General features: G+C 38.7%; 109 protein-coding genes and 1 other annotated feature (2 of these 110 only partly in view). Of the genes, 2 read left to right on the top strand and 107 right to left on the bottom strand.

Annotation, left to right across the window (positions count from 1 at the left end; all coding sequences use genetic code 11):
- The 66 genes from AC2TFD_RS09555 to AC2TFD_RS09230 form a co-directional block, all read right to left on the bottom strand.
- On the bottom strand, nucleotides 1-404 hold the start of the coding sequence (locus AC2TFD_RS09555; protein ID WP_420489007.1) for a BMP family lipoprotein. 670 nt of this gene lie to the left of the window's left edge; the window shows 404 of its 1,074 coding nt (coding positions 1-404); its start codon is at nucleotides 402-404; its stop codon lies beyond the left edge, outside the window.
- Nucleotides 405-512: 108 nt separating this feature from the next.
- Entirely contained in the window at nucleotides 513-1,238 is a 726-nt protein-coding gene (locus AC2TFD_RS09550; protein WP_335509393.1) for a GntR family transcriptional regulator, read from the bottom strand.
- A gap of 248 nt (nucleotides 1,239-1,486) precedes the next feature.
- On the bottom strand, nucleotides 1,487-3,841 hold the full coding sequence (locus tag AC2TFD_RS09545; protein ID WP_335509391.1) for an FtsK/SpoIIIE family DNA translocase: 2,355 nt from the start codon (nucleotides 3,839-3,841) through the stop codon (nucleotides 1,487-1,489).
- A gap of 153 nt (nucleotides 3,842-3,994) precedes the next feature.
- Complete coding sequence (locus tag AC2TFD_RS09540) at nucleotides 3,995-4,234, bottom strand: YlzJ-like family protein (protein ID WP_335509389.1); 240 nt, start codon at nucleotides 4,232-4,234, stop codon at nucleotides 3,995-3,997.
- Entirely contained in the window at nucleotides 4,231-4,986 is a 756-nt protein-coding gene (locus AC2TFD_RS09535; RefSeq protein WP_335509387.1) for a ClpP family protease, read from the bottom strand. The genes AC2TFD_RS09540 and AC2TFD_RS09535 overlap by 4 nt, the downstream gene beginning before the upstream one ends.
- Before the next feature lie 128 nt (nucleotides 4,987-5,114).
- Nucleotides 5,115-6,782, bottom strand: coding sequence for a ribonuclease J (locus AC2TFD_RS09530; RefSeq protein WP_484675494.1), 1,668 nt, complete (start codon nucleotides 6,780-6,782; stop codon nucleotides 5,115-5,117).
- A gap of 223 nt (nucleotides 6,783-7,005) precedes the next feature.
- The gene (dapA, locus tag AC2TFD_RS09525) at nucleotides 7,006-7,872 is read right to left on the bottom strand and encodes a 4-hydroxy-tetrahydrodipicolinate synthase (protein WP_484675493.1); all 867 of its coding nucleotides are present in this window, start codon (nucleotides 7,870-7,872) and stop codon (nucleotides 7,006-7,008) included.
- A 77-nt stretch (nucleotides 7,873-7,949) separates the two neighbouring features.
- On the bottom strand, nucleotides 7,950-9,194 hold the full coding sequence (dapG, locus tag AC2TFD_RS09520; protein ID WP_335567451.1) for an aspartate kinase: 1,245 nt from the start codon (nucleotides 9,192-9,194) through the stop codon (nucleotides 7,950-7,952).
- Nucleotides 9,195-9,227: 33 nt separating this feature from the next.
- The gene (asd, locus tag AC2TFD_RS09515; protein WP_484675492.1) at nucleotides 9,228-10,286 is read right to left on the bottom strand and encodes an aspartate-semialdehyde dehydrogenase; all 1,059 of its coding nucleotides are present in this window, start codon (nucleotides 10,284-10,286) and stop codon (nucleotides 9,228-9,230) included.
- Between the two features lie 184 nt (nucleotides 10,287-10,470).
- Entirely contained in the window at nucleotides 10,471-11,070 is a 600-nt protein-coding gene (dpaB, locus tag AC2TFD_RS09510) for a dipicolinate synthase subunit B (RefSeq protein WP_335509378.1), read from the bottom strand.
- Nucleotides 11,067-11,969: a dipicolinic acid synthetase subunit A gene (dpaA, locus tag AC2TFD_RS09505; protein ID WP_484675491.1), complete on the bottom strand. Its 903-nt coding sequence runs from the start codon at nucleotides 11,967-11,969 to the stop codon at nucleotides 11,067-11,069. Before dpaA ends, dpaB begins: the two co-directional genes overlap by 4 nt.
- Nucleotides 11,970-12,141: 172 nt before the next feature.
- Nucleotides 12,142-12,387: a YlmC/YmxH family sporulation protein gene (locus AC2TFD_RS09500; RefSeq protein ID WP_335509374.1), complete on the bottom strand. Its 246-nt coding sequence runs from the start codon at nucleotides 12,385-12,387 to the stop codon at nucleotides 12,142-12,144.
- 145 nt (nucleotides 12,388-12,532) lie between these two features.
- Complete coding sequence (locus tag AC2TFD_RS09495; protein ID WP_335509372.1) at nucleotides 12,533-13,771, bottom strand: M16 family metallopeptidase; 1,239 nt, start codon at nucleotides 13,769-13,771, stop codon at nucleotides 12,533-12,535.
- A gap of 75 nt (nucleotides 13,772-13,846) precedes the next feature.
- Nucleotides 13,847-14,794, bottom strand: a complete 948-nt coding sequence (locus AC2TFD_RS09490) for a polysaccharide deacetylase family protein (protein ID WP_335509370.1) — start codon at nucleotides 14,792-14,794, stop codon at nucleotides 13,847-13,849.
- A gap of 191 nt (nucleotides 14,795-14,985) precedes the next feature.
- On the bottom strand, nucleotides 14,986-17,112 hold the full coding sequence (gene pnp, locus AC2TFD_RS09485) for a polyribonucleotide nucleotidyltransferase (RefSeq protein ID WP_335567453.1): 2,127 nt from the start codon (nucleotides 17,110-17,112) through the stop codon (nucleotides 14,986-14,988).
- 398 nt (nucleotides 17,113-17,510) lie between these two features.
- Complete coding sequence (gene rpsO, locus AC2TFD_RS09480) at nucleotides 17,511-17,780, bottom strand: 30S ribosomal protein S15 (RefSeq protein ID WP_335509366.1); 270 nt, start codon at nucleotides 17,778-17,780, stop codon at nucleotides 17,511-17,513.
- Between the two features lie 140 nt (nucleotides 17,781-17,920).
- On the bottom strand, nucleotides 17,921-18,892 hold the full coding sequence (gene ribF, locus AC2TFD_RS09475; RefSeq protein WP_335509364.1) for a bifunctional riboflavin kinase/FAD synthetase: 972 nt from the start codon (nucleotides 18,890-18,892) through the stop codon (nucleotides 17,921-17,923).
- Between the two features lie 32 nt (nucleotides 18,893-18,924).
- On the bottom strand, nucleotides 18,925-19,845 hold the full coding sequence (gene truB / locus AC2TFD_RS09470) for a tRNA pseudouridine(55) synthase TruB (RefSeq protein ID WP_335509362.1): 921 nt from the start codon (nucleotides 19,843-19,845) through the stop codon (nucleotides 18,925-18,927).
- Nucleotides 19,846-19,904: 59 nt separating this feature from the next.
- A complete protein-coding gene (gene rbfA, locus AC2TFD_RS09465; RefSeq protein WP_335509360.1) occupies nucleotides 19,905-20,276 on the bottom strand; it encodes a 30S ribosome-binding factor RbfA in 372 nt (123 codons plus the stop codon).
- Between the two features lie 16 nt (nucleotides 20,277-20,292).
- Nucleotides 20,293-20,574, bottom strand: a complete 282-nt coding sequence (locus AC2TFD_RS09460; protein WP_335509357.1) for a DUF503 domain-containing protein — start codon at nucleotides 20,572-20,574, stop codon at nucleotides 20,293-20,295.
- Nucleotides 20,571-22,841, bottom strand: a complete 2,271-nt coding sequence (gene infB, locus AC2TFD_RS09455) for a translation initiation factor IF-2 (RefSeq protein ID WP_335567455.1) — start codon at nucleotides 22,839-22,841, stop codon at nucleotides 20,571-20,573. Before infB ends, AC2TFD_RS09460 begins: the two co-directional genes overlap by 4 nt.
- A 20-nt stretch (nucleotides 22,842-22,861) precedes the next feature.
- Nucleotides 22,862-23,164, bottom strand: a complete 303-nt coding sequence (locus AC2TFD_RS09450; protein ID WP_335509353.1) for a YlxQ family RNA-binding protein — start codon at nucleotides 23,162-23,164, stop codon at nucleotides 22,862-22,864.
- On the bottom strand, nucleotides 23,161-23,445 hold the full coding sequence (gene rnpM / locus AC2TFD_RS09445) for an RNase P modulator RnpM (RefSeq protein WP_335509350.1): 285 nt from the start codon (nucleotides 23,443-23,445) through the stop codon (nucleotides 23,161-23,163). The genes AC2TFD_RS09450 and rnpM overlap by 4 nt, the downstream gene beginning before the upstream one ends.
- Nucleotides 23,446-23,463: 18 nt before the next feature.
- Entirely contained in the window at nucleotides 23,464-24,585 is a 1,122-nt protein-coding gene (nusA, locus tag AC2TFD_RS09440; RefSeq protein WP_335567456.1) for a transcription termination factor NusA, read from the bottom strand.
- Nucleotides 24,586-24,624: 39 nt separating this feature from the next.
- Nucleotides 24,625-25,095 (bottom strand): ribosome maturation factor RimP, encoded by a 471-nt coding sequence (gene rimP / locus AC2TFD_RS09435; protein WP_335567457.1) that lies wholly within the window; start codon nucleotides 25,093-25,095, stop codon nucleotides 24,625-24,627.
- 247 nt (nucleotides 25,096-25,342) lie between these two features.
- Nucleotides 25,343-29,662 carry a PolC-type DNA polymerase III gene (locus AC2TFD_RS09430; protein WP_484675490.1) on the bottom strand — a complete coding sequence of 1,440 codons (4,320 nt, stop codon included), beginning with the start codon at nucleotides 29,660-29,662 and terminating at the stop codon, nucleotides 25,343-25,345.
- Between the two features lie 136 nt (nucleotides 29,663-29,798).
- Nucleotides 29,799-31,058: an RIP metalloprotease RseP gene (gene rseP, locus AC2TFD_RS09425; protein ID WP_335567459.1), complete on the bottom strand. Its 1,260-nt coding sequence runs from the start codon at nucleotides 31,056-31,058 to the stop codon at nucleotides 29,799-29,801.
- 17 nt (nucleotides 31,059-31,075) lie between these two features.
- Nucleotides 31,076-32,218: a 1-deoxy-D-xylulose-5-phosphate reductoisomerase gene (dxr, locus tag AC2TFD_RS09420; RefSeq protein ID WP_484675489.1), complete on the bottom strand. Its 1,143-nt coding sequence runs from the start codon at nucleotides 32,216-32,218 to the stop codon at nucleotides 31,076-31,078.
- 29 nt (nucleotides 32,219-32,247) lie between these two features.
- Entirely contained in the window at nucleotides 32,248-33,036 is a 789-nt protein-coding gene (locus tag AC2TFD_RS09415) for a phosphatidate cytidylyltransferase (protein ID WP_484675488.1), read from the bottom strand.
- A gap of 43 nt (nucleotides 33,037-33,079) precedes the next feature.
- On the bottom strand, nucleotides 33,080-33,859 hold the full coding sequence (gene uppS, locus AC2TFD_RS09410) for an undecaprenyl pyrophosphate synthase (protein WP_484675487.1): 780 nt from the start codon (nucleotides 33,857-33,859) through the stop codon (nucleotides 33,080-33,082).
- Nucleotides 33,860-34,300: 441 nt separating this feature from the next.
- A complete protein-coding gene (gene frr, locus AC2TFD_RS09405) occupies nucleotides 34,301-34,858 on the bottom strand; it encodes a ribosome recycling factor (protein ID WP_335518165.1) in 558 nt (185 codons plus the stop codon).
- Nucleotides 34,859-35,584, bottom strand: a complete 726-nt coding sequence (gene pyrH, locus AC2TFD_RS09400) for a UMP kinase (RefSeq protein ID WP_335518170.1) — start codon at nucleotides 35,582-35,584, stop codon at nucleotides 34,859-34,861.
- 106 nt (nucleotides 35,585-35,690) lie between these two features.
- Nucleotides 35,691-36,572, bottom strand: coding sequence for a translation elongation factor Ts (tsf, locus tag AC2TFD_RS09395; RefSeq protein WP_484675486.1), 882 nt, complete (start codon nucleotides 36,570-36,572; stop codon nucleotides 35,691-35,693).
- Between the two features lie 123 nt (nucleotides 36,573-36,695).
- On the bottom strand, nucleotides 36,696-37,400 hold the full coding sequence (gene rpsB / locus AC2TFD_RS09390) for a 30S ribosomal protein S2 (protein ID WP_335518176.1): 705 nt from the start codon (nucleotides 37,398-37,400) through the stop codon (nucleotides 36,696-36,698).
- Nucleotides 37,401-37,715: 315 nt separating this feature from the next.
- Nucleotides 37,716-38,495 carry a GTP-sensing pleiotropic transcriptional regulator CodY gene (gene codY, locus AC2TFD_RS09385; RefSeq protein ID WP_335567462.1) on the bottom strand — a complete coding sequence of 260 codons (780 nt, stop codon included), beginning with the start codon at nucleotides 38,493-38,495 and terminating at the stop codon, nucleotides 37,716-37,718.
- Nucleotides 38,496-38,549: 54 nt separating this feature from the next.
- Complete coding sequence (gene hslU / locus AC2TFD_RS09380) at nucleotides 38,550-39,953, bottom strand: ATP-dependent protease ATPase subunit HslU (protein WP_335518181.1); 1,404 nt, start codon at nucleotides 39,951-39,953, stop codon at nucleotides 38,550-38,552.
- A 16-nt stretch (nucleotides 39,954-39,969) separates the two neighbouring features.
- The gene (hslV, locus tag AC2TFD_RS09375) at nucleotides 39,970-40,512 is read right to left on the bottom strand and encodes an ATP-dependent protease subunit HslV (RefSeq protein WP_335518184.1); all 543 of its coding nucleotides are present in this window, start codon (nucleotides 40,510-40,512) and stop codon (nucleotides 39,970-39,972) included.
- Nucleotides 40,513-40,857: 345 nt separating this feature from the next.
- Complete coding sequence (gene trmFO / locus AC2TFD_RS09370; protein WP_335517096.1) at nucleotides 40,858-42,165, bottom strand: FADH(2)-oxidizing methylenetetrahydrofolate--tRNA-(uracil(54)-C(5))-methyltransferase TrmFO; 1,308 nt, start codon at nucleotides 42,163-42,165, stop codon at nucleotides 40,858-40,860.
- 337 nt (nucleotides 42,166-42,502) lie between these two features.
- Nucleotides 42,503-44,584 carry a type I DNA topoisomerase gene (topA, locus tag AC2TFD_RS09365; RefSeq protein WP_484675485.1) on the bottom strand — a complete coding sequence of 694 codons (2,082 nt, stop codon included), beginning with the start codon at nucleotides 44,582-44,584 and terminating at the stop codon, nucleotides 42,503-42,505.
- 433 nt (nucleotides 44,585-45,017) lie between these two features.
- Nucleotides 45,018-45,884, bottom strand: a complete 867-nt coding sequence (dprA, locus tag AC2TFD_RS09360) for a DNA-processing protein DprA (protein WP_484675484.1) — start codon at nucleotides 45,882-45,884, stop codon at nucleotides 45,018-45,020.
- A gap of 71 nt (nucleotides 45,885-45,955) precedes the next feature.
- On the bottom strand, nucleotides 45,956-46,858 hold the full coding sequence (gene sucD, locus AC2TFD_RS09355) for a succinate--CoA ligase subunit alpha (protein WP_335520610.1): 903 nt from the start codon (nucleotides 46,856-46,858) through the stop codon (nucleotides 45,956-45,958).
- A 23-nt stretch (nucleotides 46,859-46,881) separates the two neighbouring features.
- Entirely contained in the window at nucleotides 46,882-48,042 is a 1,161-nt protein-coding gene (sucC, locus tag AC2TFD_RS09350; protein ID WP_335520607.1) for an ADP-forming succinate--CoA ligase subunit beta, read from the bottom strand.
- A 214-nt stretch (nucleotides 48,043-48,256) separates the two neighbouring features.
- Nucleotides 48,257-49,033: a ribonuclease HII gene (locus AC2TFD_RS09345; protein ID WP_484675483.1), complete on the bottom strand. Its 777-nt coding sequence runs from the start codon at nucleotides 49,031-49,033 to the stop codon at nucleotides 48,257-48,259.
- A gap of 469 nt (nucleotides 49,034-49,502) precedes the next feature.
- A complete protein-coding gene (gene ylqF, locus AC2TFD_RS09340) occupies nucleotides 49,503-50,378 on the bottom strand; it encodes a ribosome biogenesis GTPase YlqF (protein ID WP_484675482.1) in 876 nt (291 codons plus the stop codon).
- An 18-nt stretch (nucleotides 50,379-50,396) separates the two neighbouring features.
- A complete protein-coding gene (gene lepB / locus AC2TFD_RS09335; protein ID WP_335513484.1) occupies nucleotides 50,397-50,948 on the bottom strand; it encodes a signal peptidase I in 552 nt (183 codons plus the stop codon).
- Nucleotides 50,949-51,096: 148 nt separating this feature from the next.
- Nucleotides 51,097-51,441 carry a 50S ribosomal protein L19 gene (rplS, locus tag AC2TFD_RS09330; protein ID WP_335513558.1) on the bottom strand — a complete coding sequence of 115 codons (345 nt, stop codon included), beginning with the start codon at nucleotides 51,439-51,441 and terminating at the stop codon, nucleotides 51,097-51,099.
- A 146-nt stretch (nucleotides 51,442-51,587) separates the two neighbouring features.
- Entirely contained in the window at nucleotides 51,588-52,331 is a 744-nt protein-coding gene (trmD, locus tag AC2TFD_RS09325) for a tRNA (guanosine(37)-N1)-methyltransferase TrmD (RefSeq protein WP_335513485.1), read from the bottom strand.
- Complete coding sequence (rimM, locus tag AC2TFD_RS09320) at nucleotides 52,328-52,846, bottom strand: ribosome maturation factor RimM (RefSeq protein WP_484675481.1); 519 nt, start codon at nucleotides 52,844-52,846, stop codon at nucleotides 52,328-52,330. Before rimM ends, trmD begins: the two co-directional genes overlap by 4 nt.
- A 14-nt stretch (nucleotides 52,847-52,860) precedes the next feature.
- Nucleotides 52,861-53,247 carry a YlqD family protein gene (locus AC2TFD_RS09315; protein ID WP_335513489.1) on the bottom strand — a complete coding sequence of 129 codons (387 nt, stop codon included), beginning with the start codon at nucleotides 53,245-53,247 and terminating at the stop codon, nucleotides 52,861-52,863.
- An 83-nt stretch (nucleotides 53,248-53,330) separates the two neighbouring features.
- Complete coding sequence (locus AC2TFD_RS09310) at nucleotides 53,331-53,561, bottom strand: KH domain-containing protein (protein ID WP_335513491.1); 231 nt, start codon at nucleotides 53,559-53,561, stop codon at nucleotides 53,331-53,333.
- A 5-nt stretch (nucleotides 53,562-53,566) separates the two neighbouring features.
- On the bottom strand, nucleotides 53,567-53,839 hold the full coding sequence (rpsP, locus tag AC2TFD_RS09305) for a 30S ribosomal protein S16 (protein WP_335513493.1): 273 nt from the start codon (nucleotides 53,837-53,839) through the stop codon (nucleotides 53,567-53,569).
- Between the two features lie 119 nt (nucleotides 53,840-53,958).
- Complete coding sequence (ffh, locus tag AC2TFD_RS09300) at nucleotides 53,959-55,311, bottom strand: signal recognition particle protein (protein WP_335513496.1); 1,353 nt, start codon at nucleotides 55,309-55,311, stop codon at nucleotides 53,959-53,961.
- Nucleotides 55,312-55,323: 12 nt separating this feature from the next.
- A complete protein-coding gene (locus tag AC2TFD_RS09295; protein ID WP_335513498.1) occupies nucleotides 55,324-55,656 on the bottom strand; it encodes a putative DNA-binding protein in 333 nt (110 codons plus the stop codon).
- Nucleotides 55,657-55,742: 86 nt separating this feature from the next.
- Complete coding sequence (gene ftsY, locus AC2TFD_RS09290) at nucleotides 55,743-56,732, bottom strand: signal recognition particle-docking protein FtsY (protein ID WP_335567467.1); 990 nt, start codon at nucleotides 56,730-56,732, stop codon at nucleotides 55,743-55,745.
- A 17-nt stretch (nucleotides 56,733-56,749) separates the two neighbouring features.
- On the bottom strand, nucleotides 56,750-60,316 hold the full coding sequence (gene smc / locus AC2TFD_RS09285; RefSeq protein ID WP_484675480.1) for a chromosome segregation protein SMC: 3,567 nt from the start codon (nucleotides 60,314-60,316) through the stop codon (nucleotides 56,750-56,752).
- 54 nt (nucleotides 60,317-60,370) lie between these two features.
- Nucleotides 60,371-61,114 (bottom strand): ribonuclease III, encoded by a 744-nt coding sequence (gene rnc, locus AC2TFD_RS09280; protein ID WP_335567469.1) that lies wholly within the window; start codon nucleotides 61,112-61,114, stop codon nucleotides 60,371-60,373.
- A 161-nt stretch (nucleotides 61,115-61,275) separates the two neighbouring features.
- Nucleotides 61,276-61,509 (bottom strand): acyl carrier protein, encoded by a 234-nt coding sequence (acpP, locus tag AC2TFD_RS09275; RefSeq protein WP_335513506.1) that lies wholly within the window; start codon nucleotides 61,507-61,509, stop codon nucleotides 61,276-61,278.
- A 69-nt stretch (nucleotides 61,510-61,578) separates the two neighbouring features.
- Nucleotides 61,579-62,322, bottom strand: coding sequence for a 3-oxoacyl-[acyl-carrier-protein] reductase (gene fabG, locus AC2TFD_RS09270; RefSeq protein ID WP_335567470.1), 744 nt, complete (start codon nucleotides 62,320-62,322; stop codon nucleotides 61,579-61,581).
- A complete protein-coding gene (gene fabD / locus AC2TFD_RS09265; RefSeq protein WP_335567471.1) occupies nucleotides 62,319-63,266 on the bottom strand; it encodes an ACP S-malonyltransferase in 948 nt (315 codons plus the stop codon). Before fabD ends, fabG begins: the two co-directional genes overlap by 4 nt.
- Nucleotides 63,267-63,280: 14 nt before the next feature.
- Nucleotides 63,281-64,285 (bottom strand): phosphate acyltransferase PlsX, encoded by a 1,005-nt coding sequence (gene plsX, locus AC2TFD_RS09260; RefSeq protein WP_484675479.1) that lies wholly within the window; start codon nucleotides 64,283-64,285, stop codon nucleotides 63,281-63,283.
- The gene (fapR, locus tag AC2TFD_RS09255; RefSeq protein ID WP_335513515.1) at nucleotides 64,282-64,866 is read right to left on the bottom strand and encodes a transcription factor FapR; all 585 of its coding nucleotides are present in this window, start codon (nucleotides 64,864-64,866) and stop codon (nucleotides 64,282-64,284) included. Before fapR ends, plsX begins: the two co-directional genes overlap by 4 nt.
- Before the next feature lie 115 nt (nucleotides 64,867-64,981).
- Nucleotides 64,982-67,030, bottom strand: a complete 2,049-nt coding sequence (gene recG, locus AC2TFD_RS09250) for an ATP-dependent DNA helicase RecG (RefSeq protein ID WP_335513517.1) — start codon at nucleotides 67,028-67,030, stop codon at nucleotides 64,982-64,984.
- On the bottom strand, nucleotides 67,031-67,909 hold the full coding sequence (gene sdaAA / locus AC2TFD_RS09245; protein WP_335513519.1) for an L-serine ammonia-lyase, iron-sulfur-dependent, subunit alpha: 879 nt from the start codon (nucleotides 67,907-67,909) through the stop codon (nucleotides 67,031-67,033).
- A gap of 148 nt (nucleotides 67,910-68,057) precedes the next feature.
- Complete coding sequence (sdaAB, locus tag AC2TFD_RS09240; RefSeq protein ID WP_335513521.1) at nucleotides 68,058-68,720, bottom strand: L-serine ammonia-lyase, iron-sulfur-dependent subunit beta; 663 nt, start codon at nucleotides 68,718-68,720, stop codon at nucleotides 68,058-68,060.
- 98 nt (nucleotides 68,721-68,818) lie between these two features.
- Nucleotides 68,819-70,501 (bottom strand): DAK2 domain-containing protein, encoded by a 1,683-nt coding sequence (locus AC2TFD_RS09235; protein WP_335513523.1) that lies wholly within the window; start codon nucleotides 70,499-70,501, stop codon nucleotides 68,819-68,821.
- A 56-nt stretch (nucleotides 70,502-70,557) separates the two neighbouring features.
- Nucleotides 70,558-70,920: an Asp23/Gls24 family envelope stress response protein gene (locus AC2TFD_RS09230; protein WP_179160882.1), complete on the bottom strand. Its 363-nt coding sequence runs from the start codon at nucleotides 70,918-70,920 to the stop codon at nucleotides 70,558-70,560.
- Between the two features lie 360 nt (nucleotides 70,921-71,280).
- Between AC2TFD_RS09230 and rpmB the strand changes: the two genes are divergently transcribed.
- Entirely contained in the window at nucleotides 71,281-71,469 is a 189-nt protein-coding gene (rpmB, locus tag AC2TFD_RS09225; RefSeq protein WP_149869555.1) for a 50S ribosomal protein L28, read from the top strand.
- 103 nt (nucleotides 71,470-71,572) lie between these two features.
- Here rpmB and spoVM read toward each other — a convergent pair whose 3' ends face one another.
- The 17 genes from spoVM to AC2TFD_RS09140 form a co-directional block, all read right to left on the bottom strand.
- The gene (gene spoVM, locus AC2TFD_RS09220; RefSeq protein WP_035445740.1) at nucleotides 71,573-71,656 is read right to left on the bottom strand and encodes a stage V sporulation protein SpoVM; all 84 of its coding nucleotides are present in this window, start codon (nucleotides 71,654-71,656) and stop codon (nucleotides 71,573-71,575) included.
- Between the two features lie 96 nt (nucleotides 71,657-71,752).
- Nucleotides 71,753-72,403 (bottom strand): thiamine diphosphokinase, encoded by a 651-nt coding sequence (locus tag AC2TFD_RS09215; protein WP_484676286.1) that lies wholly within the window; start codon nucleotides 72,401-72,403, stop codon nucleotides 71,753-71,755.
- Between the two features lie 65 nt (nucleotides 72,404-72,468).
- Nucleotides 72,469-73,113 carry a ribulose-phosphate 3-epimerase gene (gene rpe / locus AC2TFD_RS09210; protein ID WP_335513530.1) on the bottom strand — a complete coding sequence of 215 codons (645 nt, stop codon included), beginning with the start codon at nucleotides 73,111-73,113 and terminating at the stop codon, nucleotides 72,469-72,471.
- A 2-nt stretch (nucleotides 73,114-73,115) separates the two neighbouring features.
- Entirely contained in the window at nucleotides 73,116-73,997 is an 882-nt protein-coding gene (gene rsgA / locus AC2TFD_RS09205) for a ribosome small subunit-dependent GTPase A (RefSeq protein ID WP_484675478.1), read from the bottom strand.
- Nucleotides 73,998-74,024: 27 nt separating this feature from the next.
- Nucleotides 74,025-75,980, bottom strand: a complete 1,956-nt coding sequence (pknB, locus tag AC2TFD_RS09200; RefSeq protein WP_484675477.1) for a Stk1 family PASTA domain-containing Ser/Thr kinase — start codon at nucleotides 75,978-75,980, stop codon at nucleotides 74,025-74,027.
- Nucleotides 75,980-76,732 (bottom strand): Stp1/IreP family PP2C-type Ser/Thr phosphatase, encoded by a 753-nt coding sequence (locus tag AC2TFD_RS09195; protein WP_335567476.1) that lies wholly within the window; start codon nucleotides 76,730-76,732, stop codon nucleotides 75,980-75,982. The genes pknB and AC2TFD_RS09195 overlap by 1 nt, the downstream gene beginning before the upstream one ends.
- A gap of 5 nt (nucleotides 76,733-76,737) precedes the next feature.
- Nucleotides 76,738-77,829, bottom strand: coding sequence for a dual-specificity RNA methyltransferase RlmN (gene rlmN, locus AC2TFD_RS09190; protein WP_335513538.1), 1,092 nt, complete (start codon nucleotides 77,827-77,829; stop codon nucleotides 76,738-76,740).
- A gap of 3 nt (nucleotides 77,830-77,832) precedes the next feature.
- Nucleotides 77,833-79,182, bottom strand: a complete 1,350-nt coding sequence (gene rsmB, locus AC2TFD_RS09185) for a 16S rRNA (cytosine(967)-C(5))-methyltransferase RsmB (RefSeq protein WP_335513540.1) — start codon at nucleotides 79,180-79,182, stop codon at nucleotides 77,833-77,835.
- Complete coding sequence (gene fmt, locus AC2TFD_RS09180) at nucleotides 79,172-80,128, bottom strand: methionyl-tRNA formyltransferase (RefSeq protein WP_335567477.1); 957 nt, start codon at nucleotides 80,126-80,128, stop codon at nucleotides 79,172-79,174. Before fmt ends, rsmB begins: the two co-directional genes overlap by 11 nt.
- Entirely contained in the window at nucleotides 80,125-80,610 is a 486-nt protein-coding gene (gene def, locus AC2TFD_RS09175) for a peptide deformylase (protein WP_335513544.1), read from the bottom strand. The genes fmt and def overlap by 4 nt, the downstream gene beginning before the upstream one ends.
- Before the next feature lie 117 nt (nucleotides 80,611-80,727).
- Entirely contained in the window at nucleotides 80,728-83,139 is a 2,412-nt protein-coding gene (priA, locus tag AC2TFD_RS09170) for a primosomal protein N' (protein WP_484675476.1), read from the bottom strand.
- Entirely contained in the window at nucleotides 83,136-84,350 is a 1,215-nt protein-coding gene (gene coaBC / locus AC2TFD_RS09165; protein WP_335513560.1) for a bifunctional phosphopantothenoylcysteine decarboxylase/phosphopantothenate--cysteine ligase CoaBC, read from the bottom strand. The genes priA and coaBC overlap by 4 nt, the downstream gene beginning before the upstream one ends.
- Before the next feature lie 247 nt (nucleotides 84,351-84,597).
- The gene (rpoZ, locus tag AC2TFD_RS09160) at nucleotides 84,598-84,843 is read right to left on the bottom strand and encodes a DNA-directed RNA polymerase subunit omega (RefSeq protein WP_335513548.1); all 246 of its coding nucleotides are present in this window, start codon (nucleotides 84,841-84,843) and stop codon (nucleotides 84,598-84,600) included.
- Complete coding sequence (gene gmk / locus AC2TFD_RS09155; RefSeq protein WP_335513550.1) at nucleotides 84,844-85,458, bottom strand: guanylate kinase; 615 nt, start codon at nucleotides 85,456-85,458, stop codon at nucleotides 84,844-84,846.
- 11 nt (nucleotides 85,459-85,469) lie between these two features.
- Entirely contained in the window at nucleotides 85,470-85,733 is a 264-nt protein-coding gene (gene remA, locus AC2TFD_RS09150; RefSeq protein ID WP_090758253.1) for an extracellular matrix/biofilm regulator RemA, read from the bottom strand.
- A gap of 59 nt (nucleotides 85,734-85,792) precedes the next feature.
- Nucleotides 85,793-86,668, bottom strand: coding sequence for a YicC/YloC family endoribonuclease (locus AC2TFD_RS09145; RefSeq protein WP_335513552.1), 876 nt, complete (start codon nucleotides 86,666-86,668; stop codon nucleotides 85,793-85,795).
- Between the two features lie 120 nt (nucleotides 86,669-86,788).
- Nucleotides 86,789-89,467 (bottom strand): calcium-translocating P-type ATPase, SERCA-type, encoded by a 2,679-nt coding sequence (locus tag AC2TFD_RS09140; RefSeq protein WP_335567478.1) that lies wholly within the window; start codon nucleotides 89,465-89,467, stop codon nucleotides 86,789-86,791.
- Between the two features lie 151 nt (nucleotides 89,468-89,618).
- On the opposite strand from AC2TFD_RS09140, the gene AC2TFD_RS09135 reads away from it, so the two are divergent.
- The gene (locus AC2TFD_RS09135) at nucleotides 89,619-91,331 is read left to right on the top strand and encodes an Rqc2 family fibronectin-binding protein (RefSeq protein ID WP_335567479.1); all 1,713 of its coding nucleotides are present in this window, start codon (nucleotides 89,619-89,621) and stop codon (nucleotides 91,329-91,331) included.
- Between the two features lie 359 nt (nucleotides 91,332-91,690).
- Here AC2TFD_RS09135 and pyrE read toward each other — a convergent pair whose 3' ends face one another.
- The 24 genes from pyrE to spoIIGA form a co-directional block, all read right to left on the bottom strand.
- Nucleotides 91,691-92,323 carry an orotate phosphoribosyltransferase gene (pyrE, locus tag AC2TFD_RS09130; protein ID WP_484675475.1) on the bottom strand — a complete coding sequence of 211 codons (633 nt, stop codon included), beginning with the start codon at nucleotides 92,321-92,323 and terminating at the stop codon, nucleotides 91,691-91,693.
- A gap of 5 nt (nucleotides 92,324-92,328) precedes the next feature.
- On the bottom strand, nucleotides 92,329-93,036 hold the full coding sequence (gene pyrF / locus AC2TFD_RS09125) for an orotidine-5'-phosphate decarboxylase (protein ID WP_335567481.1): 708 nt from the start codon (nucleotides 93,034-93,036) through the stop codon (nucleotides 92,329-92,331).
- Nucleotides 93,008-93,949 carry a dihydroorotate dehydrogenase gene (locus tag AC2TFD_RS09120; protein ID WP_335567482.1) on the bottom strand — a complete coding sequence of 314 codons (942 nt, stop codon included), beginning with the start codon at nucleotides 93,947-93,949 and terminating at the stop codon, nucleotides 93,008-93,010. The genes pyrF and AC2TFD_RS09120 overlap by 29 nt, the downstream gene beginning before the upstream one ends.
- Nucleotides 93,946-94,719 (bottom strand): dihydroorotate dehydrogenase electron transfer subunit, encoded by a 774-nt coding sequence (locus AC2TFD_RS09115; RefSeq protein WP_335567483.1) that lies wholly within the window; start codon nucleotides 94,717-94,719, stop codon nucleotides 93,946-93,948. The genes AC2TFD_RS09120 and AC2TFD_RS09115 overlap by 4 nt, the downstream gene beginning before the upstream one ends.
- On the bottom strand, nucleotides 94,716-97,922 hold the full coding sequence (gene carB, locus AC2TFD_RS09110; RefSeq protein ID WP_335567484.1) for a carbamoyl-phosphate synthase large subunit: 3,207 nt from the start codon (nucleotides 97,920-97,922) through the stop codon (nucleotides 94,716-94,718). The genes AC2TFD_RS09115 and carB overlap by 4 nt, the downstream gene beginning before the upstream one ends.
- Nucleotides 97,915-99,006 carry a carbamoyl phosphate synthase small subunit gene (locus tag AC2TFD_RS09105; RefSeq protein WP_484675474.1) on the bottom strand — a complete coding sequence of 364 codons (1,092 nt, stop codon included), beginning with the start codon at nucleotides 99,004-99,006 and terminating at the stop codon, nucleotides 97,915-97,917. Before AC2TFD_RS09105 ends, carB begins: the two co-directional genes overlap by 8 nt.
- Nucleotides 99,003-100,289, bottom strand: coding sequence for a dihydroorotase (locus AC2TFD_RS09100; protein ID WP_335512876.1), 1,287 nt, complete (start codon nucleotides 100,287-100,289; stop codon nucleotides 99,003-99,005). The genes AC2TFD_RS09105 and AC2TFD_RS09100 overlap by 4 nt, the downstream gene beginning before the upstream one ends.
- Entirely contained in the window at nucleotides 100,249-101,193 is a 945-nt protein-coding gene (locus tag AC2TFD_RS09095) for an aspartate carbamoyltransferase catalytic subunit (RefSeq protein ID WP_335512878.1), read from the bottom strand. Before AC2TFD_RS09095 ends, AC2TFD_RS09100 begins: the two co-directional genes overlap by 41 nt.
- Before the next feature lie 167 nt (nucleotides 101,194-101,360).
- The gene (locus AC2TFD_RS09090) at nucleotides 101,361-102,668 is read right to left on the bottom strand and encodes a solute carrier family 23 protein (RefSeq protein WP_335567486.1); all 1,308 of its coding nucleotides are present in this window, start codon (nucleotides 102,666-102,668) and stop codon (nucleotides 101,361-101,363) included.
- Nucleotides 102,669-102,830: 162 nt separating this feature from the next.
- Nucleotides 102,831-103,373, bottom strand: a complete 543-nt coding sequence (gene pyrR, locus AC2TFD_RS09085) for a bifunctional pyr operon transcriptional regulator/uracil phosphoribosyltransferase PyrR (protein WP_335512882.1) — start codon at nucleotides 103,371-103,373, stop codon at nucleotides 102,831-102,833.
- A 176-nt stretch (nucleotides 103,374-103,549) separates the two neighbouring features.
- Nucleotides 103,550-104,461 (bottom strand): RluA family pseudouridine synthase, encoded by a 912-nt coding sequence (locus AC2TFD_RS09080; protein WP_335567487.1) that lies wholly within the window; start codon nucleotides 104,459-104,461, stop codon nucleotides 103,550-103,552.
- Nucleotides 104,433-104,924 carry a signal peptidase II gene (lspA, locus tag AC2TFD_RS09075; protein WP_335512886.1) on the bottom strand — a complete coding sequence of 164 codons (492 nt, stop codon included), beginning with the start codon at nucleotides 104,922-104,924 and terminating at the stop codon, nucleotides 104,433-104,435. Before lspA ends, AC2TFD_RS09080 begins: the two co-directional genes overlap by 29 nt.
- Before the next feature lie 73 nt (nucleotides 104,925-104,997).
- The gene (locus tag AC2TFD_RS09070) at nucleotides 104,998-105,294 is read right to left on the bottom strand and encodes a hypothetical protein (RefSeq protein ID WP_335567488.1); all 297 of its coding nucleotides are present in this window, start codon (nucleotides 105,292-105,294) and stop codon (nucleotides 104,998-105,000) included.
- A 146-nt stretch (nucleotides 105,295-105,440) separates the two neighbouring features.
- Nucleotides 105,441-108,212, bottom strand: a complete 2,772-nt coding sequence (ileS, locus tag AC2TFD_RS09065; protein WP_484675473.1) for an isoleucine--tRNA ligase — start codon at nucleotides 108,210-108,212, stop codon at nucleotides 105,441-105,443.
- A gap of 71 nt (nucleotides 108,213-108,283) precedes the next feature.
- Nucleotides 108,284-108,524, bottom strand: a binding site (T-box leader).
- A 50-nt stretch (nucleotides 108,525-108,574) separates the two neighbouring features.
- The gene (locus AC2TFD_RS09060) at nucleotides 108,575-109,090 is read right to left on the bottom strand and encodes a DivIVA domain-containing protein (protein WP_484675472.1); all 516 of its coding nucleotides are present in this window, start codon (nucleotides 109,088-109,090) and stop codon (nucleotides 108,575-108,577) included.
- A gap of 300 nt (nucleotides 109,091-109,390) precedes the next feature.
- Nucleotides 109,391-110,164: a YlmH family RNA-binding protein gene (locus AC2TFD_RS09055; protein WP_484675471.1), complete on the bottom strand. Its 774-nt coding sequence runs from the start codon at nucleotides 110,162-110,164 to the stop codon at nucleotides 109,391-109,393.
- A gap of 25 nt (nucleotides 110,165-110,189) precedes the next feature.
- Complete coding sequence (locus tag AC2TFD_RS09050) at nucleotides 110,190-110,453, bottom strand: YggT family protein (RefSeq protein WP_335510235.1); 264 nt, start codon at nucleotides 110,451-110,453, stop codon at nucleotides 110,190-110,192.
- A gap of 6 nt (nucleotides 110,454-110,459) precedes the next feature.
- On the bottom strand, nucleotides 110,460-110,894 hold the full coding sequence (locus tag AC2TFD_RS09045; RefSeq protein WP_335510233.1) for a cell division protein SepF: 435 nt from the start codon (nucleotides 110,892-110,894) through the stop codon (nucleotides 110,460-110,462).
- Complete coding sequence (locus tag AC2TFD_RS09040; RefSeq protein WP_484675470.1) at nucleotides 110,891-111,583, bottom strand: YggS family pyridoxal phosphate-dependent enzyme; 693 nt, start codon at nucleotides 111,581-111,583, stop codon at nucleotides 110,891-110,893. The genes AC2TFD_RS09045 and AC2TFD_RS09040 overlap by 4 nt, the downstream gene beginning before the upstream one ends.
- Nucleotides 111,580-112,404 (bottom strand): peptidoglycan editing factor PgeF, encoded by an 825-nt coding sequence (pgeF, locus tag AC2TFD_RS09035; RefSeq protein ID WP_484675469.1) that lies wholly within the window; start codon nucleotides 112,402-112,404, stop codon nucleotides 111,580-111,582. The genes AC2TFD_RS09040 and pgeF overlap by 4 nt, the downstream gene beginning before the upstream one ends.
- 71 nt (nucleotides 112,405-112,475) lie before the next feature.
- Entirely contained in the window at nucleotides 112,476-112,745 is a 270-nt protein-coding gene (locus AC2TFD_RS09030) for a YlmC/YmxH family sporulation protein (RefSeq protein ID WP_335510228.1), read from the bottom strand.
- Between the two features lie 194 nt (nucleotides 112,746-112,939).
- Nucleotides 112,940-113,719 (bottom strand): RNA polymerase sporulation sigma factor SigG, encoded by a 780-nt coding sequence (gene sigG / locus AC2TFD_RS09025; RefSeq protein ID WP_335510226.1) that lies wholly within the window; start codon nucleotides 113,717-113,719, stop codon nucleotides 112,940-112,942.
- Nucleotides 113,720-114,075: 356 nt separating this feature from the next.
- Entirely contained in the window at nucleotides 114,076-114,795 is a 720-nt protein-coding gene (gene sigE, locus AC2TFD_RS09020; protein WP_335510224.1) for an RNA polymerase sporulation sigma factor SigE, read from the bottom strand.
- 44 nt (nucleotides 114,796-114,839) lie between these two features.
- Nucleotides 114,840-115,343, bottom strand: the 3' portion of a protein-coding gene (spoIIGA, locus tag AC2TFD_RS09015; RefSeq protein WP_484675468.1) for a sigma-E processing peptidase SpoIIGA. It continues 435 nt past the right edge of the window; 504 of the gene's 939 nt are visible here — the last part of the coding sequence; its start codon lies beyond the right edge, outside the window — the gene reads right to left on this strand; it ends in the stop codon at nucleotides 114,840-114,842.

The raw sequence follows: 115,343 nt of genomic DNA, 5'->3' as shown, positions 1-115,343 counted from the left end.
TCCTTAACAACTGGTTTAAAATCACCAGAATGTGGATTACCATCAAGAATGACAAATTTTGCATCTTTATATTTATCTTGTGCGTGGAATATGGCAGTTTCGAATTTGAAACCAGGTGCTACGATAAATTTATAACCAGCATCATATAAGTTGCCCATTTCTTTTAGGTATTCAGCCTCTGTAGTACCAGCTGGCTTAAGATATTTTTCTTGGATTCCAAGTTCTTCTTTTGCTTGAAGAATCCCTTCCCAAGTACCTTGGTTAAAAGATTTATCATCAATTGTACCAGCATCTGTAACCATACCAATTTTAACTGCTTCTTTACCGTTATCCTTACCACCGGTATCTTTGTCACCGCCGCCACAAGCTCCTAGAATTGTGCCTGCAGCTAAAATAAATGACATAGCCAAGCCAAATTTACGTTTTTTCAAGACCTTTGACCCCCTATATATTGTTTGATTTAGTAGGAACTTTCAAAAAGCAGTGATTACGTTTTCATACCTGCAAAATAATTAAAATCTTTTTCGCAATACCCGAAAACTAAATTTATCTGCTTTAAAGTAGTTTACCGAGAAAAGGACAGGTTCATCCATTTCATCGAAATGCATTTGTTTCAAAACAAGCAAAGCTGTTTCTGGCTCGCATTCTAAAATTGGGGAAATTTTCTCATGATAACCAATTGGTTCAATCTGAGCAACCGCGTATGTAATTTTTCGGTTCGCCTCATCTTCCAAAATGGAAAAAATTGATTCCTCTCCATGGGAAAATGTTTCTGGCAAGATTCTTTGAGGTACCTTATCGATACAGTACACAACAGGCTCCCCGTTTGCAGTTCTAACCCGCTCCATGATTACAATTTCTTCATTTGTAGAACATGAGAAACGCCGAATATCCTCTTCTGTGGCCCCAACTGTTGATGAACTTAAAAAGATGGTGCCTGGTTTCATCCCTGCTTGAAGTATCATGTCTGTGACACTATTAAGTTGTTCAATCCCTGAGGTAAACAGTGGTTTTGCATTAACAAACGTGCCAACTCCATGGCGGCGAATGATGACATTTTCTTCCTCAAGTATTCGCAATGCTTCTCGAAGTGTGGCTCTGCTTACGCCAAGATGTTTGGCAAGATCGAATTCAGAAGGTAACTTTTCCTTTTCTTTATATACCCCTTGATCGATATCTTGCTTTAACCGATCGATTACTTGTAAATATAAATGTCGGTTATCTAGCTTTATAGACATGCAGGTACCTCCAGCTCTTTCATAAGACATCAGACATCTGATGTATAATCATTCCTACTAATCGAAGTTAATATACCACTTTTTCAGGCTAATGGAAATAGTATTTCAATATTTTGTCGAAAAAAGAAATTTTGTCGAAAAACTTTTGCAGTAATAAGTCTTTTTCCCTTTAAAATCAGCTAAATTTTATTATTCCCTATAATAGTTAGGTGTATTTATCAAAAAAAAAGAGCCAAATGGCTCAAAATTTAGTTAACTTCTTCATTTGTTTTGGATTGTAATACTGTTCTAGGTTTGCTGCCTTCATAAGCTCCTACAATTCCACGCGCTTCCATTTCATCAATTAAACGTGCTGCTCTAGTATAACCAATTCTAAATCGTCTTTGCAGCATAGATACAGAAGCTGTTTGCATTTCTATCACTAAATCAACCGCGTCTGAGTATAGTTCATCATCTACTTCACCAACTGCTTCAGGGGTATCATCCGGAATCATCTCATCTTGATATTGGGCCTTTTGTTGTCCAATTACAAAATTTACGGTTTCTTCTACTTCATTGTCAGATAAAAATGCTCCCTGGACCCGAACAGGCTTAGATGACCCAACAGGTAGAAATAGCATATCTCCTCTGCCCAACAGTTTTTCCGCACCACCCATATCCAAAATCGTCCTTGAGTCTGTAGCACTTGAAACTGCAAAGGCTATTCTGGAAGGAATATTGGCCTTTATAACTCCGGTGATAACATCCACAGATGGACGTTGAGTAGCTATAATTAAGTGAATTCCTGCAGCTCGAGCCATTTGTGCAAGTCTAGTAATCGAATCCTCCACATCAGAAGAAGCTACCATCATTAAATCTGCAAGTTCATCTACTATAACGACAATATAGGGTAAAAGTGGCTGCTTGTCATTTTCTTCCAAGTTATGTCTTTTAATTTGTTCGTTATACCCTTCAATATTACGGGTCCCGGTATGAGAGAATAAGTCATAACGTCTCTCCATTTCACTAACAACCTTTTTTAGCGCCTGAGATGCTTTTTTTGGTTCGGTAACTACCGGTGCTAATAAGTGAGGGACACCATTATAGACATTTAACTCGACCATTTTCGGGTCAATCATCATTAATTTTACTTCATGAGGTTTTGCCCTCATTAAGATACTCGTAATAATACCATTAATACAAACACTTTTTCCGCTTCCTGTTGATCCAGCTACAAGCAGGTGGGGCATTTTATTTAATTCTGCTACCACGGCCTCACCGGTAATATCTCTGCCAAGACCAATTAAAAGCTTTGCTTCAGGTTTATTATTCTGGGTTGCTTCTAGTACCTCTCGTAAGGAAACAACCGCTACTTCAGAATTAGGCACTTCAATTCCAATGGCAGACTTTCCAGGAATAGGGGCCTCAATCCGTATATCTTTAGCAGCAAGTGCCAATGCCAAGTCATCACTTAGACTGACAATTTTACTTACCTTAACCCCTACATCTGGATGAACCTCGTATTTGGTAACAGCTGGTCCAAGATGCACTTGGGTTACACGAGCCTTTACACCAAAACTCTGGAAGGTCCTTTCTAGTTTAGCCGCATTAGCATGTATGAGTTCATACTCACCACTCTGGTCGGTTTTCTTTGGCATCCTAAGGAGTCTTAACGGTGGTAGTTCATAAGCATCATTTTCTACTTCCGTAAACGTAATTGGCGGAGTGGAGTCCTCTTCCTCTATTGATTGATCATTTGCTTTATTTTTAGAATCCTCTTTTCTTCGTTTCGCTTTTGGTGGTTCTTCTTCGGGATATACACGATCGGCAAAACTTGAAATAAGAGGTTCTGGAGTTATTAATTCATCTTGAGTACCTGGTATGGGTGTAATGATTTCTGGTTGAACGGATGCTGACGCAGCACGGTTTTCTCGTTCGCGTTGTCGCTGCACACGTTTTTCTTCCTTTTTTTCCTGTTTCTTCTGTTTCCATTCTTCCATATCTAATTGAAAGGCACTCCATTGTCCCTTTGAAAATTCAATTATCGTAATTCCTACTTTTGCAACAAATTCTCCGAACGATTTTCCTGTAAGTAAAATAAATCCAATGAGGATAAAGATAAAAGCAATAATCTTCGTTCCCGTTTCTGCAAATAGATAATGAAACATTGCAAACAGAACAGCACCTATCATTCCACCGCCAAGATCAATAGTACTTGTTTCCCCTTTGACTTCCATTATGAAAATTTCCCATGTATTGCTTATCACACTAGGATTATTAAAGTTCCCATCATTCGTTAGTAAATGAAATAGGGTTACGTGGCTTAAAAGAAGAATGGCAGAAACAATAAAATATGAACCCGTTAATTTAATATGAAAGAAAAAGGGTATAGTTCGTTTCCACATTAAATATACACTCAATATAACTAGGCCTATTAAGCTTAGCATATACCATTCGCCCATCCAGAAGCGGAAAAATAATACTAACGCTTCACCCACTGCTCCCAATTTCGCTATAGCAATAATCGCAAGTGCTAATAGGATCAGTGCTGATAATTCGAATTTAAGTGTTTCTTTTAAATGATTATCCCTTTTCTTTGTTGACCTTCTCTTTCTTTTAGCCATTTAATCACCTGTCTATATAAATGTAGTACTAGCATTATCAACCTTATGCATTATCAAACTTAGATTTTAATTTCGTATAAAAATAATCCACAAAAGGAAGAAAGCAGCCTGAATGGCTGCTTATGCTTGGTATTCTGATTATACCATAATATCCTAAAAGTTTGCGGACAATCCTTGAATGCTTGCACAAGAAATTTTAGCACCAGGACATAATCGTTCGTCAAGATAATGCTGCGGATCACTGCTTAATACACGAACAACTTGTACATTTTGTGAGTCAATTTGTTCAACAATTAACGATACCCCTTGATAGGTTACTGTTTGCTGTTTCGTTAAGGATTCTGCCTCAGTAGGAAAGATTAATTCCTGCGGCATCATGGTATAGAGAATCATTGAATCAACCCCTCGTTTGACACTTTTGACTGATCAATCAATTCGTTGAGTTTCTTCATTGCTTGACCCAGCCCGCCAACCTCATCGATCAATCCATATTCCACTGCATCTGGACCTACGACATTTGTTCCAATGTCACGAGTAAGATTTCCTTTAGCAAACATTAAGTCTTTAAATTTTTCTTCAGGTATTTTCGAGTGCTTGGTTACAAAGTTAACTACTCGATCCTGCATCTTATCTAAATATTCAAAGGTTGCCGGCACACCAATTACTAGACCAGTTAAACGTATTGGATGGATGGTCATTGTGGCTGTTTCGGCAATAAAAGAATAGTCACATGAGACCGCTATTGGGACCCCAATTGAATGCCCGCCGCCTAAGACAATTGAAACAGTAGGTTTTGATAACGTCGCCAGCATCTCTGAAATCGCTAGTCCTGCCTCCACATCTCCGCCAACTGTGTTTAATATAATGAGGACTCCTTCAATTTTCGGGTTTTGCTCAATTGCGACTAATTGAGGTATCAAGTGTTCATATTTTGTCGTTTTATTTTGTGGAGGCAGAGCTAAATGACCCTCAATTTGTCCAATAATCGTCAAACAATGAATTTTCGAATCGGAGGATAGCTGCGGAACATTTGTTTGTCCGAGCTGCTGGATTTTTTCCATTAAAGAAGATGGCTTATCCTCTTTCTGAGGTTCTTGCCCTTCTTGATTTTCCGATTCGCCTTTTTGTAGCTCCTTATTCATCATAAGTCTCCCTTCACGCATGATAACGTTAGTATTGACCTATGAAACAATTTCATTCTTTGAAAGGTGGAATTATCAAAAGTTATAAGAAAAAGACATTGGGTCTCCCCAATGCCTGTGTGAAAGTTATCTTATACTTCCATAATTATTGGAAGTATCATCGGTCTTCTTTTTGTTTTTTCAAACAAATACCTGTTTAGTCCATCTCTAATATCCTGCTTTAAGCTTGCCCATTCAAAAGCTTCCTTAGAAATGTTCTTTTGCACGATTTCCAAAACCAATTTTGTAGAATCATCCATTAATTTTTCCGACTCACGAACATAGACAAAACCACGTGAGATAATTTCAGGCCCTGCTGCTATCCTTTTATCCTGGCGAGTTAAGGTAACCACTACGATTAAAATACCATCTTGAGATAAGAGTCTTCGATCTCGTAATACAATATTTCCGACGTCTCCAACACCAATGCCATCAATTAAAACGTTTCCGGAAGGAACTTTACCCGAGATATTTAACCTTCCATCCTTAAATTCTACTACATCTCCGCGGTCAGCAATGATAATATTTTCATCACTTATTCCACAATCAAGTGCTAGTTTACGATGTGCCTTCAACATACGATACTCCCCATGAACAGGAATAAAGTATTGAGGTTTCATTAAGTTAATCATAAATTTTAATTCTTCTTGGCTGCCGTGACTAGAAACATGTATGGTCCTTTTTCCTGAAATTACATTTGCTCCGGCTCTTAACAGCATATCAACTGTTCTTGATATTAATAATTCACTTCCCCTTAGTGGCGATGCGGCGATTAATACTGTATCACCTTGCTGAATATTAATATGCTTCGCTGTTTGCTTTGCCATTTTTTGTAGTGCCTCAATCGGCTCTCCTTGACTTCCTGTCATTAAAACTAGAATTTCCTTATTTTCATAGTTATTGATTTCACTAAGAGGGATTATAAGATCTTCTTCTACCTCTAGGTAGCCTAAGTCTAGGGCAATATGATAAATTCTTTCTAGACTTTTTCCAACTACAGCTACTTTACGTCCATGATCCCTTGCAGCATTAAAGATATGCTGAATCCTGTTAATATCAGAGGCGAAGCAGGCAGCAATCATTCTCCCTCTAGTATTGTATAATGCTGTAGATAATTCACGTTCAACAATTGCCTCGGATATAGTGTAACCAGGTTTTTCGGCTTCTGTACTGTCCGATAGTAAACACAATACACCTTTATCCCCAATTGCAGCCATTTTCCCAATATCAGGCTTATACAGCTTTGTTGCTGCCTGATCGAACTTGAAATCACCCGTATAAACAATGATACCTTCTGAAGTATGTATACAAACACCTACAGAATCTGGAATACTGTGATTTGTTCTGAAAAAGCTGACTTCAATAGAATCCATTTGAACAATTGTATCGGATGTCACTTCAATAAAATTTGTCTTCCCGCTATAATCCTGCTCCTTTAGCTTTGCGTTGGCAAGCGCTAAGGTTAGTCTTGTTCCGTAAACAGGAACATCCATTTGGCGGAGAAGATAAGAAAGAGCACCAATATGATCTTCATGACCATGTGTGAGGAAAACCGCCTTTACTCTCTCTTTGTTTTCAGTTAAATAACTAATGTCTGGAATAACGATATCAATACCGAGCATTTCATCCTCGGGGAACATTAACCCGGCATCAATAATAAAGATATCCTTGTCCACCTCGACTAGGTACATGTTTTTCCCGATTTCTCCAATACCACCAAGCGAGATGATCTTAATGGAACTATTTTTTCTATTTATCAATTTCCGTTTCCTCCTATGTTGATTGTCTATCTCAAGCGGCCTTCACTAGAGGTCTTCGACATTTCAATATTGCCCGATCGAAATCAGTTATGACTATTATACTTGATATCTGAAAACCTTTACAACCATTTTCCAAAAGGAGGATCATACATCAAAGAGAAGTATGGTACCGGAATGCAAAATAAAAATGCCAATCAATTTAATTTGATTGGCATTTTTATTATTAATTCAATAACTTAATTAAAGTAGACCGCTCCAGTTCAGTTAATGGAACAAGAGGTAGTCTTACTGACCCTACATCGAGCCCTTTAATCTGTAGTGCTGTTTTAACGGGTCCAGGGCTTGGAGCTGCAAATAATCCCAGCATAAGCGGAAGAAGCTTTTGGTGCAGCTTAGCTGTTTTTTCGTTATCTCCATTTAAATAAGCTCTGACCATTTCTTGCATTTCTTTTCCAACCACATGTGAAGCTACAGAGACAACGCCTGCTCCTCCGATGGATAGTACAGGAACAGTTAAAGCGTCATCACCGCTATAGAGATCGAAGTCACTATCCGTATTGGCAATAATACGAGTCATAGCATTCAAGTCCCCGCTTGCTTCTTTAACAGCTACAATATTTGAAACTTTTGATAACCGAATAATTGTATCAGGGTGAATATTTACTGCCGACCTGCCTGGAATATTATAAACCATCACTGGCAAAGAAGTGGCTTCAGCAACAGTCTTAAAGTGTTGATAAAGGCCTTCTTGATTTGGTTTATTATAATAAGGACCTACTAGCATAATCGCATCTACACCAAGCTGCTCTGCTTTTTTAGTCAGCTCTACCGTTGCATAGGTATTATTACCGCCTGTGCCGGCAATTACAGGAATTCTTTTTCCCACTACCTTCACGACATGATTAAATAATGCCAATTTTTCTTCCTTTGTCAGTGTTGGCGATTCACCAGTTGTCCCCGCAACTACAAGGGATTCCGTTCCATTATCGATGAGATAATTTACTAATTGAGTAGTCTTAGAAAAATCTATATGTCCTTTTTTATCAAAAGGGGTAACCATGGCAGTTGAAACCCGTCCAAAATGAACCATTTTACTACTCCTTTCAATTACGAATATCAATAAGACAATGGCAATTTGAGTTCAAACGCCATTATCAAATAACATTATTAGATATCAGTAATCTTTGTTTCAAGTGTTTCTTCTTCAAGATGAAAGGTGTCATGCAATGCATTCACTGATTTAACCAAGTCGTCTTGCTTCACAAGTACCCAAATCGTTGTATGGCTGTCAGCAGATTGTAAGATACGAACCCCATTCTCGGAAAGAGCAGTAACGATTCTAGAAGTAACACCAGGAACCCCAGCAATACCGGCTCCAACTACTGATACCTTTGCACAGTGACGCTCTACTACAGGTTCATGCCCTAATTCTTGCAGAACCTCAATGGCTCTTTTAGTCATTTCTTCTGTCACCGTATAAACAACGCTATTAGGTGATATGTTGATGAAATCCACACTGATTTTTTCATTCGCCATTGCTTTAAATACTTCAGATTGAAGATAGTACTGGTCTTTCTTTGCAAATACTTTGATTTGAGTCACATTCGAAACATGGGCGATTCCAGTAACCATTCTATCTTTGATATCACTGCCTCGTGATCCTTTCGAGATGGATGTAACCAATGTACCCAAATTATCAGAATAGGTTGATCGAATGCGAATCGGAACCTTAGCCTGCATAGCGATCTCTACTGCCCTTGGATGAATAACCTTGGCACCTTGATAGGCCATGTTACATAGCTCTGTATAAGTTACAACAGAAAGCCGTCTAGCATTTTCTGCAATTCTTGGATCTGCTGTCATGATTCCTTCCACGTCGGTAAATATATCTATCCATTCTGCATTTATAGCCGCACCTAAAGCAGCAGCAGAAGTATCACTGCCACCTCGTCCAATTGTGGTGATGTCACCGTTCTTGGCCGCGCCTTGAAATCCAGCAACTACCACAACATCATTCTGTTCGAGTTCTCGCAGCAAACGATCACATTTCATATCGATAATTTTTGCTTGTGAATGATCGTTATTGGTTCTAAATCCTGCCTGAGCCCCTGTCAAAGCAATCGCGTTGATGTTATTTTCCTTCAACATATTTGCAAAAACAACACTAGAGATGATTTCACCACAAGATAAAAGCAAGTCATGTTCACGTTTACTAACCTTGCTTTGATTCCCCCCAATTAATGAGAGTAGTGTATCTGTTGCATAAGGCTCACCACTTCGTCCCATTGCAGATACAACCACTACAACCTTATATCCATCTGCTAATGCATTTTCAATATGTTTCCTAGCATGTTTCCTACTAGCTTCATCCCTGACAGAAGTCCCGCCAAATTTTTGAACTATCATTTTCATATGACTTATAAACCTGCCTTTTTTATCAGACCTTTAATTTTTTTCTTTGATTAATCCTAGCTTTATTAAACTTTCTGCTATTTGAACTGAATTCCAGGCAGCACCCTTCAGTAAATTATCAGAAACAACCCACATATGGAAACCACGACTTTCATTTAAATCGTTGCGAATTCGACCTACAAAAACATCATTACTTCCGACGCAATTCGCAGGCATTGGATATAATTGATTTTCTGGATCATCCTGCAAAACTATACCCGGTGCTGTTTTTAAAAGTTCCTTCATTTCATTTGCACTAATTCCATCTGCTTCGATTTCAAAATAAACAGATTCAGAGTGACCAACTGCTACAGGCAATCTTACACAAGTTGCCGCAACTGAAAGCTCAGGCATATGCATAATCTTCTTCGTTTCATTTATCATTTTCATTTCTTCATATGTGTAGCCGTTTTCCGTAAATTTATCAATTTGTGGTATAGCATTAAAAGCAATTTGATAGTGGTTCTTGTCACCTTTTACAGGTAATATTTTTGGCTCTGCCGGCTCACCATTAAGAATCGCTTTTGTTTGATTCTGTAATTCCTCAATCGCAACAGCACCAGCACCAGAAACTGCTTGATAGGTTGAAACGATAACCTTCTTAAGTCCATATTTTTGTCTAACTGGCTCTAACGCAACCACCATTTGGATGGTAGAACAGTTAGGGTTAGCAATAATGCCATTATGCTTAAGCAGGTCACCTTCATTTACCTCAGGTACAACGAGCGGAATATCCTGATCCATTCTAAATGCACTTGTGTTGTCGACTACGATAGCACCGTGCTTTACTGCTTCTGGAGCAAGTTCTTTTGATATATTGCCGCCAGCCGAGAATAAAGCAATATCCACGCCAGCAAAGCTTTCAGGCTTAGCTTCTTGAATCGTATGCTCTACCCCATCAATTGTAACTTTCTTACCAGCTGAACGTGCAGAAGATAATAAGGTCAATTGCCTAATCGGGAATTTTTGTTCAACTAACGTTTGGATCATTTGTTGACCCACCGCTCCTGTAGCACCTACAACAGCAACATGATAACCACTAATTTGATTCATTTTCTAGTACTCCCTTCAATCTTGCATCTATTTATTGGTCTTTTCTGTTTCAATAGTATAAGAATCAGAAATAGTTAAAATAAATTCTCATCAGCGAGATCATAGGTCCCACTGATGATTGAATTATAAATATATTAACATATTCCTTGAAAGAAAAAACCATATTTAATGAAAGGAGTTTGAATTAGTCTATATCCTTGTATCTTTCTACTAGAACTGGTTGAATTTGCCTGCCAGAAAGAGCAGCCTCAACGGTTTCCATTAACATCGGCATTCTTGCCACCATCGAATTAGGCTTTTTGATAGGGTCATCCTGGCCATACGGTATAAAATAAATATTTTTTGTTGCCATTAATCTCATTAAGTTAACTCCATTTAATCCCAAAGCATCATTTGTAGAAATTCCGAGTACCACCGGTTTTAAATTTCTCAATGTGGCTTTTGCAGCCATTAATACAGGACTATCATTCATGGCGTTTGCAAATTTACTCATTGAAACACCTGTCATTGGGGCAATAACCATACAATCTAAAGGAATTGTAGGACCTAATGGCTCAGCCTTAACAATTGAGTCTATGACTCTGTTTCCTGTTAAATCCTCTATCCTTTGAATCCAATCCTCACCTTTTCCAAAACGTGTTTCTGTATTTTTTACCGTAAATGTAACGACCGGTAAAACCTCGGCACCTGCTAGAACTAACTTCTCGATCTCCGGAAATACAGCATCATACGTACAATGTGAACCTGTTAACCCAAAGCCTATCTTTTTCCCTTTTAAACTCATTTGATTTTCCCCTTTCGCTTGACTGAATCATCTTGAAGCAATTGGGCCAGAACATTAGCTAGTATTTGACCAGCTGTTTTTGGCGCGACTATTCCAGGTAATCCTGGTGCAAGCAGAGCTTTTATGCCCCTTTTTTCTGCATATCTAAAATCAGTTCCACCTGGTTTGGATGCCAGGTCAATGATCAGCGTATGAGCGGGCATTTTGGAAATAACGGAAGCACTCACAATTAAGAGAGGGATCGTGTTAATTAAAATATCTGTATCTTTAACCTCTTTATCTAATTCGTTTAAATGAAAAGGGGTTAAACCCATTTCGGTGATTCTAGCAAGGTGTTCACTTTTTCTTGCACCCACTTTTACTTTTGCTCCAAGTGCATGGAAGGTTCGTGCTACACTCATCCCCACTCTTCCTAGTCCTAATACAGCAATATTTGAACCATGAATTGTAAAATCTGTATGCTGGATAGCCATCATAATAGTTCCTTCCACCGTTGGAATGGAGTTGTAAATGGCCACATCATCTCTTTCAAAAAGCTGAACCAGTTGACGATTTGCTTCCTTCGTAATATCGTTTAAAAAAGCATTACTAATTCCTGAGTAAATGGTACAATGATCAGGTGTTTTCAAAAGCATTTCGGCTGTTAAAGTAACCTTTTCATTGGAAAAGATTGTTTCAACATGCCCCTCTAAATTTGTACCGGGTACCGGTAAGATAATGGCATCCATATTTGTAAAATCGACTTCATCCAACTTTTCCTTCACAGCGCCAGTGAACGCGTGGTCAAGCTGCTCGAAGCCTATTAATGATAACCTTGCATCTAACTCGGTTAACTTCCGGATAATTTCCAGCTGTCTTGCATCTCCACCGATCACGGCTATCTGCATCCCTGTCAGCATGAAATCATTCACCTTCTTTTCAAAAAATCCACACAGAAGTCTTTTTCTTCTTTTACTTCAACATATTATGTAAGAGAGGTTCAATCTGTGAGTTTTCCATCAACAGATAAATAAAAAAGCCCAAACAAATTTAATTTGCTTGGGCTTTTAAGTTTTGTTAACCATATGAAATTTACTCTTCTTCTTGTACATCAATAATAATCATATCAGATCCTATTTTCTTAATATGCTGCCAGGGCACTCTAATTTCTCCACCCTGCTTTCTAAATCCAAACCATTTTAAAGAAGATGGGATCAATAATGCCTGAATTTGTCCTGTGCTTTCATTGATTTCAAGGTCTGTTTGTCCAAGAACTCCTAACCGCTCTGCCTTTTTTACATCTACAATTTCTTTACCACTTAGTTCACTTAACCTCATTGTATAGAACTCCTCTCATAACATTCTTTACTATATGTTTATCGATGGAAGTCCTAATTTAGACTAAGAAAAGCGAAAGCGCCTTGAACAGGGGCTCGCTAGACAATATAAGAAAAAACAGTTCACATTGAACTGTTTTCATCTGTTACCCTAAATTTTTTGGCAATTCTCCGTCAGGACTAATCAAGGATACTGAGTACTTGTCTGTAAACACAGAATTTGCCATACCATCCACACTTTGTTTTGTTACTTGATCAATTTGTTCAATAATCTCATCAAGAGAACGATGACGTTTTAAGAGTAGTTCATTTTTTCCATTCCGGCTCATCCGGCTATTGGTGCTCTCCAAACTTAACATTAAACTTCCTTTTAATTGTTCTTTACTATTGACTAATTCCTTTTCTGTAATACCATCTTGTTTTAATTTTCCAAGCGTTTCCTGAATTGTTTCAAATAATACATTCAGCTGCTTAGCTCCTGTCCCGCCATAAACGGTCACAACACCGTTATCCTGATATGCCGAATGATAAGAAAAAACAGAATAAGCTAAACCGCGCTGCTCACGGACTTCTTGAAAAAGCCTGCTGCTCATACTGCCGCCTAAAATATTATTTAAAATAATTAAGCTGTAGACATCTTCATGACCAATCTTTAAACCTTCGAAACCAATACACAGATGTGCTTGTTCCGTTTCTTTTTTACGGGATAATCGATTGGAATGGAAGGTAGGAATATTTTCGGTAATGGCACTGTTTCCACCTTCATACGATCCAAAATATTTCTCAACTTCCCTAATAAAATTATCAGAAACGTTACCAGCTATCGAAATCACAACATTTTCAGGTGTGTAATGATTGTGAATATATTCTTTTAAAGTATTGCTTGTAAACGTATTCAGTGTTTCTTCAGTTCCTAATATAGGGTACCCGAGAGGATGATTTTCATAAATAGCACGGCTGAGTAAATCATGAACAATATCATCTGGAGTATCATCATACATTTTAATTTCTTCAAGAACGACATTTCTTTCTTTATTTAATTCTTCTTCAACAAAGGTTGAGTTGAAGAACATATCAGCTAATACATCTAAAGCGAATTGTGCATGTGTATCCAGTACTTTGGCATAATAGCATGTGTACTCTTTTGAGGTAAAAGCATTCACTTGGCCGCCAATACTATCAAAGGATTCAGCTATTTCTTTCGCTGATCGTGTCTTCGTTCCTTTGAAGAACATATGCTCTAAAAAGTGTGAAATACCATTTGTTTGGGGATTTTCATTTCTTGAACCTGTACCAATCCATACTCCAATGGCTACAGATCTTACTGTTGGAATATTTTCTAATACAATTCTTACTCCATTTTTGCAAGAATATCTGTTAATCATCAAAATCCTCCTGTCTATAGAAAAGCGGAATTTAGCATAGCTATTTTCCTTTATTATCTGAAAACACCGTCCACTTTATTTCATGATTCTTTCTTCTTTCATTAATTCACTTACAGTACCAATGATTAAACCTTTTTCTTCAATCATTGTAATCAGCCGGTCAAGCGATTGGGCTGTAGATTCTGTTGGGTGCATGAGTACCATAGAACCCTTATCAATTTTTGAGATTACCCGATTTATTAATTGATCCGGTGTAGGTTTCCGCCAATCAATCGTATCTACTGTCCACATGACTGTCTTCATATTTAATTCAGCCGCTATTTTTACCGTCTCATCACGATAACTCCCACTCGGGGGAGCAAACCATTCACTTTTTTTCTCAGTTGCAGCTTTAATTACTTCGTTTGTCCTTATTAGTTGTTCCCTTGTTTGGGAGGCAGCTAACCTTTTCATATCAGGATGTGAATACGAGTGGTTTCCAACCTCATGGCCAGCGCTAACAATCATTTTTGCTAAATCGGGATTATTCTTCACCCAATTTCCTTCTAGGAAAAAACTTGCTGAAACCTGATGTTTTTTAAGGGCAGCTAGGATATCGGGCAAATATTCATTTCCCCATGCTACATTAATGATAAAGCTGACCATTGGCTTATCTGGATGTCCACGGTAAATTGGAGATGGAGGCAAATCATTTAGATGAACAGAGGGTTCAATTTGTTTATATACCAACTTTTTTTCATCAAAAGATCCAGTTTTCTTCATATTATTATAGGAAGCGTCAATATCAACAGTTACCCCATTATAACCTGGGATTGCTTTCCACACTCTATCGATTTTTGCATCGGAAGGTGGTATTTCATATGTAGAAGCATTTTTTACAATACTTTGATACAAAGGATTTTCTTGCTTTCCTACAGCCAGCACGTTATCTTTCAGTGAAGCCACGTATGTACCAACAAGATGATTGTTAACCGAAAACCATGCTGCTAATAAAAAGAAAGCGATTAAACTTAACTTCTTCATTTACCTTCCCCCTTCATACAGAATATATGAATAAAGAGGACAAGGTAGAACTAAAAGCGGAATCACCTTCAGAATAGCACAGATTGTTCCTGCGATGACTATTCGAAGGAGCTTTCCTTAGTGCGGGATAGAATTAACATTGAAAAAGTCAGGGTTACCCCTGACCTTCCTATTGTGCTTGCGAGACAGACTTATTGTTTTTCCGCTGCCTTCTCGGCTTTTTCACGTTGTTCCTTTAATATGGCTTTACGTGACAGGTTAACACGTCCTTGCTTATCAATTTCAGTAACTTTCACTAAAATTTCGTCACCAATTTTAACGACATCCTCCACTTTTCCAACTCGCTCTTCAGCCAATTCAGAAATATGGACAAGTCCATCTTTACCGGCGAAAATTTCCACGAAAGCACCGAACTTCTCAATTCTTTTCACTTTACCAAGGTACATTTGCCCAACTTCAACCTCACGGACAATATCTTCGATAATTTTCTTTGCTTTTTGATTCATTTCTTGATCACTTGAAGCAATGAATACTGTTCCATCTTGTTCGATATCAATCTTAACGCCAGTTTCTTCAATAATTTTATTGATTTGTTTACCACTTGGTCCAATAACATCACGGATTTTGTCTGGGTTAATTTTCATCGTTAAGATTTTTGGAGCAAACTTAGAAAGTTCACTTCTTGGTTCTGAAATGGTTGCAAGCATAGAATCAAGGATATGCATTCTTCCCTTTTTAGCCTGTTGAAGTGCTTCTTCTAAGATCTCACGAGAAAGTCCTTTAATCTTGATATCCATTTGTAAAGCAGTTACTCCCTTAGCAGTTCCTGCCACTTTGAAATCCATATCTCCAAGGTGATCTTCCATTCCCTGAATGTCAGATAATACCGTATAGTGCTCGCCAGATTTAACAAGACCCATTGCAATTCCAGCTACAGGTGCTTTTATTGGAACACCAGCATCCATCATTGCAAGTGTGCTTGCACATATACTTGCTTGAGAAGTAGAACCATTGGATTCAAGTACTTCAGAAACAAGACGAATCGTATACGGGAAATCCTTTTCTGATGGAACAATTGGTTCTAAGGCACGTTCACCAAGAGCACCATGTCCAATCTCACGACGACCTGGTCCACGAATAGGTCCAGTTTCCCCTACACTAAATTGAGGGAAGTTATAATGATGCATGAAACGCTTCTCTTCTTCAATACCAAGACCATCTAATATTTGCACATCTCCCATTGCTCCTAATGTACAAATACTTAAGGCTTGAGTTTGTCCACGAGTAAACAATCCAGAGCCATGGGTACGCGGCAAGATACCTATTTGTGATGAAAGTGGGCGTATCTCATCGATTTTCCGACCATCCGGACGAATCTTCTCAACTGTAATTAATCGGCGAACTTCACCTTTAACAATTTTGTCTAATATTTGTTTTACTTGCTTCAAATCATCGTCTGTTGCCTCATTTTCTTCAAATTTAGCAATGACACGATTTTTCACTTCTTTAATGGCATCTTCACGAGCATGTTTTTCTTGAACTTGAATGGCAGTTACCATATCCGCTTCGCACATTTCTCTTACTTCGGCTTCAAGCTCTTTATCAATTTCGTAAAGAGTTATTTCTCGTTTTGCCTTGCCCGCCTCAGCCATAATCTTTTCTTGGAAGGCAATAAGTCGTTTAATTTCTTCATGTCCAAACATAATAGCTTCCAGCATGACTTCTTCCGAAACTTCATCTGCTCCAGCTTCAACCATATTGATCGCATCTTTGGTTCCTGCAACAGTGAGGTGAATGTCGCTTTGTTCAGCTTGTTCTACTGTTGGATTGATAACAAAATCCTCACCAATTTTACCAACGACTACTCCTGCTATCGGACCTTCGAATGGAATGTCAGATGTACAAAGTGCTAAAGAAGATCCAAACATTGCAGCCATCTCTGACGAGCAGTCTTGATCCACACTCATAACAATACTAATGACTTGGACATCATTACGGAATCCTTCAGCAAAAAGCGGGCGAATTGGGCGGTCAATTAGTCGGCTTGCCAAAATTGCTTTTTCGCTGGGACGACCTTCACGTTTAATAAAACCCCCAGGAATTTTCCCTACTGCATATAATCTTTCTTCATAGTTACATGTTAATGGAAAAAAGTCTAAGTTTTTTGGTTCTTTTGAAGCTGTTGCTGTACTTAAAACTGCTGTATCTCCATAACGGACCATTACCGCTCCATTTGCCTGTTTGGCTAATTGGCCAATTTCAACGGTTAATTTACGGCCAGCCCAATCCATGGAATACTCATGTTTCGTTTGTTCCATTATTTTACCCCTCTCTATCCAAATCACACTAGAGGATATTGCGAAAAGTATCGCTCTAATTCTCTAATATAAAAGCTTTTTTAGCTTATGATATCAATACAAATATACTTATAGTATGCACAAAATTCTGCGACTTAAAATATGTATAAGAGATTATTTCAATCTAGTCCTGTTTTGTCTAGCTCCAGCGCCTAGCCCCTCTACGGTCTACAGCCAATCACTTCGGAAGGCAAAAAGCACGCCTTCTGCCAGCGCTTGACTTATGCTTGTCGGGGCTGTGCACTAAGGAAAGCTCCTTTGAATAAACTTCGCAGGAACAGGCTGTGCTTGTTCCGAAGGCGCTTCCGCTTTCCTTTTTAAACCTAACAAAAAAGCGGGAAAAATCCCGCTTCTTTTGATTATCGACGAAGTCCTAGCTTATTGATTAATACACGGTAACGTTGAACATCTTTGTTACGTAGATACGTTAAAAGATTACGACGCTTACCAACCATTTTCAACAGACCGCGACGTGAGTGGTGGTCCTTCTTATGAGTACGTAAGTGCTCATTCAAATTGTTGATTGATTCAGTAAGGACAGCGATTTGAACCTCTGCAGATCCAGTGTCGTTTTCATGAGTTTTGTACTCATTGATTAGTTCGTTTTTACGTTCTTGAGTGATTGCCATCCTATTCACCTCCTAAATTTACTATCCCCTGTTACTGAGCAAGCGTCGGTGACTCGACTTGCCAAGCAAAGGTTATTTTTAATACGTTAATAAGAATACAACGTTTCGCGGCAAAAAGCAAGTTCTAACCTAATAAAAAGCTATTTTTCGCAATCATTTAGTAAGTGTTTGTCGATTTTATTAAAATACTGAATTGCATTCTGTTTATCTCTTTCGATTTGAGAAACGAGTTCTTCTATTCCGGAGAATTTTTGTTCCTTACGAAGGTATTTGTGCCATTCAACAATGACATGTTCACCATAGATACTTTGGTCAAAATGAAAAACATTTACTTCCACTGATACCCTAAAAGCATCCTTATTAAAGGTTGGTTTTGTACCTACATTACAAACACCTTCATACCAATTTTCACCTATCTTGATTCTTACTGCATAAACGCCAAGCGGCGGTAAAATATACTCATCAAATGTTTCAACATTTGCAGTTGGAAATCCAATCGTCCTGCCTCTTTTATCACCGTGGATGACCTCACCTGCCGTTATATAGAACCTGCCGAGCAGCCCTGGCAATTCAACAGTATTGCCTTCTCTAATAAATTGACGAATACGTGTTGAACTTACCTTTTCAGCGCCGCAGGTCAATTTTTCAACAACTGAAAAATTGAATTTTTCTCTCGAATGGAATGGCAAGGTTTCCATCGTGCCTTTTCCCATACGACCATAAGAGAAATCAAATCCAGCAACGACATGTTTTACATTAAGGTCAATAACATACTGGTCAATAAACTCTTGCGGCAGCAAGTTAGCAAACTCTGAGGTAAAATGGACAATAAAAAGATAATCGATGCCTATTGCCTCAATTAGGTTAATTTTATCAGCTATGGGTGTTATATATTGAACATGCTTTTCACTTTTCCCTAACACGACAGATGGGTGAGGATCAAACGTCATCACTGCTGACAGGAGCCCTTTTTGATCAGCTTGCTGTTTTGCTTCAAGAATAACCTTTTGATGGCCGCGATGGACTCCGTCAAAATAGCCCAGTGCCATAGATAACGGTGGTAATCCTATTTTATTTAAATTTAATGGATAATTTAACTTTATTACTTCCAAATGAAACTCACCTTTTCTTGACCGTAACCTTTTTAACCTTGATCATTACGCAGCACTTTAACTGGTTTTAAGAGCCCTGGCTTGTTCGGGTGTGCCGAATAAATGGCAAGAGCTTTGCCTTCTTCTGTCTCAGCGCTAATAGGTCCGTTAGTATTTTTTAAATGCTCTGGTATTGGTAAAAGTGCGCCATTTTTCACTTTCTCTGCTACTTTATCATTTATTATGTATTTCGGCAAATGAGAAAGTGCCATTTCTAAGGGTCTTAAACAAGTCGAAATCGTGCCAGTTTCCATTAACTTTTCAATCTCTTCAAATGTCAAACAATCATCAATGGTAAATGCAGCGGATTGGACCCTGACTAAGTTTGACATATGTGCAGGGTATCCTAGACTTTCTCCAATCATGACAGCTAGTGTCCTGATATATGTTCCCTTACTGCAGCTTACTCTAAACCGAAAGGTAATCAGCTCTCCTGAAAATTCATCACGATCATCCAGCAAATCAATTGAATAAATCGTCACCTTTCGAGTAGGACGTTCCACTTCTATTCCTTTACGTGCATATTCATATAGCCGAGTACCATTAACTTTTACTGCAGAATACATTGGTGGGGTTTGTTTGATTTCCCCTGTTAAAGAATGAAGGACTTGTAGTATTTCTGTCCTATTTATGGATCTTTCTACCTTCCTTTCTTCAACCTTTTCACCTGAGGCATCCTCTGTTGTAGTGGAGAAACCTATCGTTACTTCTCCTTCATAACTTTTTCCAGCATCTGTTATGTATTCAGCTACTTTTGTTGCTTTCCCTATACAAATAGGAAGAACTCCGGTTACATCAGGATCTAGAGTACCGGTATGTCCTACTTTTTTCGTCCTGAGAATCTTTCTAAGTCTAAATACACAATCATGTGACGTCAGCCCGGCAGGTTTGTACAAAGGTAATATTCCTTCCATCACAAACACCTCAATTTTATTTTATATCGAAAAAAATGGATAGACATGTGTCTATCCATTTATTCTTCTTCATTTTTTTCCATGCCTTTTTCTTCATGGTGCAATTGATGAATGAGGGAATTAATACGATTTCCATAATCCATTGATTCATCCCATTCAAAAAGGATCTCAGGTGTTTTACGTAAACGAATACGATGTCCAATTTCAGTTCGGATAAATCCCTTCGCTTTCGCAAGACCTTTCAATGTGTTTTCCTTTTGTTCTTCATCGCCCAAAACAGAAATATATACCTTAGCTTGTTGAAGATCTCCAGATACTTGAACATCTGTAACCGTAACAAAACCAATCCGTGGATCTTTGATTTTTCGGCCAATGATCTCACTTAGTTCTTTTTTCATTTGTTCTCCAACACGATTTGCTCTGTGACTCATCACTTCACCTCTTAACTTAAAGCCATTCTATATCGGTGATTGTTCTTTCTATTTCAGGAAAAGAATCAATTAATTTAAGTGCATTTTGAAGTTCTCTTTCAGTCATTACACGAGAGGACGTTACCGCTGCAATAGCAATTTTCGTTCTCTGCCACATGTCCTGATAGTCTACCTCTGAAACTGATACATTAAATTTTTGTTTTAACCTGGTTAGAATCCGCTGCAAAACGGCACGTTTCTCTTTTAAAGAATGAGCATCATAGATGATACATTCACAAACGGCTGTTCCTACAATCATTTACGTTCAATTTCTTCCATTATGAAAGCTTCAATAATATCTCCTTCTTTTACATCATTGAAGTTTTTAATGGTAATTCCACATTCATAACCTTGTGCAACCTCTTTAGCATCATCTTTAAAACGTTTCAGTGCATCGATTTGACCTTCGAAAACAACCACACCGTTACGAATTAAACGAATTCCGCTATCACGAGTAATTTTTCCGTCTGTTACATAAGAACCAGCTATCGTTCCAACCTTTGATACTTTAAAGGTTTGACGAATTTCTGCTTGACCAATTACTTTTTCTTTAAATTCAGGATCAAGCATACCTTTCATAGCAGATTCAATTTCCTCAATAACCTTGTAAATAATGCTGTGAAGCCTAACATCAACTTTTTCTTGCTCTGCTGCACGTTTGGCATTTACATCAGGGCGTACATTAAAGCCTATTACAATCGCATTAGAAGCGGAGGCAAGCGTAATATCTGACTCATTAATGGCACCTGCACCACTATGAATAATTCTGATATTAACACCCTCAACATCAATTTTTTGCAAAGAAGCTGCTACAGCTTCAGCTGAACCTTGAACATCAGCTTTTAGGATAATGTTTAAATCCTTCATTTCTCCCTGCTTTAACTGTTCAAATAAATTTTCTAAGCTGACAATTGATTTTTCACCGCGCTGTACTGCCAATGCCTGCTGTGCACGTGCCTCACCAACTTGACGAGCTGTTTTCTCATCATCAAATACGACGAAACGATCACCAGCCTGCGGAACATCACTTAGGCCAGTTATTTCAACTGGTGTTGATGGTCCAGCTTCTTTAACACGGCGTCCTAAATCATTCACCATTGCACGAACACGGCCATAAGTGTTACCCACAACAATTGGATCACCAATCTTTAGTGTTCCGTTCTGAACGAGCAGTGTAGCAACTGAACCGCGGCCTTTATCTAATTGGGCTTCAATAACGGTACCAACAGCTTTACGATTTGGATTTGCTTTAAATTCTTCCACTTCACTAACAAGTAGAACCATTTCAAGCAAACTGTCTATCCCATCACCATTTTTTGCAGAAATTGGAACGAAAATCGTATCTCCTCCCCAAGCTTCAGAAACTAATCCGTGCTCGGTAAGTTCCTGCATAACACGATCGGGGTTTGCAGCTTCTTTATCCATTTTATTAACCGCAACGATAATTGGAACCTCAGCAGCTTTAGCATGGTTAATGGCTTCAACTGTTTGCGGCATAACACCGTCATCAGCCGCTACTACTAGGATTGTGATATCTGTGATTTTTGCACCACGAGCACGCATTGTTGTGAAGGCTGCATGTCCCGGTGTATCAAGGAATGTTATCTTCTTTCCATTTTCAACAACTTGGTAGGCACCAATATGCTGGGTAATTCCACCAGCTTCACCTTCGGTTACCTTAGTGTGACGAATGGAATCAAGCAATGTTGTTTTCCCATGGTCAACGTGACCCATAATTGTTACAACTGATGGTCTTTCAATAAGGTCATTAGACTCATCTTCAGTAAAATAAACTTCAAGGTCGGTCGTATCAATTTTTACTTCTTCTTCAACCTCTACTCCGTATTCACCAGCGATTAATTCAATGGCGTCCTTGTCTAAGACTTGATTAATTGTCGCCATAACGCCTAGTAAAAAGAGCTTTTTAATAATTTCAGAAGGTTCACGGTAGATCTTTTTAGCAAGTTCACCTACAGTCAGAGATTCACTAAAAGTAATTTTAGCCGGCAGTTCTTTTACTTTCTTTACCTGAGGCTGTGCTTGCTGAACCGGTGTGTGGTTCTTTTTCCGGTTGTTATTATTATTGCGATTTTGATTATTATTATTAAAAGGTTTTTTATTCCCTTTACCAGCGCTGAACACTTTAGTTTCCTTAGATTGGAATTGTTGACTATTCTTTTTACTATCAACCGTTTTTGGTGGTGACACTACTTTCACCTTGCTAGGAGTTGCTGTCTTTGAGTCATCATCCTCAAAAGCTTTTGGGCTTGTTTTACTTTGCACTTGTGGTTTAACTCCCTGCTGTGGTTTCTGATTCTGGCGATTTTGCTGTTGCGGTCTAGCTTGATTTTGTTGTGGTTTGCTTTCATTCTTATTATAGGCTGCGTCTAGTTTTACAACCGCTGCATCCTCAATTGTTGCCATATGATTGGAAACCTCAATGTTCATTTCTTTTAATTTGGTAATTACATCTTTACTTGAAATATTGTGTTTCTTTGCATATTCGTAAACACGTATTTTACTCATATTTTTCACCCCCGCTAGAATTAATCGAGCAACGTCATCAGTTTTCTTGCAAATCCATCATCTAGTACAGCTACAACAACGCGGGCTTCTTTGCCAATCGCTTGGCCTAGAAGGTGGCGATCTTCCACTAGTTTATATGGAACTTCGTATGACTTACATTTATCTGTAATTTTTTTTGTCGTATTTGCAGATGCATCTGCCGATAATAAAACGAGCTTTGCTTTTCCGCTTCGTATCTCCTTAACAGAAAGCTCTTCACCCGATATGATTTTCCGTGCTCGATTGGCTAAGCCAAGTAACGACATCCATTGATTGGTATTCATATAGATTGCCTGTTTTCCTTCTCTATTAGTTCTAAAAGTTCTTCATATATTGTTTCACCTATAGAAACTTCTAGATGGTTCGATAGGATATTTTTCTTCTTGGCTAGTAGGACCGCTTCCTTGTCCTTAGAAAGGTATGCACCTCTACCCGACTTTTTCCCTGTTAAGTCGATCGATACTTCCCCTTCTTTTGAGCGAACGATGCGAACGAGTTCTTTTTTCGGCTTCATTTCACCGGTTGCGACACACTTACGCATAGGAACTTTTTTACGATTGTTCACGATCATTCACCTCACTTATTAATACTTTTCTTCTTCATCATTAAAGTCTACATCTGTTTGATCATCAAACAGTCGAATCATTTCTTCACGTGGATAGATTCCTATTTCACGTGCTTCTGTTTCAGATTTAATATCAATTTTCCAGCCAGTTAGTTTTGCTGCTAGACGGGCATTTTGTCCACGCTTCCCAATAGCAAGAGAGAGCTGATAATCTGGTACTACTACTGTTGTCGCTTTTTCTGATTCATTCACCATAACATCTAAAACTTTAGATGGACTTAAGGAATTAGCAACAAAGACAACAGGATTGTCTGACCATTTCACAATATCGATTTTTTCACCTTTTAGCTCATTCACAACGGCTTGAACCCTTGTACCCTTTGGACCTACGCAGGATCCCACAGGATCAACTTCATTGTTTTCGGAATGAACCGAAATTTTCGAACGGTCACCTGCTTCTCGAGCCACTGATTTTATCTCGACTGTACCATCATATATTTCTGGGACCTCAATTTCGAATAATCGTTTTAGCAGCCCAGGATGCGTACGAGATACGAAAATCTGTGGTCCTTTTGTTGTCTTTTCTACTTTCGTAATAAAAACCTTTATACGATCATGAGGCTTATAACGCTCATTTGGCATTTGTTCATTTACAGGCAGCAGAGCTTCTATTTTTCCAAGACTGACATAAATAAATTTTGAATCAAGTCTTTGAACAATACCGGTCATGATGTCTTCTTCACGATCGATGAACTCAGAATAAATAATGCCTCTTTCAGCTTCCCTAACCCGTTGTGTCACAACTTGTTTTGCTGTTTGTGCTGCAATTCTTCCGAAATCCTTCGGCGTTACTTCCATTTCAACCACATCTTCAACCACGTAGTTTGGGTTAATGTTTCTAGCATCTGCTAATGAAATTTCAAGTCGAGGGTCAAAAACTTCGTCTACTACTTCTTTTCTTGCAAAAACTCTCATTGAGCCAGCTTGTAAATTTAAATCAATTCGAACATTTTGGGCTTGATTGAAATTACGACGATAGGCTGAAATCAGTGCAGCTTCAATCGCATCAATTAATACATCTCTAGAAATGCCCTTTTCTCTTTCTAGTATTGTAAGAGCATCTAATAATTCGCTGCTCATTTGATCATTTCCCCCAATCTTTCATGTATTTATCTTTTATTATGAAAAAACGATTGCAAGTCTTGCACTAGCTACTTTTTCAAAAGGAATTTCGATGACTTTTTTACGGGTTTTGATTTTCATCTCAATCTTCACGATTTCACCGTTATAATCCAGCAACGTCCCTTCAAATCCTTTTTCGCCATCAATTGGTTCATATGTTTTGATAAATACATTCTTACCAATTGCCTTTTCGAAATCTTTTGCTTTTTTAAGCGGTCGTTCAGCACCAGGAGAGGAAACCTCTAGAAAGTAATTTTGGGTTATCGGGTCAAGCTCATCGAGTTTTTCACTAAGCCGTTCACTGACAATGCCACAGTCCTCAATATCAACACCGTTTTCTTTATCAATATATACGCGCAGAAACCAGTTTTTTCCTTCTTTTACAAACTCAACTTCCACCAATTCTAACGCTAATTCTTGAATAATTGGCTGCGCTAGCTCTTCTACTACTTTCGTTACTTTACTCATTTTCAACCTCCTTTACCGACATTTTCACCCATATTATACGTATTTCACGGAAAGTTTTATAAATAACTCTGTAAAATTATCCAATACAAAAACGAAAGAGCGGGTTTCCCCACTCTTGTACACGAGAGTATTTCTTAGTATTTCCAATAAAACTATACCATAACCAAATTTTATATGCAAACAACAATAGCCGAACCACCCTTAGGGGGAAGACATGAACTTCTTTTTTCCTAGGGCGATAAGCAAGCTAGAATAGTGAAAGCTGATTTTGTTCTGGTAAGGCTCCAAGACACCCTTGCTTATCTAAATATTCTAGAATAGTTTTCGATACTTTACCACGCTGCTGTAAATCTTCTTTAGATAGAAACTCTCCATCCTGCCTTGCTTTTACAATGTTATATGCAGCATTCGTACCAAGCCCTGGTATAGAATTAAAAGGTGGAATTAATGAATTTCCTTCGATGATGAACTCTTTCGCATCTGATTTATATAAATCATAATTTTGGAAAGAAAAGCCCCTTTCCGTCATTTCTAATGCCAATTCAAGGACAGTTAGGAGGTTTTTCTCTTTGTTTGAGGCCTCCAACCCTTTTGCGTTAATTTCTTCTATTTTTGCACGAATAGATTCAGACCCTCTTGACATCGCTTCGATATCAAAATCTTCTGCACGAACAGTAAAATATGCCGCGTAGTAGAGAAGCGGAAGATGAACCTTGAAATAAGCAATTCTTACGGCCATTAATACATACGCTGCTGCGTGTGCCTTAGGAAACATGTATTTGATCTTTTTACAAGAATCAATATACCATTCAGGTACTTCATTCTTGCGCATTTCGGCTTCCATTTCTTCAGAGAGACCTTTCCCTTTACGTACAGATTCCATAATTTTAAAAGCAAAGGATGGATCTAGCCCCTGATAAATTAGGTATACCATGATATCGTCACGACACCCTATAACTTCACTTAAGGTACAGGTTTGATTATGAATTAATTCTTGTGCATTTCCGAGCCATACGTCGGTTCCATGCGATAAACCGGAGATTTGGACCAATTCAGAGAAAGTCGTCGGTTTTGTATCTTCAAGCATTTGCCGGACAAATCGTGTACCGAATTCTGGTATCCCAAGCGTACCTGTTTTACACATGATTTGCTGTTCTGTTACACCTAGAGATTCGGTTCCACTAAATATCTTCATTACTTCAGGATCATCAGTAGGGATGGTTTTAGGATCGATACCGCTAAGGTCCTGAAGCATTCTTATTACTGTCGGATCATCATGACCAAGTATATCAAGTTTCAAGACATTATCATGAATTGAATGGAAGTCGAAATGAGTTGTCTTCCACTCCGAGTTTCGATCATCTGCAGGGAATTGAATCGGTGAAAAATCATAAACATCCATGTAATCAGGGATAACGATTATTCCACCCGGATGCTGACCCGTTGTTCTTTTTACACCCGTACAGCCAGAGGCAAGGCGTTCAATTTCCGCCCCACGTAATTGAAGGTTATTGTCCTGCTGATAGGCTTTTACATAGCCGAAAGCAGTCTTATCTGCAACGGTTCCAATAGTACCAGCTCTAAAGACATTGTCCTCACCGAAAAGAACTTTCGTGTAGTTATGAGCACGTGGCTGATACTCCCCGGAAAAGTTCAAATCTATGTCCGGAACCTTGTCACCTTTGAAGCCAAGGAATGTTTCGAACGGAATATCGTGTCCGTCTTTTTTATATTTACCGCCACATTGCGGACAATCCTTATCTGGTAAGTCAAAGCCTGAACCAACGGAACCATCATTGAAGAATTCCGAATGCTTACAGGTTGGACAAACATAATGTGGTGGCAAAGGATTTACCTCTGTAATTTCTGTCATAGTAGCAACTAAGGACGATCCGACTGAACCACGTGAACCGACAAGATAACCATCATCCAACGATTTTTTCACAAGCTTATGTGAAATCAAGTAAATAACGGCGAAACCATGTCCAATAATACTCTTTAATTCTTTTTCAAGACGTGCTTCTACAATTTCTGGAAGCGGTTCTCCGTAGATCTTCTTTGCCATTGAATAGCTCATTTCCCGCATTTCTTCATCGGCGCCTTCGATTCTAGGAGTATACAAATCGTCTTTAATAGGTTTTATGACGTCAATCATATCTGCAATTTTGTTTGTATTGGTAACGACAATTTCCTTCGCTTTCTCTTTGCCTAAGAAGGAAAAGGCATCAAGCATTTCATTCGTTGTCCTAAAATGAACATCGGGTAAATGATGTCGGTTTAGTGGATTGGCCCCGCCTTGAGAGTTCACCAATATTTTTCGATAGATTTTGTCGTTTTCATTTAAATAATGGACATTACCAGTTGCCACAACAGGAATGCCTAATTTATCGCCAAGCTTTACGATGTTCCCAATAATATCTTCTAACGCCTTTTCGTCACGAACTAATTCCATTTCTAATAATGGAGCATTTACTTCCTTAGGCATTACCTCAAGGTAATCATAGAACTGTGCAAAAGCTTCCACTTCATCAGGAGATTTTTGCATCATCCCCTCAAAAACTTCCCCTTTATTACAGCCAGATCCGACCAGAATTCCTTCTCGATATTTTTGAAGGACAGACCGGGGCAGTCTCGGAACTCGATAAAAATATTCAATATGGGAAATCGAAACAAGTTTAAATAAATTCTTTAAACCTGCTTCTGTTTGTGCAAGCAGTGTACAGTGGTAAGGACGTGCCCGCTGATAGGCATTTCCTTTCCCCATGTTATCGTTAAATTGATCATGGTATTCGATACCTTTATCAAGTGCATCTTTAAGCATTTTCAGCAACAAGTAACCTGTTGCTTCCGCATCATAAATTGCTCGGTGGTGCTGGGTTAATTCAATATCAAATTTCTTGGTTAATGTATTTAATCGATGATTTTTCATTTCTGGATATAGAAATCTACCCAGTTCGAGCGTATCAATGACTGGATTTTTTGCCTTTCCCAGCCCAATGTTTTTATATCCAACATTGAGGAATCCCATATCGAAGGAGGCATTGTGCGCAACTAGCACGTCGTCTCCTACCCAATCATGAAACCTTTGTATGACTTCTCCGACTTCAGGAGCATTTTGTACCATATCATCGGTTATTCCTGTTAAGTTAATCGTTGTAGCCGATAGTCGATGATGCGGATTAGCGAAGGACTCGAAACGGTCAACGATATCCCCATCTTTTATTTTTACAGCTGCAAGTTCAATAATCGTATCATAAACGGCAGACAGACCCGTCGTTTCAACGTCAAATACAACAAATGTATCTTCTGCAATTAAACGGTGGGCGTCATTATAGGTAATAGGAACACCATCATCAACAAGATTTACTTCAACTCCATAAAGGATTTTGATATCATTTTTCTTTCCAGCACCATACGCTTCCGGGAAGGATTGGGCAACAGCATGATCGGTTACCGCAATCGCTTTATGGCCCCACTTCTTCGCTTGAGTAATAAGCGCTCCTACTGGAGTGACAGCATCCATTGAGCTCATTGGTGTATGGAGATGAAGCTCCACACGCTTTTCATCCTCTGGAGCAGTATCCTTACGTCCCGGTGGTTTGATTTCGTTAATATCATTTCCAATCATGACTAAATCACGGACAAAGGTATCGTTTTGAATGCTTCCTCTAACTTTTACCCACATACCTTTTTTAACAAGCTGGTAAAGCGCTGCGTCTTCTTTATCCCGAGAAAACATTTTAACCATCAGTGAGCTTGTATAATCAGTAATCTTAAATGTTAACAGAGTTCGGCCACTTCTTAATTCTCTTGTCTCCGCATCAAAAATAAAACCTTCCACGGTGACTCGTCTCTCTTCGTCAACTATGTCAATCATGTTTCGAAGGTCGGAATCATCCTTAATTGTAAGCCCAATCGAAAGTGGTCCTTCTTGAATAACTCCTGAATCTTTCTCGGCCTCTTTCTTTTGCAAATCAGCCAATGCAGCGAGTCCGCGTTCCTGATCTTCCTTTTGTTTCGCGAGTAAAAATTGTTGATATTCGTCATTTTTTTCGACCGTACTTACATCCGTTTCAATGGTTAAGGTCGGAAATCCAAATGATTGATAGAGTCCTGTAATCAGGGATCCATATTTCCTTTTTAAAGCCATGCCCTCTGTTTCGTTACGGACAGAAATCGTTAGCTTATTCCCACTAATCATTGGTACCTGCTCATTTAATAGTTTTAACATCGGAGGTGAAATACCATCAATTTGCTGAATGCTATAATTCCAATAATCCAGAAGTAGTTCAGAGTTAAAGCTTGGCTCCGCTACTTGAATTTCATAGGAGATACTTGCAATATTTGAAAACTTTCTTTCTAGTTGGGTAGTGAAGCGAAGGTACAAACTAAAAGGAAGTATTTTTTCTAATAAAAATTGAAAATGCCATTTGCGTGCCTTTTTCTCGACAATAAATCTTTCAATTTGAGCATTTTGAAATTGTGCTACTACAGCGTCCTCTTTTAATTCTAGTTGCTGGAGCAAGAGTAAGAATCGCTCTTTTTTGCCTGAGGCATGTTCGCTCATCATTCCCTCTCCCATCTATATCTTTATCTATGTCAAAGAGTAATTATATCATATGATAGCTTTTCTTTCGGCTAAATTCGACAGAAAAATAAAACCAAAAAAGGGTTCCAGTGGAACCCTTAAATAATTGGATTTCTTATAGAAAAAACCTTTGGATGTCATTCCAAGTAACGACCAACATCAAAAGCATAAGCAGTGCAAATCCGATAAAGTGGACCATTCCTTCCTTATGACGATCTATTGGCTTTCCTCTAACTGCCTCTACTGCGAAGAACATTAATCTTCCACCATCAAGTGCCGGAATCGGTAAAAGGTTCATGATCCCTAAGTTAATACTTAATATCGCGGCCCATTTCATCACATAATATATTCCTGACTGTACGACTGTATCGGTGGAAGCATAAATGCCAACCGGTCCAGAAAGCATGTCTATGGAGAACTGGCCAGTGATTAGCTGCCCTAACATGACAAAAATTTGCTTTGTCCAAAAGTATGTCTCAGTAAACCCAGCAGTAATCGCTTTTAATGGTGATTTTTCAATCGGGCTATATACACCAATTAGACCTATTTTTTCACCTTCAACACTCTGCTCTTTTGGTGTTACAGAGATTTCCTGTTCTTGACCCTCACGGCTTATTGTAAAATCAAGGTTTTCATTTGGATTTTCCCTAATGATTTCTACCACATCCGACCAGCTTGAGATCTCAGCGCCATTAATACTTTGTACAATGTCACCTTCCATTAATCCAGCTGCATTTGCTGCACCATCCGGCGTGATTACACCTAATTTGGGTTCGTTCGTAGGAACTCCTTGCAAGAATGCAATGATAATGAATAAGAAGAAGGCCAAGACAAAATTCATCATCGGACCTGCAAAAATAGCCATTGTTCTTTGTGGCAGGGTTTTGGAAGCAAATTGACGATTATATGGAGCTAATTGAGTTTCAATTCCATTTTCAACTGTAACGGCTGTCGGACTAACGGAAAAAGTTTGCAAGTTCTCTTCCTCGTCCTCTGGATAACCTTTAATAAACAGCTTGTGTTCAATATCTGCATGTTCTACTTCAATAATGCGGCATTCAGGATATTTTTCTTTATTGTTTATAATGATTTTATTCACAGTATTATCTTTGTCGAATAATAAACCGATCCGATAACCTGGTTTTATTTCAACTACTTCTGGGTCCTCACCAGCCATACGCACAAACCCACCGATTGGCAATAATCTGATTGTATAGGTCGTTTCACCCTTTTTATGCGAGAAAACCTTGGGACCAAATCCAATGGCAAATTCACGGCATAAAATACCAGCACGTTTCGCAAAAACCAAATGGCCCAATTCGTGGAAGAAGACGAGAGCACCAAAGATAACAATAAAGGCAATAACTGTACTCAAACTAAAAAACCCCTTTTTTATAGTAATGAATTAACATATTGTCTTGTTTCTTTGTCCACCTCTTGAATAGTGGATAAGTTAGGATTGTTTATCAAATCGTGCTTAGTTAATGCCTTCTCAATCAAATCCTCAATCTGTAAGAAACTAATACTTTCATTTAAAAATGCTGCTACTGCAGCTTCATTCGCTGCATTTAAAACAGTCGGCAGTGTTCCGCCTTTCTTTCCAGCCTCGTAAGCAAATTGCATACAGCGGAAACGATCGACATCCATTTCTCGAAAATGCAATTTACCAATTTGAGCCAAATTTAATCTTTGTGAAGATCGAAGCGGTAATCGGTCAGGATAGGATAGTGCGTATTGAATTGGTACCCTCATATCTGGTGTACCAAGCTGGGCTATGATACTGCTGTCATGAAATTCTACCATTGAATGAATAATACTTTCCTTATGTAGCAAAACATCAATTTTTTCATACGGCATATCGTATAACCAATGAGCCTCGATTACCTCAAGTCCTTTATTCATCATCGTGGCAGAGTCAATTGTTATTTTTGCACCCATTGACCAATTGGGGTGATTTAGTGCTTCTTTAACAGTTACGGATTCCAACTCGTTTCGTGAACGATCACGAAAACTACCGCCGGATGCCGTCAATATTAGTCTTTCAATGTTTTTTTCCTTTTCGCCCTGTAAACATTGAAAAATAGCTGAGTGTTCACTGTCTACTGGCAGTAATGACACGTTATTTCTCTTCGCGGCCTCCATTACTAGATGACCCGCAGTCACAAGTGTCTCTTTATTCGCGATTGCAATTGTTTTACCACTTTCAATCGCTTGTAAAGTAGGATGTAATCCCACACTTCCTAGGACTGCATTTACAAGAATATCAGCAGCAGGATATACAGCTACTTCAATTAGGCCCTCTTCGCCATAAGTAAACTTAGTATTGGGAAATTCCGATTTCAATGTAAGACAATCTTGATACTCTTGTACTGAAACAATCTCAGGACTAAATTCACTGATCATTTTTCTAGCTAATTCTAAGTTTTTCCCTATCGAGATGGCAACAACTTTATATTCAGATGGATGTTCTCTAACTATATCTAATGTTTGGGTGCCAATCGAACCTGTTGCTCCCAAAATACTAATCATTTTCAAAAAAATTCAACTCCGAACTTTGGTAACATCTACCATAAATGAAATAAATGCAATAATGGCAACACGAATAAGAGACTATCAAAGCGGTCAAGAATTCCACCATGACCTGGTAAAATATTTCCGGAATCCTTAACATTAAAATGGCGTTTAAAAGCTGATTGAACAAGATCACCGATTTGTCCAAAGATTGAAAGAACGATCGTAATTGCCATTAAAGAAATGATAGAGGCGTTAATTTCTGAAAAAATGGCAAATAAGACAGCAACCAGTAATGCACAAATCACTCCACCTAACGATCCTTCAACCGTCTTATTCGGGCTTATTTCCGGCCAAAGTTTTGTTTTTCCTGTAGCTTTTCCAACAAAATAGGCACCTGAATCCGTCGCCCATATCATAAATAAAGAATAAAAAATATAGACAATACCCGCATCACGCGTTTCAATAAAGAAATAAAAGCCAATACCTACATAAATAGCTGATAAAATTGAGAACCCAGCATCTTCAAATGTAAATCGATTTTTAGTAATCACTGTATAGGCTAATAACAATAGGATAAGAACAATCCCAATTTCTGTTTTTGTATAATTAAAAGTATTTAATAGATCATCATACTGCTCTGGGTAAAGGATAACCCAAAGAAATAAAAGAGCCAGCAGTCCATGAACTGAAAAAACACTAAGTTTTTTCATTTTTAATAATTCAAACAAACCAACACTTGCAAGAAAGTACGTTAATAATACGAATGGCAGTCCACCATAAAAAACAATCGGTAAAAATAAAGCAGCTGCAACGACCCCTGTAATGATTCTTTGCTTCATCTAAGATTTCAACACCTTTAAAGTACTTGAGCGAAAAATTCTCCTATATACCTCCAAATCGACGTTGACGATTTTGATAGGCTTCAATGGCTTCAATTAAATGTTTTTCTCTAAAATCTGGCCATAATACATCTGTAAACCAAAACTCCGAGTATGCCAGCTGCCATAACATAAAATTGCTCAGCCGAATTTCCCCGCTAGTTCGGATTAGTAAATCGGGGTCATTTAGACCGGAAGTCATAAGATAGGAGGAAAAAACCTCTTCGTTTAGCTCGCTCTCTTTCAGTATTCCACTTTTGTAATCATTTAAGACTTTTTTAGTTGCATCAATAATCTCAGATCGACTTCCATAGTTAAGCGCAAAGTTTAAAATAAGACCATCATTATTCTTAGTCTTCTCAATAGCCTTATCAATTGCATTCAATGTATGTACCGGAAGTTGATCTTTATATCCCATCATTGTTACTTGAACATTTTCTTCTATTAATTCAGGTAAGAAGGTTCCTAGAAATTCCTCTGGAAGTTTCATTAAATAATCCACTTCATTTTTTGGGCGTTTCCAATTTTCTGTTGAAAAAGCATATAAGGTTAACGTTTTTATACCAAGGGCATTTGCCAGCTTTGTTATTTTTCGAACAACCTTCATACCTTCATGGTGTCCCGCGATCCTCGGCAAAGCTCTCTTTTTAGCCCAGCGTCCATTACCATCCATAATAATCGCAACATGTTCCGGCACCGGCAATTTTCTAACCTTTTCTATATTTTCTCGGAGAGTGGAAGAGTTATTATTTTGATTCTTCCAAAGCCTTATTTTATTAAACATGACAATGCTCCTCCAAATTAAGTTAATCATTTCCTCCGATAATAGATCATGCCCACAGAGCCTGTGTAGATATATATGAAGAATGCTGATTTTAACATGCTTTTATCATACCAAAAAAATGAAAATATATCTTCTACCAAGGTTGTTTTCATACTGTTTGATGTTAAAATCTTAAAGCCGATTTTAACGTGGAAATAGTAAGTCTCCGCTTTAGAATTAGTTTGCAGGCTCTTTTCTTATTAAATTTATCCTATTTTCTGAGGAACCTTAGCACAATCATTAAATTTTCTACCAAATAGCAACAAAGTTTAAGAAAAGCGCCTCTACTAAATAACTTATGAACTAGTACATGAAATAAGAATGATGTTTTATCTATTGATTAGATGAAATCTGAGCGTAAATAGTGAAAAAACCCCCTAAAAAGAGGGTTCTTCAAAATAATTAAACTTCCAAGATTTCTTTTTCTTTGTCTTTTGTTATTTGGTCAATCTTGCTAATATGTTCATCCGTAAGTTTCTGAATATCATCAGAATAACCACGAAGTGCATCTTCGGTAATCTCACCGTTTTTCTCTAGCTTTTTAAGATCATCGTTAGCATCACGACGAATATTACGGATGGCAATCTTTGCTTCTTCTGATTCTTTCTTCACTAATTTTACGAGGTCTTTACGACGTTCTTCTGTCAATTGTGGAATGGCAAGTCGAATAACCTGACCATCATTCGAAGGGTTTAACCCCAAATCAGATTTAAGAATGGCCTTTTCAATTTCTCCTAAAATTGATTTATCATAAGGTTGAATGACAAGAAGTCGCGCTTCAGGAGTTGAAATTCCAGCCATTTGATTTACAGGCGTAGGTGCTCCATAATAATCAATCGTAATTCTATCTAATAAAGAAGCACTAGCTCTCCCTGCTCGAATACTCGCTAACTCACGTGAATAAGCTTGAATAGCTTTTAGCATTCGTTCCTTCGTTGCGGAAATCACTTGTTTTGGCATTTAATTTTTCCCCCTAACAATCGTTCCTATTTTTTCGCCCATAACAGCACGTTTTATATTTCCTTGTTCCATGATAGAGAATACAATTAGTGGAATATCGTTATCCATACATAATGAGGATGCTGTTGAATCCATTACTGCTAATCCTTCTTTAATAACATCAAGGAAAGTGAGGTCTTCATATTTTGTTGCATTAGGATCTAGACGTGGATCCGCCGAATAAACACCATCAACATTATTTTTTGCCATTAAGATCACTTCAGCGTCGATTTCAGCTGCACGTAATGCAGCAGTTGTGTCAGTTGAAAAATATGGATTTCCAGTTCCCGCAGCAAAAATAACGACTCTCTTTTTTTCTAAATGTCTCATTGCACGACGTCTAATATATGGTTCTGCAACCTGACGCATTTCAATTGATGTTTGAACTCGAGATTCAATACCTAAGTGTTCTAAACTATCCTGCAGTGCTAAAGAATTCATGACAGTCGCCAACATTCCCATATAATCCGCTGTAGCTCTATCCATTCCCATCTCACTGCCTATTTTACCACGCCAAATATTCCCGCCGCCAACTACAACAGCTACCTCGACACCCAGTTCTGCAATTTCCTTTACTTGTCCAGCAATTGATTTAATAACGGATGGTTTAATTCCAAAGCTTGACTCGCCTGCGAGTGCTTCCCCGCTTAATTTCAGTACTACGCGTTTGTATTTAGGACCGCTCATATGAACCTCCTTGGTATGTAATTAGTATAATAAAATTCTTTAAAAATAGGGAACACATCGTGTTCCCTATTCAAAACATATTTCTATCCACGTGCCTTACGTCTAATTACTTCTTATTAACTTGGCTCATAACTTCTTCTGCGAAATTGTCTTCACGCTTTTCGATACCTTCGCCTACTTCGTAGCGTACGAATTCGCGAACGGAAGCACCTTTTGATTCCACAAATTGACGTACTTTTTGATCAGGGTTTTTAACGAAAGTTTGGTCAAGAAGACATACATCTTCGAAATACTTACCAAGACGGCCTTCAACCATTTTAGCCACAATATTTTCAGGCTTTCCTTCGTTAAGGGCTTGTGTAGTTAGAACTTGACGTTCACGCTCAACTTCTTCTTGAGATACTTGGTCACGAGAAACATATAAAGGTCTCAAAGCAGCAATGTGCATAGAAACATCTTTGGCAGAATCCGCATCAGTAGTTCCTTCAAGAACAGTTAGAACTGAAATACGGCCTCCCATGTGAAGGTACGCACCAAAAGCATCATTATCAGTTTTTGCTAAAACTGCAAAACGACGAAGGGTAATTTTCTCACCAATTTTAGCAATTGCTGCATTGATATAGTCTGCAACTGTCACTCCATTGATTGTTTGTGCAGTAGCTTCTTCTACTGTAGCGGGCTTGTTAGCAAGCAAGTGTGCAGCTAATTCTTTAACAAGGTTTTGGAATGCTTCGTTTTTAGCAACGAAATCAGTTTCAGAGTTTACTTCTAAAATAACAGCATTGTTACCTTCAGCAACAACATATGTTAAACCTTCTGCAGCTATACGATCGCCTTTTTTCGCAGCTGAAGCAATCCCTTTTTCGCGTAAGAAGTCAATTGCTTTTTCCATATCTCCATTTGTTTCAGTTAGCGCCTTTTTACAATCCATCATTCCAGCGCCAGTTTTTTCACGTAATTCCTTAACCATTTGAGCAGTAACTGCCATTATAAATTCCTCCCTTAATCTATGTACTATACTATATCTTAGCCATTCCAACTTAAGATAAACATTTCTTAAAAAAAGGTGATAAAGGGTCTCCCTCTTATCACCTTTAAAAAAGTTACGATCTTATGCTTCTTGTGCTACTTCTTCACCTTGTTTAGCTTCTAGGATAGCGTCAGCCATTTTACCAGTTAAAAGCTTAACCGCACGGATTGCATCGTCATTCGCAGGAATAACAACATCGATTTCGTCTGGATCACAGTTTGTATCAACAATTCCAACTATAGGAATGTTCAATTTCTTAGCTTCAGCAACAGCAATGCGCTCTTTACGAGGATCGATAATGAAAAGTGCATCAGGAAGCTTCTTCATATCTTTAATTCCGCCTAAGAATTTCTCAAGACGTTCTTGTTCTTTCTTTAATTGAACAACTTCTTTTTTAGGTAATACTTCGAAAGTTCCGTCTTCAGACATTCTTTCAATATCTTTTAAGCGGCCAATACGCTTTTGGATTGTTTCAAAGTTTGTTAAAGTACCACCCAACCAACGTTGGTTAACAAAGTACATACCTGAACGAGCTGCTTCTTCTTTAACAGAATCTTGCGCTTGTTTCTTCGTACCAACAAAAAGGATTGTTCCGCCATTAGCAGCAAGATCTTTCACCCAGTTATAAGCTTCTTCAACTTTCTTAACTGTTTTTTGTAGGTCGATGATGTAGATACCGTTACGCTCCGTGAAGATATATTTCTTCATTTTTGGGTTCCAACGGCGAGTTTGGTGTCCAAAGTGTACACCAGCTTCAAGCAATTGCTTCATTGAAATTACTGACATGTTTTTTTCCTCCTATGGTTTCGTTTTCCTCCGCTTGTCTCGTTTTTAAACAGCAACTGTTTTCACAGCACCGGCTGCCTAAATCAACAAACGTGTGTATTAACACCGTTAAATAATATAGCACATGTGCTGATAACAATCAAGTTATACTTCAAAAAAAATCCCCAGTTTAACTGGGGACTACATTTTATTGTCTAGCTCCAGCGCCTGGCCCCTCGAGGTCAGAAGCCAATCGCTTCGGAAGGCAAAAAGCGCCTTCTGTCAGCGCTCGACTTCTGCTTGTCGGGGCTGACCAAGGCGCTTCCGCTTTTCGTATTAGTTAGATCTTAATTTATCAAGCTCAACTAGGAATTTATCATTTAGAACTTTGATATATGTTCCTTTCATACCGAGCGAACGTGATTCAATTACCCCAGCACTTTCAAGCTTTCTTAATGCATTAACAATTACCGAACGCGTGATACCAACGCGATCAGCAATTTTCGAAGCAACTAACAAGCCTTCATGGCCATTTAACTCTTCAAAAATATGTTCAATTGCTTCAAGCTCACTGTAAGATAATGAACTGATTGCCATTTGAACAACTGCCTTGCTTCGTGCTTCTTCTTCAATTTCTTCTGACTTTTCACGTAAGATTTCCATACCAACAACCGTTGCACCATATTCAGCAAGAATAAGGTCATCATCGTGGAACTTTTCTTGCAGCCTTGCAAGAATTAATGTTCCAAGACGTTCCCCGCCGCCAATAATAGGAACAATTGTGGTTAACCCTTCACGGAAAAGATCTTTGTTTTCAACTGGGAAGGCAGTGTATTGGCTATCCACATCTAAATTTGATGAAGTTTCTTGAATATTAAATAGCCCATTTGTGTATTCTTCAGGAAATTGACGGTCCTCTAACATTTTTTTCATCCGGTCATTTTCGATTTGCTGGTTAATCGCAAATCCTAAAAGCTTACCACGACGACTGAGAATGAAAATATTTGATTCAATAACTTCGCTAAGTGTTTCAGACATTTCTTTAAAGTTTACTGGTTTTCCTGCTGCTTTTTGTAATAACACATTAATCTTTCTAGTTTTTGATAGTAAATCCATTCTGTTTTTTCCTCCTAATTACTGCAACCATTATTAAGTTTTATTGTTTAATTATTACAAGATAAATTGACTTAAATCTTTATTTTTGGATATTGCTCCAAGCTTATCATCGACATATTGCGGAGTTATTGTAATCTTCTCCATAGAAATATCAGGTGCTTCAAATGACAAGTCCTCTAAAAGTTTTTCTAAAATGGTGTGAAGTCTTCTTGCCCCAATATTATCTGTATTCTGATTCACATCAAAAGCAATCTCAGCTAGCCTACGAATAGCATCGTCAGAAAATTCAATTTGTATACCTTCTGTTTCCAATAATGCTTGATATTGTTTGATTAAAGCATTATCAGGTTCGATTAATATTCTAAAGAAATCATCAACGGTTAATTTTGTTAACTCCACTCGAATCGGTAAACGCCCTTGTAGCTCTGGTATCAAATCTGATGGTTTTGACATATGAAAGGCACCAGCAGCAATAAATAAAATATAATCTGTCTTAATCGAACCATATTTGGTAACAACTGTTGATCCTTCAACAATTGGTAGAATATCTCGCTGCACTCCTTCACGAGAAACGTCTGCTGAAGAACCTCCGGAATTTTTACTAGCAATTTTATCAATTTCATCGATAAAGATGATACCTGTTTGTTCGGCACGGTACACCGCTTCCGTTGTCACTTCATCCATATCAATTAATTTTGCAGCTTCTTCATTGGTTAATACTTTTCTTGCTTCGCTGACCGTTAATTTTCTCTTCTTCCGTTTCTTCGGCATAAAACTGCTGAGCGCATCCTGCATGTTCATTCCCATTTGTTCCATCCCAGAACCCTGGAGCATATCAAACATGGAAGGTGTTTGCTCTTCCACTTCTACCGTTACGATTTCTTCCTCAAGTTGACCAAGAGCAAGCTTTTCTTTTACAATTTTTCTTTTTTCCGTAATGGAGTAATCTTCCTGATTGTTTTCTTGTTCTTGTGGTGCATTTCCACCGCCAAATAACATTTCAAGTGGATTTTTGTAATTTTGTTGTTTTTTTGCAGAAGGGACCAGTAAATCTACCAGCCTCGCGTTTGCATTTTGCTCGGCACGTTCTTTTACAGATAACATTCGATCTTCTTTAACTAACCGGACAGATGTTTCCACTAGGTCTCGAACCATCGATTCGACATCACGGCCAACATAACCGACTTCCGTAAATTTAGTAGCTTCCACTTTAACGAAAGGTGCACCTACCAACTTCGCAATTCTCCGGGCTATTTCTGTTTTACCTACACCGGTAGGACCGATCATTAAAATATTTTTAGGAATAATTTCTTCACGTAGTTTTTCGTTTAACAGCCCTCGTCTAAAACGATTTCTAAGTGCAACCGCAACTGCTTTTTTTGCGTCCTTCTGACCGATAATATATTGATCTAGTCTCTCAACTATCTGGCGCGGTGTTAAGTTGTCTTTATTAGCCATTGTAGGTCCCCTCCTGTTAGAGCTCTTCCACGATAATGTTGTGGTTGGTATATACACAAATTTCAGCAGCTATTTCTAAAGAAGCCTTTGCTATTTCTTTTGCAGTTAGATGGTCCCCTGCATATTTCTTTAGAGAACGTCCGGCTGCTAACGCATAATTACCACCTGATCCGATTGCTAGAATCCCATCGTCCGGCTCAATAACCTCTCCTGTTCCTGATACAAGGAGAAGATCTTCTTGATTCATAACAATTAGCATTGCTTCTAGCTTTCTAAGTACCTTATCACTTCTCCACTGTTTAGCAAGCTCAACAGCAGCTCTTTGGAGGTTCCCGTTATATTCCTCTAATTTTCCTTCAAACATTTCAAAAAGCGTAAACGCATCTGCAACAGATCCGGCAAAACCAGCCAATACTCTTCCATTAAATATCTTTCTAACCTTTTTTGCTGTGTGCTTCATCACTACAGCATTACCAAATGTGACTTGTCCATCACCAGACATTGAACATTGACCGTTATGATGGATTGCAAATATCGTCGTAGCATGAAATTGGTTCATCATTAATCCTCCTCTAGTATTTCACTAGCAAACTTATGTAACAGGAAATTGTCATAAATAGACAGGTGCATTACACTAGAATAGTATGAAAACTTTATTCATTTATTCCCTTTTATAAATGGGTATATACTTTTAATTAGGCTTTTAAACCTCGCTTGTTCACCCATGAACAAAAAGGAAGTACGCTTAGCATATTGGGATAGTCCAATTGTATATTGTGATTAAGTTTTCCTCATTTGTAAACGGTTAGTTCTTAACGTTACTAAATTAGTCACATTTATTAGTATGTCAAACTCACAAAGGCTACTAAAGCTTAACACACTTCTTTTCTCCTTGCAATAAATTTTACAAAACCTTCACAAAGTTCTGAATTGTTTCTAAGGCTCTGTTTGCATGTTGTAAATTTCGTTCCTGTTTTCCTTTGATTTTTTCTGATAACTCTGGGAACAGACCAAAGTTAGCATTCATTGGTTGGAAATTCTTTGCACTTGCACTTGTGATATAACGTGCCATACTTCCAATCGCCGTTTCTACAGGGAATTCTAACGTTTCATTGCCCAGCGCTAACCTAGCAGCATTTATCCCTGCAACAAGTCCACTGGCTGCAGATTCAACATATCCTTCTACACCTGTCATTTGTCCTGCAAAAAATAAATTTTCACGTTCTCTAAATTGATATGACGATTTGAGAACTTTTGGTGAATTGATAAAGGTATTTCGGTGCATGACGCCATAACGGACAATTTCTGCATTTTCAAGTCCTGGTATTAACTGAATAACCTCTTTTTGCGGACCCCATTTTAAATGAGTCTGGAAACCAACAATATTATAAAGGGTTCCTGCGGCATCGTCTTGACGCAGTTGTACAACCGCATAAGGTCTTTTCCCTGTTTTTGGGTCTTCTAAACCGACTGGCTTTAATGGACCAAATAACATTGTTTTCTTTCCTCTTTGTGCCATAACTTCGATTGGCATACAGCCCTCAAAAAAGATTTCCTTTTCAAATTCCTTTAAAGGAACAGTTTCAGCTGCAATAAGCGCATCATAAAAACGATTAAACTCTTCCTCTGTCATTGGGCAATTTAAATAAGCCGCTTCACCTTTATCATAGCGCGATTTTAGATAGACTTTATCCATGTTAATGCTATCTTTTTCAAGAATAGGCGCTGCCGCATCGTAAAAATAGAGGTAATCCTCACCCGTTAAAGATTTTAGTTTCGCTGATAATTCTGGACTTGTCAGTGGACCGGTTGCAATGATTGTAATTCCCTCTGGAATTTCTGTTACTTCCTCGTTAATAACCGTAACATTTTCATGGTTTCTTACCATTTCTGTCACTTTAGCAGCAAACTCATGACGGTCAACAGCTAAGGCACCGCCCGCCGGAACAGAACATGCATCAGCAGCAGATATAATAACCGAATCGAGCAATCTCATTTCTTCCTTTAAAACACCGACAGCATTTGTTAATGTGTTGGCCCTTAAAGAATTACTACAAACTAACTCCGCAAATTTATCGGTATGATGTGCAGGTGTTTGTTTAACTGGTCTCATTTCATACAGCCGGACTTTTACACCACGTTTTGCAATTTGCCATGCCGCTTCACTCCCAGCCAAACCCGCACCAATTACATTTATTGTTACATCGTTCATCTTATACCTCCTGAATTTAAAAAGCACGAATCTAGTTTTCCTCTTACCATAATTACTTTTCCCTCTTTTTAGCCCATCTTGCATTGTACTATACGATTCAAAAACAAAAAAGTTTTATGTTTAAATAAAAAGCGGAAGCGCCTCCGGAACAAGCACAGCTTGTTCCGGAGGGGATTACTCTGGGAAGCTTACCCTAGTGAACAGGGGCTTATGACCCCGAGCCCCTAGGCGCCCCTCAGAAAAACTAACGCTTTTCTTTCGTGCGACGAATCGCTTTCGAAGCATACTCTCGTGGACTTGGATTTGAAAATATGAAAAGAGTGAGCTATGCTCACCCTTAACTTTGTGGTTCTTCTTTGTAATCACATTCTATACATTGCACTTGAACGCCTTTTTTTAATTTCTTTTCTACAAGAGGGCCTTCACACTTCGGACAAGGTCTTGGTATTGGTTTATCCCATGAAATAAAGTCACATTCTGGAAACCTATTGCAACCATAAAAGATCCTTTTTTTCTTGCTTTTACGTTCAATTATACTACCTTCTTTGCATTTCGGACAAGTAACTCCTATTTCCTTGACAATTGCTTTTGTATTTCTGCAATCAGGAAAATTACTGCAAGCCATGAATTTACCGTATCTACCCATTTTAAAAACCATTGGGTTGGAGCATAATTCACAATCTTCACCTGCAGGCTCATCTTTAATCTCAACAGATTGCATTTCCTCTTCTGCTTTGGCCAAATGCTTTTCAAAATCCTGATAAAATTCATCAATGATTTCAACCCAGCGGACTTTCCCTTCCTCCACATTATCTAAATCCTGTTCCATTTTAGCAGTAAAGTCTACATCAAGGATACCAGGGAAGAATTCAAGCATTAATTCATTACAGATTTCCCCTAACTCAGTGGGAATGAATCGTTTATTATCTAAAGCTACATAACCCCGTTTTTGTATGGTATCTAATGTTGGAGCATAAGTGGATGGTCTGCCAATGCCAGATTCCTCGAGAGTTTTTACTAATCTTGCTTCCGTATATCTTGGCGGCGGCTGCGTAAAATGCTGTTTGGGTTCTATATCTTTTTTGAAGACCTCATCGCCTTCTTTGAGGTCTGGCAGCATTTTATTCTTTTCCTCTACTTGATCATCTGTTCCCTCCACATAGATCTTCATAAAACCAGGAAACTTAATTTTTGATCCATTTGCCCGGAACAGTACATTGCCATTTTGGAGATCAACACTCATTGTATCCATGACAGCCTGGGCCATTTGACTTGCTAAAAATCTTTCCCAAATTAGCTTATAAAGGCGTAATAGATCCCTTGATAAGTATTGTTTTACACTGTTAGGGTCACGGAACGTACTTGTTGGACGTATGGCTTCGTGGGCATCTTGGGTATTACTTTTCTGCTTTTTATCTTTTCGCTCGACTTCCTTCAAATAAGTCTCACCGAACTCTTTTTGAATATATTCCGCAGCTTCTTTCTGTGCCACATCTGAAATCCGGGTAGAGTCTGTTCTCATATAAGTTATAAGACCAACGGTTCCTTCTGCTCCCAGCTCAATTCCTTCATACAATTGCTGAGCTAACATCATTGTTTTTCTAGCACGGAAATTAAGTTTCCTTGCGGCTTCCTGCTGCAGTGAAGAGGTAATAAAGGCGGGTGATGGGTTTCTTTTTCGTTCCTTTTTTGAAACAGAAACCACCCTAAACTTATCTCCCTCCATTTGCTTCAAGACAGCCTCAACATCTTGTTCCGATTTAAGCTCTAATCTTTCTTTACTCGCCAGTGAATGAAATGAGGCACTAAAATGGTCCTTCCCTTTTAGCAATTCACTTTCAATTGTCCAATATTCTTCAGGAACAAAAGCCTTAATTTCCTTTTCACGGTCAATAATTAATCGGACTGCAATCGATTGAACTCGTCCCGCACTTAATCCTTTTTTAACTTTCTTCCAGAGAAGCGGACTAATGTTATAACCGACTAGACGATCCAAGACCCTTCTAGCCTGCTGCGCATCTACTAAATCCATATTAATAGGACGGGGGTGTTTAAAGGATTCTTTAATTGCGTCCTTTGTTATCTCATTAAAGACTACCCGGCAATCGGAGTTAATATCAACATCCAGACTATGGGCTAAATGCCAAGCAATTGCTTCCCCTTCGCGATCAGGGTCAGCTGCGAGAAAAACTTTTTTAGCTTTTTTAGCTGCATTCTTTAGTTCTTTCAAAACTGGCCCTTTTCCACGGATTGTAATGTATTTTGGTTCAAAATTCGTTTCCTTCGAGACTCCCATTTGACTTCGCGGCAAATCACGGACATGTCCCATGGATGCTTTAACTTTATATTTATTTCCTAAATAACGTTCTATTGTTTTTGCTTTTGCTGGTGATTCAACAATAACCAGAAACTCTGCCATGCAAATAATCCTCCTCAAGGGGATATAAGAAGTGTGAAAGCACTTTAAAGCATACCTATTAAAGTAAGCTGTGCTAACAATTTGAGAAGTTTTCCTAATTTCCAAATTTATTATTCGGATCGGAGAAAATCCTTACAAAATCGCCTTATCCCTATTTATTTCTTTTTATATATTCATTCCTAAATAAAGTGGAAAGTGTATACATAATTAATAACTATTATTCTTAAACAAATAATCATTGATGTCAATGTTTCCGTAAACGTTTACAACTAGTTAATGATAATCATACGCCAAATTATTCCTATTTACACATTCTTTTTTCGATTATCTGTTGGAAAATGTATAACATATTTGAAATAATTTCAAGCTTTTTAAGCAACATTCTCCAATTATTTAGAAAAAACCCTCAAAAAGAGGTAATTATTTGTAAAAGCTATAGTCGGAGTTCTTCCAAAATATCTTCGCTGCTCATCACCAGTTTTGCCCCTTGCTGAATTAAATCATTGGTTCCCATTGAACAAGGATTAAAGATACTTCCAGGTAGTGAAAAAACCTCTCTCCCTTCATTTACAGCATAATTAGCAGTTATGAGCGAACCACTTTTCCGTTTTGCTTCTATTATAAATGTTCCATTGGACATCCCGCTGATGATTCGATTTCGGGCTGGAAAATGCCAGCGTAATGGTTTTGTATCAGGAGGGTATTCTGAAACCACTAGCTGGGTTTTCACCATTTCTCTTGCTAATTCATTATTTTCCTTCGGATATATATGATAAAGGCCTCCTGCTATTACCGCGATGGTATTCCCATTATTTTTCATCGCATATTCATGTGCCAATGTATCAATCCCACTAGCCAATCCACTGACAATAATTACTCCATTTTGAACCAATTTCGGGAACATTAATTGAATTGCACTTCTGCCATATTGGGTTGCATTCCGGGAACCTACCACTGCTAGTTTTGGCTGTCTTCTAAGCAAAGATAAATTTCCTTTTGCAAATAGCACCCATGGCGGCTGATAGATTTCTTTCAATAAACTAGGGTAATTTTCATCAAATAACGTTATAGCCTTTATGCCATCTTTTTCATATTGTCGGATTTGTTCCATTACCATATCGGTTTGTAAAGAAGTTTTGAAAGGAATAGTTGAATCGGATTTGGAAGAGAATAGGTTTTGTTGGATGTATTGTGGTTTCATTTGGAGAGATGAGTCTTTCTTTAAATAGTTAAATACTGCATTCCATGAGATACCGGGGTAATGCATTAATGCAATGAGTTTTTCTTTAAAATCATCCATTCACAGCCTCCATTATAAATTATTAAAAAGTAGAAAAAGCCCCTAATAAAAAGGGACTATTTCTACTATTCTTAGTGTGTTTTACATTTATCGTATATGCCTTGCTCTTTGAGAACTTCAATTAACGTTTCACCCATAACTGATGGTGTATCCGCAACTTTAATTCCGCATTCATTCATGACACGGATTTTTTCATCAGCAGTTCCTTTACCACCGGAAATAATCGCACCAGCATGTCCCATACGCTTACCAGGAGGCGCTGTACGTCCGCCAATGAAGCCGACAACAGGCTTGGTCATGTTCGCCTTCACCCACTCAGCAGCTTCTTCTTCAGCAGTACCGCCAATTTCACCAATCATGATGACAGCATAGGTTTCAGGGTCTTCATTGAATGCTTTTAACACATCAATAAAGTTGGTACCGTTAACTGGGTCGCCCCCAATACCAACTGCTGTAGTTTGACCGATACCTGCTTGTGTCAATTGATGAACGGCTTCATATGTTAGGGTTCCGGAACGGGATACAACCCCAACATGACCTTTCGTATGAATATAGCCAGGCATGATCCCAATTTTACACTCATCAGCAGTAATAACACCTGGACAGTTAGGACCAACTAAACGGGTTTTCTTACCTTCCATATAGCGTTTTACTTTTACCATATCCAATACAGGAATATGCTCTGTAATACAAATTGCAAGATCTAATTCCGCGTCAACTGCTTCGATAATCGCATCAGCAGCGAATGGTGCTGGAACATAGATTACGGAAGCAGTAGCACCTGTAGCAGCAACAGCCTCTTTCACTGTGTTAAATACAGGTACTCCCTCTACTTCCAAACCGCCTTTACCAGGAGTAGTACCGGCAACGATTTGTGTACCGTATTCAAGCATTTGTTTTGTATGAAAAAGGGCAGTTGAACCTGTAATCCCTTGAACAATTACTTTTGTATCTTTATTAATAAAAACACTCACGTTAATTCCCCTTTCTTTCGATCCTATTTCACTAATGAAACGATTTTTTGTGCACCGTCAGCCATTGATTCAGCAGGAGTGATGGCTAAACCAGACTCAGCAAGAATCTTCTTACCTAAGTCAACGTTTGTTCCTTCTAAACGGACAACAAGCGGTACGCTTAGTTGAACCTGCTTAGCTGCTTCTACTACACCCTCAGCAATGACATCACATTTCATGATTCCGCCAAAGATATTGACAAAAATTCCTTTTACATTTGGATCGGAAAGGATAATTTTAAATGCTTCGGTTACCTTCTCAGCTGTCGCACCGCCCCCAACATCTAGGAAGTTAGCAGGGTCGCCGCCATAATGCTTAACAATGTCCATTGTAGCCATGGCAAGACCAGCGCCATTAACCATACATCCGATATTACCATCTAAAGAAATATAGCTTAAATCATATTTTGAAGCTTCAATTTCCTTTGGATCTTCTTCTTCAAGATCACGGTAAGCTAGAACGTCTTTTTGACGATAAAGCGCATTCGAATCAAAGTTTAATTTTGCATCCAATGCCATAACTTTTCCGTCACCAGTAACGACTAACGGGTTGATTTCTGCAATTGAGCAATCCTTTTCGATGTAGGCATTATATAATGCCATCATAAACTTAACAGCTTGATTCACAAGCTCTTTAGGAATGTTGATATTAAATGCAATACGACGTGCTTGGTATGGCATTAAACCAACAACCGGATCAATTTCTTCTTTAAAGATTTTTTCCGGAGTTTTCTCTGCAACCTCTTCAATTTCTGTTCCGCCTTCTTCTGAAGCCATTAGAACAACACGTGAAGTCGCACGATCTAAGACAAGACCAACGTAATACTCTTTTTTAATATCGCAGCCTTCTTCAATAAGAAGACGCTTTACTTCTTTTCCTTCAGGACCTGTTTGATGTGTGATCAAAGTCTTACCTAGGATTTCACTCGCGTATGTACGGACTTCCTCAAGGTTTTTCGCAACTTTAACCCCGCCGGCTTTTCCCCTTCCGCCTGCATGGATTTGTGCTTTTACTACGCATACTTGTGTACCTAATTCTTTCGCGGCTTCAACTGCTTCTTCAACTGTGAATGCCACTTTTCCATTAGGAACAGCTACCCCGAAACTCTTGAGGATCTCTTTTCCTTGATACTCATGGATATTCATTTCCCATCCTCCTATCAAACTCTTCAAAAAATTGACTCCGTTTTCATTTTATATAATGACAGATACCTTGTCCACCATTATGCGTAAAAAATTATATTCATCTTAATATTTCGAATACTTTTTTGGTTAATAAAGCGCTTTCAACGGTATATTACCCAAAATTAACATGTATTTATTTTGCGGCTATAACAAAAACAGGCCCTGAAGCCTGTTTTTATTGTTCGTAAACCATATCTTTAATGGGCGCAAAACTCTTTCGATGATAGGGAGTAATGCCATATTTTTGAATCGCTTGAATATGCTCTCTTGTGCCGTATCCCATGTTATGGTGAAACCCGTATTCCGGAAAATCTTTGGAAATCTCCATCATTAGATTGTCTCTTGCAACCTTTGCAACGATAGATGCCGCAGCAATTGACACACTCTTCGCATCACCTTTAATAATCGACTCAAAAGCATAAGGTGTTTCAAGTTTCATAGCGTCAATTAGTAAAAAATCAGGTTGAGAGCTAAGAGACACGATGGCTGCCTTCATCGCTTTTTTTGTCGCTTCGTAGATATTGATGGTGTCAATTTCTTTAGAATCAATCTCTGCAACACTTACAGCAATTGCTTCCCTCTTTATTATTTCAGCATATTCAATCCGTTTTGCCTCTGAGAGCTTCTTTGAGTCATCAATACCTGCTAAGAAAAAATCTTTGGGCAGAATAACAGCTGCTGCCATCACCGGTCCAGCAAGAGGCCCTCTGCCAACTTCATCGACACCTGCGATACATTCATAGCCCCTGGCACGCCACTTGTTTTCATAGGTATTCATTTTAATAAATTTTTCTTGCAGCTGTCTCTCGTGTTCCATTCGCTTACGCCATTTATGTATGAGATGTTGCACCCCTTTGCGTTCATCCTGCTGAATGCTTAAAAAAAAGGGGTCACTTTCATTCTTTATGTTTATAAGCTGTTGTTCAATTTCAGAAATTGTTTGTACTTTCATTATCTTCACCCGTTGTAATGATACCTGTTGAATTAAGTAATTTCAATGACAAAAATAAACAAAAAACCTCTTAAAGGGAAAGGATTTATTTTAAACTAATTGTTACCATAATTTACGATTCGCCGATTTATCGGCACAATCTCGACGGGATTGTTACCATAATTTACGATTCGCTGATTTATCGGCACAATTCCGTCTGGATTGTTACCATAATTTACGATTCACCGTTTTATCGGCACAATCTCGACCGGATTGTTACCATAATTTACGATTCACCGATTTATCGGCACAATCTCGACCGGAATGTTACCATAATTTACGATTCGCCGATTTATCGGCACAATCCCATCTGGATTGTTACCATAATTTACGATTCACCGATTTATCGGCACAATCTCGACCGGATTGTTACTGAAATTTAAGGACGAAAAGTCAAAACCAAAAAAACCCTCAAGGTTAGAGAGTTTTTTTAACTATTATTTGATTCATCTTTTAAGTCTATTGGTCTTTCAAACGTCAGAGGGCCAAATTTCTCGGTTCGAATGTCTCTGATGACTAGCTCTGATACTTTATCATAATCTACGATTCCACCGGCTCCAAGAGCCCCTCTAAGCTCACCAATTTGATCAAACATTTCGACTACATTTTCAGGCACAGAATCGAGCTTATACCGCTCTTTCAGTCTCTCTGGATAATGCTCTGATAAAAACTTAATGGAAAAGACTACAAGGTCCTGTAAATTTAGGAGAGTATCTTTGATTGCCCCTGTTACAGCCAGTTTCTTTCCTACCTCTTGATCTTCAAACTTTGGCCAGAGAATACCAGGAGTATCTAATAATTCTAACTCTTTCCCTACCTTGATCCACTGTTGGGCTTTGGTTACTCCCGGAGTATTTCCTGTCTTAGCAATATTTTTCTTTGCAAGCCGATTAATTAATGTTGATTTTCCTGCGTTTGGAATCCCTACAATCATTGCTCGAATAGCTCTTGGGTTGACAACTCCCTTTGCCCGAAGCCGATCGAATTTTTCTTTCAAAATTTCATGGGAGGCCCGAACAATCTCTTTCATTCCGACTCCTGCATGGGAATTGATGGCCAGAGCTTTGATTCCTTTCCCAGCAAAATAGGCAATCCACTCTTTAGTAATTGCGCTGTCCGCCATGTCTGCTTTATTTAAAAGAACAAGTCTTGGTTTATGCTGAATAATTTCATCAATCATTGGATTACGAGAGGAATAGGGAATTCTAGCATCCACTAATTCATAGATAATATCTACTAATTTTAATTTTTCCGTGACTTCTCTTCGAGCTTTAGCCATATGGCCTGGAAACCATTGGATTGTCAAAGCAGTCACCTCCTAGTTCTATTTCACAATGTGTGCGTCTTTTAATGGCCAGTAGACAATACTTGTTTTACCGATTATTTTGTCCATCGGTATGGTCCCAATATGCCTGCTATCCTTGCTAAAACGACGGTTATCGCCCATTACAAATAATTCACCTTCTGGCACTGTCTCCGTACCTGCTGGTGTTTCTTCTAATGTAAAAGGATCAGTTAATGGACCTTCTACCTTTTTCTTATACTCATCCAAATACGGTTCCTCAAATGCCTTACCATTTACATATAAGGTGTCATCTTTATATTCAATCCGATCGCCAGGAAGACCAATGACTCTTTTAATGTAATCCTTCTGTTCGGGCGCATGAAAGACGATAATATCAAACCGTTTTGGTTCACCCATATTATAGCTTAGCTTGTTCACTATCATACGGTCTTGATGCTGAAGAGTCGGCATCATTGACAACCCATCTACCACGATTGGTGCAAAAAGAAAGTAACGAATAACTGCTGCCAGAGCTACTGCAATTAAGAGCGCCTTCGTCCATTCCCAAAGTTCATTCTTCTTTTTTGTCATATCTTTTCCCCGCCAATCACAAAAAAATAGTTGCTATCTTCTTATTTTACATAAAAGTCATAGATTAAACATGTGGGGGATAACTTTTCTATTCGAATTCAACATGATAAGTACGAAAAAAGAGCTTGCACAGCAAGCTCTTTCTTTATTATCGAATTTCTTTAATACGAGCTTTTTTACCACGTAGCTTACGTAAGTAGTATAGCTTAGCACGGCGAACTTTACCGCGGCGCAATACTTCAAGCTTCGCAATTTTAGGTGTGTGTACAGGGAAAGTACGCTCAACGCCTACTCCGTAAGAAATCTTACGAACTGTGAAAGTTTCGCTAATTCCACCACCACGACGCTTAATCACTACACCTTCGAATAACTGAATACGCTCGCGAGTACCCTCGACAACCTTAACGTGTACACGTACAGTATCACCAGGACGGAACGCAGGCAGATCAGAACGAAGTTGTTCTTTTGTGATTTCTTCAATTAAATTTTGCATCGTTTTCAACTCCTTCCAACAGACGCTCATGCATATCTACTATCCATTTCCATTGCAGCGGAACATCTTTATAAGACCGCACTGAGTTTGTACTCAGCTCAAGTCACAAGAAATATCTTACCATAAAAGACAACTCCATGCAATAACTACTTAGATTCTTTTTTAATTTCATCAAGCCATTTTTCCTGTTCTTTGGTTAATTCTATCTTTTCTAATAAGTCCGGCCTTCTGAGCAATGTTCGCCGTAGAGCTTCTTTGTTTCGCCACTCTTCGATTAATTTATGATTACCTTGTAAGAGGACATCAGGGACCTTCATGCCGCGAAAGTCGGAAGGACGGGTGTAGTGAGGGTGCTCCAGCAGCCCCGTACTAAATGAATCTTTCATATGTGATTCTTGATTACCCAGAACTTCTGGCAAGAGACGGACAACGCTATCTATCACTACCATAGCTCCAAGTTCGCCGCCAGTTAAGACATAATCACCTATAGAGATTTCATCGGTAACCACGTGTTCACGTATTCTTTCATCGTATCCCTCATAATGACCGCAAACAAAAATAAGATGCTCTTCTTTTGCTAATTCCTCCGCAATTTTTTGATCATATCGTTTTCCTTGCGGGCAAAGTAGAATCACTCTTGTTTGATCACTTTCTGCTTTTTCCTTTAATGCTGCAACTGCATCGAATAACGGCTGCGGCTTTAATACCATTCCCGCTCCGCCCCCGTACGGATAGTCATCTACCGTCTGATGTTTATTATCAGCATAGTCCCTGAAATTGACAACATTATATTGAACAGCAGATTTCTCAGAAGCCTTATGTAAAATGGAATGGCCAAAAACTCCCGAAAACATCTCAGGAAATAACGTTAATACATCAATTTTCATCATGAAAGCAGCCCTTCCATTGGTTCAATAAGAATGACCTTTTCCTTTACATCGACTTTTTTGACAACATCTTCAATATACGGAATTAATATTTCCTTGCCGTCTTTTGATTTTACCACCCAAACATCATTTGCCCCAGGCGAGAGAATTTCTGTAACCTTGCCAATTTCCTCTCCTTGAGTCGTAGCAACAAGGCAGCCAATAATCTCATGGTAATAAAATTCATCTTCGTCTAAATTACCAAGCTGTGATTCTGGAACCTTAAGGATTCCATCCCTAAACTTTTCAACTTCATTGATATTTTCAAACCCTTCAAAGGTTAGCAGATTAAAATTTTTGTGGGTACGGTGGGTTTTTACGGTTAATTCAATCGGTTTATTAGACCCTTGCATAAATAAATACAATGTATTCCCAACTTTGTAGCGCTGTTCAGGGAAATCAGTTTTAGAAATAACCCTGACCTCACCTCTAATCCCGTGAGTATTGACGATCTTGCCAACATTAAACCATTTTTCCATTTTAATTGTCACCTCTATCTTATTTCCTCGATAATACCGTCTTTGATTATGATTGTACGCTGCCCTTTTATTCCATCCCAATTGTCTCCAACATTTACTTCAACAAGAGCTTGCACTTCTTTTTCCTTTAATTCACTGCCTAATGGTAGCATATGTAGTTGTTCAATTTGAAACTCATATTGCTTTTCTTTTTCAAAGCGTTTTTTCAGTTCTTTTTCAAAGTGATTTTTAAGTGCGCTAGGTTGATACTTTTTCGCCTTTTCTAGCTTTTTTAACTCAAATTGTAGTTGTTCATATTCTTTCTGCATCTGCAGCTTACCTGCAAAATATTTTTCAAGCAGCTTTTGTTTGCTTTTCTCCGTTAAGATTTGCTTTACGATAACAGTTTGAATCAGTTGCATGTATTTGCCCCCTTCTCCGTTCTGCTTTTACGATAGCAAAAAAGGGAGGAATTTCATTCCCCCCTTAATCTAGATGCAAAAAGCTATTCACCAATTTCTAAGAATATTTTCTTTTGTTGTGATGATCCTGCTGCATAAACAACAGTTCTAATGGCCTTTGCAACACGCCCTTGTTTTCCTATCACTTTCCCCATGTCTGTCTTATTAACAATCAGGTGATAAGTGATTCGATGATCTTCTTCGTTAACTTTCACACTCACATCTTCTGGAAAATCAACAAGGGGTTTTACAATACTTTCAATTAATTGCTTCATAGCAATTACTTGCTTAGCTTAGCATTATGGAATTTTTCCATGATGCCTTGGTTTGAGAAAAGGTTACGTACTGTATCAGATGGTTTCGCACCATCTTGTAACCATTTAAGAGCTAATTCTTCGTCGATTTGGATTGCTGCTGGTTGAGTAACTGGGTTGTAAGTTCCAATAACTTCAATGTAACGTCCGTCACGAGGAGAACGAGAATCTGCTGCTACGATACGATAGAAAGGAGTTTTCTTTGCTCCCATACGCTTTAAACGAATTTTTACTGCCATTTTAAATAAGCACCTCCGAATAGTTTCACACAAGATAGTATAATATCAATATTTTTTTCATTTGTAAAGGGTTTTTTCTTTACAGATAGTATTACCAATTTAATACACCTTAAAACAGGTTAGAAAGGCTTGAATGGAAATTTAAATCCGCCTTTTTTCTTGCCTTTTTGCTGCATTCCTGACATTTGCTTCATCATCTTTTTCATGTCCTCGAACTGTTTTAAAAGCCGGTTTACCTCTGGAACTGTTCTGCCGCTCCCTTTAGCAATCCTTCTTTTACGGTTTGAATTCAAGATCTCCGGATGACTTTTTTCCTCTGTGGTCATGGACCTAATGATGGCTTCAACATGTGCAATTTGTTTCTCTTCAATTTGAATATTATTCAAACCTTTAATTTTATTTGCACCAGGCATCATTTTTAATAATTCATCCAGCGGTCCTAGATTACGTACTTGTCCAAGCTGTTCCAAAAAATCATCGAGCGTAAAAGATGCCGTCCGCATTTTCTGTTCAAGCTCTTTTGCCTTTGCCTCATCAACATTTGCCTGCGCTTTTTCAATAAGGGTAAGCACATCACCCATGCCGAGAATTCTAGACGCCATTCGTTCAGGATGGAAAGGTTCTATGGCGTCCATTTTTTCTCCTAGACCGACAAACTTAATTGGAGTTTGGGTTACAGCACGAATGGACAGAGCAGCTCCACCTCGTGTGTCACCGTCAAGCTTCGTTAAGACAACTCCAGTCAAACCAAGCTGTTCATTAAAGCTCTGTGCTACATTAACCGCGTCCTGTCCTGTCATTGCATCAACAACGAGAAAGATTTCATCTGGTTTCGTAAGCTCTTTAATGTCCTTCAACTCACCCATTAGGTTTTCATCAACATGCAAACGACCAGCTGTATCAATTAGGACATAGTCGTGGTGTTCTTCTTTTGCTTTCGCAATCGCTTGCTGAGCAATTTCCACTGGGCTTACTTGATCGCCCAAGGAGAATACAGGCATGTCTAGTTGTTTCCCAAGGGTCTCTAGCTGCTTAATCGCCGCAGGACGATAAATATCAGCTGCTACAAGCATCGGCTTCCGGTTATATTTCTTACGAAGCAGGTTGGCTAGCTTACCCGTGGTCGTTGTTTTACCAGCACCCTGTAATCCAACCATCAAAATCACAGTAGGAGGACGACTAGAAGCAGCAATTTTGCTTTGCTCACCGCCCATTAATTCAGTCAATTCTTCATTAACAATTTTAATAATCTGTTGTCCAGGGGTTAAGCTTTTAAGTACTTCTTGTCCAACTGCACGTTCACTGACTTTTCTAACAAAGTCCTTGACGACCTTAAAATTAACGTCGGCTTCGAGTAGTGCAAGGCGGACTTCACGCATCATTTCTTTTACATCCGCTTCAGAGACTTTTCCTTTTCCACGGATTTTTTGGATTGTATTCTGCAGTCGGTCGGCTAATCCTTCAAACGCCATTCATGCCGCCTCCTAATCTAATTTCTCAAGCTCGGCAACCACTTCCATCATTGCCTGCTTTGAAGGGTGTGCTTCATTTAGCAATTCTTTCGCATGTCTTAATAGCTTGCTGCGCTCTTGAAATTTCTGAAATAGTAATAGCTTTTCTTCATACTCCTCTAGCATAGCTTCCGTACGTTTGATGTTATCGTAGACAGCCTGGCGGCTGACATCATACTCTTCAGCGATTTCTCCAAGTGAGTAATCATCTAAATAATAGAGAGACATATAGCTTTGCTGCTTTGGTGTTAACAACGAATAATAGAAATCATAGAGGTAATTTATTCGAGTTGTTTTCTCAAGCATGCCTTTACCTCCCTTTGTTAAGTGAAAAGCCTTTACAAATGTAGTTTACACAGTCATTACCAGTCTGTCAAGAAAATATCTTTACATCAATTTTCCACCTGATCTATTTGGTCCGCGAATAACCCATAAACATATTGCTCAGCGTTAAATTCCTGAAGGTCGTCCATTTTTTCTCCCAGACCGACAAATTTAACTGGAATCTTTAATTCGTTACGTATTGCCAGCACGATACCTCCCTTGGCGGTTCCATCTAATTTGGAAAGAACAATACCGCTCACATCTGTTACCTCTTTAAAGGTCTTTGCTTGAATAAGAGCATTTTGACCAGTTGTTGCGTCCAAAACCAGCAGAACTTCATGAGGTGCACCTGGCACTTCACGTTCAATTACCCGTTTTACCTTTTCAAGTTCCTTCATAAGGTTCACTTTATTTTGTAATCGTCCAGCTGTATCACAAATCAAAATATCCACTTTCCTTGATTTAGCTGCTTTAATTGCATCATACATAACAGCTGCTGGGTCAGAGCCTGCTGCCTGTTTAATTACGTCAACACCGACTCTTTCTCCCCATACCTCTAACTGCTCAATGGCACCAGCACGGAAAGTGTCACCTGCTGCTAATAATACAGATTTCCCTTCACTTTTAAACTTATGACCAAGTTTACCAATCGTTGTTGTTTTACCCACTCCGTTAACACCTACAAATAAAATAACCGTAAGTTCATCTTCTTGAATATTCAACTTAGATGATTGTTCCTCACCTGCATTATAAATATCGACCAACTTTTCGGAAATAACACTTTGAACTTCCTGTGGGTCTTGTATATTTCGGCGTTTGACTTCCAGTTTCAACTCATCGATGAGTTTCATTACCGTATCAAAGCCTACATCTGCCTGTATTAAGATTTCTTCTAATTCCTCGAAGAAATCTTCGTCTACTTTGCGATATCTAGCGACAAGGTCATTTACCTTACCAGAGAAATTATTTCTCGTCTTCGAGAGGCCGTCTTTAAATTTTTCCGTAACTGTCTCTGTTTGCTTTGTTATTTTTTCTTTTAACTTTTTAAAAAAACTCATTTTTTCACTTCCTATGTTTAAGTTTCAACAAGCTCCTTTGTATCCTCGAGACGTACAGAAACAAGCTTAGAGACACCAGATTCCTGCATAGTCACACCATATAGAACATCTGCTTCTTCCATCGTACCTTTTCTGTGCGTGATCACAATAAACTGCGTTTCTGTACTAAAACTCTTTAAATATTGGCTAAAGCGAAAAACGTTTGCTTCATCTAATGCAGCTTCAACCTCATCTAGAATGCAAAATGGAACAGGGCGAACTTTTAAAATTGAAAATAGAAGAGCGATTGCCGTTAATGCCCTTTCCCCACCCGATAATAATCCTAAATTTTGTAGTTTCTTTCCAGGTGGCTGGGCAACAATTTCTACTCCGGTATTTAGTAAATCCTCAGGATTAGTTAGTTTTAAATCTGCTCTCCCACCGCCAAATAAAGCTCGAAATACAGGTTCAAAGTGTTCACGAATTCCATTAAATGTCCACTCGAAACGTTTTTTCATTTCTGTATCCATTTCGTCAATAACCTGATATAGGGTATCCTTCGCCTCTTTTAGGTCATCTTTTTGTTCGTTCAAAAACTCATAACGTTCAGAGACTCTCTCGTATTCTTCAATTGCGCCTATATTAACACTGCCTAGTTCTTCGATGGCCAGTTTTATTAACTTCACCTTTTTTCTAGCCTCTTCCACTGGCAAAGTTAGTGGGTATTGTTCTTTTGCTCCATCAAAGGATAGTAAATATTCCTCTCTTAAATGCGCGAGTTTATTTTCAAGTTCTACATCTAAGCGGTTCGTTTTTACCTCTTCATCTTTAAGTACCTCAACCATTCCCTTATGAAGCCTTTTTATTTCCTTTGCTTCAATTTCAGCATCTTCTAGGACAGCATGTAAGTTAAGTCGCTCCTGCCGCCTAGACGATATGAGCGCTAAGGTTTCTTCCTTGTCACTTTGTTTTTGTCTAGCTAACTCTTCTAATTGCTCTTCACCTGAAGTACTCCCCTCCATTTCAGAAGTTAGCAGCATTAAGTCCTCGCTATAAAGTGCGAACCTCTCTTCACTTTCATTTAATTCTGCAGCGATTAAAGAGAGACGTTCTTTTGAGTTTACAAATTGCTCATTTTTTGCCGCAAACTCTACCTTTAGATCCGTTATTTCCTTGGTTAACGTTTCTTTCGATGAGAGATCATTCGTTTTTTGTTGAGTTAATCTGGTAATTTCATCATCAAGCGCTGCAATCTTATCCTTAAAATTTGCCATCGCTTCAATAAGTTCATTTTTACGGTTTGTTAAGGTTTTCTGTTCCTCATTAGATTGACCTTTTTCAAGGTCATACAGTTTCAGGCGGTCATTAATATTATTTGCCTGGAACTCTGCTTCACGGAGGTCACCTTTTAAGGTTTGTTCCTGTTGACGAAATTCTTCCCCAGACTCACGCATTGCTTCTAGCTCTTGTTCATGTGTTTTAACATCTTCCTTTAATGACTTTACAACCTTCTCTAAATTCGATGTTTTTTCGCTCATCACTACCAGCTTATCTCTCAACTCTTCAAGCTCGCCTTTTCTTGTTAATAAAGAGCTTGTCTTTTGCTTCTGAGCGCCGCCCGTCATCGAGCCGCCAGGATTAACAATATCTCCATCTATAGTTACCAGCCGGCAGCGATACTGAAGAATCTTGGCCAATTCATTAGCACCCTTTAAATCTTTTGTTATGACAACATTCCCCAGAAGGCTGCTGATAACATCTGCATATTTTGAATTGAAAGAAACCAAATCAACGGCAGTTCCAACCAATGAAGGGTGATTTTGAATGGATGATAATTGTGACGAGGACAATACTCTGCCTTTAACTACGCTTAATGGTAAAAAGGTCGCCCGTCCGAATGAATGTTGTTTTAAGTATTGGATGGCCATTCTGGCATGTTGCTCTGTATCAACAACAATATGCTGTAAGGCACCGCCTAACGCAGTTTCTAGCGCTGTCTCATATTCTTTCGGTACCGTAACAAGCTCAGCGACAGCTCCCTCAATACCCTGAAGCTTTTTCCCTCGGGCTTTTAATACCTCTTTTACCCCTTGAAAAAATCCAGAATAATCCTCTTCCATTTCCTCAAGCATTTCTTTTCTTGACTTGGCCTGCTGCAGAATTTGATAAGCCTGGTATAACGTTTTTTCTTGCTTCTGATAATTATTTTTTGTATTTTCAAGCTTTCGTTGTTTCTCTCTGAAACTGGCAACTTGATCGGAAAGAGTCCTTTGAACTTCCTCCAATGCAGCTTTAACGTGCAACATCTTTTTTTGAGCTATTTGTCTTTCCTCAATGAATTTTACATTTTCAGCATCGAGGCGGGAGCTCTTTGTTTCCTGTTGCTCAAGCTGCTGATCAATATATTTAAGCTCATTTTTTGCTCCAGCCTGATCATTTAACCTTTCAATATATTCACTTTTTAAGGATTCAATTTTTTCATCCATGTTTTCTGTGAATAACGCTAGTCTTTCTTGCTTTTCCCTTAATTGATTTTTGAGGTCATTTACTTGTTCCGTGAGTTTAATTACTAGGTCAGACTGTATGTCACGATTATTTTTTAATTGGGTGATTTTTTCACTAAGTTCACCGATACTCTTTTCGAGCTGATCCCTATTTTGAGCTGCGTTTTTCTTTCGTTCCTTTAAAACTTCTTTACGGCCTTCTAACTTTTCTAATTCTTCACTGGCATGTAGGAGTACATTTTGCAAATCCGTAATTGAATCATCAAGGGCAGCAATGTTATCCCTTGTTTCTTCTATTTTTGCTTCCTTTAGCTGCATCCCCGCTGCAAGCTTAATTTCTTCCTGTTGGTGTTCTGCAAGCTGCTGTGAAAGAAGTGTCCACTTTTGATGTAAATCTTCAATATCGTATACCGTTAATGCTACTTCAAAGTTTTCGAGTTCCTCTTTTTTCTCTAAATAATCTTTTGCAATGGAAGCCTGTATCATCAACGGTTCAACTTGACCTTCAAGTTCATGTAAAATATCATTGACTCGATTTAAATTATCCTGTGTTTCTACTAGTTTCACTTCTGCTTTTTTCTTGCGATTTTTATATTTTAAAACCCCTGCTGCTTCTTCAAAGATCGTTCTTCGATCCTCAGCCTTACTGTTTAGAATTTCTTCTACTTTCCCCTGACTGATAATGGAGAACGCTTCCCTGCCAAGACCTGAGTCCATAAACAAATCAATAATATCTTTAAGCCTGCAGGGTTGTTTATTAATTAAAAACTCACTATCCCCAGACCGCGTTACCCTTCTCGTCACACTTACTTCATTGTAATCTATCGATAACCCTTCATCTTGATTATCAAGTGTTAAGGTTACTTCTGCATAATTTAAGGGCTTTCTTGTATCGCTCCCCGCAAAAATGATGTCTTCCATTTTAGAGCCTCTAAGTGATTTAGCAGATTGCTCCCCTAAAACCCAGCGAATCGCATCTGTTATATTACTTTTCCCACTTCCGTTTGGACCAACTACAGCAGTGACTCCTTTAACAAAATCCACCCCAATACGATCGGCAAAAGATTTAAAGCCAATGATATCCAACCGTTTTAAAAACATATTTTTTCCTCCCTAGAGCTTGGCCGGAGTCTTTCCTTAGCATTCTATTGTTGTTTAACTATGATGTTTTGCTTTTAATACCTCCAATGCCATTTGGGCGGCATGCTGTTCTGCTTCTTTTTTTGATTTTCCTGTACCGATACCTAATTCTTCACTATTTAATGAAACTCTTGAAACAAATTCTTTGCTATGGGCAGGACCTTTTTCAATAAGCACCTTATATTCAATCACGCCTGTCCCATCTCTCTGGATTAATTCTTGAAGTTGGCTCTTAAAATCCATCACATGAGAAAAAGCACCTTCATTAATTTTAGGAAATACTACTTTATCTAGAAATTCAATTACGGCCTCTAGTCCCTTATCCAAGTAAAGCGCACCAATAAATGCTTCAAATACATCCGCCAGCAATGCTGGCCGCTCCCTGCCCCCAGTCATTTCTTCTCCTTTTCCTAACAAAATTAATTGTCCAAAGGAAAGTTCGTTTGCCAAGATTACAAGTGATGGCTCACACACGATTGCTGCTCGCAGCTTCGTCAGTTCTCCTTCACTCATCAATGGATATTTCAGAAACAAGAATTTTGAAACCGTGAGTTCTAGAACTGCATCCCCTAAAAATTCAAGCCTTTCATTATCTTCATAAGGCTTTCTGCGATGCTCATTCACATAGGATGAATGAGTAAAAGCTTGTTTAAGTAATTTTTCATTTTCAAAATGAATACCGATCTTCGTTTGAAAATCTTTAAATTGATTTTCTTTTGCGCGATTGTTCATTTCTTTTTCTTTCCCTTTTCTGCGCATTAAAGTCTCCACCTTGCATATTTTTTACACATACCTATCAATAGTTTAAGTAAACTACGAACAAAACGCAAAGAAACTTGGCAGATTATTAAAACTACCAAGTTCTATAATACAGAAAGAAGCTCCGTTTGAAAACGGAGCTTTCCAAGAAATCTAACGAATTACTTTTTGCTATTTATGTAATTAACAGCATCACCAACTGTGCCGATTTTTTCAGCATCATCGTCAGAAATTTCCATATCAAACTCATCTTCTAATTCCATAACTAGTTCAACTACGTCAAGGGAATCAGCACCAAGATCATCTTTGAATGAAGCCTCAAGCTTAACTTGTGACTCATCTACACCTAAACGGTCAACGATGATTTTTGTTACACGTTCTAATACCTCTGCCATTCTAGTTCACCTCCCCTCAAGCTATTATAGAGTATTTCAGTAAAATAATAAATGTATTTAAAAATTATTCTACATTACCATGCCGCCGTTTACATGAATCGTTTGTCCTGTAATATAAGATGCGTCATCTGAAGCAAGAAATGCAGTCATCTTAGCAATGTCCTTAGGTTCGCCTAAACGAGCTAATGGAATTTGTTTTAACATTTCCGCAGTGACTTCTTCAGACAATTTATCTGTCATATCGGTGGTGATAAACCCTGGAGCAATGGCATTTACCGTAATACTTCGAGAAGCAAGTTCCTTCGCTGTTGTTTTCGTCAAACCAATGACGCCAGCCTTTGCTGACACATAGTTGGCTTGTCCAGGATTCCCGCTAACACCAACTACAGATGTAATATTAATGATCCGCCCTACACGCTGCTTCATCATTTGACGAGTTACAGCTTTGGTACATAGGAAAACACCTTTGAGATTAATGTTAATCACATCATCCCATTCATCTTCCTTCATTCTCATTAATAAATTATCTTTCGTAATCCCAGCGTTATTTACAAGTATATCCAACTTTCCAAAGCGATCTACCGTTTCTTTCACCATAGCAGTAACTTCTTCTGTATTGGATACATCACACTTTATCACAAATGCCTCCGTACCAATAGCTTTAATTTCATCCACTACTGCATTTGCTTTTTCTTCATTGCCGGCATAATTGACTGCGACATTCGCCCCTTGTCTGGCAAGCTCGAGGGCAATCTCTCTGCCAATCCCTCTTGACGCACCGGTAACTAATGCAATCTTTCCCTTTAAACTCATAGATTTCCCTCCTTCAATGCCTCGATAACAGATTGACAGCTTTCTTCATCTGAAATCGAATATATTTTAGCATTACGATTGATTTTTTTAATCAATCCTGAGAGTACCTTACCAGGACCAATCTCAATAAATGTATCAACACCTAAATCAATCATTTTCACAACTGAATCTTCCCACAATACAGGTGAATAAAGCTGTTCAATTAAATTTTCTTTTATTTCATGTGCTAAAGTCATTGGTTTAGCGGATACATTGGCAATGACAGGAATAAGGGCATCCTTCATGTCCAGTTCATCTAAAACCTCACGTAATTGTCCTGCAGCAGGCTTCATTAATGAAGAATGAAATGGACCGCTGACTTCTAAAGGAATTGCTCTTTTTGCTCCTGCTTCCTTTGCCTTTTCCCCGGCAAGTTCTACGCCTTTACGCGTTCCGGAAATAACAATTTGTCCAGGGCTATTCAAATTTGCTAACGAAACTGGAAAACCAGTCTCGCTAACTTCAGCGGTTACTTTAGAAAGAGGTTCACGGTCAAGTCCTAGAATCGCGGCCATTGAACCTTCGCCATTTGGAACTGCACTTTCCATAAATTCTCCCCTTTTTCTAACAGCAAAGACACCCTCTTCAAAAGTGAGAGCACCAGCAGCAACAAGTGCAGTATATTCACCAAGACTGTGCCCTGCAACAAAATCAGGCTTTATAGCTGATTTTTGAAATCGTTCTAGTATGGCAATACTCGTTGTTAATAATGCTGGCTGAGTATTAACAGTCTTTGTCAATTCCTCTTGAGGTCCCTCGAATATAAGTCTGCTTAATTTAGATGAAAGGGTTTCATCCGCCTTGTTGAAATATGCCATAACTTCAGGATATTGGTCAGCTAGCTGTTTTCCCATTCCAACACTTTGTGAGCCCTGCCCTGGAAATACGAATGCAATCTTTCCCATTTTGGCACTCCTTCCTATACTTCTATTTTTGAAATATTTACTTCTTCCATCGTCTTTTTAATTAGTCCTACTACATCCTTTTCGACCATTTCTCTGGTTTGACGAATCGCACTAAAGATGGCCTGGCCATTTGATGATCCATGAGCCTTAATAACCGGAGCCTTTAATCCAAATAAACCTGCTCCACCATATTCTGAGTAATCCAATGTATTTTTTAAAGTCGTGAATTCAGGCTTTAAAACTGCTGCAGCTAATTTGCTTTTCAAACTGCTCATCAAGGTGCTTTTTAGCATTTTAAACATAGATAGGGCAGTTCCTTCTACGGTTTTTAACACCATATTTCCAGTAAACCCATCGGTAACAACTACATCCGCGACACCGGTAAGCAAGTCTCTAGCTTCAATGTTCCCAACAAAATTAAGATTGGCATTTTTTAAAAGCTCAAATGCCTGCTTCGTCAGGTCATTTCCCTTTTTCTCTTCTGTACCAATATTTAATAAACCCACTCGTGGTTTTCCCGTTCCTCTAACTTTCTCACTATAAATCGAGCCCATAATCGCATACTGCAATAAATGTTCTGCCTTTGCATCCACATTTGCCCCTACGTCTAATAGAAGAAACCCTTCCCCTCCAATAGTAGGTAAAGTTGGTGAAAGTGCAGGGCGGTCTATTCCCTCAATCCTGCCAACAACAAACAATCCGGCAGCCATTAAAGCACCAGTATTTCCTGCTGATATACATGCGTCTGCAAGGCCATCAGCTACTTGCTGTGCCGCCAGCACCATGGAGGCAGTTTTTTTCCTGCGAACAGCCCTGACAGGTTCGTCAGTACCAAGGATTACCTCGGTTGTATGTAAAATGTTGATTCGATCCTCTTTTACTAAGTATTCTTTAATTTTGGATTCATCACCGACTAAAGTTATATGTATATCTGGAAAAGCTTCCACCGCTCTCATTGCACCGATAACGATTTCTTTAGGAGCATGGTCGCCCCCCATTGCATCGATTGCTAACTTCATAATTTCTCATCCTTTAATGATTTTTCTGAACGGTACATTTCGAATTCGCCTTTAAATACAAGTTCGTTATTAACATAACTTGTTACTTCAACAATCGTCCTGCCAATACCATCATCTATTTTAACAACCTTAGCTTTGGCAATCACACGCTCACCCTGTTTTACTGAGCGCTTAAATTGTATATTCGCTTTTGCTGTTAACGCCAATTCATCATTTATTACCGCTACTGCCAGCGAATTTGCCTGTGCAAAAACATGGTGGCCACGAGCTATCTTGTTCCGGATAAAAACATGCTCTTCTCTTACATCAAAAATTGAAATGGCACTCTGATCTAAATCAATATCAATGATTTCTCCAATTACTTCTTCTAGTGGTAAGGACCGAACCTCGTCTTCGAATTTCTTCTCTGCAACATATTTAATCCTTTCCCGTAGTTCGGGAATGGATAACTCCAAACGATCTAGGCGAATGGTTTGCACACTAACTTGAAATTTTTCTGAAAGGTCTTCATCCGTAATAAATGGATTTTCTTTAATTGTCTCTTTTAACAGTTGCTGTCTGTCTTTTTTCGTTCTTCTCATATCACACACCGTCCGAGATCTTATGACTAGGTACTAATAGTAGTATAAAATTAGAAAAAGCAGATTGCAAGAATAAGTTTTTATTCTTGCAATCTGCCTCCAATGATTTTAATGATTAATCGAGTTTTTCCCCTTCTAATACACCTGTATCATCAAGTTGGTTTCTTAAGTATTCATACTCTTGTGCCTGCCAAAAGGATTTTGATTGGATCATTAAGGCCGCATCATTTCTAGCAGTTTCAAGTGTACGGTAATCATGAACCATATCCGCAAGTTTAAATTCAGGGACGCCGCTTTGTTTTTTCCCAAAGAAATCTCCTGGGCCCCTTAATTCAAGGTCCTTTTCACTTAATACAAAACCATCATTAGTTTCGGTCATAATTCGCATTCTTTCCTGACCTACTTCAGATTTTGGGTCGGCTAGTAAGATACAATAGGATTGGTCACTGCCTCTTCCTACCCTCCCCCTGAGCTGATGGAGCTGGGAAAGGCCAAATCTTTCTGCATCATAAATGACCATCATTGTGGCATTCGGAACATTGACACCTACCTCCACAACTGTCGTTGACACTAACACTTGTACCTCATTTATACTAAAAGCCTTCATGATTGTATCTTTTTCTTCCGAGATTAATCGACCATGCATGAGGCCAACCTTATAGCGGTTTTGAAAGTGATGAGTTAATGTGGTATGAACATCAATTGCATTTTGAACATCCAGCTTGTCTGATTCTTCAATTAGCGGACAAATTACATAGGCCTGATGCCCCTTAACCAGTTCTTTTTCTACAAAAGACAGCACTCGTCCCAACATTTCAGGCTTCGCCCAGTAGGTTTCAATCGCTTTTCTTCCTGCAGGCATTTCATCAATAACTGATACATCCATCTCTCCAAATACAGTTATGGCGAGCGTTCTTGGAATAGGGGTTGCTGTCATAAACAAAACATCGGGGTTTTCACCCTTTTCCCGTAACACTCTCCGTTGTTCAACACCGAACCGATGCTGTTCATCCGTTATGACAAATCCTAGTTTTTTAAAAGTTACCTCATCTTGGATCAGCGCATGTGTCCCAATTAATATATCCACATTTCCGTCAGCTAGATTTTGAAGGATTTCTTTTCTTCGCTTTCCTTTAATCGAACTCGTTAACAGTTCGCATCTAAGTCCAAAGTCTCCTAAAAGTCCTTTGAGTGATTCAGCATGCTGCTCTGCTAGAATTTCTGTTGGCACCATTAAAGCTCCTTGGTACCCAGCAGTCACACTTGCATATAAACCAATTGCAGCAACAACCGTTTTCCCTGAGCCAACATCTCCTTGCAAAAGACGATTCATTCTGAGGGGTGATTTGAGATCACTCAATATCTCAGAAACCACTCTTCTCTGCGCATTCGTTAATGGAAATGGTAAGGATTGAATGAAATTCTCTACTTTCGTTTCTATATAGTTTTGTTCTATTCCTGGTGCATGTTCCCGTTCAAATTTTCGTAGAGCTTGCATTTTCAACTGAAATAACAAAAACTCCTCATAAACTAACCGTCTTCGAGCTTGCTTAACGTCATCCTGGTTAACAGGGAAGTGCATGGCATATAAAGAATCCTTTCGGTTTAGTAACCGATATTTACTTACCAGAGCCAGCGGCAGGCTTTCCTCAATTTCTTTTCCATATTGTTGGAAAGCAATCGAAATAAATTTTCTCATGCCTTTGGTTGTAATTTTTCCTTTTAAGGAGTAGACAGGCTCAAAATCCTTACCCTTAGCATTTTGACCATTCTGCATTTCATTTGCCGTAATGGTTTGTCGATGGGCATCCCATTTACCTGTTACGGTAATGGTTTCATTCATAATGATTTTATTCTTTAAATAAGGCTGATTAAAAAAAACAACCTTAATAAGGTATTGCCCAATGAACATTCTGAACATCAGCTTGGATTTCTTTCGGCCAAAATATGTAAGAGAAGGCTCACTATGAACCTTCCCTTCTACGGTAATTTTCTCTTCATGCTTAACTTCCGAGAGTTCGCGGAGACGGTAATCTTCGTAACGGTATGGAAAATACTCTAATAAATCTTGGACCGTATATATTTTCATTTCTGCTAAACACTCAGCTGTTTCTTCCCCAATACCTTTTAATACAGTAACGGATTGTTTCAGATTTACGTTCACTTATACGCGCGGAATACCGAAGATCTTCGCTTCGAGTTCACGACCTGTCGGAGTTGCCGCTAACCCTCCTTGTGCTGTTTCTTTTAATGCTGTCGGCATCGACTGCCCAATTTTATACATCGCATCGATGACTTCGTCACATGGAATTCTGCTTGTAATACCTGCTAAAGCCATATCTGCAGCTACCATCGCATTTGCTGCACCCATAGCATTTCGCTTAACACACGGTACCTCTACTAATCCTGCGACAGGATCACAAACAAGGCCAAGCATATTTTTAAGTGTAATCGCCATTGCTTCTGCACATTGTTCTGGTGATCCGCCCGCCATTTCGACAATTGCTGCAGCTGCCATTCCAGAAGCAGATCCAACCTCTGCTTGACATCCGCCGGCTGCTCCAGAAATCGAAGCATTGTTAGCCACTACAAAACCGAAAGCACCCGCCGTAAAAAGAAAGGCAATCATTTGCTCTCTTGTTGGGTTGAGTTTATTTTTCACAGCAAAAAGAGTGCCAGGCACCACCCCGGCAGAACCTGCCGTCGGTGTAGCACATATCGTTCCCATTGCCGCATTCACTTCATTGGTTGCTACAGCTTTGCTCACTGCGTCAAGGACAGTTTTACCTGATAAGAAATTCCCTTTTTCGATATATTTCTGTAAAAGGACCGCATCCCCGCCGGTTAACCCAGAATGGGACCTTACCCCTTTGATACCGCGCTCAACCGCTTCTTCCATAACGGTTAAATTACGGTCCATAAAGGCTAGCACTTCTTCTCTAGAGCGGCCAGTAACGTCCATTTCTTGTTCAATCATAATTTCTGATATTTTTTTATTTTTACTCACTGCAAGCTCTACTAACTCTGCAACATTACGAAACAATTGCCTTCCCCCTTGTTGTTATTGTCCAGTTCCAGCGCCTAGCCCCTCGAGGTCACTTCGGTCCTGCAGATGAAGTCGAAATGCGTGACTTCATCCACAGGCCCGCAAGTAGCTGTCGGGGCTGACCAAGGCGCTTCCACTTTTCTATTTAATCAACTATTTTGGTAACTTTTAATATGTTTGCTAATTGTTCCAATTCATGAAGGACTTTTTCATCTATATTTTGGTCAACCTCTATGGTCATGAGGGCAAGCTTTCCTATTTCTTTCCTTGAAACTTCCATATGGCCTATATTAATCTCATATTTAGCTAACACATTAGATACACTTGCTATCGTACCAAAACGATCATTATGGACAACCAATATGGCTGGATGGTTACCTGATAATTTCAATTCAAAACCATTTAACTCTATAACTTCAATTTTGCCTCCGCCAATAGAAATTCCAACTAACTCTAATTCACCTTTATCATCACCAATGATAACTCTAGCAGTATTTGGGTGGTCTGTAATCGCATCTTCTTCGATAAAACGGAGTTTAATCCCCCGTTCCTTTGCTATTTCAATCGCTTTTATGATTCTTACATCATCGGTTTCAAAATCCAATAAACCACCAACGAGGGCAACATCCGTACCATGTCCTTTATACGTCTTCGCAAAAGACCCGTATAAAGAAATATTTGCCCATTTTGGTTCCCTGCCAAATAAACTCCTAGCAACTCTGCCTATTCTCGCAGCCCCAGCCGTGTGCGAACTAGATGGTCCAATCATTACGGGACCGATGATGTCAAATACGCTTCTATATTTCATCCGATTTCTCCCCCTAGGACGAATCAATCTTTATTTAATCTCCATCTATATTTATAATACAGAAAAAAATAGAAGGGTTTCCCCTTCTATTTTATCACTTATTCAATTGCAAAGATAAATGAATATAATGGTTGTTTTCCATTATGAAGTTCAACTTCAACATCCTCGAAATTCTCTTCAACAAACTCCGTCAGAGCTTTTACCTCTTCATCCGTAACATCCTCACCATAAATAATGGTTAAAATTTCAGAATCATCATCGAGCATTTGAGAAAGCAAGTCTTCGGCAACCTTACTCTTATCTTTGTTTTTAACTACAATTTTGCTTTCAGCAATTCCCATAAAATCATCTTTCTCAATTTCCAAGCCATCAATTTGTGTATCACGTACCGCAAAGGTAATTTGACCCGTTTTTACATGCTGCATGGCGTCGGACATGGCCGCTTCATTTGTTTTAACATCTCCAGCTGGATTAAATGCTAAAAGTGCAGAAAGACCTTGAGGGACAGTTTTTGAAGGAATGACATAAATTTCTTCATCCGAAACATCCGCAGCTTGTTGTGCAGCCATAATAATATTCTTATTATTAGGAAGAATAAACACTTTTTTCGCATTTACTTCTTTAACGGCTTTTACAATATCCTCTGTACTTGGGTTCATGGTTTGCCCGCCTTCAATGACTGCATGCGCACCGATGCTTTTAAATAATTCTGCAATCCCAGAGCCCATTGAAACAGTAACAATCCCATACTCTTGCTGTTCTTTAGGTACATGCGGACGACCCGAAACTAAAGGTGTGTGGGTTTCTCCAACGATATTAGAATGCTGCTGTCTCATGTTTTCAATTTTAATATTGATTAAACTTCCGTACCGCTGACCGTAGCTTAAGCAATCGCCTGGTTGTTCAGAATGGATATGCACCTTCACAACCTCATCATCTGCAATAACGAGCAAGGAGTCACCAAACTCACTTAGGTCATTACGATAAACTTCCTCATCAAAAGGGTGCTTCCTTAGCTTGGCCTCTTCAAACTTCACCATAAATTCAGTACAATAGCCAAATACAATATCTTCTGTATTTATATGTCCTTGGACGCTTTTATGATGTTCAGCACTAACCAACTCATCCATTGAAGGGTATGCATCTGGCGAATCCGGAAGCTGCTCGCCTTTTAGTTCAGCAAGAAATCCTTCATAAACAAAAACAAGTCCTTGTCCGCCGCTATCCACGACTCCAACTTCTTTTAGAACTGGCAGCAGATCAGGTGTACGCTTAAGCGAAGCCTTAGCCTCATTTAACACTTCTTCCATAATCTCGATAATATTATCAGATTTTTGGGAAGCAAGGACACCCTTTTTTGCTGAATCCTTTGCTACAGTTAAGATCGTTCCTTCAACTGGTTTCATAACTGCTTTATACGCAGTTTCTACACCAGACTCCAAAGCGGCGGCAAAGTCTTTACCGGAAATTGCAGCTTTTGATTCGATTGCTTTTGAAAATCCACGAAACAATTGAGAAAGAATAACCCCTGAGTTTCCTCTTGCCCCCATTAGTAATCCCTTTGAAAGAGCAATCCCTACCTTACCAATATGTTCTTGAACATTATTTTTAACTTCCTTTGCCCCTGAGGTCATTGATAAGTTCATATTTGTTCCAGTATCACCATCGGGCACAGGAAAAACGTTTAACGCATCCACCATTTTTGCATTGGCACCTAAATGATTCGCACCTTGAATCACCATTTCTGCAAAACGTTTTCCATCTAAAGCTGTTATTGACACAAACTTTCCTCCTCTACTATGGTTCGTCATACGAACGAATGGTTCGTTTAACGAACTTAAGGGTTCGTCACACGAACTCCCTGAACGTAAATATTTACCGAGTCAACGGCAAGTCCAACCGTCTTATCAAGTGTGTATTTCACCTTTGATTGAACGTTATGGGCAACCTCGGAGATTTTCGTTCCATAGCTGACGATTATATACATATCAATATGTACTTCTTCATTCTCTTGTCGAACAATAACTCCACGAGTAAAATTTTCTCTTCTTAATATTTCAGTAAGACCGTCTTTTATTTGACTCTTGGAAGCCATACCGACAATTCCATAACAATCGATAGCGGCACCTCCAGCGATGGTGGCGATTACTTCATTTGAAATATCAATTTGTCCGTACTTAGTTTTTAATTCGATGGACATGAATCGTTCCCCCTTTTTGGATATTGCTCCTTGACTAGGCTCTTTAATAAGAGTTGCATACTAAACTCTAATGCGCGAAATAACTATTTCAAAGTTAAAATCGGCTTTATGATTTTAATAAAAAATATTTTGGACACTACCATGACTAAAGACATTTTACTATAGTCAAGAAAAATTTGAAAGTGATACTTTTTTCTTCCTGGCTTCCATAGATACTAATTTTCCATGTCAAGGTATTTTTCTTGAAAGGTTTCGTAATCACTATTGCAATCAAACTTGTTGTGTGATAAATTATTAAGGTATCTTTAGACAATAACGTAAATGCTGTATAAAGCTTTGGGTATTAAGGAGGGAATCATTATGCCACGTAAATGTGTTGTAACTGGAAAGAAAACCACAACTGGTAACGCACGTTCTCACGCTATGAACGCTAATAAGCGTACATGGGGTGCTAACCTACAAAAAGTACGTATTCTTGTTGATGGAAAGCCTAAGCGTGTTTGGGTTTCTGCAAGAGCGTTAAGAGCTGGTAAAGTAGAACGCGTTTAATATGTCAGGGCATCCTTTTGCAGGGTGCCCTTTCTTATTATCCTTCCCATAATTACAAAAAATAAAAAAGCACCCATTTTTAATAGGTGCTTAGACATTATTTCTATTCATTCTTTTTAAATGCACCAATCATCGCTCGGACAAGTCCACCTAAAAATTTTGGCAGTTTAATTGTATAAAACTTCATTTATGTCCCTCCTCACCATCTCACACATCTAACTTCTCTCGTACGCCCTTACTATTTTATTCACACGGACGAAATCAGTACCTCTAAATTTAGCGTTTAATCATTGCTTCTTATCACTAATAATATGCCTTCAGAAAATGAAAAAGTACCACTATCACTAATAAGTTCATTACTAATACATAATGTAGAGCCGATAGCGATATGACGGTTTTCTAATGGATATTTGAAGCCCTCCAGAGTGAGACCTTTTACATTAAAGGTTAATGGAACAAAAGAAACATACTTTTTATCTGCCCTCTTTTTAATTTTATAACATCCCGGACCTTTTAATGATAAAATATTTTGATTATCAATAATAAAAATATCTACGTCATTATCTTTCATTAAAGGTTTAATCAATAATTGGACATTCGCCATGAGATGATCTAATCGCCCGCCAGTTGCTCCAAAAATCCGGATTAGAGCAGGCTTTTGTTCAATCGCCCAATTCAAAGCAAGCTCCATATCGGTTTCATCTTTTTCTGGCCTAAACCGTTTCATTTCCTTAACATGTTCTTCGATAACCAAAATTTCATTCCTAGAAACGGAATCGAAATCCCCAAATGCTATTATTGGTTTGATATTTTTTTCTATTAGCGTAAACACTCCTCGATCAACACCAACCCAAATTTCATTCTCTTCAGTATATTCATTGAAGTTAGGAAGAAGCTCTTCTGGACCTCCTGCTAATATATTTATCATCATCATCATGTAAAGTCCCCCTTATTGCTACACAAAAAGCCAGCATTTAAGCCGGCTTTGTACTTTTCTATTTACCCTCTTATTAAACTTATTGCTGCAGCGTAATCCTCTTGATTGTAAATAGCTGATCCTGCAACTAAAACAGTTGCCCCTGCTTCTATACATAATTTAGCTGTTTCTGAATTTACTCCGCCATCTATTTCTATTTCAATTTCTTTACCTATTGTCTCAGCCATTTCTTTAACTTTCCTAATTTTAGGAAGGACTTCAGGTATGAATGTTTGTCCGCCAAATCCTGGATTTACTGACATTAATAAAACCATGTCAATGTCTGCAAGTATATGTTGAATGGTGTCTACTGGGGTAGCTGGATTTAACACTACACCTGCTTTAATTCCAAAGGATTTTATGTGATGAATGGTTCGATGCAGATGCCTGCATGCTTCAACATGGACTGTAATGTAATCCGCCCCTGCTTTAGCAAAATTCTCAATATATTGGTCTGGGTTTTCAATCATTAAATGGACATCTAGTGGAAGTTGTGTAACAGGACGAATCGCTTCCACAATTAATGGTCCTATTGTAATATTTGGAACAAAATGACCATCCATAACATCAACATGGATAAGGTCAGCTCCTGCCCTTTCAACAGCAACTATTTCTTCCCCTAATTTAGCAAAATCTGCAGAAAGGATTGATGGTGCAATTTTCACCATAGTTAATACCTCGGCTTTCTATCTTTTATTTCTTGAAGGAAATCTACATAATGTTGATAACGATATTGGGTAATTTCCTCTGATTCTACTGCTGCTTTTACCGCGCATTTTGGCTCACTAATATGTAAACAAGCTCTGAATTTACAATTTTCGCTTTGCCTGGCTATTTCCGGGAAACAAAAAGTCAGCTCTTCAGCTTTGATATTTGTGAATTCCAAAGAACTAAATCCAGGTGTATCTGCGATGAGACCATTTCCAATACTAATTAATTCAACATGTCTCGTAGTGTGTTTGCCTCTTCCTAAATGCGACGAAATAATATTCGTTTTTAGGTCCAGATCAGGCCGTAATACGTTTAACAGAGAGGATTTTCCGACACCTGATTGCCCGGCAAAAACAGATATTTTATCCTCAACATGCGGGCTTAATCCTTCAATACCCGCTTCTGTCTCTGATGATGTTAATAATACATCATAACCAATCTTTCTATAATGATCAGCATACTCTGTAATGATTTGTTTTTCGTTGTCATTCGTTAAATCCATTTTTGTAATACATATGAGGGGCTTAATATGATTATATTCTACGAGAACAAGAAACCTATCCAAAAGAACCGTACTAAAATCCGGTTCAACTGCGGAAAAGACTAGAATGGCTTGGTCAACATTTGCAATAGGCGGTCGAACAAGTTCATTCTTTCGTTCCTTTACTTCCATAATATACCCTTCACGGTCATTTTCGGCCTGAAAAACCACTTCATCACCGACAAGAGGTGTAATTTTGTTTTTCCTAAATACACCTCTTCCTCGGCATTGAATCAGTTCCTTTTCATGTAAAACATAATAAAAACCACTTAATGCTTTTACAATTTTCCCTTCAGGCATAGCCACACTCCCTGCCATTTCTTAGCATTACTTTGGATAAGGTACAGACTTATTTTCAACAACAGTATTCTCTCTTACTACTTGATAGCCAGCTTCACCTTCAAACGGCACCAAAATTTCTATTGTCGTTTTGGTTGTTGTAGTGATTGAAAAAGTATGGACTGGTGTAGTCATACTTTGATGCACCGCATCTTGAATATAGATGCGTACCTCTTGTTCTTCATTAGGCTCTGTTCCTGTGTACGGGATTTCTATGTCAACTGTAACCGGTTTAGGTGGTTTCTCTTCTTTTCCTTTTGAAATAACAACCGAAACCTTGTCACCCTTTTTCATTTCGGTATATGGAGCAGGCGTCTGAGAGATAATATTTCCTGCAGGAATGTTATCATCAAACTTTTCCTCTGAAACATCAAGAGTCAGACCAACAGACTCGACATAATCCTGTGCACCTTTTAAATTGGATTGTGATAAGTCCTTAAGGATAATTTTCTGTAAACCTTTACTAACCTCAAATTCTAATACTGTATCTTCAGGGACAACTTCTTCACCGCTCCCAGGTTTTTGACTTAAAATGGTACCAGGCTCACTATAATCAAAAACTTCCGTAATATCTATATCCTTAAAGTTCTGGTTAGCCAATAATCGGATGATATCATCATAATTGCGGCCGGTATAATCAAGCAATTTTAACTTTTCTTTTCCAATGCTGAAATATACCGTTATCCCGGTATTCTCCTTAACGGTACTGCCCTCTTCAGGCTTAGTCCTTATGACCTTGCCTTCTTCTATTTCATCATGTGTACTTTCGACTTCTTCCTCAACCAAGAGTCCGGCAGATTCTATTTTTGCAACTGCCTCATCTAATTCCAAACCGCTCACATCTGGGATGATGACATCCTTAGGTGAAAGCAGGTCAGGTAATACTGTAACAGTAAACAAACCTAATAATGAAAGTACTAAGAAAGTTGTAATTAAAATAGCTGGCCACTTTTTACGTTTTTTCTCGTCATTTCCTTTTTGGGAGGCAGCAGCATTTCCTTTGGTTTGATTATGTACTAATGTTTCATCAAGATTTTGGAGTGGACGATCATTGGTAATCACCGGGATGGCTTTTGTAGCCTCATCATCATCGGGAATAACAAATTTTGGTTCATTTATTCTATCCACATCAAGCGCTGACCTTAAATCCAATTCCATTTCTTCAACACTATTATAACGATGAAAGGAATCCTTTGCGGTTGCCTTTAAAACAATGTTTTCCACACTTTGTGGAATATTAGGGTTCCATCTTCTTACTGAAGGAGTTTCTGATTGCAAGTGCTTCAGGGCAATTGAAACAGCAGATTCACCAGAAAACGGAAGTCTTCCCGTTAATAGTTCAAACATAACAATCCCTAAGGAATAGACATCAGATTTACTATTTGCCATGCCTCCACGTGCTTGTTCTGGTGACAAATAATGGACAGAGCCGAGTACAGAATTAGTTTGTGTTATACTTGTTGCACTTAATGCCATTGCGATACCAAAATCAGTAATTTTCACATTACTAAAACGGTCAACAAGAATATTCTGAGGCTTAATGTCTCTGTGAATAATATGATTCTGATGAGCGTGAGATATAGCTGAAGTCAATTGCTTCATAATTTCAATTGTTTTTTCAACTTGTAAGGGTGAATGCTGTTGTATGTATTGTTTTAATGTTTGACCTTCAACATATTCCATTACAATAAAATAAAGATCATTCTCTTCACCAACATCATAGATGTTTACGATATTAGGGTGAGCTAAACTGGTTGCAGATTGGGCTTCTCTACGAAACCTGCGTATAAATTCTTCATCATTCGCAAAATCGAGGCGAAGCATTTTGACGGCAACATCACGGTCCAAAATCATGTCGTGGGCTAAGTACACATTTGCCATACCGCCTCCGCCAATCATTTCTAATATTTTATAACGACCGCTTAAGCGTTTTCCTATCAACATTATTCATCACCCTCGCTAAATTCAAAAAACTCCACAATTGCAAGAGTAATGTTGTCCTCGCCGCCATTTTCATTTGCAAGGCTGATAAGGGTGGCTGCCTTTTGCTCTAAAGAATCTTCGTTCGTTAGTATAGCGCTCATTTCTTTTTCATTGACTTTATTTGAAAGACCATCTGAACATAATAATAGAAGGTCCCCTTCTTCAAAAATAATCGTTTTAATATCCATTTCTACGGCTTTTTCTGTTCCCAGCGCTCGTAATAGTACATTTTTTCTTGGATGATGCTCAGCATCTTCCCGCGATATTTGTCCAGTCCGTACAAGCTCGTTTACTAATGAATGGTCTTCGGTTACCTGTTTAAAACCAGACTCATTTAGTAAATAACAACGGCTGTCACCGATATTTGCAATACTCACAAAACGGTCGGTACTAACGGCTGCCACTATGGTCGTCCCCATACCATCACATTCAATATGGCTCATTGCATGATGAAACAAAAGGTTATTTACCTCTGTTATTTGGTTTCTTAACCAACTCTCTGCTTCACCCGCAGTCGAAATGCCACTTGAATCTTCCCATACGTTTTTCAACTGAGTAATGGTCATCTCACTGGCTACATCACCAGCACGGTGACCGCCCATGCCATCTGCGACAACAGCTAAGCGGTGACCATCCTTGTTTACAAATATCCCTCCCGCATCTTCATTATGCTGCCTGACCCTGCCTTGGTCAGTCAAGAAAACTGCTTTCAAACCTTTCACCTCGTCTCTTCTTTCCGCTCCTTTGCACGAAGTTGTCCACATGCTGCGTCAATGTCGTGACCTTGCTCCCTGCGAATCGTAACATTAATCCCACGGTTTTTAAGCGTTTTTTCAAATGCAAAAATTTTGTCCCTTGGAGTACGCACATAATCCCTCTCTGGAACATAATTAACAGGGATTAGATTAACATGGCATTTAATTCCCTTTAACAAGCTGGCCAACTCTTCCGCATGTTCAACAGAATCATTTACACCGCCAAATAGTCCGTATTCAAAGCTAATTCTACGCCCCGTCTTATCAATATAATACCTGACAGATTTCATTAAATCATCCAATTTATATGCCCTGTTGATAGGCATTAAGCGGGACCTTAATTCAGTGTTCGGAGCATGTAGTGAAATCGCAAAATTTATCTGCATACTTTCATCGGCAAATTGATAAATTTTAGGAACAATACCGCTGGTGGATACGGTTATATGGCGTGCGCCGATCGTCAATCCTTTATCATGATTGATAATTTTTAGAAACGCCATCATATTATCATAATTGTCAAATGGTTCGCCTATTCCCATAATGACTACTGAGCTGACACGCTCATCTGTTTCGTCAAGAGCTTGCTGCACCGTTACAACCTGTGCAACAATCTCCCCTGCTTCTAAGTGACGCTTCAGCCCTCCAAGTGTGGAAGCACAGAAGGTACACCCAATCCTGCATCCCACCTGCGTAGTAACACAAACGGAGTTGCCATAATCATGCCGCATTAAAACAGTTTCAATAGAGTATCCATCATGTAGTTCGAATAGAAACTTAATTGTTCCGTCAGAAGAAGATTGTTTAATAACCGTTTTTAATGTGGTGATTTGAAAATTCTTGGATAGTTTGTCACGTAAGCTTTTTGAAAGATTATTCATATCTTCAAATGAAGTTATTCTTTTTTTATATAGCCAATCAAAGATTTGTTCCGCCCGGAAAGGCTTTTCATCATTATTTGTCAGCCACTCCTTGAGTTCTTGAAGCTCCAGGGAATATATAGATGTTTTCTTCGTTTCCAATGTTGTGTTCGTCTCAGTTGTATTTAGTTGTTCCAACTGTTACACCTTCTTTCTTAAGCATGCGATAAAGAAACCGTCTGAGCCAAAATCCTGCGGAAAAATTTGCAAATATCCGTCTGTTACAAGCGGTTGGATTGCCTCAGGCATTCTTTCCTTCATCGTAACATCCAGCTCAAATTCCGGGTGCTCTTGTAAAAATTTACTGACTGTATTTTCATTTTCGTCTTTATCTACTGTACACGTACTGTAGACAAGAATTCCACCTTTTTTTACTAAATGGGATACTGCTTCCAATAAATTTTGTTGAATCGTACTTAATTGATAAATATCTTGCTCTTTTTTGGTATATTTCATATCCGGCTTTCGTCTCATAACCCCGAGTCCAGAGCAAGGTGCATCAAGGAGAACTCGGTCAAAAGATTCTTTCTCCAGATGTTCGCCTGCTTTTCTTGAATCCATTACCATTGTTTTTATATTCCCCAAACCTAAACGGCTTGCGTTGGAATTTATTAATTTTACTTTGTGCTCATGTAAATCTAGGGAATAAACGACTCCAGTCAACTCCATATTTTCAGCAATATGGGTACTTTTTCCGCCAGGTGCTGCACATGCATCGAGAATCCTTTCGTTCTTATTGGCATTTAAGGCATAAGATACCAGCATTGAACTCTCGTCTTGAATGGTAAGCAAACCTTTTTTATATGCTTTTGAGAGAGCAATATTCCCCTTTAGTGCCCGAATAGCCTCAGGAATAATTGGACTTTTTTCAATCTGGAAACCTTCTTCGTCAAGATCTTCAATACATTCACGCACTGTCGTTTTTGTAAGGTTCACTCTGGCCGTTTGTAACGGTGCCGTTAAGTTTATTTCACACATTTCTCTCGTTCTTTCATATCCAAATTGGCTCGCCCACCTCTTAACGAGCCATTCTGGATGACTAGTTTCAATTGAAAGTCTTTCAATAGGATCACTTACCTCATCCAAAGATGGCAAGCCCTCACGCTGTATACTTCTTAATACACCATTTACCATTCCTGCAATTCCCTTGTGGCCACGCTTTTTAGCAATTTCCACTGCTTCATAAATTGCTGCCCTATCCGGAATTTTATCAAGGTAAACCATTTGATATAGGGTAATCCGTAACAACTGGTGCACCCAGCTTTCGGTCTTTTTACTATTTTTAATGAACGGCTTAAGGAAGTAGTCTAACGCCATCTTCCGTTGTAATGTTCCGTAGGTTAATTCCGTCAATAACCCAGTGTCAATCGGAGAAAGTTTGTTTTTCTCAATTGTACTATTAAGAAGCAGGTTACTATAGGATTGGTTCTTCTCAATTGCTTCGAGTAAATCCATTGCGGCTTCCCGCACATTTTTTCTTTTATTGGTCATTTGATTCTCCTAGTCTTGTTCCTACTAAGATTTTTGCACCAGCACCTCTGTAAAACTCTTCACTGGTCATTTTGGTTTTACCCGCTGGCTGCAGCTCTTTAATCTTAATAGCCGTATCATTCCCTGTTGATACCGTAATTCCATCGGATTCGTTTTTTATAATCGTCCCAGGGAGCTCATTTCTTAAAACCGTAACCTTTTCAGATTTCCATACTTTTACAGTTTGGTTATCCAAGGTTGTAAAGGCAACTGGCCATGGATTTAAGCCGCGAATATGATTATAGATTTCTTCACCTGTTTTGGTCCAGTCTATTTTTTCCTGCTCTCTTTTAATATTATATGCAAACGTTGCTTCCTCATTATTTTGAGGGACAGGGGTTAACTTTCCTTCTAGCAGCATAGGAAGTGTTTCTGACAAAAGAGCAGCGCCAGCTGCACTTAGTTTATTATGAAGAGTTCCGACATTATCTTCTTCCGTAATCTCTACCTCAACCTGCGTTAATATATCACCTGCATCCAGCTTTTCTACCATATACATAATGGTAATACCTGTCTTCTTCTTACCTTGGATCAGGGCATAGTGAATAGGTGCACCACCGCGAAGTTCTGGAAGAAGCGAGGCATGGACATTTATGCAGCCGTGGCCTGGAGCGTCAAGTATCGCCTTTGGCAAGATTTGTCCAAAAGCAGCTGTGATAATTAAATCTGGATTCAAAGAAAGGATTTTCTCCAGCTCATTCCTTTGACTTATTTTTTCAGGCTGATAGACTGGGATTCCGTGCTTTACTGCCGCAACTTTTACAGGCGGCGGTGTTAGGATCTTTTTTCTTCCTACCGGTCTGTCTGGCTGGGTAACCACTCCAATGACCTCGTAACCGTCATCAATTATTTTTTGTAACACGGGGACTGAAAAATCTGGCGTACCCATAAAAACGATTTTCGTCATTCACTTTCTACTCCTTTTAACTCATCTTCTTCGAGATATCTACTAACTTTTGAAGTGAATAATATCCCGTCTAAATGATCAATTTCATGTTGAATTGCTCTAGCCAGGAATTCCTCCGCTTCTAGGGTGTATTTTTTTCCTTTACGATCGTATGCCTCAATCTTCACATAATTTGGTCTTGTCACCTCACCAAAAAGATCTGGGAAGCTTAAACACCCTTCTGGTCCGGTTTGTTCTCCAGATGTCTTTAGTATGATTGGGTTAATCATTTCAATCGTTCCTAATTCGTTCTCAATATCGACGATAGCGATTCTTTCATCTATACCAATTTGTGGAGCAGCTAAACCGACCCCGTCGTGTTCAATCATCGTGTCATACATATCATTAAGTAATTTTGCTAGTTTCTTATCGAATTTGTTAACTTCTCTGCATTTTTTTTCAAGTACCTCTGCTGGGTACGTAACGATTTTTTTTATTGCCAAAGGTGTTCCTCCATCTATCTGGTCGTTTTCAAATTATTATTTATAATTAATATTTATTATACATTTTCACCCAAATAACCTCATCATAACCTTTCGTATCAAGGATATTTCAGCATCTTACATCAAAATAAACGGGTTTATATCAATAGAAACCAGTAATCCACTTTTCGGATCAGTCTGATATTGGCCAAGTATGGTTTTTAGTGTTTTGGTTAGCTCTGGTTCTCGCTTATATTTAATCAAACAATGATAGCGATATCGATTATTTATTCTTGGAATTGGTGATGCCGCTGGTCCCAGTATTACTGCATGTTGCGAAAGACGCGACCTGACAAAAGCTGCAATTTTTTCTGTAGCAGAAACCACAGTCATTAGCTGTTCATGACTAATTGTAATGAGGGCCAAATAATAAAAGGGTGGATAGTGATGTGCTTTACGCATGATCATCTCTCTATTATAAAAACGAAGATAATCCTGTGTTCCAGCTAATTCAACGCTATAATGCTCTGGGGTATAAGTTTGTATGATGACTTCCCCAGGTAATTCATGACGCCCTGCCCTTCCGCTAACCTGTGTTAGTAACTGAAATGTTTTTTCAGAGGATCGGAAATCCGGTAAATGGAGCATGGTATCTGCTGAGAGGACACCCACTAGTGTGATATTTGGAAAGTCTAACCCTTTTGCTATCATTTGTGTTCCTAAAAGAATATCTGCTTTCCCTTCATGAAATTCTTTTAATAGTTTCTCATGAGCTCCCTTTTGGCTGGTAGTATCCACATCCATACGAATAACTTTCGCCTCTGGAAGAATCTTACCGAGTTCATCTTCCACCTTTTGTGTGCCCGTACCAAAATAACGGATATAATCACTCGAGCATTCAGGGCATTGATTTGGCACGTAACTCTCATATCCACAGTAATGGCATTTCATTTGCTCCTTCACCTTATGGTAGGTTAAAGAAATATCACAATTAGGGCAATTCATTACATAGCCGCAATCCCTGCACATAACAAACGAAGAATGTCCTCTTTTATTTAAAAATAATACGGACTGCTCTTTTTTCTCGATTCTTTCCTTTAACAATTCAAACAACTTCCTTGAAAACATGGAACGGTTTCCCGCTCTTAACTCTTCACGCATATCAATAATTTCAACCTCAGGAAGTGCTCTCTTATTCATTCTGTTTGGAAGAGATAACAGTTTGAATACTCCTTTTTGTGCTCTTGCAAAAGTCTCTAACGCAGGTGTAGCACTCCCGAGCACTACAGGGCAGTTGTTTTTCTGGGCGCGTTCAATAGCCACATCTCTAGCGTGATAGCGCGGCATTTCTTCTTGTTTATAACTGGTCTCGTGCTCTTCATCTATAATGATAATTCCCAGATTTTCAAAAGGAGCAAAAATAGCTGACCTTGCACCAACAACAACTTTAACTTCCTTCCGTTGTATCTTCCGCCATTCATCGTATTTTTCACCCGCTGAAAGCCCACTGTGCAATACAGCAACTAAATTGCCGAATCGGCCTTTAAAGCGATTTACCATTTGTGGAGTAAGTGCGATTTCTGGAACAAGAACAATCGCCTCTCTGCCTTTTCCAATTACGTCTTGGATGGATTGTAAGTAAATTTCCGTTTTTCCGCTGCCCGTAACACCATAAAGCAAAAAGACCTCATGGAGATTATTTTCAATAGAACTAAGAATCGGGCCAATCGCACTTTGCTGATCGTCTGTTAATCGCATCGGCTCAGTCCGTGTAAAGGTCCGGTTTTCATAGGGATCACGATAAACTTCCATGAACTTCTCAACGAGAAGTTTCTTTTCCACGAGCGATTTGACCGTTGCAGATGAAATATTTAAGTCTGCTAATAAATGTCTCAGCTCGACTGGTTCTGGATTCTGCACAAAATAACGTAAAACTTCTTTTTGCTTTTCAGCTCTTTGTGGCAATTCATTAAGTTCAGCTTCCAAATCAGCTGTTGATAGGAGCGGGCGGACAAACTTTACTTTCTTTTTATTTAGTTTTCCTTTAACTAAATGAATTACCTCTAGGATACCTTTAGCTGCTTCTCTCTGGAGTATAGGTACGAGCCCCTTCTTCAGAGCCTCATCCCAAGATATCGCTTCCTCATTCGTAAAAATCTCTTGAAGCTGTATCGGTAGATCATTTATCAAAACACCTGCAGAAAGCCTTACCTTCTTTTCATATTTTGCCTTTAATGCTGCTGGGAGCATCGCCTGATAGGCATAAATTTTAAAACATAAGGTGTTTTCTGTCAGCCAATTCCCAAGTTCAAGTAATTCCTGATTAAGAACAGGTTCTAAGTCCATCGGCTCACAGATTTCACGAAGCTTTTTGAAATCAGATTCAGCTTTTATCTCAGTAACAAAGCCTTGAATTTTTCTTGGACCAAAAGGGACTACCACCCTCATGCCAGGCTGTATCGTTTCAAGCCATTCATCCGGAATGAGATAATCAAATGACCTATCTGTTTGTTTAGCTGGCACATCCACAACTACACTAGCAATTTTCATTCCATTTCCAAATCCTTTGAGAACGCACCGATTTCTTTGATAATCTTATTTGCAACCTCTTTTTTAGACATCAATGGTAATTCTATTTTACTGCCATCACGTTTAATTAAAGTTACAATGTTTGTATCCATTCCAAATCCAGCGCCTTCTGTTTTCACATTATTTGCCACGATCATATCCACATTTTTTGCCGCTAATTTTTTTCTAGCGTATTCTTCAACATTTTCTGTTTCAGCAGCAAAACCGACTAGGATTTGATTCATTTTCAATGTTCCAAGTTCGAATAAAATATCCTTTGTTCGTTCCAGTTCGATTACCTTGTCCCCAGGCTGCTTTTTCATTTTATGATCGAAGGAAACCTTAGGACGGTAATCCGCTACTGCTGCTGTTTTTATAATAATATCCGCACACTTATAGCTGTCCATGACTGCATGATACATATCATCCGCACTTTCGACCTTAACCAGCTCGATACCTTGTGGTGCTGAGATATTTACAGGGCCTGAGATCAACTTGACACTCGCACCCGCATTCTTTGCAGCTTCTGCTAAAGCATATCCCATCTTCCCTGTGGAATGATTGGTAATAAATCGTACAGGGTCGATTCTTTCTCTTGTTGGACCCGCTGTAATCAAGACGTTTTTCCCTTTTAGCTCCTGAGTGTTTTTTTTCATAAAATGCAGTTTGATTATTTCTACGATTTTCTCGGGTTCCTCTAAACGTCCCTTCCCCACATAACCACAAGCTAGATAGCCTTCACTCGGTTCGATAAATTGATAATCGTAAGAGGCTAATATGGAAATATTCTTTTTTACAGCTGGATGGTCATACATGTGTACATTCATCGCCGGAGCAATCCAAACTGGCGCAGTTGCTGCTAATAAAGTAGTTGTAATCATATTATCACCAATCCCATTTGCTAGCTTTGCGATCGTGTTGGCGGTCGCAGGTGCTACTAGGATTAAATCCGCCCAATCAGCTAAATCTATATGTGCAATCACATTCGGATTTTTTTCATCAAAGGTATCCGTGTACACTTCGTTGCGGGATAACGCCTGAAACGTTAACGGGGAAACAAATTTTGCTGCAGAGTCACTAAGTATTACTTTAACCTTTGCTCCAGTTTGGACAAGTTTGCTTGTTAAGGCTGCTGCTTTATATACAGCTATTCCACCAGTTACACATAATAATATCTTTTTATCCATTGATATCCCCCGCTTCTATTCCACAATTATCTATCCTTTATTATGCTAGAATTACTATATTTTTTCATCTTTTTCATCTATTTTCGACAAATACTATTTTCGTAACAATTGTTGTTAAAATTCTAAAACCGATTTTAACGTGGAAATTATTAATTTGCACCATTGAATTTAATTTGTTAGCCCTTTAGAAAAAAGCCTCCGACAAAAAATAAAAAAGGCTGACATTTTACTTTTGTCAGTCCTTTCCAATTTACTACTTACCTATTGAACTGTCTTTTCCGTAAATTGCACCTGTTTCAGATTTTTTTGGTACTCGATAGGTAAGTTCGCCGCTGTAAATTTCCTCTAATGCTTTTCCTACATGCTTATAAGAAACGTATTTAGGTAATCTCTCATCCTTGGCTTGCTGCATGGATCGAGCACGTTTGGCCGCAACTGAAACGAGTGAGTATTTTGAATCAATTTTATTAAGTAATGAATCAATCGAAGGATATAACATTTATTCGACCTCCAGTAATTTTTTATATCGATGTTCTACACGTTCTCTGCGGCAATGTTCAGCCACAACGATTGCTTTTACACGTTCACAAGCCGACTCTACTTGGTCATTTTCAACTACATAATCATATAATTCCATCATTTCAATTTCTTCCCGTGCCGACAGCATTCGATTGTTAATTAACTCTTCTGTTTCAGTACCTCTGGTAACGATCCGATTCTTTAGCTCGGTGAGACTTGGCGGCATCAGAAAGATAAACAAACCTTCTGGAAACTTTTCCCTTACTTGACGTGCACCTTTCACTTCAATTTCCAAAAAGACATCTTTCCCAGCATCGAGGGTTTCACGTACATAATCCACAGGTGTCCCATAGTAATTACCTACGAATTCCGCATATTCTAAAAGTCTACCTTGTTGTATTAGTTCTTCAAATTCTTCCCTTGACTTAAAAAAGTAATCTACCCCGTTTACTTCACCTGGGCGAGGTGCACGTGTTGTTGCTGAAATTGAGTATTCAAAAGCCGTGTCCGGATGGGAAAATATTTCTTTTCTTACTGTTCCTTTTCCGACACCGGATGGACCAGAAAATACGATAAGTAATCCTTTTTCCTGCATTTTCTATAATCCTACCCTTCATCCATAATTTCATCACGGTCAGCCAGTCGATGGGCAACCGTTTCAGGCTGTACGGCTGATAAAATGACATGGTCACTGTCCATGACGATTACCGCACGAGTACGTCTTCCATATGTAGCATCAATCAACGAACCCCGATCTCGAGCATCTTGAATAATTCTCTTTATCGGAGCAGATTCAGGGCTTACAATTGAAATTATCCGATTGGCAGATACGATATTTCCAAATCCAATATTTATCAATTTAATCGACATGATTATCATCCAATCATCAATAATATATTTTTGCCTTGTCAAACATTTCCTAAACACTGTTATTCAATATTTTGAACCTGTTCCTTCAGCTTCTCAAGCAAACTTTTTATATCTACTACCTTTTTTGTAATACTTGAGTCATTTGCTTTTGATCCAATGGTATTAGCTTCCCTATTCATTTCTTGAACAAGGAAATCAAGTTTTCTGCCAATTGGTTCTTGTTCGTTTAACGTTTGCCTAAATTGCTGAATATGGCTTTTTAACCTGGTTAATTCTTCATTGATATCAACCTTATCAGCAAAAATAGCGACCTCAGTTAAAACACGTGATTCATCAAATTGTCCCTGTACGATTTCCTCAATTCTTTTTAACAATCTTTCTTTATACGCTGAGACCACCACGGGTGCTAATTCCTTAAGTTCATCGGTATGTGCATCGACCTGCAGTAACGAAGTGAGCAAATCCTTCCCTAATTCTTCTCCTTCTGTTACTCGCATCTGTTTACATAGTAAAACAGCCTCTTCTGTTGCTCTAAGTACTAGTTCTTCTAATTCTTCGCTGCCTTCATCGATTTCTTCGATATGTAAAAAATCATTGCGCGTTAATAAATCCTGAAGCAATACCTTTCCTTCAAGATTAAATCGATCTCGTGCTTGTTTGATAAAAAGGTAGTATTCCTCCAGAAGTTTCCAATCCACTTGGATATTCCGTGTAACAGCACTTTCGCCTTCGAGCATGATATAAACTTCAGCCCTGCCGCGACGGAGATGCTCATTCACTTTTTTCTTTATCTTATCTTCAATCTTTAGCAGCTGTCTGGGCATCCGAACATTAATTTCGCTAAACCGATGATTGACTGTTTTTACTTCAACATTTACAGAAAAAGAAGCTGTGACAATTCTGCTTCTCCCAAAGCCCGTCATACTTATTACCATTAAGTACACTCCAATCTATTGAAGATGAGCGGCTAACCTATGTAAAGTATATGGTATTATTCTAAAAATGAACAAAAGGTAATAGAGCCAACTCTACTACCTTTTGGATTATAACACACTTTATTTTGTTTTTCTTAACAAAAATGTTCCGGCTAGTAAAAAAGTTGGAATCGAAGACAGTCCAATAATCAAAAGCCAATCTTTTGCTATGATTGGAAGGGTATGAAAAATGGGTTGTAAAGGCGGATAGTATATCACTGCAATCATTAATGCAAGTGATGAAATAACTGCCCAGACCAAATACTTATTCCCAAATGGATTTCTTGATAAGACAGACTTCTCACTTCTACAATCAAAAACATGAATAAGTTGAGCCATTACCAATGTTGCAAATGCGATTGTTTGGGCATATTCAAGATTAGCAGGATTCTGATCATATACAATGATAAACGCAAGCAATGTTATGATTCCAATGAGAAAACCCCTTGAAACAACTTTCCATCCGAGTCCTCGGGCAAAAACACCTTCATTTGGACTTCGTGGTTTACGCCTCATTACATCCTCTTCTGGACGGTCTAGTCCTAATGCCATTGCCGGTAAACCATCGGTTACTAAATTTACCCAAAGAATTTGAATCGGTACGAGTGGCAGCGGCAGTGCTAATATCATCGCAAATAACATAACCAATATTTCCCCAACATTCGAAGCAAGTAAATATCGAACGAATTTTCGAATATTTTCATAAATATTTCTGCCTTCTTCTATTGCTGCTTTTATCGTTGCAAAATTATCATCTAATAATACAAGTGAAGATGCTTCTTTTGCCACATCCGTACCAGTAATTCCCATTGCAACACCGATATCAGCCGCTTTAATAGCTGGTGCATCGTTGACCCCATCACCTGTCATTGCAACAATATGTCCTCTATTTTGCAAAGCTTTGACAATCTTTAATTTATGTTCTGGTGACACGCGGGCAAATACAGAAACGTCATCCACTACATCCTCAAGTTCGTCAACGGTCATCGTTGATAATGCATTACCATCAAGGACCTTACTTTTTTTCGTTAAAATACCGAGCTGGGCTGCGATGGCCTTAGCTGTAATAATGTGATCTCCAGTGATCATTACCGTTTTGATACCTGCATCATTACATTCTCGTACAGCCTCTTTAACCTCCGGCCTAGGCGGATCGATCATCCCTTGAACACCGATGAATGTTAATTTCTTCTCTGCTTCTTGCTCGCTAAGAATTACTGTATTAGCGGGAATAGGTTTAAATGCAATCGCAATGGTTCTGAGCGCTTTGGAAGCAAGGTTATTGATTGCTTCTTGAACCTGACCTTGGACATTTTGACTAAGATATTGTGTTTTTCCATCCCAAAGAATAGATTCACTCTTTCCTATAATTACATCTGGTGCACCTTTTGTAACAATAAAATTTCTGCCTTGCTTATCTTTAACATGCATACTCATCATTTTTCTCGATGAATCAAACGGAAACTCCTTTATTATGGTGAACTCATCTAATAGATTTGTTCGATCAAACCCTGCTTTCATCGCACTAACCAGTAAAGCCCCTTCTGTTGGATCCCCATCGAGAATATAGTCTTCATCCTTCATGACTAATTCTGAATGGTTACAAATCATTCCAAATATAAGCATTTGCTGCAGGGCTTTCTCATCTTTAGGATGAACATGAGTATTATCGCGATAAAAAGCTCCCTGAGGTTGATAGCCTACTCCATCTACGGTCCATGTATTTCCACCGCTCCATAAATGGGTAACCGTCATTTTGTTTTGTGTCATTGTTCCTGTTTTATCCGAACAGATAACGGACGCACAGCCAAGTGTTTCTACTGCTGGCAGCTTCCTTACGATAGCATTTCTCTTAATCATTTTTTGGACTCCGAGCGATAAAGCAACCGTTACAATCGCTGGTAATCCCTCAGGTATTGCCGCAACTGCAAGGGAGACCCCTGCTAAGAACATGGTATAAAGTTCATGTCCCTGTAAAATTCCAATCCCTACAACGAGAACGGTTAAAATTAATGCAACGGTTATTAAAATCTTACCTAGCTGCTCTAAACGGCGCTGCAAAGGTGTATCTTGGGACTCCGCATTTTGAAGCAAATCTGCAATTTGCCCCATCGCCGTTTTCATTCCTGTTGCAATAACTACTCCAATGCCGCTTCCTCTCGTGATCATGGTCCCCATAAAAGCAATATTTTCCATATCACCAATTCCAGGATTAATCGCTTTTAAGCTATCAGTATGTTTAGACACAGGCACAGATTCACCAGTAAGGGCGGACTCCTCGATTTCTAAACTCCTAGATTCAATAATTCTTACATCTGCACCAATTCTGTCTCCACTTGAAAATTTAACAATATCCCCGACGGCAATTTCTTTTGAAGGAACTTTCATCCACTGTCCTTCTCGTAAAACAGAAACCTGTGGAGCAGATAATTCCTTTAAAGCCTGCAGCGATTTCTCTGCTCTTCTTTCTTGATAGAAGCCGAGAATACCGTTAATAATGACAATTGCAATAATCGCTACTGCGTCAATGTATTCACCAAGTAGTCCAGATAATAACGTTGCAGCCAGCAGCACCAAAACCATAAAATCTTTAAACTGACTAAAAAATAAGAGTAAAGCAGATTGCTTTTCTCCTTCTTGCAGTTCATTAAGCCCGTGTTTGGTTAGTCGTTTCTTTACTGTTTCTGGTGATAACCCAGAAGAAAAGTCGGTATCTAAGGCCTTTTCTACTTGATTGATCTCCATCTCATGAAATTTCATCCGACCATCTCACTTCCCCCTTAAGTAAATTACTCTAAAGAAAGCTTATTCAGCCTCGTCCCAAAAAATGCTATGATAATTTATATGGGTTATGATAATCTTGTAAACTATATGTAAAGAATAAATATGTTTGAAGTAAAGGATGTTTTCCATGTCATTTGATGGTTTATTTACAAAAGCAATGGTGCAAGAACTTTCACTTTCATTAAAAGGCGGAAGAATTAATAAAGTACACCAGCCCTATAAAAATGAGGTTATCCTAACAATTCGTGCAAATGGGGTAAATCAAAAATTATTATTTTCTGCACATCCCAGCTATGCACGTGTACAACTCACAAATGAAGCATACGATAATCCCAGTGAACCGCCTATGTTCTGTATGCTGCTAAGAAAGCATATTGAGGGCTATATATTAGAGGATGTCTATCAAGTAGAAAATGATCGGATGATTATTTTTGAAATCAAAGGACGCAATGAAATTGGCGATGTCAGCTACAAACAGGTAATTATCGAAATAATGGGCAGGCACAGTAACATTGTACTGATTGATAAAAGCAGGAATATGATTCTCGACAGTATTAAGCATGTTTCGTTTGCAGTAAATAGTCACAGAGCCATATTACCGGGTCAACCTTATATTTTCCCGCCCGAACAAAACAAACAAAATCCATTCTTGGCAGTTGAAGATGATTTATTGAGAAGAATTGACTTTAATAGCGGCAAGATAGATCGGCAAGTAGTCGAACAATTTGCTGGAGTCTCACCACTCTTTGCCAAAGAAGTCATTACCCAAAGCGGGATTGCCAATCGGACAACAGTCCCAAAAACTTTTATTCAAATGATTCACAGAATTCAAAGAGGTGAGTTAAATCCCACCATCATGTCCACAGGGAATAAGGAAGTTTTTTACCTTTTTCCTCTTGAACATGTAAAAGGAGAAGGCAGAAGCTTCTCAACGCTAAGCGAAATGCTTGACCGCTTTTATTTTGGCAAGGCTGAGCGGGACAGAGTAAAACAGCAAGGACATGATATTGAGCGGCTGATCGTAAATGAAAAAGAAAAGAATACAAAGAAAATTGAGAAACTGGAAGATACATTGAGAGAAGCTGAAAAGTCAGACCAGCTCCAGCGCTATGGAGAACTATTAACAGCCAATCTCTATGCTGCCAAAAAAGGAATGAAAGAAATAGAAGTGATTGATTATTATGATGAAACTGGCGGTACCGTAACCATCTCGCTGGATCCTCGGAAGACGCCATCAGAAAATGCACAAAAATATTTTTCTAAATACCAGAAGGCAAAAAATTCAGTTTCCATCGTAATCGAACAAATTGAAAAGGCACGTGAGGAAGTCTTATACTTTGACAATTTGCTTCAACAGGTACAGTCTGCGTCACCTAAAGACATTCAAGAAATTCGTGATGAGCTAATTGAAGGCGGATATATCCGTGATCGGCAAAAACGCAATGCTAAAAAGCTCACCAATGCCAAACCGGTACTTGACTATTATCTATCTTCAGATGGGACAGAGATTATTGTCGGTAAAAATAATAAACAAAATGATTATTTAACCAACAAACTTGCAGCACGAGATGAAATTTGGCTTCATACAAAAGACATTCCTGGCTCGCATGTTGTCATTCGCAGCAAAGAACCATCGGAAACGACTATTCACGAAGCAGCAAAGCTAGCTGCTTATTATAGCAAAGCACGCAGCTCAAGCTCGGTTCCAGTCGATTTTACAAAGGTCCGCCATGTTAAGAAGCCAAGCGGTGCAAAGCCTGGTTTTGTTATCTATGACAATCAACAGACTGTATATGTAACACCAGAAGAGGAGCTTGTTCTAAGACTTAAGAAGAAATAAGAAAAGCGCAAGCAACCTGGTCAGCGGCGTATGGCCTCCTCGAAAAAGCTAACGCTTTTTCTTCGTGCGAAGCCTATGCTGCAGAAGTTTTCCTTGTGGAGCCCTCCAACTGAGATAAAGGAAACACGAAGAGCCAAGCCGCTACCTGAATTACTTCCTTGCAGCTTTGCGACGAGCTGAACGCCGCTACTCTGAATCTGCTATGGCGCAGGAGCAGATTTGGCGCATTCGTGCTTGACTTATCGTAGGTAGGTAAAAATCCTGAAGGGATTTTTACTCGCGGAGAGCGAAGGACACTAGCCGCTAGGGTGCTGGAGCTAGACAAGAAAATGCCCCGGGGTTTCCGGGGCATTTTTAATTTATTCGAATTGCTTACTCCATTCTGCTGGTGCTTTACTCCAAGAAAGCAAACTCTCCTGATCATCTTGGCTTATGTAACCTTTTTCAATGGCTACTTCAACAAGTGTTGGAAAATCAGTAAGCGATTCACTAATAATTTCTTCTTGTATGAAAGCCTCTTTCCCTTTTTCAAGTCCATATGTAAATATGGAAACCACTCCAAGGACTTCACAACCAGCTTCTCTAAGTGCTTGAACGGCTGTAATGACACTGCCTCCAGTAGAAATTAAGTCTTCCACCACCACAACCTTTTGTCCTTTTTCGACTTTCCCTTCAATCTGATTCCCTTTACCATGGCCCTTCGCTTTTGAACGGACATAACACATTGGTAAATTTAGCAGCTCACTGACCCATGCAGCATGCGGGATTCCTGCAGTTGCTGTTCCAGCAATGATTTCTGCTTCGGGATAGTTTTCTTTAATCAAAGCTTGCAGACCTATTGCAGCCTCTCTTCTGACTTCCGGATAAGATAGTGTTAGGCGGTTGTCACAATAAATCGGTGATCGTAATCCTGATGTCCACGTAAACGGTTCATTCGGCTTCAACGCAACCGCATGGATTGATAATAATTTTTCAGCAATAATTTTTTTCATACTCGTCATCTCCTCCATGCCTCTTGCCATTTTTCATAGCTTTTCACTGGATTATTCGATCTTGTAATCGAGCGTCCAACAACAATCGACGTCACGCCAGCATCTCTTGCAAATTCAGGTGTGGCAATTCTTTTTTGGTCTCCTGAATTGTCTTCCTCCATTCTTATACCAGGGGTAACGGTGTAAAAAGTTTTACCGAGTGCTTCCCGAATAGATATTGCCTCCCAAGCGGAGCAAACAACTCCATCTAAACCTGATTCTTTTGCTAATGAGGCATAATGAAGAACAGATTGTTCAAGTGAAGCAGAAATTAGCTGTTCTTTATTCATTTGCGCTTCAGATGTGCTTGTTAGTTGTGTAACAGCAATACAAGCTGGACGCTTCCTTCCCGCAGCTGTCCCTTCCTCTAAGCCCTCTAATGCAGCTGACATCATTTCTCTGCCACCGGCAGCGTGTACGTTTACAAGATCACATTCCAGCCTGGCAAGACCCTTCATTGCACTTTTTACTGTATTGGGAATATCATGAAGCTTTAGATCTAAGAAAATCTGGTGACCATTCTCTTTTAAGTAATGAATGATTTCAGGACCTTCCTGATAAAATAGCTCCATTCCAACTTTCACAAAAAGTTGTTTGCCTGTAAAAGGCTGTAAAAACTTCTCTACTTCATTACGATTTGGAAAATCAAGCGCGATGATGAGTGAGTTGTTCATGGTTCCGCCAGCTCCTTCCAGTACATTCACTGATGTGTTCATAACCTAATTGATCTAACAGTAATGGTAATTCTTCGATGATGGCAGGACAAACGAACGGATCCACAAAATTTGCTGTACCTACTGCAACAGCACTTGCTCCCGCATAAAAGAATTCAATTACATCTTCTGCATTCTCAATTCCGCCCATTCCAATAATCGGGATATTTACAGCCTGACTTACCTCATAAATCATTCGTAATGCAACCGGTTTGATTGCTGGGCCAGATAGTCCCCCCGTACGGTTTGCTAAAATCGGCTTACCTGTTTTAAGATCCAGTCTCATCCCAACAAGCGTGTTAATCATGGTTAATCCGTCCGCCCCGCCATCTTCTACCGCTTTTGCCATTTCTACAATATTGGTTACGTTTGGTGAAAGCTTAACATATACCGGGACTTCGGAAACTTCCTTAACTTTTTGTGTTAACTGTTTGGCAACTTCTGGAATCGTCCCAAAAGCAATTCCCCCTGTTTTCACATTAGGACAGGAAATATTTAATTCTAATGCGTGAACATTTGGTGCTTTAGAAATGGTCTCGGCAACCTTGACATAATCCTCTTCTATAGAGCCTGCAACATTTGCAATAATAGGAACATCATACTGGGAAAGCCAAGGCAATTCATTGCTTATTACTTTATCTAAACCAGGATTTTGCAGACCAATGGCATTCAGCATCCCTGCGGAAGTTTCTGCAACCCTTGGGGTTTGATTTCCAAATCTAGGCTCAACCGTTGTAGCTTTAATCATAATCGCGCCAAGTTTGCTCAAATCATAGAATTGGCTATATTCCTTGCCAAAACCAAAGCACCCGGAGGCAGGCATGATAGGGTTTTTCAATTTTAAACCAGGTAAATCCAGGCTCAATCTGCTCACAATACTACCTCCCCGGCACGGAAAACTGGACCGTCACTGCAAACTTTTTTATAGGAAACATCATCTAGCTCATTGCTGGTTTTACATACACATGCAAAGCATGCTCCGATTCCGCAGCCCATTCTCTCTTCTAATGACAAAAACATTTTTTTATGAGAATACCCTTTTTCAATTGCCTTTAACATTGGGGTTGGCCCGCAAGTAAATAAGCAATCAAAATTCAATTGGTTGATAACATCGGTTACAAAACCTTTTTTCCCGTATGAACCATCCACAGTAGTAATATACGTCTCTCCATTATTCAAAAATTCTTTTTCATAAAATACAGCCGATTGTGTTTGGAAGCCAAGAACATGAATCACCTTAACCCCCTTGGCTTTTAACTGATTGGAGAGCTCATAAAGGGGAGGGACACCAATCCCTCCGCCAACAAGTAACGCCGTTTCTCCTAAATTCACTTCATTAACAGGAAACCCATTTCCTAAGGGACCGAGAATATCTAGGTCCATCCCCTTACCCTTTTCAGACAAAAGCGACGTCCCTTTTCCTTCTTTTCGATAAATCATGGTAAATTGCGAATTCAATTTATTAAACGATGAAATACTTATTGGTCTTCGTAAAAGTGGATCTAGTGCCTTATCAACCCGAATATGAACGAATTGCCCTGGTGCTGAAATCTCTTTTACAAAACCGGCTTCCACCGTTAATTCAAAAATATCTTTCGCAATTTCATCTTGGGAGACGATTTTGCATAATTCTTTTCTAATCATGCAAAAACAGCCTCCTTTTCCTCAACAGTCATTGCTTCAGCAGAAAAATTCATTGATTCAATCACTTTCAGAATCGCGTCTGCTGTATCTAAAGATGTTAAACATGGAACGCCATTTTCAACTGCTTCACGACGGATTCTAAATCCATCACGTTCCGGCTGTTTTCCTTTTGTAAGGGTGTTGATGATGAATTGAGCTTCTCCATTATGAATTACATCGAGCAATGTTTTTCCTTCTGAACCAATTTTTCCGATTACTTTTACCCGCAGTCCTGCAGATTCAAGTACAGCCGCTGTACCCCCCGTAGCCATTAATCGGTATCCATTTGATGCAAAACGTTTTGCAAGATTTAATGATTCTTGTTTGTCTTTATCTGCAACTGTAAACAAGACAGTCCCAAATTTTTGAATCTTCATTCCCGAAGCTACTAGTCCTTTGTAGAGTGCCTTTTCCAGAGTACTATCTTTTCCCATTACCTCACCAGTTGATTTCATTTCAGGTCCGAGTGTGATATCAACATTTCTTAACTTAGCAAAAGAGAAGACTGGAACTTTTACAAAAACTCCTTTCTTTTCAGGAACAATTCCTGGTTTATAACCTTGTTCAATGATAGAAACTCCCAAGATCGCTTTCGTGGCAATTTTAGCCATTGGAACATTGGTTATTTTACTTAAAAACGGAACCGTCCGACTTGAACGCGGATTAACTTCTAGAACATAAACTTGACCTTTAGATAATACATACTGAATATTTAACAGACCTACAATATTTAAACCTAAAGCCATTTTTTCAGTATACTCAACAAGTGTTTGTTTCACGCTGTCTGATAATGTCTGTGGAGGATATACGGCAATCGAATCCCCAGAATGGACTCCTGCACGTTCAATATGCTCCATAATTCCAGGTATCAATACATTTTTTCCGTCACAAATGGCGTCCACTTCAATTTCCTGGCCCGTTAAGTATCGATCAATTAAAACCGGATGTTCCGGATTGATTTTAACGGCATTTTCCATATAATGAAGCAATTCTTCTTGACGATACACAATTTCCATCGCTCTTCCGCCAAGTACATAAGAAGGACGCACAAGGACTGGATAGCCGATTTCATTCGCAATCTCTACTGCCTCAGCTACGGACAACGCCGTTTTTCCTAGTGGTTGAGGAATATTCAGCTTGTCAAGAGCTTGTTCAAATTTATCTCGATTCTCGGCACGGTCTAAATCCTCAAGGCTTGTTCCGAGAATTTTAACACCATTTTGTTCTAATTTTGCAGCAAGATTAATGGCTGTCTGCCCGCCAAATTGAACCACTACCCCCATTGGATTTTCTAGATCAATAATACTCATGACATCTTCAATGGTTAAAGGTTCGAAATAAAGCTTATCAGAAATACTGAAATCAGTTGATACAGTTTCTGGATTATTATTGATAATAATCGCTTCATAACCTGCTTCTTTAATTGCCTTAACAGAATGTACAGTTGCATAATCAAACTCGATCCCCTGTCCGATGCGGATCGGACCAGAGCCAAGGACAATAACACTCTTTCTCTCCGTTACAATCGACTCATTTTCTTCTTCATACGTTCCATAATAATAAGGTGTTTCTGACTCGAATTCAGCTGCACAGGTATCCACCATTTTATAAACTGGAATCAACCCATACTCTTTGCGAAGGCTGTAAATTTCCGCTTCTTGTTGTTCCCAAAGCTCGCCAATCTTTTTATCAGAAAAGCCCTTTTGTTTTGCTTCCTTAAGAACTTCCATATTCATTGGGTTAGAAGAAATTTTTGTTTCCAGTTCGATGATTCCCTTAAACTTGTGTAAGAAAAATAAGTCGATTTGGCTCCATTCGTGAATGGTCTCTACTGTTATACCTCGCTTCATTGCTTCCGCGATGTAAAAGAGTCTTTCATCTCCAGCTTTGCAAATTCGTTTTTCTAGTAATTCATCGCTAATCTCCGCCGCTCCATTTAATTCAAAATGATAGACACCAGCTTCAAGGGAACGAATCGCTTTTAATAATGATTCCTCAAACGTACGGCCAATCGCCATAACTTCTCCCGTTGCTTTCATTTGCGTTCCAAGTGAACGGTTCCCTGATTCAAACTTATCAAAAGGCCACCTTGGAATTTTAGTTACGATGTAATCTAGAGCAGGTTCAAAGCTTGCGTATGTTTTCCCTGTTACTGGGTTGAGCATTTCATCTAATGTTAAGCCGACTGCAATTTTTGCTGCAAGCTTAGCAATTGGGTAACCTGTTGCTTTTGATGCAAGTGCCGAAGAACGGCTTACCCTTGGATTTACTTCAATAATATAGTAGTTAAAACTATATGGGTCTAGAGCAAGCTGAACATTACAGCCGCCTTCTATACCAAGCTTACGAATTATTTTCAGCGAGACATTTCTTAATAACTGATATTCTCGATCACTTAATGTTTGACTAGGTGCAACTACAATCGAGTCACCAGTATGAACTCCAACCGGGTCAATATTTTCCATATTACAAACAACAATGGCATTGTCATTTCCGTCACGCATTACTTCGTATTCAATTTCTTTATAGCCGGCAATACTTTTCTCAAGCAAGCATTGAGTAACCGGGCTGCTTTTTAATCCGCTTGCTACAATTTCGTTAAGTTCTTCTAAATTATGGCAAATCCCTCCGCCGGTACCGCCAAGCGTATAAGCAGGACGTACAATGACTGGGAATCCAATTTTTTCAACAAATGCATAGGCTTCAGCTAATTCATGGATAATTTCACTATCAGGTACAGGCTCACAAAGTTCGTTCATCAAGCTCCGAAATAAATCGCGATCCTCTGCTTGTTTAATCGCTGATAATTTCGTTCCTAGAATTTCAACCTCACACTCTTCTAATACACCGGATTCAGCCAGTTCAACTGCAAGATTAAGACCTGTTTGACCGCCAAGGGTTGCTAAAAGTGCATCGGGACGTTCCTTACGAATGATTCTGCTAACAAATTCTTCGGTTAATGGCTCAATATAGACAGCGTCTGCAATTTCAGTATCCGTCATAATTGTGGCTGGATTCGAATTGACTAGTATGACACGGTACCCTTCTTCTTTAAGGGCAATACAAGCTTGTGTGCCTGCATAATCAAATTCTGCTGCCTGACCTATTACAATCGGACCGGAACCAATGACTAATATGGAGTTTATATCTGTACGTTTAGGCATGTTGTGTAACCTCCTGTTTTTCAGACTCTATCATTGCTAGAAACTGATCGAATAAATGGTTATCATCTTCTGGCCCTGGTGAAGCCTCCGGGTGATATTGAACAGTAAAGGCTGGATATTCAATATGCTTTAGGCCTTCAACGGTACCATCATTTAATGCAATATGCGTAACAACAAGATTTGTATCTGTTAATGACTTTTCTTCAACAGTAAACCCATGATTTTGTGCCGTTATTGCAATTTTTCCGGTTGCTAAATCTTTAACAGGTTGGTTTGATCCTCGGTGACCGAATTTCATTTTGATGGTGTTGGCACCACATGCCAGAGCGAACAATTGGTGCCCAAGGCATATTCCAAAAACCGGTACTAAGCCCAATACCTGCTTAATCATATGAATGGCTTCCGGAACATCTTTTGGATCCCCAGGTCCATTCGATAACATAATTCCATCTGGACGTAATTGAAGAATTTCATCAGCCGTTGCATGATAAGGAACTACTACAACATCACAATTTCGTTTATTTAATTCTCGTAAAATCCCGTGCTTCATCCCAAAATCAACCAGCACAATTCTTTTTCCGCGCCCTGGGCTTGGGTATGAATTTTTTGTCGATACCCTTCTTACTTGATCAATCGGAAGCTTCGTCTGTTTAAGCTTACTGATGACTTCATTTGGATCACTTTCAATCGAGCAGATTGCTCCTTTTAATGTTCCATACTTACGGATAATCCTTGTTAATTTACGTGTGTCAATCCCTGCTATTCCGGGAATTTTTTTCATTTTAAAATATTCATCTATCGTAAATTCACTTCTCCAATTGGATGGAAATTCTGTTGCGTCTTTCACAATAAATCCCTTTACAGCCGGGTTAATGGTTTCAAAATCGTCTCGATTGATACCGTAATTTCCAATCAAAGGGTAGGTCAACATAACAATTTGCCCGCAATAAGATGGATCGGAAAGAATCTCTTGATAGCCGGTCATACCTGTATTAAAGACGACTTCTCCGATTGTATCCATATGACTTCCAAAACCCTCACCAATAAATATCGTTCCATCCTCTAAAATTAGCTGTGCTTTCATGCTGTTACACTTCCTTTTTCCCAAACTATTTTGCCGTTCGCAATTGTCATATGCGGCCATCCCTTACAAGTCCAGCCTGTAAATGGTGTGTTTTTCCCTTTCGATAAAAACTCTTGCGGATTAATATCTTTTTCTTCATCTAAATTCAAGAGAACAATGTCTGCAGGTGCTCCAACTTCAATTCTTCCAAAAGGAAGTGAAAAGCTCTCTGCTGGTTTTATCGTCAAATACTCAATTAACTGTTCAAGCGTCATAATATTCTTTAAGACAAAATGTGTATAAAGCAGTGGGAACGCTGTTTCTAAACCAACAATTCCGAAAGGCGCAAGCGTCATTCCCTCATTTTTTTCATCACTTGTATGTGGTGCATGATCGGTTGCAATAAAATCAATGGTTCCGTCCAATAATCCTTCAATTAATGCATCCCGGTCAGCAATATCGCGAAGAGGTGGATTCATTTTATAATTCGGATCAAGTCCTGGGATATCGTCTTGTGTTAATAAAAGGTGGTGCGGGGTTACTTCCGCCGTGACATTAATTCCCGCTCGCTTTGCGTCCCGTATCACTCTGACAGATTCTTTTGTACTAACATGGCAGACATGATAATGGCAGCCAGCTGCCTCAGCAAGTAATACATCTCTAGCAATTTGAACAGACTCGCAAACGGATGGAATTCCGTTTAAGCCATTTCTTTCAGAAAAAGAACCTTCATGAACACTACCTCTATTTATTAATGTGTCTTCTTCACAATGGGCAACGATGGCTACATTCGCTTTAGCCGCCTTCCTCATTGCTTTTAACATCATCTCTGCAGACTGAACCCCTACACCGTCATCGGTAAATGCAAATGCTCCTGAACTTTTTAATGCCTCAAAATCGGTTAATTCTCTTCCAAGTTGTCTTACTGTAATGGAGGCATAAGGTAAAACCCTAACGTTCGCGGTTTCTGCGATTCGTTTCTGCACCCATTCCATTTGTTCTTTAGAATCTGGAACTGGCCTTGTATTCGGCATAGCTGCTAATGTGGTGTATCCGCCTCTAGCCGCAGCAAGTGTGCCTGTCGCAATGGTTTCTTTTTTCTCGCCTCCAGGCTCGCGGAGATGGACATGTAAATCAATAAACCCAGGTGATACCAACATACCGGCAGCATTCACTTTTTGGTCTGCAATTTCTTCTATTTTCTTTTCTATTTTTGCAATAATTCCATCTTGTATTAAGATATCAGCATTTTTGGTTTCCCCATTAAATGCTATGTAGCTGGCGTTCTGAATAAGTAATTTCATTCCCATACACTCCTTTTATACTTTCTAATGATCTCTTTAAGACAGCCATTCTTATATAAACTCCGTTTTCCATTTGCTTAAAGATTCTTGATCGTTCACATTCGACTAAGCTATCTGAAATTTCAACATTTCGATTTACTGGTGCGGGGTGCATAATAATACTATTTGGTTTCATATTTTGTTCTCTTTCCAAAGTAAGACCAAACTGTTTATGGTAATCTGCTGCTGTATAGCTTCCCTTCTTTTGGTGGCGTTCATGTTGAACACGAAGAAGCATGACGACATCAGCCTCGGCTATCGCTTCATCAATGGGTCTAAATCTTTGAGCACTTAGACTATGATGATCAAACCATTCGTCTGGACCTGAGAAAATTACCTCTGCGCCTAATCTTGTTAGTGTATCTGCATTGGACCTTGCAACTCTGCTATGCCTTATATCACCAATGATAGCAATTTTCAATCCAGAAAAACGGCCAAATTCTTGATAGATGGTTAAAAGGTCTAGGAGGGATTGTGTTGGATGATGCCCACACCCATCTCCACCATTAATAATTGGAATGTTTATTCTACCGACGAGGTCATCAAAATAACGATCTTGCCCGTGTCGAATGACGATGGTATTTACGCCGATCGCTTCTAGTGTTTTTACTGTATCATATAGGGTCTCACCTTTTTGAACACTCGAAGTTTGTACTTCAAATGGAATTACGTTCAGACCTAACCTTCTTTCTGCCAATTCAAAACTTGATTTTGTCCTTGTACTTGCCTCAAAAAATAAGTTAGCAGAAAACATTTGACCTTCAGGGCGCCATTTCATTCCTTCTGCAAAACCCTGTGCGACTGATAGAATTTGATAGATCTCTTCCACTTTTAGTTCATTTGTGGTTAGCAAGTGATTTAACATGCTATTCCCCCCACTTCTCGATTTGATAAAAAAAGTCCCTGTTCATCTTTGAACAGGGTGTGATTGAATCTAACCAAGCCCATAAAGTAATGTGCTGACACATTTTTATGGAACTCAGTATTACACCCTTATAGCCTCACTGGACTACTTTTAAAAGGTTGATTATTTTATGCAGTTTTTTCGTTTTTATTTTCTTCTGACCGTACAAACATATCTTCATTTACAGGTTCTTTACCAGGCAGGATTAAGTGTAAAAGAACACCGGCAATTGCAGCAAATGCCATTCCTTGGATTTGGAAGGATTCTGATACTTTTATAAAGGCACCGCCAATTCCGATAACTAGGATGACGGATGAAATCACTAAGTTACGATTGTTTCCAAAATCGACTTTACTGTCAACAAGCATACGTAATCCGGATGAAGCGATGATTCCAAAAAGGAGAATGGAAATGCCGCCCATTACTGGTGTTGGAATCGTGCTAATTAACGCAGTTATTTTTCCGATAAAGCCAAAGATTGTAGCGAGAACGGCAGCACCGGCAATGACATACACACTGTATACTTTCGTAATGGCAAGAACACCAATGTTTTCTCCATAAGTAGTTTTAGGAGGCCCGCCAATCAAAGCCGAAATAATTGTTGCTGTTCCGTCGCCTAATATTGAACGGTGAAGTCCTGGTTCTTTAATGTAGTCACGTCCAACTACTTTACTTAGTACAAGCTGATGACCAATATGTTCTGAAAGCGTAACGATTGCAACAGGGACCATTAGAAGTGCTAAGTCCCACGTTATTTTTACTTCGTAGCTAACAAATGGGATAATAAATTGTGGCATTTCAAACCAAGAAGCTTCTAATACTGGTTTAAAATCAACAATACCAATTGCAAAGGAGTATAGATACCCAATTACGATTCCTGCCAAGATTGGGATTATGCTTAACATTCCCCGCATGTAAATCGTAAAAATAATGGTTGCTGCTAATGTTACCAGTGCTGCAGAGAAATGAAGCAAGCTATATTCACCTGCAGGGTTGTTCATTGCCATGCTTACTGCTGTGCCAGCTAAAGCTAAACCGATTACGATAATCACTGGACCTACAACAATCGGAGGTAGTAAATTCATAATCCAGCGATGTCCAGCTTTACTTATAATCAGTGCGACAATACCATATACAAGTCCTGCTAGAAAGGAGCCTATCATTGCTCCGCCTGGACCAACAGTTGCTTTTGCCGCGATGACAGGGGCAATAAAAGCAAAGGAAGAACCAAGGTATGCAGGGACTTGCCATTTTGTAATCATTAAGAAAGCAAGTGTTCCTAAACCACTGGATATTAAGGCAATCGCTGGGCTTAATCCGACAAGATAAGGTACAAGAATCGTCGCTCCAAACATAGCGAATAAATGCTGTAAACTTAACGTAAGCCATTGGCTTGGTTTAGGAATCTCATGTACATCTAAGATGGGTTTGTTCATTTCTTCTCCTCCAAAACGATCTATTTATATTTTGTGCTTTTATTCATAAAAAAACCCTCATCGTCCATAGAGGGACAAGGAGGGTTTATCCAGACCGAAAAACATATGACGGCCGCTCCCCCCTTTTCAGCCTCACAGGACTGTATTTAAAAGGGTAACTATTTACTTTTCAAAGATACTTACTTGGTCGACCTTATCAACATCTTGTAATTCAACCACTACCTTTTCACTGCTAGAAGTTGGGATGTTTTTACCTACATAATCTGCTCGAATTGGCAGCTCGCGGTGACCGCGGTCAACCAGCACTGCTAGCTGTATCGTTGAGGGGCGCCCAAGGTCCATAATTGCGTCAAGTCCTGCACGAACGGTTCTGCCTGTATATAAAACATCATCTACAAGAATTACTTTTTTATCTTTTAATTCAACCGGAATATCTGAACCCTTAACAAGTGGTTCTTGATCATCGGTCTTCTTGGTTAAATCATCACGGTAAAGGGTAATGTCCAATTCACCTACTGGTATCGGTTTACCTTCAATCTCTTCGATTTTTACAGCAAGTCTTTCTGCAATGAAGATTCCTCTGGTCCTGATACCTACCAGTACACAATTTTCAATCCCTTTATTTTTTTCAATGATTTGGTGGGCAATCCTTGTTAATGCTCTTCCAATCGCTTGTGCGTCTAATACTACTGCTTTTTGATTCACGTATCTCACCCGTCTACTAGTAATAAAAAAACCTCTCACCTTAAGGTGAGAGGTATAAGAGTTTATTAGTATGGGCATAGGTATCCCAACTAATTATCCGTTTCCTTCTCAGCCTCACAGGACTGTTTTAAAGGCATATTCAACTGTTATCATCGTACTTTAATTCGACAAATATGTCAACGACTTTTTCGAAGCTGATCTAATACCATTTCGAATTCCTCAGGCAATGGTGCTTCAAATTCTAAATACTCGTTCGTTCTTGGATGATCAAATCCTAGTACCCCGGCATGAAGCGCTTGTCCATTTATATCTAACGTTTTTTTCGGACCATACTTTGGATCCCCAGCAAGCGGGTAGCCAATATATTTCATATGGACACGGATTTGATGCGTTCTTCCTGTTTCCAATTGACATTCAACAAAGGTAAAATCCTTAAACCGTTCGATGACATGGAAATGTGTTACTGCATGCTTGCCATTATCTACAACCGTCATACTTTGCCGGTCCCTTGTATCTCTTCCAAGCGGAGCATCAATTGTTCCAAAATCGTGTGGAATCACTCCATGCACAATAGCCCTATACTTTCGAGTAACTGTTTTTTCTACTAATTGGTTGACTAACTTTTCATGAGCCATATCATTTTTTGCTACCATTAAGAGACCCGAAGTATCTTTATCAATGCGGTGTACGATTCCTGGCCTTAATACACCATTGATCCCGGATAAATCCTTACAATGGGCCATTAAGCCGTTTACAAGTGTACCTGTTAAATGACCAGGTGCAGGATGAACGACCATGCCGCTTGGTTTATTAACAACTAAAACATCCTTATCTTCAAAATAAATATCTAAATCCATCTCTTCTGGAATTACATCAAGTAACTCCGGGGCCGGAATGTTGATTTCAATTACATCATTTAAACTACATTTATAATTGGTTTTTATCTTTTGTCCATTTACAAGGACATTTCCATCCTTTATCCATTGCTGAACTTGAGTTCGTGACCATTCTTCATTTAAAGTTGAAATAACCTTATCAATCCGGTCGCCTTTTTGTTGTTCAAGAATGGTGTGTTCCATTTTCTCCATATGATTTCTCCTTTGTTTCTCGCTCATCGCGCAGCATTTGAATCATTAATAATACTACGCCAATGACTAAAGCCGAATCCGCAATATTAAATACTGGGAAGTTATAATTGAAAATATACGTATGAATAAAATCAACAACTTCTTTTCGAAACAGGCGGTCAATAAAATTACCTATTGCTCCTCCCAGCATAAATGCCAGAGAAACACCTAACAGCCATTTACCTTTTGCTTCTTTTTGAATGTAATAAACGATCGCAATAATTACTATAGCGGTAATCACATAGAAGAACCACATTTGTCCCTGCAGGATACCCCATGCCGCTCCACGATTTCGATGAGAAGTGATATATAAAAAATCCTCAATAATCGGGATACTCTCACCTAAATACATTTTCGTGACAATCAGCCATTTCGTGGCTTGGTCTAATAAGATAATAAAAATTGCGATTAAGTAATATAACACTAAGGAATACCCCCATCTAACGAAGACTTCCTTAGCATTTTAGCATAATCTTGAACCAAACAACAATGGAAGGTTATAAAAAGGAGGAATTAATTGGTTTTCTATAATAATGCTCTAAATTTTCAGAATCCCTTGAGGATTTTATCGTTGGCATAATCTTCAACAGATTTTCTGGTAATGGCTCACCTGACATTTCACATTGTCCAAATTTCCCATCCTCTAGCTTTTGAATAGCTGTGGTAATATCTGCTAATTCGTCTTTCAAAATAGGGATCATCCACTCGTTTTCTTGTTTATTTTTTAATGAACTTTCAATTTCTTCTTGTGTTTTACGGAGTTCCAAAATCAGCTCTTCCTGCATTGCATTCATAGTTGTAACCTCCGTTAATGTGATTTCTACTATTATTCTCCGCTTAACAAGGACTGACCCGGGAAAAGATTTGACAACGACAACAACAATTAACGGAAAAGGTTAAAAAATGAAAAAACCCCATGATTTTATCATGGGGCATACTGCTATGCTAAATGGGTATAATTTTCTTTCACTACATCTGCACAGCGCAGGCAAAGTGTTGGGTGCTCTTTGTCTTGACCGACTTCCGGAGTCACTGTCCAGCATCTTTCACATGTTTCGCCTTCTGCTTTGGTAACAACAATGGCAGCAGTATCTAATTTTAGTGCATTTTCAGGTGCTTGATCATAGCTTCCTGCAATTTCAAATGCGGATATGATAAATAGCTGTTGAACATTCTCGTTAATCGAGGCTAACAAGTCTTTGGTATTCTCATTCACATATAATGAAACCTTAGCCGTTAATGATTTACCAATAACCTTTTGATTTCTAGCTTCTTCAAGTGCTTTTAATACATCATCACGCAGCCTCATGAATGCCGTCCATTTTTCTTCCAAAGCTTTTGCATTATCACGCTCCTGATATTCAGGCATATCTGTAAGTTGTACACTTTCTTCAGTAACTGCAGGAATGAATTTCCATACTTCATCTGCAGTATGAGGAAGAATCGGTGTAACCAGCTTTGTTAATGCAATTAATGAATCGTAAAGAACTGTTTGAATGGCACGTCGTTCATGGTTATTAACTGACTCAATATAAAGAACATCCTTCGCAAAATCAAGGTAAAATGCACTTAAATCAAGTGTACAGAAATTATTAACAGCATGATAAATCCCTGCGAATTCGTAATTTTCATAGGCATTTAAAGAATATTTGATTAGCTTATTTAATTTTACAATCATAAATTGATCCACTTCACGAAGGTTTTCATAGGAAACCCTATCACTTGCAGGATCGAAGTCGGACAAGTTACCTAATAAGAAACGGAAGGTATTACGGATTTTACGATAAACCTCTGCAACTTGTTTCAATATCGCGTCGGATACACGAACATCCGCCTGATAATCAACGGAAGCTACCCAAAGCCTCAGAATATCTGCTCCTAATTGTTTCATGACTTTCTCAGGAATAACAACATTTCCCAAAGATTTACTCATCTTTCTTCCTTCACCATCTAAGGCAAATCCGTGGCTTAAGACTCCTTTGTAAGGCGCTTTACCAGTCACAGCTACCGCTGTTGATAACGAAGAGTTAAACCAGCCGCGATATTGGTCTGAACCCTCTAGATAAAGATCTGCCGGACGTACTAAGTCATCTCTTTCTAAGAGTACCGCTTGGTGTGAAGAACCGGAATCGAACCAAACATCCATGATATCTGTTTCTTTTGTAAATAATCCATTTGGACTTCCTGGATGGCTGAAGCCTTCAGGCAATAGGTCCTTTGCTTCTCGTTCAAACCAAACATTTGAACCGTGTTCACGGAATAAATTGGAAACATGGTCAATCGTTTCGTCAGTAATGATTTCCTCACCATTTTCAGCAAAGAATACTGGGATTGGAACTCCCCAAACACGCTGACGTGAAATACACCAATCACCGCGGTCACGAACCATATTAAATAGTCGTGTTTCCCCCCATGCTGGTACCCACTTTGTTTCTTTAACAGCTTCCAGCAGGTCATCTCGGAAATCTTTTATAGATGCGAACCATTGTGCTGTAGCTCTAAAGATTACAGGCTTTTTTGTTCTCCAATCATGCGGATAGGAGTGCGTGATAAACGAGAGCTTTAAGAGAGCTCCTGCCTCTTCCAACGCTTCTCCAATCGGCTTGTTTGCACTTTCGTAAAATAATCCTTCAAAGCCTGGCGCTTCACTTGTCATTACCCCTTTATCATCTACAGGGCAAAGTACTTCAAGTCCATACTTTTGTCCAACCTGGAAGTCATCTTCCCCGTGTCCCGGAGCTGTATGAACGCAGCCTGTTCCCGCATCTGTTGTAACATGTTCACCTAACATTACTAAAGAATCCCGGTCATATAATGGGTGTGCGGCAAGAATATTCTCTAATTCATTTCCTTTTACCTTTTGAACAACAGCGGCATTTTCCCAGCCAATTTCCTTCGTAACGGCTTCTAGAAGAGCTTCCGCCACTAAGTATTTGTTGCCATTCACTTCAACAACCACATAGGTTAGTTCGGGATGAACGGAAATTCCTAAGTTAGCAGGAATCGTCCAAGGTGTAGTCGTCCAGATGACAATTTGGACGTCCGTATCAAGAACTCCTTTTCCATCCTTTACTTTAAAGCCTACATAAATCGAAGGTGACCTTTTATCTTGATATTCAATTTCAGCTTCAGCAAGAGCAGATTCACTTGAAGGGGACCAATATACAGGCTTGAGACCTTTATAGATATAGCCTTTCTTCGCCATTTCCCCAAAGACTTTAATCTGCTGCGCCTCATATTCTGGTTTTAGCGTGATATATGGGTTTTCCCAATCACCACGAACTCCGATGCGTTTAAATTGTTCCCGCTGATTGCTTACTTGTTCAAGGGCGTATTTTGTACAAAGCTGACGGAATTCTGCTACAGTCATCTCTTTACGTTTTACTCCCTTATTTGTTAACGCCTGCTCAATTGGCAAACCATGTGTATCCCAGCCTGGAACATATGGTGCATGAAAACCATTCATTGATTTAAAGCGGACAATCATGTCTTTTAATACTTTGTTTAGGGCGTGACCCATATGAATATCTCCATTGGCATATGGAGGACCATCATGAAGCACAAACATTGGACGACCGGCTGTACGCTCCTGAACCCTCTTGTAAATATTCATTTCTTCCCACTTTGCCTGCATTTCAGGTTCTCTTTGTGGAAGATTGCCACGCATTGGGAATTCAGTTTTTGGCATTAATAACGTATCTTTATATTCCATATTTATTCCTCCTGTACACTTATCATAAACAGAATAGCCATTAGACAAATAAAAAAACCCTCTCATCCCATAAAAGGGACGAGAAGGTTTTATTCCCGCGGTACCACCCTGATAGATAGTACGTATAAGTACTATCCTCTTGAAGATTCGTAACGTGAATAACCCGCCACAACCTACTCTTCTATAGAATAGAGTTTCAGTCTGGGACTCAAGGGTGATCTTCCAATTCCTCTCTTTTACCAGGCTTCCACCATCCCCGGCTCGCTAACAAAAGTTTTTGAAAAATTGTACTGTCCCTGTCATTGTCATTTAACATTCTTTATAATCTATTAAGAAATTATATGCGAATTAATACCATTTCGTCAAGCTAAGGAATCTTCTTCTTCATGGATTTTAAGTTCCGTGGCGTCAACTTCATACTCTAATAGATGATCCCAATCATCCGTGTTCAACATATCCAGCTGAGCTTCGATTAACATTTTGAAACGAGTACGAAATACTTTAGATTGTTTCTTCAAATCTTCGATTTCAAGTGCAATTTTTCTAGCTTTTGAAAGTGATTCATTAACAATGCGGTCAGCATTCTTTTCAGCTTCCTTGATGATAAGCTTTGCTTCCTTTTGTGCATTACGTTTTACATCTTCACCCGCTTCTTGAGCAATAATAATCGATTTGTTTAACGTTTCTTCAATATTTACAAAGTGACCTAAACGGTCCTTCATTTCATTTAAAAGCTCTTCCAATTCTTTTTTTTCACGAAGAACTAATTCATAATCCTTTATAACTTGATCCAAAAATTCATTAACCTCATCTTCATCATATCCTCGAAAGCCTTTATTAAATTCTTTGTTGTGAATATCTAACGGCGTTAACGGCATGATGCCACCTCCATGTATCTTCTTCAAATGTATGTATAGCTGTTTTCTTAATGATTGTTGTTAAAATCCTAAAGCCGATTTTAACGTGGAAATAGTTATTTTGCGCTTTAGGGAAAAAGCCAAACCACTTTTTCCTAAAATTTAGTTTGCAGCTCTTTTCTTATTAAATTTATTCTATTTTCTGCGGAAACTTAGCACAATCATTAAATTTTGTTCTAAAAGAAACAAAGTATAAGAAAAGAGCCTATGTATAAGCAAAAATTCGACAAAGTTTTTGAAATTCCTGCTAAATGCACAAATTTATTTTTGCTTTCCAACTACTATTCGCCATTTATCCTTTTTCGTTTTTCCTTCAATGGACAAAATCTTCACCCTGCCGAAGCCTCTAACCGATAACAAATCACCTTCCGCACACTCAAATGAATGATTTTCAATTGCAGTCCAGTTTACTTTCACTAATCCTTGCTGAATAAAAAGCTGAGATTTTTGCCTAGATAAATGATGGATACCAGAGATTATCGTATCAATACGCAGGGATGAAACGGTGATGTCCTGTTCCATCCATAATTCATCTGTATTAAGTGCATTTTCAAGTGTTGTCTCTTTTAATCGTACTGTGGCCCTGCCAATCGATTCTAAATTGATTTTAATGTAGTCACTTATTTCTGCTGAAGCGAAAAATTGAATTTTTCCATCTTTGATAAGGATGTCACCAAATTTGCCACGTTTTAACCCTAAAGACATAAGTGAACCTAGCACCTGGGGATGCTCAATCGTAACAAATTTAATGGGATAATCGATTTCAAAGAGGCTGATTTGAAATTCTTCCTCAGTAGTAACCAAATAGTCAGGCATGATGAACGCCCTTTTTCTTTCACATTCAGATATCCCGCCAAAAAGCTGAACCTTCACACTTCCATGCTCACCAATTAAAACCTTTAAGATATGCTGCTCTCTTGGATCCAAGAAGTCCGTTAGTTTAGGTGAATAACTAGATTCAACAAAATCCTTCCAGGATAATACTTGATCAATGAAATCCCGTTCCTCCGGGCGAAAATGCTGATAAATATTCATGTTAGCTCCTTAGACGTGCTTTGCTTTAGGAAATTAGACTTTGTAATACTCTTAATCCCTGAGGGGCAAAAGATAAAACAAAAAATGCAGCTAGTGGAGAAAGATCCATCATACCGATTGGTGGAATGATCTTTCTGAAAGGCTCTAGGAATGGTTCACATAACTTACCAAGAATGGCCCCGATCTGTGAGTCCCTCATATTTGGAAACCATGACAATAGAATATAAATGATAAGCATCCATTTATAAATTCCAAGTAATTGGACTAAAACGTTAAAAATCATATCCATTTCTAGTTACCACCTCGTATCTTGAAATTCTTGTTCCTTGACTAATTCGGAAATATTACCTGAAATCTCAACATTATCAGGTGTACATAAAAATATGCTTGAGCCTATCTTTTGGATGTCTCCACCTAATGCATAAACCGCTCCACTTAAAAAATCGACAATTTGTCTGCCTTCTTCGTGTGCAATACGTTGAAGATTAACTACAACAGCACGTCGGTTTTTTAAATGATCAGTAATATCCTGCGCTTCGGCATAAACTCTAGGCTCTACCAAAATTACTTTTGATGATTTTTGTATACTTTGTAAACTTACAACATTCTGAGGCTTCGAAGGCTGCTTCTGAGGCTTAATTGGTTCAACCTTTTCAAAGTCATCTTGATTATTATCATCAAAGTCATCATCTAAAAAGAAAAATGTTTTTAATTTAGATTTAATCGTCATTTCTTTTCCTCCTCACCAACCTCACCAACAAGTGCAGTTCCAATTCTAATCATCGTGGCACCTTCTTCAATTGCAATCCCAAAGTCATTAGACATTCCCATAGAAAGCTCGGTACAAGGGGCATAATCCAAATTACAATTCTGGATGTGATGGCGAAGTTCATTTAACCTGCGAAAACAATTTCTTAGTTGGGTTTCATCATCCGTGAAAGGAGCCATCGTCATTAATCCTTCAATCATGATATTCTCATAAGGACGAAGACCTTTGATAAAGTCCAGAACTTCTTCAGCTGCTAATCCATGCTTGGATTCTTCCTGTGAGACATTCACTTGGACAAGACATTTTATTTTTTTCCCTGCACGTTTATTAATCTCCTCGGCAAGTGAAATTCGATCTAAGGAGTGAATATACTCTACCTTATCAATGATGTTTTTAACTTTACGTGTCTGCAGTGTTCCAATAAAATGCCATTTAGGCTTGTCCCCTAAAACGTCCCACTTTGCTAAAAGCCCTTCATCACGATTTTCACCTAAATTTACTATACCAGCCTCCATGGCCTCTTTGGCTCTTTCGGTACTGACATATTTCGTCACTGCAATCAGTTTCACTTCATCTGGAGCCCGATTTACCTTTTGGCAGGCATGGCTTATTTGCTGATTAATATGTATGAGATTTTCTGCTACCTTCATTCGGAGCTCTCCTTCCAACCAATATAACTTAACATCCTTCCTGTTTGTCCTTGGTCCCGGCGGTGTGAAAAAAATTCAGTTTTATCACAACTAGAGCAAAGTTTTGAAATTTGTATATTTTTCTCAGGGACCCCTGTTTTAAGAAGAATTAATTTGTTCGTTTCTTTCAAGTCTAATGTATATTGACCAACACTAATTAAATTATATGGTTTTTTTTCGACATCTACTAGTGTATTTTCTACAAAGTTAATTACATAATCATTAACAATATAACATTTTTCACAAATAGACGGACCAATAACTACAAAAATTTCGTTTGGCGCAATTCCTTCTCTTTCCCATTTCTTAATCATTTCCCCTGCAATTTCATTAACGGTTCCCTTCCAGCCAGCATGTGCGGCACCAATCATCTTGTGTTCTGGAGAAATAAAAAAAAGAGGGACACAATCTGCGTAGCAGAGAGTTAACAATATCCCCTCTTCATTTGTATAAAAACCATCTGTCCCCATAAAAGCTTGATCATAGGAATCCGCCCCCTTACCACGGTCACTCCTGGTAATTTTTCTAATTAGGGTTTCATGGGTTTGTTCTGCTCCTACCCAATGCTGAACTGGAAATTGAATAAGATTTGCTAGCTTGTTCCGATTTGAACAAACATCCTCAATTTGATCCCCAACGTGAAAGCCAAGGTTTAAATTTTCATAATTCCCTGTACTGCTGCCACCTTTTTTGGTAGTAAAACCTGCAACCAGACCGGGGTTGTGCTCCATCCAGTTTTTAATGGAAAAATAGGATTCATTTTCAAATGCAAAGGGTTCCATATTTCAACCTCATTTGTTTTTTTCTAGTTTACCATGAATCCTTTAAATGGTCACCGTTGATATAAAGGTTTCTATACTTCCATTTCTTCCGTTGTTTTCTCTTCTACAGATTTAAATCTTACCAAAATGACATCCTGACCAATTTTTATTATATTTTTCCATGGAATAATGATATCTTCTTCCCGCCCAAAAAAGCCCAAAACTTTCCCATTACCGGAAACAATAACAGCTTCAATTTTACCTGTAGTGAGATTGATTTCAATATCACCTATATTTCCAAGTTTTTTGCCATCAGACACATTCACTACATCTTTAATCTGAAATTCGGAAATTTTAACCATAGCTCTCACTCCCACTATTTTATCCTATTGAAACTATATGATTTGTTTCGGTATTTTATCTGTAATAAATCGAAAAAATAAAGCTGTCCTGCAGAGGAAACTGCAAGCACAAAATAAAAAGGGTGAACAGCTACTTATTGTAGCGTTCACCCTGTGTACCGTCCCAAGTATTTGCAGTTTCCTCTTGGACAGCTTTAACTTTGAATATTCTTATTCATTTGTTTGATTGCAGCTTTCTCTAAACGTGATACTTGTGCTTGGGATATTCCAATTTCGTCGGCGACTTCCATTTGTGTTTTACCTTGAAAGAACCGTTTTCTTAAAATCAACTTTTCACGGTCATTTAATCGCCGCATACCTTCTTTTAAGGCAATTTCTTCAATCCAATGGATATCTTTACTTCGTTCATCGCTTAATTGGTCCACTACGTAGATAGGGTCTCCGCCATCATTATAAATTGGTTCGAACAAGGACACTGGATCCTGGATTGCATCTAATGCAAATACTATTTCTTCGTGTGGGACTTCTAATACTTTTGCAATTTCCTCAGCTGTTGGTTCCCGTGAAGTTTCACTCATTAAACGTTCCCTTACTTGGAGTGCCTTATAAGCGATATCTCTTAAGGACCTTGAAACGCGGATAGGATTGTTATCGCGCAGGTACCTGCGTATTTCGCCAATAATCATTGGTACGGCATAAGTGGAAAACTTTACGTTTTGACTTAAATCAAAGTTATCAATCGATTTCATAAGCCCAATACAGCCAACCTGAAACAGATCATCAACAAACTCGCCTCGGTTGTTAAACCGCTGAATAACACTTAGAACAAGTCGTAAATTTCCGTTGACGAGTTTTTCTCGTGCTGTAATATCGCCCTCTTGCATTTGCTTGAAGAGTAATCTCATCTCTTCATTTTTTAATACAGGAAGTTTTGATGTATCTACGCCACAAATTTCAACTTTATTTCGAGTCAATCCCTTTTCCCTCCTCATAGGAGTTGCTGTACAAAAAACAGTATTTCCTTGAGCAGGAAAAATATGCACTTGTACTTTTGCAGGAATCGACACGAATTTGTCAAAAATTGCTTAAATGTCTTTACTCATAAAGGAATTTAAGATATAAAAATTTCTTTTTAAAAAGGCTTTTTTCGCATATATTGTTGTTAAAATCTTAAAGCCGATTTTAACGTGGAAATATCTATTTTGCGCTTTAGAATTTAGTTTGCTGCTCTTTTCTTAATAAATTTTTGCTGCTTTTCTGTGGGAATTTATCAAAATCATAAATTTTTGTTCTAAAAAGCAACAAAGTTTAAGAAAAGAGCCTAAAAACATTACACCATTTTATTAAATTCTTTTCGTAATCTTTTAATTATTCTTTTTTCTAGACGGGAAATGTAAGATTGTGATATGCCCAGCATATCGGCCACATCTTTCTGTGTTTTTTCTTCCCCATTTGTCAAACCAAAGCGGAGCTCCATGATTTGCTTTTCCCTATCCGTTAATTGGTGCAACGCCTTGGACAATAACTTTCTATCAACATTTGCTTCTAAATCCTTCGTAATAATATCATCATCTGTCCCTAATACATCCGACAATAATAATTCATTTCCATCCCAATCAATATTTAATGGTTCATCAAATGAGACTTCTGAGCGTATTTTGTTGTTTCTTCGTAAATACATAAGGATTTCATTTTCAATACACCTAGATGCGTATGTAGCCAGCTTAATTTTTTTCTCAGGATTAAACGTATTGACCGCTTTAATTAAGCCAATGGTACCAATACTAATTAGGTCTTCAATATTAATCCCGGTATTTTCGAATTTTCTTGCGATATAGACAACAAGTCTCAGATTACGTTCAATTAATATCGATCTAGCTGCTTTATCACCGCCAGGAAGCTTATTTAACAAAAGTTCTTCTTCATCCTTACTTAAAGGAGGCGGTAAAGCTTCGCTGCCGCCAATATAATATACTTCATCACTTTTAATTCCTAGTTTGATTAAGATCTTATACCAGTAGTAGGATAAGCGAAGTCTCCATTTTTTCATGCAAGTTCCTCCTTCTAAAATATGATTTTCTGAGTATAGTATAATTAGCTTACTTTCACCGAATCGTCGTGCTGTTTCGGTCCGGTGAGCATTTTGGGATGAACAATGCATTGAAAGGCATCATCTGAAGATAATTGCTGCATAGTAAACGATACAAGACCCTTTTCGCATAAATATCTTTCTCCCTTTGTTTCAAACAGAATTGATTCAGGCTTTACAGCCACAATAAGCTGGTTCTCTTGTCCGACCACCCGACAAGGTACAATCCTCAGCCTATTTTGCCACTCAACGGGTAACTCTACAGTTCCAAAAATCAAAGCATCTGGATCCATTGCGATTTTTTGAATTGGTTCGCTCATTCCCTCCATCATATTTTTTATGGAGACAAACATAACAGGAAGTTTGGTTAATGGATCATAAAGCTGATTACCACTATCAACAAGCCCCTTAACCGTTAATGATTCACCATTTATTATCAGCGTAACATCAACAAGTTGATCAAATTGAATTTTGGTCATTTCCATACTTTCAATATTCCTTTTTGAGAA

The organism is Neobacillus sp. plas4, from assembly GCF_057221695.1.
This window is presented reverse-complemented; position numbering and strand designations above follow the sequence as displayed.

Bases quoted from the DNA above. Each gene is read 5' to 3' on its own strand.
- trmD (WP_335513485.1), bottom strand. From the start codon at position 52,331: ATGATGAAAATTGATGTATTAACGTTATTTCCTGAGATGTTTTCGGGA.
- ileS (WP_484675473.1), bottom strand. From the start codon at position 108,212: ATGGAATATAAAGATACGTTATTAATGCCAAAAACTGAATTCCCAATG.
- rsgA (WP_484675478.1), bottom strand. From the start codon at position 73,997: ATGCCTGAAGGGAAAATTGTAAAAGCATTAAGTGGTTTTTATTATGTT.
- sdaAB (WP_335513521.1), bottom strand. From the start codon at position 68,720: ATGAAATATAGAAGCGTATTTGACATCATCGGTCCCGTAATGATTGGA.
- dapA (WP_484675493.1), bottom strand. From the start codon at position 7,872: ATGGTTCATTTTGGACGGGTTTCAACTGCCATGGTTACCCCTTTTGAT.
- fapR (WP_335513515.1), bottom strand. From the start codon at position 64,866: ATGAGAAGAACGAAAAAAGACAGACAGCAACTGTTAAAAGAGACAATT.
- sigE (WP_335510224.1), bottom strand. From the start codon at position 114,795: ATGAAAAAATGGAGACTTCGCTTATCCTACTACTGGTATAAGATCTTA.
- rpsB (WP_335518176.1), bottom strand. From the start codon at position 37,400: ATGTCAGTAATTTCAATGAAGCAATTGCTTGAAGCTGGTGTACACTTT.
- AC2TFD_RS09045 (WP_335510233.1), bottom strand. From the start codon at position 110,894: ATGACGATTAAATCTAAATTAAAAACATTTTTCTTTTTAGATGATGAC.
- AC2TFD_RS09460 (WP_335509357.1), bottom strand. From the start codon at position 20,574: ATGATTGTAGGAACAGCCGTTTGTGAATGTATCATCTATGATGCTCAT.
- topA (WP_484675485.1), bottom strand. From the start codon at position 44,584: ATGGCAGAGTTTCTGGTTATTGTTGAATCACCAGCAAAAGCAAAAACA.
- AC2TFD_RS09415 (WP_484675488.1), bottom strand. From the start codon at position 33,036: ATGAAGCAAAGAATCATTACAGGGGTCGTTGCAGCTGCTTTATTTTTA.
- pyrE (WP_484675475.1), bottom strand. From the start codon at position 92,323: ATGAAAAAAATTATTGCTGAAAAATTATTATCAATCCATGCGGTTGCG.
- pyrF (WP_335567481.1), bottom strand. From the start codon at position 93,036: ATGAACAACTCACTCATCATCGCGCTTGATTTTCCAAATCGTAATGAA.
- AC2TFD_RS09230 (WP_179160882.1), bottom strand. From the start codon at position 70,920: ATGTCCATCGAATTAAAAACTAAGTACGGACAAATTGATATTTCAAAT.
- rpe (WP_335513530.1), bottom strand. From the start codon at position 73,113: ATGGTGAAAATTGCACCATCAATCCTTTCTGCAGATTTTGCTAAATTA.
- AC2TFD_RS09105 (WP_484675474.1), bottom strand. From the start codon at position 99,006: ATGAAAGCACAGCTAATTTTAGAGGATGGAACGATATTTATTGGTGAG.
- remA (WP_090758253.1), bottom strand. From the start codon at position 85,733: ATGTCGATTAAATTGATAAATATTGGATTTGGAAATATCGTATCTGCC.
- hslV (WP_335518184.1), bottom strand. From the start codon at position 40,512: ATGAACCAATTTCATGCTACGACGATATTTGCAATCCATCATAACGGT.
- tsf (WP_484675486.1), bottom strand. From the start codon at position 36,572: ATGGCAGTTACTGCTCAAATGGTTAAGGAATTACGTGAAAAAACTGGC.
- AC2TFD_RS09070 (WP_335567488.1), bottom strand. From the start codon at position 105,294: ATGAATGCAATGCAGGAAGAGCTGATTTTGGAACTCCGTAAAACACAA.
- fabD (WP_335567471.1), bottom strand. From the start codon at position 63,266: ATGGGAAAGATTGCATTCGTATTTCCAGGGCAGGGCTCACAAAGTGTT.
- AC2TFD_RS09140 (WP_335567478.1), bottom strand. From the start codon at position 89,467: ATGAAATTTCATGAGATGGAGATCAATCAAGTAGAAAAGGCCTTAGAT.
- frr (WP_335518165.1), bottom strand. From the start codon at position 34,858: ATGCCAAAACAAGTGATTTCCGCAACGAAGGAACGAATGCTAAAAGCT.
- AC2TFD_RS09535 (WP_335509387.1), bottom strand. From the start codon at position 4,986: ATGATGAATAAGGAGCTACAAAAAGGCGAATCGGAAAATCAAGAAGGG.
- dpaB (WP_335509378.1), bottom strand. From the start codon at position 11,070: ATGAGTTTAAAAGGGAAAAAGATAGGCTTTGGGTTAACAGGTTCACAT.
- rpsP (WP_335513493.1), bottom strand. From the start codon at position 53,839: ATGGCAGTAAAAATTCGTTTAAAGCGTATGGGAGCAAAGAAAACTCCT.
- rplS (WP_335513558.1), bottom strand. From the start codon at position 51,441: ATGCAAAATTTAATTGAAGAAATCACAAAAGAACAACTTCGTTCTGAT.
- rpmB (WP_149869555.1), top strand. From the start codon at position 71,281: ATGCCACGTAAATGTGTTGTAACTGGAAAGAAAACCACAACTGGTAAC.
- truB (WP_335509362.1), bottom strand. From the start codon at position 19,845: ATGGAAGGAATATTACCTTTGTACAAACCTGCCGGGCTGACGTCACAT.
- AC2TFD_RS09145 (WP_335513552.1), bottom strand. From the start codon at position 86,668: ATGGTAATAAGTATGACGGGCTTTGGGAGAAGCAGAATTGTCACAGCT.
- AC2TFD_RS09095 (WP_335512878.1), bottom strand. From the start codon at position 101,193: ATGTTAAATCACTTGCTAACCACAAATGAACTAAAAGTGGAAGAGATC.
- codY (WP_335567462.1), bottom strand. From the start codon at position 38,495: ATGGATTTACTATCAAAAACTAGAAAGATTAATGTGTTATTACAAAAA.
- AC2TFD_RS09540 (WP_335509389.1), bottom strand. From the start codon at position 4,234: ATGATTCTCTATACCATGATGCCGCAGGAATTAATCTTTCCTACTGAG.
- AC2TFD_RS09090 (WP_335567486.1), bottom strand. From the start codon at position 102,668: ATGAACAAACCCATCTTAGATGTACATGAGATTCCTAAACCAAGCCAA.
- rbfA (WP_335509360.1), bottom strand. From the start codon at position 20,276: ATGAGTCACAGAGCAAATCGTGTTGGAGAACAAATGAAAAAAGAACTA.
- AC2TFD_RS09100 (WP_335512876.1), bottom strand. From the start codon at position 100,289: ATGAAATTACTTATTCAGAACGCCAGCTACATAGCATTTAATGGGGAA.
- AC2TFD_RS09500 (WP_335509374.1), bottom strand. From the start codon at position 12,387: ATGAGGTTAAGTGAACTAAGTGGTAAAGAAATTGTAGATGTAAAAAAG.
- rnc (WP_335567469.1), bottom strand. From the start codon at position 61,114: ATGCGCAGAAAAGGGAAAGAAAAAGAAATGAACAATCGCGCAAAAGAA.
- AC2TFD_RS09315 (WP_335513489.1), bottom strand. From the start codon at position 53,247: ATGCAACTGATTCAAACTGTTATCGTAAAGCAAATCTTAACGGAGAAA.
- dapG (WP_335567451.1), bottom strand. From the start codon at position 9,194: ATGAAAATGATAGTTCAAAAATTTGGCGGGACTTCTGTCAGGGATGAA.
- carB (WP_335567484.1), bottom strand. From the start codon at position 97,922: ATGCCTAAACGTACAGATATAAACTCCATATTAGTCATTGGTTCCGGT.
- rpsO (WP_335509366.1), bottom strand. From the start codon at position 17,780: ATGGCAATCACTCAAGAACGTAAAAACGAACTAATCAATGAGTACAAA.
- sucC (WP_335520607.1), bottom strand. From the start codon at position 48,042: ATGAATATCCATGAGTATCAAGGAAAAGAGATCCTCAAGAGTTTCGGG.
- fabG (WP_335567470.1), bottom strand. From the start codon at position 62,322: ATGAGTTTAAAGGGAAAGATTGCATTAGTTACCGGTGCGTCAAGAGGG.
- AC2TFD_RS09430 (WP_484675490.1), bottom strand. From the start codon at position 29,662: ATGAGCGAACATGCCTCAGGCAAAAAAGAGCGATTCTTACTCTTGCTC.
- AC2TFD_RS09030 (WP_335510228.1), bottom strand. From the start codon at position 112,745: ATGGTTAAAATTTCCGAATTTCAGATTAAAGATGTAGTGAATGTGTCT.
- AC2TFD_RS09495 (WP_335509372.1), bottom strand. From the start codon at position 13,771: ATGATTAACAGATATTCTTGCAAAAATGGAGTAAGAATTGTATTAGAA.
- AC2TFD_RS09050 (WP_335510235.1), bottom strand. From the start codon at position 110,453: ATGGATATGATTTTTAACGTTTTAGTCCAATTACTTGGAATTTATAAA.
- AC2TFD_RS09295 (WP_335513498.1), bottom strand. From the start codon at position 55,656: ATGCTTGAGAAAACAACTCGAATAAATTACCTCTATGATTTCTATTAT.
- asd (WP_484675492.1), bottom strand. From the start codon at position 10,286: ATGAATCAAATTAGTGGTTATCATGTTGCTGTTGTAGGTGCTACAGGA.
- plsX (WP_484675479.1), bottom strand. From the start codon at position 64,285: ATGAAGTTAGCAATCGATGCAATGGGGGGCGACCATGCTCCTAAAGAA.
- dprA (WP_484675484.1), bottom strand. From the start codon at position 45,884: ATGGATGATTTTAAAGAAAAACTCATTGCATTAATGCATTACCCCGGT.
- spoVM (WP_035445740.1), bottom strand. From the start codon at position 71,656: ATGAAGTTTTATACAATTAAACTGCCAAAATTTTTAGGTGGACTTGTC.
- pknB (WP_484675477.1), bottom strand. From the start codon at position 75,980: ATGTTGATAGGAAAACGCTTAAGCGGTCGTTATAAAATATTAGAAATG.
- AC2TFD_RS09135 (WP_335567479.1), top strand. From the start codon at position 89,619: ATGTCATTTGATGGTTTATTTACAAAAGCAATGGTGCAAGAACTTTCA.
- pgeF (WP_484675469.1), bottom strand. From the start codon at position 112,404: ATGGAACCCTTTGCATTTGAAAATGAATCCTATTTTTCCATTAAAAAC.
- AC2TFD_RS09080 (WP_335567487.1), bottom strand. From the start codon at position 104,461: ATGGAGAAAATGGAACACACCATTCTTGAACAACAAAAAGGCGACCGG.
- AC2TFD_RS09545 (WP_335509391.1), bottom strand. From the start codon at position 3,841: ATGGCTAAAAGAAAGAGAAGGTCAACAAAGAAAAGGGATAATCATTTA.
- AC2TFD_RS09060 (WP_484675472.1), bottom strand. From the start codon at position 109,090: ATGCCGTTAACGCCGTTAGATATTCACAACAAAGAATTTAATAAAGGC.
- nusA (WP_335567456.1), bottom strand. From the start codon at position 24,585: ATGAGCAGCGAATTATTAGATGCTCTTACAATACTAGAAAGAGAAAAG.
- AC2TFD_RS09040 (WP_484675470.1), bottom strand. From the start codon at position 111,583: ATGAAGGTAGCAGAAAATCTCATACATATTAATCAGCAAATAAGCCAT.
- rsmB (WP_335513540.1), bottom strand. From the start codon at position 79,182: ATGACCAATAAAAGAAAAAATGTGCGGGAAGCCGCAATGGATTTACTC.
- AC2TFD_RS09055 (WP_484675471.1), bottom strand. From the start codon at position 110,164: ATGAATATTTATCAGCATTTTCGCCCGGAGGAACGGGATTTCATTGAT.
- rimM (WP_484675481.1), bottom strand. From the start codon at position 52,846: ATGGAAAAATGGTTTAATGTTGGCAAGATCGTCAATACTCACGGGATT.
- AC2TFD_RS09310 (WP_335513491.1), bottom strand. From the start codon at position 53,561: ATGAAGCAATTAATTGAAAGTATTGTAAAACCCCTTGTTGATTTTCCA.
- pyrH (WP_335518170.1), bottom strand. From the start codon at position 35,584: ATGAGCGGTCCTAAATACAAACGCGTAGTACTGAAATTAAGCGGGGAA.
- gmk (WP_335513550.1), bottom strand. From the start codon at position 85,458: ATGCAGGAAAAAGGATTACTTATCGTATTTTCTGGTCCATCCGGTGTC.
- dpaA (WP_484675491.1), bottom strand. From the start codon at position 11,969: ATGCTGACAGGGATGCAGATAGCCGTGATCGGTGGAGATGCAAGACAG.
- AC2TFD_RS09550 (WP_335509393.1), bottom strand. From the start codon at position 1,238: ATGTCTATAAAGCTAGATAACCGACATTTATATTTACAAGTAATCGAT.
- ftsY (WP_335567467.1), bottom strand. From the start codon at position 56,732: ATGAGTTTTTTTAAAAAGTTAAAAGAAAAAATAACAAAGCAAACAGAG.
- rpoZ (WP_335513548.1), bottom strand. From the start codon at position 84,843: ATGTTATATCCTTCGATTGATTCATTACTTAATAAAATTGATTCAAAA.
- infB (WP_335567455.1), bottom strand. From the start codon at position 22,841: ATGAGTAAAATACGTGTTTACGAATATGCAAAGAAACACAATATTTCA.
- hslU (WP_335518181.1), bottom strand. From the start codon at position 39,953: ATGGCTAATAAAGACAACTTAACACCGCGCCAGATAGTTGAGAGACTA.
- AC2TFD_RS09215 (WP_484676286.1), bottom strand. From the start codon at position 72,403: ATGATGATGATAAATATATTAGCAGGAGGTCCAGAAGAGCTTCTTCCT.
- AC2TFD_RS09115 (WP_335567483.1), bottom strand. From the start codon at position 94,719: ATGATTAGAAAAGAATTATGCAAAATCGTCTCCCAAGATGAAATTGCG.
- acpP (WP_335513506.1), bottom strand. From the start codon at position 61,509: ATGGCAGAGGTATTAGAACGTGTAACAAAAATCATCGTTGACCGTTTA.
- AC2TFD_RS09450 (WP_335509353.1), bottom strand. From the start codon at position 23,164: ATGAATACCAATCAATGGATGTCGTTACTTGGCTTAGCCAATCGAGCA.
- lepB (WP_335513484.1), bottom strand. From the start codon at position 50,948: ATGACAAAAAAGAAGAATGAACTTTGGGAATGGACGAAGGCGCTCTTA.
- AC2TFD_RS09345 (WP_484675483.1), bottom strand. From the start codon at position 49,033: ATGAAAGTACAAACAATTTCTGAAATTGAACAACAGCTTATAAACATA.
- priA (WP_484675476.1), bottom strand. From the start codon at position 83,139: ATGAAAATTGCTAGTGTAGTTGTGGATGTGCCAGCTAAACAAACAGAT.
- ffh (WP_335513496.1), bottom strand. From the start codon at position 55,311: ATGGCGTTTGAAGGATTAGCCGACCGACTGCAGAATACAATCCAAAAA.
- fmt (WP_335567477.1), bottom strand. From the start codon at position 80,128: ATGACGAAAATCGTTTTTATGGGTACGCCAGATTTTTCAGTCCCCGTG.
- smc (WP_484675480.1), bottom strand. From the start codon at position 60,316: ATGTTTTTAAAACGGTTGGATATCATTGGCTTTAAATCTTTTGCCGAT.
- uppS (WP_484675487.1), bottom strand. From the start codon at position 33,859: ATGTTTAATAAAATAAGGCTTTGGAAGAATCAAAATAATAACTCTTCC.
- rimP (WP_335567457.1), bottom strand. From the start codon at position 25,095: ATGAGTAAAGTAACGAAAGTAGTAGAAGAGCTAGCGCAGCCAATTATT.
- pnp (WP_335567453.1), bottom strand. From the start codon at position 17,112: ATGGAACAAACGAAACATGAGTATTCCATGGATTGGGCTGGCCGTAAA.
- AC2TFD_RS09490 (WP_335509370.1), bottom strand. From the start codon at position 14,794: ATGAAGAAGTTAAGTTTAATCGCTTTCTTTTTATTAGCAGCATGGTTT.
- trmFO (WP_335517096.1), bottom strand. From the start codon at position 42,165: ATGAACGATGTAACAATAAATGTAATTGGTGCGGGTTTGGCTGGGAGT.